The organism is Alphaproteobacteria bacterium (genome assembly GCA_040905865.1).
GTDB lineage: Bacteria > Pseudomonadota > Alphaproteobacteria > UBA8366.
The window spans coordinates 1-114,518 of the sequence record JBBDQU010000085.1 but is presented as its reverse complement, the minus strand read 5'-3'; the positions used below and the strand labels follow the sequence as shown (position 1 = coordinate 114,518).

Annotated in this window: 109 protein-coding genes and 1 pseudogene (1 of these 110 running past the window's edge); 62 read left to right on the top strand and 48 right to left on the bottom strand. The window is 63.0% G+C overall.

Translation table 11 applies throughout. The features are described from left to right. The 3 genes from WD767_20520 to WD767_20510 form a co-directional block, all read right to left on the bottom strand. On the bottom strand, positions 1-343 hold the 5' portion of the coding sequence (locus WD767_20520; GenBank protein ID MEX2618477.1) for a cupin. The gene continues 56 nt to the left of window position 1, outside the view; only the first 343 of its 399 coding nucleotides appear in the window; its start codon is at positions 341-343; its stop codon lies off the left edge, out of view. A 32-nt stretch (positions 344-375) separates the two neighbouring features. Next, positions 376-1,893 carry a YifB family Mg chelatase-like AAA ATPase gene (locus tag WD767_20515; protein MEX2618476.1) on the bottom strand — a complete coding sequence of 506 codons (1,518 nt, stop codon included), beginning with the start codon at positions 1,891-1,893 and terminating at the stop codon, positions 376-378. A 104-nt stretch (positions 1,894-1,997) separates the two neighbouring features. Then, entirely contained in the window at positions 1,998-2,765 is a 768-nt protein-coding gene (locus WD767_20510) for an SDR family oxidoreductase (protein MEX2618475.1), read from the bottom strand. Between the two features lie 421 nt (positions 2,766-3,186). Here WD767_20510 and WD767_20505 point away from each other — a divergent pair, with 421 nt between their 5' ends. From WD767_20505 to WD767_20495, 3 genes and pseudogenes are all read left to right on the top strand, one after another. Then, positions 3,187-4,284, top strand: a complete 1,098-nt coding sequence (locus WD767_20505) for a hypothetical protein (GenBank protein MEX2618474.1) — start codon at positions 3,187-3,189, stop codon at positions 4,282-4,284. A gap of 132 nt (positions 4,285-4,416) precedes the next feature. After that, positions 4,417-4,830: pseudogene (locus tag WD767_20500) on the top strand (transposase). A gap of 513 nt (positions 4,831-5,343) precedes the next feature. Next, entirely contained in the window at positions 5,344-5,976 is a 633-nt protein-coding gene (locus WD767_20495) for a hypothetical protein (protein ID MEX2618473.1), read from the top strand. Positions 5,977-6,370: 394 nt separating this feature from the next. Here WD767_20495 and gshB read toward each other — a convergent pair whose 3' ends face one another. From gshB to rsmI, 5 genes are all read right to left on the bottom strand, one after another. Next, positions 6,371-7,312: a glutathione synthase gene (gshB, locus tag WD767_20490; GenBank protein ID MEX2618472.1), complete on the bottom strand. Its 942-nt coding sequence runs from the start codon at positions 7,310-7,312 to the stop codon at positions 6,371-6,373. Between the two features lie 99 nt (positions 7,313-7,411). Then, entirely contained in the window at positions 7,412-8,239 is an 828-nt protein-coding gene (locus WD767_20485) for a transglutaminase-like domain-containing protein (GenBank protein ID MEX2618471.1), read from the bottom strand. Positions 8,240-8,246: 7 nt separating this feature from the next. Next, on the bottom strand, positions 8,247-8,876 hold the full coding sequence (locus tag WD767_20480) for a BON domain-containing protein (protein MEX2618470.1): 630 nt from the start codon (positions 8,874-8,876) through the stop codon (positions 8,247-8,249). Positions 8,877-8,889: 13 nt separating this feature from the next. Beyond that, entirely contained in the window at positions 8,890-9,261 is a 372-nt protein-coding gene (locus WD767_20475) for a YraN family protein (GenBank protein MEX2618469.1), read from the bottom strand. Then, positions 9,258-10,142 (bottom strand): 16S rRNA (cytidine(1402)-2'-O)-methyltransferase, encoded by an 885-nt coding sequence (rsmI, locus tag WD767_20470; GenBank protein ID MEX2618468.1) that lies wholly within the window; start codon positions 10,140-10,142, stop codon positions 9,258-9,260. The genes WD767_20475 and rsmI overlap by 4 nt, the downstream gene beginning before the upstream one ends. Positions 10,143-10,419: 277 nt before the next feature. On the opposite strand from rsmI, the gene WD767_20465 reads away from it, so the two are divergent. Further along, the gene (locus tag WD767_20465) at positions 10,420-11,580 is read left to right on the top strand and encodes a penicillin-binding protein activator (protein ID MEX2618467.1); all 1,161 of its coding nucleotides are present in this window, start codon (positions 10,420-10,422) and stop codon (positions 11,578-11,580) included. 8 nt (positions 11,581-11,588) lie between these two features. Here the strand turns inward: WD767_20465 and hemW are convergent, their stop codons facing one another. Genes hemW through rph form a run of 3 tightly spaced genes read right to left on the bottom strand, consistent with a single transcriptional unit; the run spans position 11,589 to position 14,078 of the window. Further along, entirely contained in the window at positions 11,589-12,749 is a 1,161-nt protein-coding gene (gene hemW / locus WD767_20460) for a radical SAM family heme chaperone HemW (GenBank protein ID MEX2618466.1), read from the bottom strand. Between the two features lie 7 nt (positions 12,750-12,756). Continuing rightward, positions 12,757-13,359, bottom strand: a complete 603-nt coding sequence (rdgB, locus tag WD767_20455; GenBank protein ID MEX2618465.1) for an RdgB/HAM1 family non-canonical purine NTP pyrophosphatase — start codon at positions 13,357-13,359, stop codon at positions 12,757-12,759. Between the two features lie 5 nt (positions 13,360-13,364). Next, a complete protein-coding gene (gene rph, locus WD767_20450; GenBank protein ID MEX2618464.1) occupies positions 13,365-14,078 on the bottom strand; it encodes a ribonuclease PH in 714 nt (237 codons plus the stop codon). 129 nt (positions 14,079-14,207) lie between these two features. Here rph and hrcA point away from each other — a divergent pair, with 129 nt between their 5' ends. Together hrcA and grpE are read left to right on the top strand one after the other, a co-directional pair. Further along, entirely contained in the window at positions 14,208-15,245 is a 1,038-nt protein-coding gene (gene hrcA / locus WD767_20445) for a heat-inducible transcriptional repressor HrcA (GenBank protein ID MEX2618463.1), read from the top strand. A gap of 19 nt (positions 15,246-15,264) precedes the next feature. After that, positions 15,265-15,891, top strand: coding sequence for a nucleotide exchange factor GrpE (gene grpE / locus WD767_20440; GenBank protein ID MEX2618462.1), 627 nt, complete (start codon positions 15,265-15,267; stop codon positions 15,889-15,891). Between the two features lie 14 nt (positions 15,892-15,905). Here grpE and WD767_20435 read toward each other — a convergent pair whose 3' ends face one another. Next, entirely contained in the window at positions 15,906-16,775 is an 870-nt protein-coding gene (locus WD767_20435) for a DUF1848 domain-containing protein (protein MEX2618461.1), read from the bottom strand. A gap of 375 nt (positions 16,776-17,150) precedes the next feature. Between WD767_20435 and dnaK the strand changes: the two genes are divergently transcribed. From dnaK to WD767_20420, 3 genes are all read left to right on the top strand, one after another. Beyond that, positions 17,151-19,073 (top strand): molecular chaperone DnaK, encoded by a 1,923-nt coding sequence (gene dnaK, locus WD767_20430; GenBank protein MEX2618460.1) that lies wholly within the window; start codon positions 17,151-17,153, stop codon positions 19,071-19,073. Between the two features lie 300 nt (positions 19,074-19,373). Next, the gene (gene dnaJ, locus WD767_20425; GenBank protein MEX2618459.1) at positions 19,374-20,495 is read left to right on the top strand and encodes a molecular chaperone DnaJ; all 1,122 of its coding nucleotides are present in this window, start codon (positions 19,374-19,376) and stop codon (positions 20,493-20,495) included. 1 nt (position 20,496) lies between these two features. Beyond that, complete coding sequence (locus tag WD767_20420) at positions 20,497-20,880, top strand: hypothetical protein (GenBank protein ID MEX2618458.1); 384 nt, start codon at positions 20,497-20,499, stop codon at positions 20,878-20,880. Positions 20,881-20,885: 5 nt separating this feature from the next. Here the strand turns inward: WD767_20420 and WD767_20415 are convergent, their stop codons facing one another. Beyond that, positions 20,886-22,292 carry an amidase family protein gene (locus WD767_20415; protein ID MEX2618457.1) on the bottom strand — a complete coding sequence of 469 codons (1,407 nt, stop codon included), beginning with the start codon at positions 22,290-22,292 and terminating at the stop codon, positions 20,886-20,888. A gap of 200 nt (positions 22,293-22,492) precedes the next feature. On the opposite strand from WD767_20415, the gene WD767_20410 reads away from it, so the two are divergent. The 8 genes from WD767_20410 to WD767_20375 all read left to right on the top strand — a co-directional run bounded on the left by WD767_20410 (position 22,493) and on the right by WD767_20375 (position 30,156). Further along, positions 22,493-23,410, top strand: a complete 918-nt coding sequence (locus tag WD767_20410) for a TauD/TfdA family dioxygenase (GenBank protein MEX2618456.1) — start codon at positions 22,493-22,495, stop codon at positions 23,408-23,410. A gap of 142 nt (positions 23,411-23,552) precedes the next feature. After that, the gene (locus tag WD767_20405) at positions 23,553-23,945 is read left to right on the top strand and encodes a hypothetical protein (protein ID MEX2618455.1); all 393 of its coding nucleotides are present in this window, start codon (positions 23,553-23,555) and stop codon (positions 23,943-23,945) included. A 124-nt stretch (positions 23,946-24,069) separates the two neighbouring features. Continuing rightward, positions 24,070-25,140 (top strand): hypothetical protein, encoded by a 1,071-nt coding sequence (locus WD767_20400; GenBank protein MEX2618454.1) that lies wholly within the window; start codon positions 24,070-24,072, stop codon positions 25,138-25,140. A 472-nt stretch (positions 25,141-25,612) separates the two neighbouring features. Then, the gene (locus tag WD767_20395) at positions 25,613-26,197 is read left to right on the top strand and encodes a permease (GenBank protein ID MEX2618453.1); all 585 of its coding nucleotides are present in this window, start codon (positions 25,613-25,615) and stop codon (positions 26,195-26,197) included. Beyond that, complete coding sequence (locus WD767_20390; GenBank protein ID MEX2618452.1) at positions 26,194-26,697, top strand: hypothetical protein; 504 nt, start codon at positions 26,194-26,196, stop codon at positions 26,695-26,697. The genes WD767_20395 and WD767_20390 overlap by 4 nt, the downstream gene beginning before the upstream one ends. Positions 26,698-27,090: 393 nt before the next feature. Next, the gene (locus tag WD767_20385; GenBank protein MEX2618451.1) at positions 27,091-27,924 is read left to right on the top strand and encodes an MBL fold metallo-hydrolase; all 834 of its coding nucleotides are present in this window, start codon (positions 27,091-27,093) and stop codon (positions 27,922-27,924) included. Then, positions 27,921-28,781 carry a class I SAM-dependent methyltransferase gene (locus WD767_20380; protein ID MEX2618450.1) on the top strand — a complete coding sequence of 287 codons (861 nt, stop codon included), beginning with the start codon at positions 27,921-27,923 and terminating at the stop codon, positions 28,779-28,781. The genes WD767_20385 and WD767_20380 overlap by 4 nt, the downstream gene beginning before the upstream one ends. A gap of 19 nt (positions 28,782-28,800) precedes the next feature. Continuing rightward, on the top strand, positions 28,801-30,156 hold the full coding sequence (locus WD767_20375; protein ID MEX2618449.1) for an adenylate/guanylate cyclase domain-containing protein: 1,356 nt from the start codon (positions 28,801-28,803) through the stop codon (positions 30,154-30,156). Between the two features lie 9 nt (positions 30,157-30,165). Here the strand turns inward: WD767_20375 and WD767_20370 are convergent, their stop codons facing one another. The 11 genes from WD767_20370 to WD767_20320 form a co-directional block, all read right to left on the bottom strand. Further along, positions 30,166-31,338 (bottom strand): ABC transporter permease, encoded by a 1,173-nt coding sequence (locus WD767_20370; protein ID MEX2618448.1) that lies wholly within the window; start codon positions 31,336-31,338, stop codon positions 30,166-30,168. Further along, positions 31,335-32,333 (bottom strand): ABC transporter permease, encoded by a 999-nt coding sequence (locus tag WD767_20365; protein MEX2618447.1) that lies wholly within the window; start codon positions 32,331-32,333, stop codon positions 31,335-31,337. Before WD767_20365 ends, WD767_20370 begins: the two co-directional genes overlap by 4 nt. A 16-nt stretch (positions 32,334-32,349) precedes the next feature. Then, on the bottom strand, positions 32,350-34,269 hold the full coding sequence (locus tag WD767_20360; GenBank protein ID MEX2618446.1) for an ABC transporter substrate-binding protein: 1,920 nt from the start codon (positions 34,267-34,269) through the stop codon (positions 32,350-32,352). Continuing rightward, positions 34,266-36,164: an ABC transporter ATP-binding protein gene (locus WD767_20355; GenBank protein ID MEX2618445.1), complete on the bottom strand. Its 1,899-nt coding sequence runs from the start codon at positions 36,162-36,164 to the stop codon at positions 34,266-34,268. The genes WD767_20360 and WD767_20355 overlap by 4 nt, the downstream gene beginning before the upstream one ends. Beyond that, positions 36,161-36,679: a hypothetical protein gene (locus tag WD767_20350; GenBank protein MEX2618444.1), complete on the bottom strand. Its 519-nt coding sequence runs from the start codon at positions 36,677-36,679 to the stop codon at positions 36,161-36,163. The genes WD767_20355 and WD767_20350 overlap by 4 nt, the downstream gene beginning before the upstream one ends. Further along, positions 36,672-37,448: a polysaccharide deacetylase family protein gene (locus WD767_20345; GenBank protein ID MEX2618443.1), complete on the bottom strand. Its 777-nt coding sequence runs from the start codon at positions 37,446-37,448 to the stop codon at positions 36,672-36,674. Before WD767_20345 ends, WD767_20350 begins: the two co-directional genes overlap by 8 nt. 2 nt (positions 37,449-37,450) lie before the next feature. Further along, positions 37,451-38,611 (bottom strand): glycosyltransferase, encoded by a 1,161-nt coding sequence (locus WD767_20340; GenBank protein MEX2618442.1) that lies wholly within the window; start codon positions 38,609-38,611, stop codon positions 37,451-37,453. Continuing rightward, a complete protein-coding gene (locus tag WD767_20335; GenBank protein MEX2618441.1) occupies positions 38,608-39,204 on the bottom strand; it encodes a histidine phosphatase family protein in 597 nt (198 codons plus the stop codon). The genes WD767_20340 and WD767_20335 overlap by 4 nt, the downstream gene beginning before the upstream one ends. Further along, positions 39,201-40,253 carry a glycosyltransferase family 4 protein gene (locus WD767_20330; protein MEX2618440.1) on the bottom strand — a complete coding sequence of 351 codons (1,053 nt, stop codon included), beginning with the start codon at positions 40,251-40,253 and terminating at the stop codon, positions 39,201-39,203. The genes WD767_20335 and WD767_20330 overlap by 4 nt, the downstream gene beginning before the upstream one ends. Positions 40,254-40,318: 65 nt before the next feature. Next, positions 40,319-41,593, bottom strand: a complete 1,275-nt coding sequence (locus WD767_20325) for a glycosyltransferase family 4 protein (GenBank protein ID MEX2618439.1) — start codon at positions 41,591-41,593, stop codon at positions 40,319-40,321. Beyond that, complete coding sequence (locus WD767_20320) at positions 41,556-42,773, bottom strand: glycosyltransferase (GenBank protein MEX2618438.1); 1,218 nt, start codon at positions 42,771-42,773, stop codon at positions 41,556-41,558. The genes WD767_20325 and WD767_20320 overlap by 38 nt, the downstream gene beginning before the upstream one ends. Before the next feature lie 213 nt (positions 42,774-42,986). Between WD767_20320 and WD767_20315 the strand changes: the two genes are divergently transcribed. Genes WD767_20315 through WD767_20305 form a run of 3 tightly spaced genes read left to right on the top strand, consistent with a single transcriptional unit; the run spans position 42,987 to position 46,654 of the window. Then, entirely contained in the window at positions 42,987-45,653 is a 2,667-nt protein-coding gene (locus WD767_20315) for an ABC transporter transmembrane domain-containing protein (protein MEX2618437.1), read from the top strand. Between the two features lie 17 nt (positions 45,654-45,670). Continuing rightward, positions 45,671-46,126 carry a cyclic nucleotide-binding domain-containing protein gene (locus WD767_20310; GenBank protein ID MEX2618436.1) on the top strand — a complete coding sequence of 152 codons (456 nt, stop codon included), beginning with the start codon at positions 45,671-45,673 and terminating at the stop codon, positions 46,124-46,126. 36 nt (positions 46,127-46,162) lie between these two features. After that, positions 46,163-46,654: a class I SAM-dependent methyltransferase gene (locus WD767_20305; GenBank protein MEX2618435.1), complete on the top strand. Its 492-nt coding sequence runs from the start codon at positions 46,163-46,165 to the stop codon at positions 46,652-46,654. 29 nt (positions 46,655-46,683) lie between these two features. On the opposite strand, the gene WD767_20300 is transcribed toward WD767_20305, so the two are convergent. Beyond that, positions 46,684-48,369 (bottom strand): PAS-domain containing protein, encoded by a 1,686-nt coding sequence (locus WD767_20300; protein ID MEX2618434.1) that lies wholly within the window; start codon positions 48,367-48,369, stop codon positions 46,684-46,686. Positions 48,370-48,560: 191 nt separating this feature from the next. Here WD767_20300 and WD767_20295 point away from each other — a divergent pair, with 191 nt between their 5' ends. From WD767_20295 to WD767_20265, 7 genes are all read left to right on the top strand, one after another. Continuing rightward, positions 48,561-49,313, top strand: coding sequence for a phytanoyl-CoA dioxygenase family protein (locus WD767_20295; protein ID MEX2618433.1), 753 nt, complete (start codon positions 48,561-48,563; stop codon positions 49,311-49,313). A 3-nt stretch (positions 49,314-49,316) separates the two neighbouring features. Next, complete coding sequence (locus tag WD767_20290; protein MEX2618432.1) at positions 49,317-50,495, top strand: glycosyltransferase; 1,179 nt, start codon at positions 49,317-49,319, stop codon at positions 50,493-50,495. A gap of 24 nt (positions 50,496-50,519) precedes the next feature. Beyond that, positions 50,520-51,368 (top strand): squalene synthase HpnC, encoded by an 849-nt coding sequence (gene hpnC / locus WD767_20285; GenBank protein ID MEX2618431.1) that lies wholly within the window; start codon positions 50,520-50,522, stop codon positions 51,366-51,368. 66 nt (positions 51,369-51,434) lie between these two features. Beyond that, positions 51,435-52,340 carry a presqualene diphosphate synthase HpnD gene (gene hpnD, locus WD767_20280; protein ID MEX2618430.1) on the top strand — a complete coding sequence of 302 codons (906 nt, stop codon included), beginning with the start codon at positions 51,435-51,437 and terminating at the stop codon, positions 52,338-52,340. Between the two features lie 7 nt (positions 52,341-52,347). After that, positions 52,348-53,601: a hydroxysqualene dehydroxylase HpnE gene (hpnE, locus tag WD767_20275; protein MEX2618429.1), complete on the top strand. Its 1,254-nt coding sequence runs from the start codon at positions 52,348-52,350 to the stop codon at positions 53,599-53,601. Positions 53,602-53,723: 122 nt separating this feature from the next. Further along, positions 53,724-55,703, top strand: coding sequence for a squalene--hopene cyclase (gene shc / locus WD767_20270; protein ID MEX2618428.1), 1,980 nt, complete (start codon positions 53,724-53,726; stop codon positions 55,701-55,703). Beyond that, positions 55,700-56,398 carry a hypothetical protein gene (locus WD767_20265; GenBank protein ID MEX2618427.1) on the top strand — a complete coding sequence of 233 codons (699 nt, stop codon included), beginning with the start codon at positions 55,700-55,702 and terminating at the stop codon, positions 56,396-56,398. Before shc ends, WD767_20265 begins: the two co-directional genes overlap by 4 nt. A gap of 10 nt (positions 56,399-56,408) precedes the next feature. Here WD767_20265 and hpnH read toward each other — a convergent pair whose 3' ends face one another. The 5 genes from hpnH to WD767_20240 form a co-directional block, all read right to left on the bottom strand. Next, positions 56,409-57,557 (bottom strand): adenosyl-hopene transferase HpnH, encoded by a 1,149-nt coding sequence (hpnH, locus tag WD767_20260; protein ID MEX2618426.1) that lies wholly within the window; start codon positions 57,555-57,557, stop codon positions 56,409-56,411. Positions 57,558-57,586: 29 nt separating this feature from the next. After that, entirely contained in the window at positions 57,587-58,531 is a 945-nt protein-coding gene (gene ispH / locus WD767_20255; protein ID MEX2618425.1) for a 4-hydroxy-3-methylbut-2-enyl diphosphate reductase, read from the bottom strand. 193 nt (positions 58,532-58,724) lie between these two features. Beyond that, on the bottom strand, positions 58,725-59,705 hold the full coding sequence (locus WD767_20250) for a flippase-like domain-containing protein (protein MEX2618424.1): 981 nt from the start codon (positions 59,703-59,705) through the stop codon (positions 58,725-58,727). Positions 59,706-59,817: 112 nt separating this feature from the next. Beyond that, entirely contained in the window at positions 59,818-60,561 is a 744-nt protein-coding gene (locus tag WD767_20245; GenBank protein ID MEX2618423.1) for a phosphocholine cytidylyltransferase family protein, read from the bottom strand. A gap of 133 nt (positions 60,562-60,694) precedes the next feature. Further along, positions 60,695-63,298 (bottom strand): MMPL family transporter, encoded by a 2,604-nt coding sequence (locus WD767_20240; protein MEX2618422.1) that lies wholly within the window; start codon positions 63,296-63,298, stop codon positions 60,695-60,697. A gap of 104 nt (positions 63,299-63,402) precedes the next feature. Between WD767_20240 and WD767_20235 the strand changes: the two genes are divergently transcribed. Further along, positions 63,403-64,002, top strand: coding sequence for an ABC transporter substrate-binding protein (locus WD767_20235; protein ID MEX2618421.1), 600 nt, complete (start codon positions 63,403-63,405; stop codon positions 64,000-64,002). A gap of 27 nt (positions 64,003-64,029) precedes the next feature. Here the strand turns inward: WD767_20235 and WD767_20230 are convergent, their stop codons facing one another. The 8 genes from WD767_20230 to WD767_20195 all read right to left on the bottom strand — a co-directional run bounded on the left by WD767_20230 (position 64,030) and on the right by WD767_20195 (position 73,168). Then, the gene (locus WD767_20230; protein MEX2618420.1) at positions 64,030-64,770 is read right to left on the bottom strand and encodes a VacJ family lipoprotein; all 741 of its coding nucleotides are present in this window, start codon (positions 64,768-64,770) and stop codon (positions 64,030-64,032) included. Between the two features lie 221 nt (positions 64,771-64,991). After that, positions 64,992-65,915 carry an NAD(+) diphosphatase gene (gene nudC / locus WD767_20225; protein ID MEX2618419.1) on the bottom strand — a complete coding sequence of 308 codons (924 nt, stop codon included), beginning with the start codon at positions 65,913-65,915 and terminating at the stop codon, positions 64,992-64,994. A 50-nt stretch (positions 65,916-65,965) separates the two neighbouring features. Then, a complete protein-coding gene (locus WD767_20220) occupies positions 65,966-66,322 on the bottom strand; it encodes an ArsC family reductase (GenBank protein ID MEX2618418.1) in 357 nt (118 codons plus the stop codon). Between the two features lie 38 nt (positions 66,323-66,360). Beyond that, entirely contained in the window at positions 66,361-67,878 is a 1,518-nt protein-coding gene (locus WD767_20215) for a DHA2 family efflux MFS transporter permease subunit (protein MEX2618417.1), read from the bottom strand. 327 nt (positions 67,879-68,205) lie between these two features. Further along, positions 68,206-68,361: a hypothetical protein gene (locus WD767_20210; protein ID MEX2618416.1), complete on the bottom strand. Its 156-nt coding sequence runs from the start codon at positions 68,359-68,361 to the stop codon at positions 68,206-68,208. Positions 68,362-68,744: 383 nt separating this feature from the next. Then, entirely contained in the window at positions 68,745-69,773 is a 1,029-nt protein-coding gene (locus WD767_20205; protein ID MEX2618415.1) for a 2-oxoacid:ferredoxin oxidoreductase subunit beta, read from the bottom strand. Further along, positions 69,770-71,644 carry a 2-oxoacid:acceptor oxidoreductase subunit alpha gene (locus tag WD767_20200; GenBank protein ID MEX2618414.1) on the bottom strand — a complete coding sequence of 625 codons (1,875 nt, stop codon included), beginning with the start codon at positions 71,642-71,644 and terminating at the stop codon, positions 69,770-69,772. The genes WD767_20205 and WD767_20200 overlap by 4 nt, the downstream gene beginning before the upstream one ends. A 219-nt stretch (positions 71,645-71,863) precedes the next feature. Then, complete coding sequence (locus WD767_20195) at positions 71,864-73,168, bottom strand: FAD-dependent oxidoreductase (GenBank protein MEX2618413.1); 1,305 nt, start codon at positions 73,166-73,168, stop codon at positions 71,864-71,866. A 329-nt stretch (positions 73,169-73,497) separates the two neighbouring features. Here WD767_20195 and WD767_20190 point away from each other — a divergent pair, with 329 nt between their 5' ends. Together WD767_20190 and groL are read left to right on the top strand one after the other, a co-directional pair. Further along, a complete protein-coding gene (locus WD767_20190; GenBank protein MEX2618412.1) occupies positions 73,498-73,821 on the top strand; it encodes a co-chaperone GroES in 324 nt (107 codons plus the stop codon). Between the two features lie 15 nt (positions 73,822-73,836). Beyond that, the gene (groL, locus tag WD767_20185; protein MEX2618411.1) at positions 73,837-75,489 is read left to right on the top strand and encodes a chaperonin GroEL; all 1,653 of its coding nucleotides are present in this window, start codon (positions 73,837-73,839) and stop codon (positions 75,487-75,489) included. Between the two features lie 186 nt (positions 75,490-75,675). Here groL and WD767_20180 read toward each other — a convergent pair whose 3' ends face one another. Next, positions 75,676-76,158, bottom strand: a complete 483-nt coding sequence (locus WD767_20180) for a hypothetical protein (GenBank protein ID MEX2618410.1) — start codon at positions 76,156-76,158, stop codon at positions 75,676-75,678. 44 nt (positions 76,159-76,202) lie between these two features. Further along, positions 76,203-76,358: a hypothetical protein gene (locus tag WD767_20175; GenBank protein ID MEX2618409.1), complete on the bottom strand. Its 156-nt coding sequence runs from the start codon at positions 76,356-76,358 to the stop codon at positions 76,203-76,205. Positions 76,359-76,444: 86 nt separating this feature from the next. Here WD767_20175 and WD767_20170 point away from each other — a divergent pair, with 86 nt between their 5' ends. Further along, complete coding sequence (locus WD767_20170; GenBank protein MEX2618408.1) at positions 76,445-76,909, top strand: MarR family transcriptional regulator; 465 nt, start codon at positions 76,445-76,447, stop codon at positions 76,907-76,909. A gap of 39 nt (positions 76,910-76,948) precedes the next feature. On the opposite strand, the gene WD767_20165 is transcribed toward WD767_20170, so the two are convergent. Further along, positions 76,949-77,353, bottom strand: coding sequence for a tellurite resistance TerB family protein (locus WD767_20165; protein MEX2618407.1), 405 nt, complete (start codon positions 77,351-77,353; stop codon positions 76,949-76,951). 179 nt (positions 77,354-77,532) lie between these two features. Continuing rightward, positions 77,533-80,280 (bottom strand): ATP-dependent DNA helicase, encoded by a 2,748-nt coding sequence (locus WD767_20160; GenBank protein MEX2618406.1) that lies wholly within the window; start codon positions 80,278-80,280, stop codon positions 77,533-77,535. 121 nt (positions 80,281-80,401) lie between these two features. On the opposite strand from WD767_20160, the gene WD767_20155 reads away from it, so the two are divergent. Beyond that, positions 80,402-81,985: a lysine--tRNA ligase gene (locus WD767_20155; protein ID MEX2618405.1), complete on the top strand. Its 1,584-nt coding sequence runs from the start codon at positions 80,402-80,404 to the stop codon at positions 81,983-81,985. Between the two features lie 11 nt (positions 81,986-81,996). Here the strand turns inward: WD767_20155 and WD767_20150 are convergent, their stop codons facing one another. The 3 genes from WD767_20150 to WD767_20140 all read right to left on the bottom strand — a co-directional run bounded on the left by WD767_20150 (position 81,997) and on the right by WD767_20140 (position 83,547). After that, on the bottom strand, positions 81,997-82,356 hold the full coding sequence (locus WD767_20150) for a hypothetical protein (protein ID MEX2618404.1): 360 nt from the start codon (positions 82,354-82,356) through the stop codon (positions 81,997-81,999). A 164-nt stretch (positions 82,357-82,520) separates the two neighbouring features. After that, on the bottom strand, positions 82,521-82,835 hold the full coding sequence (locus WD767_20145; protein MEX2618403.1) for a hypothetical protein: 315 nt from the start codon (positions 82,833-82,835) through the stop codon (positions 82,521-82,523). Between the two features lie 79 nt (positions 82,836-82,914). After that, positions 82,915-83,547, bottom strand: a complete 633-nt coding sequence (locus tag WD767_20140; protein MEX2618402.1) for a helix-turn-helix transcriptional regulator — start codon at positions 83,545-83,547, stop codon at positions 82,915-82,917. Between the two features lie 148 nt (positions 83,548-83,695). Between WD767_20140 and WD767_20135 the strand changes: the two genes are divergently transcribed. The 30 genes from WD767_20135 (at position 83,696) to rpmB (ending at position 110,819) form a co-directional block, all read left to right on the top strand. Beyond that, positions 83,696-84,061, top strand: coding sequence for a hypothetical protein (locus WD767_20135; protein MEX2618401.1), 366 nt, complete (start codon positions 83,696-83,698; stop codon positions 84,059-84,061). Continuing rightward, a complete protein-coding gene (locus WD767_20130) occupies positions 84,058-84,495 on the top strand; it encodes a hypothetical protein (protein ID MEX2618400.1) in 438 nt (145 codons plus the stop codon). The genes WD767_20135 and WD767_20130 overlap by 4 nt, the downstream gene beginning before the upstream one ends. Positions 84,496-84,648: 153 nt before the next feature. Next, the gene (locus WD767_20125; GenBank protein ID MEX2618399.1) at positions 84,649-84,855 is read left to right on the top strand and encodes a hypothetical protein; all 207 of its coding nucleotides are present in this window, start codon (positions 84,649-84,651) and stop codon (positions 84,853-84,855) included. 4 nt (positions 84,856-84,859) lie between these two features. Further along, entirely contained in the window at positions 84,860-86,404 is a 1,545-nt protein-coding gene (locus WD767_20120) for a portal protein (protein ID MEX2618398.1), read from the top strand. After that, positions 86,397-86,666 (top strand): hypothetical protein, encoded by a 270-nt coding sequence (locus WD767_20115; protein ID MEX2618397.1) that lies wholly within the window; start codon positions 86,397-86,399, stop codon positions 86,664-86,666. Before WD767_20120 ends, WD767_20115 begins: the two co-directional genes overlap by 8 nt. Beyond that, positions 86,663-87,460: a hypothetical protein gene (locus WD767_20110; GenBank protein ID MEX2618396.1), complete on the top strand. Its 798-nt coding sequence runs from the start codon at positions 86,663-86,665 to the stop codon at positions 87,458-87,460. The genes WD767_20115 and WD767_20110 overlap by 4 nt, the downstream gene beginning before the upstream one ends. 52 nt (positions 87,461-87,512) lie before the next feature. Beyond that, the gene (locus WD767_20105; GenBank protein MEX2618395.1) at positions 87,513-87,848 is read left to right on the top strand and encodes a hypothetical protein; all 336 of its coding nucleotides are present in this window, start codon (positions 87,513-87,515) and stop codon (positions 87,846-87,848) included. Between the two features lie 513 nt (positions 87,849-88,361). Next, on the top strand, positions 88,362-89,204 hold the full coding sequence (locus WD767_20100; protein ID MEX2618394.1) for a phage capsid protein: 843 nt from the start codon (positions 88,362-88,364) through the stop codon (positions 89,202-89,204). A 15-nt stretch (positions 89,205-89,219) separates the two neighbouring features. After that, positions 89,220-89,489: a hypothetical protein gene (locus tag WD767_20095; GenBank protein ID MEX2618393.1), complete on the top strand. Its 270-nt coding sequence runs from the start codon at positions 89,220-89,222 to the stop codon at positions 89,487-89,489. Positions 89,490-89,596: 107 nt separating this feature from the next. Then, positions 89,597-90,169 (top strand): hypothetical protein, encoded by a 573-nt coding sequence (locus tag WD767_20090; protein ID MEX2618392.1) that lies wholly within the window; start codon positions 89,597-89,599, stop codon positions 90,167-90,169. After that, positions 90,166-92,070: a hypothetical protein gene (locus WD767_20085; GenBank protein ID MEX2618391.1), complete on the top strand. Its 1,905-nt coding sequence runs from the start codon at positions 90,166-90,168 to the stop codon at positions 92,068-92,070. Before WD767_20090 ends, WD767_20085 begins: the two co-directional genes overlap by 4 nt. A 40-nt stretch (positions 92,071-92,110) precedes the next feature. Then, a complete protein-coding gene (locus WD767_20080) occupies positions 92,111-92,554 on the top strand; it encodes a hypothetical protein (GenBank protein MEX2618390.1) in 444 nt (147 codons plus the stop codon). Positions 92,555-92,577: 23 nt separating this feature from the next. Then, positions 92,578-94,419 carry a hypothetical protein gene (locus WD767_20075; GenBank protein MEX2618389.1) on the top strand — a complete coding sequence of 614 codons (1,842 nt, stop codon included), beginning with the start codon at positions 92,578-92,580 and terminating at the stop codon, positions 94,417-94,419. Positions 94,420-94,421: 2 nt separating this feature from the next. Beyond that, positions 94,422-94,697: a hypothetical protein gene (locus WD767_20070; GenBank protein ID MEX2618388.1), complete on the top strand. Its 276-nt coding sequence runs from the start codon at positions 94,422-94,424 to the stop codon at positions 94,695-94,697. Further along, a complete protein-coding gene (locus WD767_20065; protein ID MEX2618387.1) occupies positions 94,694-95,581 on the top strand; it encodes a hypothetical protein in 888 nt (295 codons plus the stop codon). The genes WD767_20070 and WD767_20065 overlap by 4 nt, the downstream gene beginning before the upstream one ends. Positions 95,582-95,611: 30 nt before the next feature. Next, positions 95,612-96,445, top strand: a complete 834-nt coding sequence (locus WD767_20060) for a sialate O-acetylesterase (GenBank protein ID MEX2618386.1) — start codon at positions 95,612-95,614, stop codon at positions 96,443-96,445. Positions 96,446-96,576: 131 nt separating this feature from the next. Next, on the top strand, positions 96,577-96,903 hold the full coding sequence (locus WD767_20055; GenBank protein MEX2618385.1) for a hypothetical protein: 327 nt from the start codon (positions 96,577-96,579) through the stop codon (positions 96,901-96,903). Then, positions 96,893-98,413: a phage terminase large subunit gene (gene terL / locus WD767_20050; protein ID MEX2618384.1), complete on the top strand. Its 1,521-nt coding sequence runs from the start codon at positions 96,893-96,895 to the stop codon at positions 98,411-98,413. The genes WD767_20055 and terL overlap by 11 nt, the downstream gene beginning before the upstream one ends. 26 nt (positions 98,414-98,439) lie before the next feature. Further along, positions 98,440-98,736, top strand: coding sequence for a hypothetical protein (locus tag WD767_20045; GenBank protein MEX2618383.1), 297 nt, complete (start codon positions 98,440-98,442; stop codon positions 98,734-98,736). A 111-nt stretch (positions 98,737-98,847) separates the two neighbouring features. Next, positions 98,848-99,159 carry a hypothetical protein gene (locus tag WD767_20040; GenBank protein MEX2618382.1) on the top strand — a complete coding sequence of 104 codons (312 nt, stop codon included), beginning with the start codon at positions 98,848-98,850 and terminating at the stop codon, positions 99,157-99,159. Next, a complete protein-coding gene (locus WD767_20035; GenBank protein MEX2618381.1) occupies positions 99,156-99,632 on the top strand; it encodes a cell wall hydrolase in 477 nt (158 codons plus the stop codon). Before WD767_20040 ends, WD767_20035 begins: the two co-directional genes overlap by 4 nt. Positions 99,633-99,733: 101 nt before the next feature. Further along, positions 99,734-100,786: a quinone-dependent dihydroorotate dehydrogenase gene (locus WD767_20030; GenBank protein MEX2618380.1), complete on the top strand. Its 1,053-nt coding sequence runs from the start codon at positions 99,734-99,736 to the stop codon at positions 100,784-100,786. A gap of 88 nt (positions 100,787-100,874) precedes the next feature. After that, positions 100,875-102,170, top strand: coding sequence for an EAL domain-containing protein (locus tag WD767_20025; protein ID MEX2618379.1), 1,296 nt, complete (start codon positions 100,875-100,877; stop codon positions 102,168-102,170). Next, a complete protein-coding gene (locus WD767_20020) occupies positions 102,167-103,036 on the top strand; it encodes a TIGR01459 family HAD-type hydrolase (GenBank protein MEX2618378.1) in 870 nt (289 codons plus the stop codon). Before WD767_20025 ends, WD767_20020 begins: the two co-directional genes overlap by 4 nt. A gap of 157 nt (positions 103,037-103,193) precedes the next feature. Further along, positions 103,194-105,347, top strand: coding sequence for a methylmalonyl-CoA mutase (gene scpA, locus WD767_20015; protein MEX2618377.1), 2,154 nt, complete (start codon positions 103,194-103,196; stop codon positions 105,345-105,347). A gap of 68 nt (positions 105,348-105,415) precedes the next feature. Continuing rightward, positions 105,416-108,613, top strand: coding sequence for a hypothetical protein (locus tag WD767_20010; GenBank protein ID MEX2618376.1), 3,198 nt, complete (start codon positions 105,416-105,418; stop codon positions 108,611-108,613). Between the two features lie 28 nt (positions 108,614-108,641). Further along, positions 108,642-109,136 carry a GNAT family protein gene (locus tag WD767_20005; GenBank protein ID MEX2618375.1) on the top strand — a complete coding sequence of 165 codons (495 nt, stop codon included), beginning with the start codon at positions 108,642-108,644 and terminating at the stop codon, positions 109,134-109,136. Positions 109,137-109,154: 18 nt separating this feature from the next. Beyond that, positions 109,155-109,442 (top strand): hypothetical protein, encoded by a 288-nt coding sequence (locus WD767_20000; GenBank protein MEX2618374.1) that lies wholly within the window; start codon positions 109,155-109,157, stop codon positions 109,440-109,442. After that, positions 109,432-110,430, top strand: a complete 999-nt coding sequence (meaB, locus tag WD767_19995) for a methylmalonyl Co-A mutase-associated GTPase MeaB (protein MEX2618373.1) — start codon at positions 109,432-109,434, stop codon at positions 110,428-110,430. Before WD767_20000 ends, meaB begins: the two co-directional genes overlap by 11 nt. Before the next feature lie 98 nt (positions 110,431-110,528). Further along, on the top strand, positions 110,529-110,819 hold the full coding sequence (rpmB, locus tag WD767_19990; GenBank protein MEX2618372.1) for a 50S ribosomal protein L28: 291 nt from the start codon (positions 110,529-110,531) through the stop codon (positions 110,817-110,819). Between the two features lie 49 nt (positions 110,820-110,868). Here the strand turns inward: rpmB and cobT are convergent, their stop codons facing one another. The 3 genes from cobT to WD767_19975 are packed head-to-tail and all read right to left on the bottom strand — an operon-like array spanning position 110,869 to position 114,382. Then, positions 110,869-112,752, bottom strand: a complete 1,884-nt coding sequence (gene cobT / locus WD767_19985; GenBank protein ID MEX2618371.1) for a cobaltochelatase subunit CobT — start codon at positions 112,750-112,752, stop codon at positions 110,869-110,871. 10 nt (positions 112,753-112,762) lie between these two features. Next, positions 112,763-113,761, bottom strand: a complete 999-nt coding sequence (cobS, locus tag WD767_19980) for a cobaltochelatase subunit CobS (protein MEX2618370.1) — start codon at positions 113,759-113,761, stop codon at positions 112,763-112,765. Between the two features lie 39 nt (positions 113,762-113,800). Beyond that, positions 113,801-114,382 (bottom strand): J domain-containing protein, encoded by a 582-nt coding sequence (locus WD767_19975; protein ID MEX2618369.1) that lies wholly within the window; start codon positions 114,380-114,382, stop codon positions 113,801-113,803. Between the last annotated feature and the right edge of the window lie 136 nt (positions 114,383-114,518).

Sequence of the window (114,518 nt, the reverse complement as noted above, 5' to 3'; positions counted from 1 at the left end):
CCCCGTCGATATCGGCGGTGTGCCAGATTCCCGGCTCGTTGATTGCGTATTCGCCGGGGCCGAGCGTGACGGTATTTACCTTTCCGTCCGCCATTTCCTGCAGCAGGGCGATCGATCCGGCGATGCACAGGACCACTTCGCTGCCGCGCGGATGCATCTCCCACATGTCCCAGGGCTTCGTGAAGCGGTGCATGGCCATCAGCCGGCCCTCGGCCCCGTCATCGTCGTGACGTTCCCCGTATTCCTCGTACCAGCCCATCTCACCGGTATATCGGGGCTGGGGCTGCGCCGTTGCGCCACGACCCAGGTGAATCGGATATGTCTCGATTGCCGTTCCGGCCATTGCAATTACCCTCTTGTTTGCGCTTCTGCGGCTCACCCCACCGGCGCGATCCGCCGGTACGACAGCGCTTCCGCCACATGGATGCGCCGCACCGCTTCCTCCCCAGCCAGATCGGCCAGTGTCCGCGCGACCCGCAGCACCCGGTGGTAGCCGCGCGCGGACAGTTTCATGCGTTCCGCCGCCTCGGTCAGCAGGGTGCGGCCCGGCGCGTCGGGGGTGGCGACCTTTTCCAGCAGCGCGCCGTCGGCTTCGGCGTTGGTGCGGATGCGCGGGTCGGTTCCGGCGTAGCGGGCGGACTGGATGGCGCGGGCGGCGGCGACCCGTTCCGCCACCTGGGCCGAGCCTTCCGCCGGCGGCGGCAGCGACAGGTCGGCGGCGCTGACGGCGCGGACATCCATGTGCAGGTCGATGCGGTCGAACAGCGGGCCGGAAATCCGCGTCTGGTAGTCGCGGGCGCATTTCGGCGCGCGGCTGCAGGCCAGTTCCGCGTCGTCCAGATGGCCGCAGCGGCAGGGGTTCATCGCCGCGATCATCTGGAACCGCGCCGGGTAGGTGACATGGGCGTTGACCCGCGCGACGGCGGCGCGGCCGGTTTCCATCGGCTGCCTCAGCGCCTCCAGCGTGGGCCTTGCGAATTCCGGCAGTTCGTCGAGAAACAGCACCCCGTTATGGGCGAGGCTGATTTCCCCCGGTTGCGCCCGCGTGCCGCCGCCGACCATGGCGGGCAGCGAGGCGGAATGATGCGGGTCGCGAAACGGCCGCTGGCGGCTGAGTTTTCCGTCCGCCAGCAGCCCCGCGACCGAATGCACCATGGAGATGTCCAGCGCCTCGCGCGGGTCCATCGGCGGCAGGATGCCGGGCAGCCGCGCCGCCAGCATCGACTTGCCCGACCCGGGCGGGCCGATCATCAGCAGGTTGTGCGCGCCCGCCGCCGCCACCTCCAGCGCCCGCTTGGCGGTTTCCTGCCCCTTGATATCGGCGAGGTCGAGCGCCGAGGCCGCATCCGGTTCGGCCAGTTGCGGTTCGGGTGCCGCGAGGATCTGCACGCCCTTGAAATGGTTGATCAGCGCCAGCAGCGTGGGCGGGGCCAGCACCGAAAGCTCCCCGGCGAACGCCGCCTCCCCGCCGCAGGCCGCAGGGCAGATCAGCCCGCGCCCGTTGGCGGCGGCGCCGATGGCGGCGGGCAGGACGCCCGCGACCCGGGTCAGCGCGCCGTCCAGCGCCAGTTCGCCCAGCGCCGTGTACTCCATCAGGTCCTCGCCCGGGAGCACATCCATCGCGACCAGCAGCCCCAGCGCGATGGGCAGGTCGAAATGGCTGCCTTCCTTCAGCACGTCGGCGGGCGACAGGTTGACCGTGATCCGCTTCGGCGGCAGCGCCAGCCCCAGCGCGCCCAGCGCCGAGCGCACCCGCTCCCGGCTTTCCGCCACCGCCTTGTCCGGCAGGCCGACGACGGTGAAGGCCGGCAAGCCCCCGGCGATCTGCACCTGCACATCGATATCCAGCGTATCCACGCCCTGGAAGGCGACCGTATTGATCCTGGCGACCATCGCAAAACCCGAAAATGTTCCTGTTATGATCCTGTTTTACCGGGAATGGTTGCGTTTGGCCAGCGCGTATAACCGGTAATGCGGCTCGATAACGCGAATTCGCGTCAGGCGTTCATGAAGGCCGCGCCGTTGGAATGGATCGTCTGGCCGGAAATGTAATGGCCGCCGGGGCCGACGAGGAAGCGGATCAGGTCGGCCATGTCCTGCGGCGTGCCTTCGCGGCCCATGGGGATTTTGCTGACGCGGGCCCGGATCTGCTCCGCCGTCATCGTCGCATCCGGCTCGCGGGTGTCATAGGCGCCGACGACGACCTGGTTGGCGGTGATGTTGTCGGCTGCGAGGTCGAGCGCGAGGCCGCGGATATACATGTTCAGCCCGGCCTTCGCGACCATCAGGTGCGACCGCCCCTTCTGCCCGGTATACGAATTCAGCCCGCCGACGCCGATGATCGCGCCGCCGCCGCGCTGGCGCATCGAGGGCACGGTGGCCCGCGCCAGGTGGAAACAGCCGAGGATCGACAGGTCGATGACCTGCTGGAAATCCTCGCGCGTCAGGTCGTCGAAGGATTTCGGGTTCCGCGTCGCGGCGTTGTGCACCAGGATATCGATACCGCCGAATTCGCCGATTGCCGCCTGCGCCATGCGTTCGATATCGTCCGGCTTGCGGCAGTCGGCCATGACCGCGATGGCCCGGCCGCCCGATGCGCGGATGCCGGCCGCCACTTCCTCGCACAAATCCTTCGCCTGCACCGCGTTGATGACGACGGCGGCGCCGGCGCGGGCCAGTTCCTCCGCCGTGACGCGGCCGATATTGCGGGCGCTGCCGGTGACGATGGCGACCTTGCCATCCAGTTCGTTTTTCAGATCGACCATGGTGAAATCCTTGCGCTGTGCCGGTGAGATACGGTTTCGTCCGCGTCGCCAGCGCCGCCTTTTTCAGCCACGCGGTGGCCCGCACGGCGCGCCGGCTGTCCGGGTCGCGGTGGACGGGGGCAGGTTACGTCATTCGCGTCCGGTCCGTACAGCGCCCGGCGCGTTCGTTCCGGCGGCAAGACGACACGGCGCGGACGGAATTGCCCGGCAGGATTTGCCCCTTCCGGCAGAATTTGCCGGGTCGATTGCGCCCGTCGACCGCGCGGGCCCGTGGAATCCGCGGCAAAGACCCGGTTTTCCGGCAATCCGCCGGGGCATGATTCTTGCTGCGTACAGGGCGGATAACACGGCGGCGCCGGCGGGCCGCGCCAGGATTTGTTAACGAAATCGCGTTATCCTGACAGGAACCGGACGGAGTCGGATGGACTTTTTCTTCAACAACTCGATCCAGCAGCTGAACGCGTCGCTGTTCACGTCGATCGGCCAGGCCGCGTCCGCGCGGACGGTCCAGGTCGCGCTGGCGGGGCGCAACAGCGGGCCCGCCGGCCCGGTGGAATCCCGCAACCAGTCGGCGCTCGAGGCGCGGGCCCGGGAATCGGTCCGCGTTGTGGAGGGGTTCACCAAGCTGACGATAAAGCAGAAGCGCGCGGTCAAGACGCTGGAGAAGACGACCGAGCGGCTGGGCGAAATGAAGACCCTGCTGCTCGAAGCCCGCGAACTGATCGTGAAGGCGCAGAACCCCGAAACCACGGATGAAACCCGGCGCGAATTCGCCAAGAAATTCGACCAGCTGGTCGGCCAGTACAATCTGAGGGCCAAGGGCGCGGGCCATCTTGGCACGAACCTGATCGGTTCCAGCATCCGCGACATCTTCGACGCCAACGACCTGTCCGTTCCGATCAAGCCGAAATCGTTTGCCACCACGACCTACCAGGGCAATTTCCTGGGCGCCGATTACGTGATCACGGATGGCGGCGGCAATGTCTTCATGCCCAATATTTTCGGCTCCACGCTCATCCAGTTTCCGCCGCCGGACGCGAACGACACCGGCACCCTGCTGCAAAGCACCGATACCGTGGCCTATGACAGCACGACGGGCGCCGTCTCGATTACCCGCGAGGGCGAAGGCGCGCCGATCCTGGAGGGCACGCTGGAGCGCAAGGGAGTCGGCCTCCTGCATTCCTATTTCTACGGCGGCTTCGAGGATGAAACCCTGCGCGCCACCGCGCTGGAGGATATCTCAAGTGCGCTGTCCAGCCTGCGCTTCAATATCACCATGTTCGAATCGCAACAGACCCGGGCCGAGGTCGCGCTGAAATTCAGCGAGGGCCAGATCGAGGAAAACAAGGGCGTCGCCGCCCGCATCGAGGCGGAGAAATTCGCCAATGAGCGGCGCTTCTCCCTGGAGGAACAGAAGCGGCAGATCCTGTTCGAGCGGTCCCTGACCGATTCGCTGAGCTACGGCACGCAGGGGCTGGCGGGAATGCTGCAGAAATCCCTGTTCGACTTCGAAATCTGACACAATTTCCGGCATTCATAGGAAATGCACCAGGCCTTCCTGCGGACTGCCAGAGAGCGGCAGGACGCTGATTTATGCGTGTAAGTCATCGCTATGTTCGTAGCTTTGACACTTTTCAAGGACGTACCCCAGGGCCGCACACTGCCTTTCGTGTTCAAGAGCGAGGCAGCGTCACTGGCCACAATCCAGCAGCGTGTAGAGCCCGGCAGCACGGTCTATGCGGACGAAGCATCAAGCTGGGATGACCTGCACGCCCGGTACGCCATGCACCGCGTCAACCACAGTGTCCCGTTCAAGGACGAAGACGCCTGTACCAACCAGGCCGAAAGCTATTTCTCCCGCCTGCGCCGCGCCGAAGTCGGCACGCATCACCATATTTTTGGCAAGTACCTGCAACAGTACGCCTACGAAATGGCGTGGCGCGAAGATCATCGCCGGGTATCGAATGGCGAGCAGTACGGGCTGGCCGTTGCCGCCGCGCTGGCGCATCCGGTTTCGCGGGACTGGAAGGGGTACTGGCAACATGGCTGGAAACCGAATCACTAGACCAACTACATCTAGATGTATCTCAGCAAACTTAGTACATGATACCGCTATTCCTTAGTCAAACGCTTGGATCGTGACATATTTGCAACAATATGTTGTGTATAATAAAAAATAGATCGCTTTAATCACATTATCCCCGCTAGCGGCATTGACGGCGCTCTTGTCAAGGGCTGTAATGGCTAAGGTTGAATCATATATTACTTGACTCACGCGTTTGCTTGGGTTATGCGGCGCGGCTTTGTTGCCCGCTTGGGGGAAGGCGAAATTATGGTTGCAGCTATGATGTTGACGAATCCTAGAAAAAAGCAAGAGCAGCCCGACGTTGAAGGGTACAGGAAATTTAAGGAGAGTATCTTTAGGTTGGTGTTTTCTCGTTTTTCGCGCGGAAATGTATCAACTCAAAATGGAAAGATGCTCACGAAAGAGGGTCTTGATCGTTTAAATAAGAAAAGTCGGAGGAGTTTGGCTGAATTGACTAAGTGGGCGGCGAAGTAATTTTTGGGGCCGCCCATTATGCCCGACCTGAGCCCATACGCAGACATTCTTGCGTCTATCCGTGCGGAATGGAATCAAGCTGAACGAACCATAAAAGACGCAGAATTGGCGATTAATGAGCCAATCCAGCCAAGTATTTTAGAACTACGGTACGCGGGGCGGCGATTAATAGAGGCCCTTGAGAAGCTCGCCACGGGCGGCGAACAGGAAGATATTTGCAAGCTTTTGAATGATGCGTATTTTAATTGCCTCCGTGCGCGGCATGATGCGATAGACGCTGCTTCCGCAGGGTTCATCATTACAATCAATTCAGTTCCTGAGTATCTCGGATATGATCCTGTTCTAAAGGCATTTCCAGATTTTCCTGAATTGCTCCTAAAGCTTACTAAATTATCTGATCTTATCGCGGACTCCCGGTCTGACCGCGAGAATAGGGATAAAATCTACCACTCGATAGAGCAGGGCGAGTTCCCGAAAATTCTCGAATTATATAAAAAATTTAAGTCGTCAGAACCCCTTATGGAGAAACTTGCAGGCCAACAACGATCCACCACGAGACGAAATGACATCTTTGGATGGGGTGGAATTATAATAGGCGTTGTTGGGCTTGGGGTAGGCATTTACTCGTTAGGCTGGAATTGGATCCATTAACGCACAACCCCCCCCAATTCCAGAACCCGCCCGAATCCTTTGACGCCTGCCGGATCAGCCCTTTCCGGCCCAGCCGCGTAAGGGCATAGCCTACCCGCTTTTTCATATCCGCGACTTCTTTCGGGTTGTTCCGGCTCTGGCCGCGATCCGCCATGAAGGCGAGGGCGATATCCTGAGACGTTGCAGTCCCGGCCTGCTGGCGCATGAAGCTTACGATGTACCGGGACATTTCGTGTTTGTGCGAGTCCAGCTTGTTCTGGAACTTCACCTTGCTGTTGTGCGGTATCGTCATGTCGGAGTCCATGACGCGGAGAGCCGCTTCCAGGGCTTCGGCATCGGCAATCAGTTCGGTTATGTGCTCGATATATAATGCCGCACAATTCCCGGTAGCGGGTCAGGGCAGGCGCGCCTCGATCGCGTTCCAGATATCCGCCTCCAGGCAGACATTGTTGAAGCGATTGACTTCCTGCAGCCCCGTCGGGGAGGTGACGTTGATTTCCGTCAGGTAATCCCCGATCACATCGATCCCGACGAAGATCAGCCCGTTTTCCTTCAAGGTCGGGCCGATGGCCTCGCAGATTTCCTCTTCCCGCCGGGTCAGCGTGGTCGGCGCCGGCCTGCCGCCCACATGCATGTTGGACCGCGCCTCCCCGACCGGCGGAATGCGGTTTGTCGCGCCCATCGCCTTGCCGTCGATCAGGATGATCCGCTTGTCGCCGGCGCGGACTTCCGGCAGGTAGCGCTGCACGATGATCGGTTCGCGGTAGATGCCGGTAAATACTTCCAGCAGCGACGCCAGGTTTTCGTCGCCGGGCGTGATATGGAAAACGCCGGCGCCGCCATTGCCGTAGAGCGGCTTGACGATGATGTCCTTGTGCTCGGCGCGGAACGCCAGGATTTCCTCGCGGCTCGACGTGATCAGCGTCGGCGGCATCAGCTCCGGAAAGCGGGTCACGAAAATCTTTTCCGGCGCGTTGCGCACATGGGTCGGGTCGTTCACGACCAGCGTTTTGGGGTGGATATGCTCCAGCACATGGGTGGCGGTGATGTAGGCCATGTCGAAGGGCGGGTCCTGGCGCATGAGGATGACGTCCATCGTCGACAGGTCCATCAGGACGCGGGGCCCGGTCTCGAAATGGTTGCCGGATTCGCGGCGCAGGGTCAGCCGCTGGCCGCGCGCCGTGACCCTGCCGTCGCGGAAGGTCAGGTCGCTGGGCAGGTAATAGTACAGGTCATGGCCGCGCTTCTGCGCCTCGAGCCCCAGCACGAAGCTGCTGTCCCCGTTGATGTCGATTTTCTCGACCGGGTCCATCTGAATGGCGACGGATAGGCTCATGTTCGGCTCCCCCTTGTAACCCGATCCGGAATCCCGCGTAGTTTGACTTCGTGCGGACGGCGGGCATCATAGCGACGCCGCCCGGCGCCGCCCAGCCCGTCAGTTCAGCCGTTCGCGAATCTGTTGCAGCAGGGAAGCGGCCTCGATCCGGGCGGCCTGCCCGACATCGAAGGTCAGGAATGTCTCGAGGGCGTTCATGGCCGCCTGAAAGCGGCTCGCCTTGGCGTTCAGCAGGCCGGATTCCCGCCACAGGGCCGGTTCGCCCGGCGCCAGAAGCAGCATGCTGTCGACGATGGCGCAGGCCCCCTCGGCGTCGTTGTTCTGGATCTTGCGCAGCTTGATATTGTTCTGCAACCGGATCAGGACGTCGCGGTCGCTCACCGGGGCGTAATGTTCGGGCAGCAGTTCCGCGTCGCTGCCGGTCATGGATTTCAGCATGTCGCGCAGGTTATGCGGTTCCAGCGGCGTGCCGCCGTGAAACGGATCGATCACAAGCCTGGCGTTGCCGCCATCCAGCCGCAGCAGGAAATGGCCGGGAAAGGCAAGGCCCGTGATCGGCCAGGCCTGCGCGCGGGCGACATGGATGTACAGGATACCCAGTGCGACCGGCAGGCCCTTGCGCCGGTCGATGACCCGCATCAGGTTCGCATTCTGCATGTCGTCGTAATTCAGCGCGTCGCCCGAATAGCCGTACTGGGATACCAGCGTCGTATTCATCGCATCCAGCCGTTCCGACAGGCTGTCGGCGCCGCCCGCCGCACGGCCGACATCCGACGCCAGCGCCGCGAGATGCTGGTGATAGCGGTCCAGTCCGACGCGTGGCCGGTCGAACGACGCCAGCGCCAGCGCAGCGCCCGCAATGTCGACGGCGGCGCCGTCGGAAGCGCCGACCTCGCGCAGGATCCGTTCTGCTTGCTTGCGTTCCATTCGCCGTCTAACCCATTGTTTCCGCTGATTTGATCCGGACATGGCTGATGATGCGACGGACATATTTGAGTTCCCGGGCGTGGTCCCGGACCCGCTCCAGTTCCGCCTTGCTTTGCGCGATACCCATCAGATAGACGGTGCCGTTGACCGTATCCACGGCATAGTTGATCGCCCGCACCCTGCCGTCGAAGGTCAGCCGCAGCCGAAGCTGCGCACTGACCCATGTGTCCCGCGCGATATCCAGGATGTCGCTGCTGTCGGCGATCTGGATTTCATTGATGACCGTTTTCACGCCGTCGACCTGCCAGGCGTGCCGTACGGCAGTCACCCGGTCGGCAATCTTCGGGACCGTGCCCGTCAACAGCACCTCGCCCAGATGAACCTCGATGCTGATGTCCCGCAGGCTGACGCCGTGTTCGATGAACGCTGCCGCGATCCTGCCATTGATGACCGTATCGTCGATGGCGCCGCCGAGGCCACGCTCCTGCATCGCGGCGGTGCCGGCGGTCGCTCCCGCGCCGACGGCGAGGCTGACGCATCCGGACAGGGTGAGGGCCAGCATGACGATTCCCGCCATCGCGGCGGTCCGGGCGCCTGCAGTCCGGTTGTGACCATTCCTGTCGTCATGTGTCCGCATGGCATCTATCTACTTAACCGTTGTCCGGACGCCAAGCGCCAATCACATGTTTCGGCGCCCGCCAGGGGGCAACGGCGATCACGTCGAAACGGATATCCAGCGCCGCCAGGTCGGCCCGCCCGGCGATCAGCCATTCCGCGGCGCGTCGCAGCCGGTGGCGCTGGCGTGGAGAGACCGATTCGAGCGCGTCGTCGCGGTTCCGCCGCGCCTTCACCTCGATGATCGCCAGGGTCCGGCCGCGCCGCGCGACAAGGTCGATTTCGCCGACCGGGGTACGCCGCCGCCGGCCGACGATCCGGTAGCCCCGCAGGACCAGCCATGCCATGCACAGTATTTCGGCGACATGTCCGCGACGCCATGCCTCGCGGCGGCGCGCCGGCGTCATTTGTCAAGGTTCAGGGCAAGCGCCCTGGCATAGACCTCGCGCCGGGACGAACCGGTTGCCTCGGCAACGGTCGCCGCCGCGTCGCGCAGGCTCATGTCCTGCAAGGCCCGCCGCAACAGGGCGTCGATATCCGGCGCGTCTTCCGCCGCGTCCGCGCCTGGCGGTCCGACGACGATGACGGCCTCGCCCGGCGGCGGTTCGCTGGATTCGTAGTACCGGATCAGATCGTCCAGCGAACCGCGGCGGATTTCCTCGTACCGCTTGGTCAGTTCGCGCGCGATGGCGGCCTGGCGCGGCCCCAGGACGGTCCGCATGTCGCGCAGCGCCGCCGCGAACCGCCGCGGCGATTCGAAAAAAACCAGCGTCGCGCCAATGCCCGCAAGCGGCCGCAACGCGGTCCGCCGCTGCCCGCTGCGGGGCGGCAGGAAACCGGCAAACAGGAACCGGTCGGTCGGCAGGCCGGCGGACGCCAGCGCCGCAAGCGTCGCGCTGGCGCCGGGAATGGCGGTTACCGCGATGCCGGCCGCGACGGCTTCGGTCACCAGCCGGTAGCCGGGGTCGGAAATCAGCGGCGTACCCGCATCGCTGACCAGGGCGATGCGCCCGCCCTCCTGCAACTGCCGGATCAGTTTCGGCCGTACTTTTGCCGCATTGTGCTCGTGATATGCGGTCATCGCGGTTTGTATGTCGTGCGCGTGCAGCAGTTTCGCGGTGACGCGGGTATCCTCGCAGGCGATCCGGTCCGCCGCCTTCAGGGTGTCGACCGCGCGGTAGGTGATATCGCGCAGATTGCCGATCGGCGTTGCGACGATGTACAGGCCGGGATCCAGCGCAGGCGCTGGTTTACTTCCAATCGGAGGCTCGTTAGTGTCCGCCATCATGAGTTCCCAGCCAGATCAGAAATGCCGCATGTCGCGGCGGGTTCCTCCGGTTCGCGGCACGGCAGGATCATGGCTGTGCGTTGCCGTTCTCATACTGTTCGGCGTTACCGGTTGTGCGGGTACCACCGTAAAAGAAGAAGGACAGTTCCGCAAATTCGAACCGTCCACCGGGCAAGTCGAATCGAATGCGTCAAACCCGGCGGCGTCACCGGAAAATGCGGGCGCTGCGTCGGCGCCGGCCGCCTCAGGGGCGACACCGGCGCACCCGGGCGCACCCGTGATTGACCTCTCGGCGCCGGCGGAAGTACGGGTCGCGATCCTGCTGCCGTTGACCGGGGCGCACGCGGCGCTGGGAAAGGCGATGCTCGATGCGGCGCAGCTGTCGATGTTCGAACTCGCGGGGGATAATTTCGTGCTGATGCCGTTCGATACGGGCGGCACGGACCAGGGCGCGCGCCAGGCCGCCGCCATGGCGATCGGGCACAATGCCCGGCTTATCCTCGGCCCGCTGACCGCGGGGTCGGTGCTGGCCGTCGCACCCGTTGCCCGGGCCGCGGGGGTCCAGGTCATTTCATTCTCCAATTCGCACGAGGTCGCCGGCGACGGCGTCTTTATCCTCGGCTTCGTACCGCGCCAGCAGGTCGAGGCGGTGGTCGGTTATGCCGCGAGCGAAGGCGCGGCCCGCTTTGCGGCGCTTGTCCCGGACGACAGTTACGGTCATTCGGTGGTCGACGCGGTTCGCGAGTCGGCGCAGCGGCGCGGCGCGGCGCTGGTCCGGATCCGTTTATACGATACCGCGGCGAACGATTACACGGACCTGGTAAGGGATTTTTCCGGCTACGCCAACCGTCACAGCGCGCTGCTTGCGCAGCGCCGGGCGCTCGCCGGAAAAAACGATGAAGTTTCCCGGCAGGCCCTGCGCCGGCTGGAGCGGGTGGACACCATCGGCGAACCGCCTTTTGACGCGCTGGTCCTGCCGGAAAGCGGTGAGCGGCTGCGCACGATGTCGGCGCTGCTGTCGTATTTCGACATCGATGTTCCGGCCGTGAAACTTCTGGGCCTGCGCTCCTGGGACCTGATCCCCAATCTCGGCAGCGAGCCGGCACTGATCGGGGCATGGTTCGCCGGGTCGCCGGTTGAGGAGCGCGACCGTTTCAACGACCGGTTCAAACGCGCCTTCGGGCGGACGCCGCCGCGCCTTGCGACCCTGGCCTATGACGCGACGGCGCTGGCCGCCATCCTGGGACAGGCCGAGGACGGACCGGACTATTCCGCCCGGGCCCTGATGGACCCGAACGGGTTTCTGGGAGTCGACGGTATCTTCCGGCTGAACCCGGACGGCATCGCGGAACGCGTATTTGCGATCTACGAGGTGACCCGGGACGGGGTGAACGTGCGCCGTTCGGCGCCGACCAGCTTTACGCCGCTGACCAACTGATACGGGGCTCAGGCCATCAGATGCGCGATGACGGCGTTCAGCCGCGTGCGTCCCGCCGGCGTCGCCCGCAGCCATCCATCGTGCCGGACCAGAAATCCGCCCTCGGTCAGCGCCGCCAGCCTTGCAGGGTTGAGGGAATCATCGAAGCCGCGCCCGGTAATGCCGCGCAACCGGCTCTCCGGAATCCCCTCGGCCAGGCGCAACCCCATCAGCACGGCCTCGTCCAACTGCGTTCCCGGATCCAGCCGTTCCCGCGATTCCATGCCCTCGCCCTTCTCGTCGACCTGCCGCAGCCAGGCGTCGGGGCTGCGCACCCGCTGCGTCCCGGTGCGCTGTCCGTCCAGGGTCAGCCGCCCATGCGCGCCCGGGCCGATCCCGGCGTAATCGCCGTAGCGCCAGTAGGTCAGGTTATGCCGGCTCTCGCCGCCCGGCCGGGCGTGGTTCGACACTTCATAGGCGGGCATGCCGGCGGCTTCGAGGATATCCTGCGTGACCTCGTATAGTGCGGCGGCCGGCTCCTCCTCCAGCGGCGTCAGCCTGCCCTGCCGCCACAGGTCGTGGAACGGCGTGCCGGTTTCCAGCGTCAGCTGATATACGGACAGATGGTCCGCCGACCAGGTCAGCGCCCGGCGCAGTTCTTGTGACCATCCGGCAGTTGTCTGTTCCGGGCGGCCATAGATCAGGTCGAAGGAAAACCGGTCGAACAGCCGCGCCGCGCTTTCGACGGCGGCCAGCGCTTCGGCGGCGCTGTGTCCGCGGCCGAGGAATTTCAGCGCCCGGTCGTCCAGCGCCTGCACGCCCAGCGACACCCGGTTGACGCCGGCGGCGCGGATATCGGCCAGCCGCGCCTGCTCCACCGAGGTCGGGTTGGCCTCAAGCGTGATTTCCGCATCGGGCGCCAGCACCCAGTGTTTCGCGGCGCGATCCAGCAGCGCCGCGACCGTTGCCGGGTTCATCAGCGATGGCGTGCCGCCGCCGAAGAAAATACTGGTGATCGTTCGTCCGGGCAATTCCCGCGCGGTGCTGTCCAGTTCGGTCAGCAGCGCGGTGCGCCAGTGCGCCTCGTCGATGGACTCCCGCACATGGCTGTTGAAGTCGCAATACGGACATTTCGACAGGCAGAACGGCCAGTGGATATAGAGCGCCAGCGGGTGTCCGGATCGGTCCATCACCGTCCTATTTCCCGGCGAAACAGCCCGCGACCAGCTTGCGGAAGGCGTCGGCGCGGTGGCTGATCGCGTGTTTGCGGTCGGGGTCCATTTCGCCGAAGGCTTCGGTTTCGCCGTCAGGCAGGAAAATCGGGTCGTAGCCGAAACCCCTGGTGCCGCGCGGGGGCCATACCAGTGCGCCGGATACCGTGCCTTCGAACGTTTCCACATGCCCGTCCGGCCAGGCCAGCGCCAGCGCGCAGACGAAATGCGCGCTGCGGTCGGCGGCGTCGCCCAGCGCCTTTTCGACCTTCGTCATCGCTAGGCCGAAATCCTTTTCCGGGCCGGCCCAGCGGGCCGAATAGATGCCCGGATCGCCGTTCAGCGCCGTCACCGCGAGGCCGGAATCATCGGCCAGCGCGGGCAGGCCGGATCCTTCCGCCGCCGCTTTCGCCTTGATGACCGCATTGGCGATAAAGCTGTCGCCATCCTCCACCGGCTCCGGCAGGCCGAGATCCCCGGCGGAAACGACGTCGGCATCGAAAGGCGCCAGCAACGCGCCGATCTCCCGGACCTTGCCGGGATTATGGCTGGCGATGACCAGCCTGCCGCCGTCGAAATGCCGCGCCATGGCTGTCAGAGCCCGAGCGCCGCGTTCTGCTTCGCGACCAGCTCATGCACGCCCTTGCGCGCCAGCCCCATCAGCGACAGGAATTCATCCTGCGAGAACGGATCGCCTTCGGCCGTGCCCTGCACCTCGACGATGCCGCCGGCGCCGGTGAAGACGAAGTTGGAATCGGCCTGCGCGGTGGAATCCTCCGCATAATCCAGATCCAGCACCGGCGTACCTTCCCACAACCCGCAGGAAATCGCGGCCACCGCGTCCTTCAGCGGAATGTCCCCGATCGCTTTCAGCGACTGCATGTGCCGGAAGGCGAGATACAGCGCGACATAGCCGCCGGTGATCGCGGCCGTGCGCGTGCCGCCATCGGCCTGGATGACGTCGCAGTCGACCCGGATCTGGCGTTCGCCGAAACCTGCCATATCCGTGACAGCGCGCAGGCTGCGGCCGATCAGCCGCTGGATTTCCTGTGTCCGCCCGGATTCCGCGGCGCGGCGCCGGTCCATGCGGGAATCCGTCGACCGCGGCAGCATGCCGTATTCCGCCGTCACCCAGCCGCGGCCGGTATTGCGCAGGAAGGGGGGAACCCGCTCCTCGATACTCGCCGTGCAAAGGACATGAGTATCGCCGAATTTCGTCATGCAGGAGCCTTCCGCATACTTCGAAAAGCCGGTTTCCAGGGTGATGGCGCGCAATGCGTCGGGCGCGCGGCCCGATGGTCGATCCATGTCATGCTCTTTCATTTGCTGAAACGTGGCCGGACGCTACTGTCTGCGGCTTCCGCTGTCCAGCACGCGAGGGGCGATTACCGGATAACCTTGAATTGCGCCGGGTAACGTCACTACATTCCCCCCAGCATGGAACCGGACCTGAACCAGCGCTCGCGCGAGGTATTGCGCCTCGTCGTCGAAGCCTATGTGGAAACCGGCGAACCGATCGGTTCGCGGTCGCTGTCGCGCCAGCTCAACAATTCGTTGTCGCCGGCCACGATCCGTAATGTCATGGCGGATCTGGAGGAATCCGGGCTGCTGTATGCGCCGCATACCTCCGCCGGGCGGCTGCCGACCGATGCGGGGCTGCAGCTCTTTGTCGACGGCATCCTCGAAATCGGCAATCTGACCGAGGAACAGCGACGCGATATCGAAAGCCAGTGCGTCACCGCCGGCCGCACGCTGAACCAGATGCTGGAGGAAACCTCCTCGCTGCTGTCCGGCCTGTCGCATTACGCGGGGCTCGTGGTCGCGCCGAAGAAGGAAGCGGCGCTGAAGCATATCGAATTCGTCGGCCTGGGCATGGGCCGGGCGCTGGTGGTGATCGTCAGCCAGGACGGGCTGGTGGAAAACCGCGTGATCGACCTGCCGGTCGGCATGCCGGCGTCCAGCCTGGTCGAGGCCAGCAATTTCTACACGGCGCATGTGGCGGGGCACACGCTGAGCGAGGCGCAGGAAATCATCCGGCGGGAAATCGCCAGGGAACGCGCGGAAGTCGATGCCCTGACCCGCGACGTGGTCGAGGCCGGGCTCGCGACCTGGTCATCGGGCGCGCAGGGCGGCGGGGTGCTGATCGTGCGCGGCCAGGCCAACCTGCTGGACGACGTGAAGGGCATGACCGACCTGGAACATATCCGGGCGCTGTTCCAGAAACTGGATACGAAGGAATCGGCGCTCCGCCTGATGGAAGCGGCGGACAAGGCCGAAGGCGTGCAGATTTTCATCGGCGCCGACAACGAGCTGTTTTCGCTGGCGGGCTGTTCGGTGATTATCGCGCCGTTCTCCAACAGCGAAGAACAGATCGTCGGGGCGATCGGGGTTGTGGGCCCGGCCCGCATGAACTATGCCCGCATCATTCCCATGGTGGATTACACGGCAAAAATCGTCAGCCGCATTGTCGGCTGACAGGCGAGGACCAGAATTGATGACAGAAGACGACAAGCAGACCCCGGCCGAACCGGAAACCGGCGCGGAAGACGCTCCCGCAACGGGCGCCGGCAAGGCCGAAACCGATCCGCCCGTGGAAGCCGCCGCGGCGGAAAAGACGCCGGAAGAGCGCATTGCCGAACTGGCGGCGGCGCTGGCCGAGGCCAATGACCGGTCGCTGCGCAACCTGGCGGAAATGGAAAATATCCGCCGCCGCGCGGAACGCGAAAAATCCGATACGCTGCGCTACGGCGCCAGCGGGCTGGCGCGCGACCTGTTGAACGCCGCCGACAATCTGCGCCGCGCGCTGCAATCGGTGCCGCCGGAAATGCGCGAAGGCGACGAAGCGGTTCGGAATTTCGTCCTCGGCGTCGAGATGACGGAAAAGGAACTGCTGAACGCGTTTGAAAAACACGGCATCCGGCAGATCCTGCCGCTGGGCGAGAAATTCAACCATGCGGAACACCAGGCGATGTTCGAGGTGCCGGGCACGGACAAGCCGGCCGGCACCATCGTCGAGCTGATGCAGCCAGGCTACATCATGCATGACCGCCTGTTGCGCCCGGCCATGGTCGGCGTCGCCAAGGGCGACCCTGAAGACTCCCGCGTCGATACGACCGCCTGACGGTTTCGGCGGGCTTATCCGAGCATCGGTCGCGCCGGGTCATGGGCGGCCAGGCGCTGCTTTGTCTTGCCCGGATCGCGGACAGCATAGCAGTAGGCGCAGCCCTGCGCGCAGCTGTCATAGGCGCCGATATCGCGCGATTCATGGCACAGGCAATCCGGGCGGTTGCCGCGGATCCGGGCGGCGACCGGCCGGCCCGCGACATCGCCCAGCCGCGCGGCATCGATGCAGCTTGCGGCGGCGATGCCCTCGCCGCGGTATGAATCCTGGCTGCAGAGCGCCGCTGTCATGCCGTGATCCCGCGCGATGACGGCGAGATCCGCCGCGAGCCGCCGTTTTTCCGCATCCGGCGGGTCGCTCCAGATGAAACGGTTCCGCGCCGCCGCGGCGTCCAGGTTGCGCTTCGTCTTCGTATAGACATGCGCGAACGACATCACGACCTCATCCACCGCACCAGCCAGCGATCCGGCAAGGCGGGCGAAGTTTTCACGATGCCAGTCCGGCGGCGTCAGGTCGCTGGCCACGACCGGGTCATAGCGCCAGACCCCGCGCCGCGGCCCGAAATCACGGGCCAGCCGCCGCAGGTCGGCGATGGCGCGGTTGGCGGCCACGGTTCCCGTTTCCAGCGCACGCGGATAGCCGGTGATCGTGTACTGCACGATGAAGGGGTAGTTCCGGCCGATTGCGGCCAGATGCCGGTAAAAGGGCCGCAGGTTGCGCGTCCAGAACACGAATCCGTCAACGGCTTCCGGCGTCAGGGACACCGTATAGGGCCTGCCGCCATAAGGATTCGCCACGCGGCACGATCCCGCGGCCAGCCGCCGCAGGAACCAGTCGCCGTAAAAGGCCGGAATGTCGGTTCTGTAACTGGCGGATACGATCATGGGCTTGCAGACGAAAATAGAACAATTATGGAACATATAGCTTTGGATTGTGGACCGCGCAACTTGTCATCCGGATGTTGACGGGTGCGGCGCGAACTTCGAAAGGGAGAATATGGCACGCTTTTCCTTTTGTTCCGATCTTGCATCCCTCGGCTTCAAATGGATACAGCGTTTCCGTCCGGCGGGAAAACCTGAAAACGCCGATCGATAATTGCAGGGTGAATTTTCTGCCGTCCGGTGGCTTGCGCCCGATTTGGAACGTCCCTATATGACCGTCAGTCCACAACGTTTCTGTGATCCTTAACATTCAGGGGCCCCGCCAGGCGCCGCAATGCGGGTCGGCACGGGTTGCCGCAAGAAAAGAGGGTATTCGGTATGAGTAAAGTCATCGGCATTGACCTGGGAACGACAAATTCCTGCGTCGCCGTCATGGAAGGTTCTTCCGCCAAGGTTATCGAAAGCGCCGAAGGGTATCGCACGACGCCCTCCATGGTCGCATTCACGGATAGCGGGGAACGGCTGGTCGGCCATTCGGCCAAGCGTCAGGCGGTGACCAATCCCGGAAATACGTTCGCATCCATCAAGCGCCTGATCGGCCGCCGCGCCACCGATGCGGAGGTCGAAAAGGACAAGGGCCACGTCCCGTACAAGATTATCGCCGGCGACAACGGCGATGCATGGGTCGAAGGCAAGGACGGCAAGACCTACGCGCCGAGCCAGATCAGCGGTTTCATCCTGCAGCACATGAAGCAGACGGCGGAATCCTATCTGGGTGAAACCGTGACGCAGGCGGTCGTGACGGTTCCCGCCTATTTCAACGACTCGCAGCGCCAGGCGACGAAGGATGCCGGCAAGATCGCGGGCCTTGAAATCCTGCGTATCATCAACGAACCGACGGCGGCGGCGCTGGCCTATGGCCTCGACAAGAAGTCGACCGGCACGATCGCGGTTTACGACCTTGGCGGCGGCACGTTCGACGTTTCCATTCTGGAAATCGGCGATGGCGTCTTCGAGGTGAAGTCGACCAATGGCGACACCTTCCTCGGCGGCGAGGATTTCGACCAGCGGATCATCCAGTACCTGTGCGACGAATTCAAACGCGAACAGGGCATTGACCTGCGCGGCGATCCGCTTGCCCTGCAGCGGCTGAAGGAAGAATCCGAAAAGGCGAAGATCGAACTGTCCAGCTCGATGACGGCGGAAATCAACCTGCCCTTCATCACCGCCGACCAGTCCGGGCCGAAGCACCTGAACATGAAGCTGACCCGGGCCAAGCTTGAAGCGCTGGTCGACGACCTGGTGACCCGGACCAAGGGTCCGTGCCAGAAGGCGCTGAAGGATGCGGGGCTGAAGGCGAGCGAGATCAACGAGGTGATCCTCGTCGGCGGCATGACCCGCATGCCGAAGATATTCGAAACGGTCAAATCCATCTTCGGGCGCGAACCGCATCGCGGCGTCAACCCGGATGAAGTCGTGGCGATCGGCGCGGCCATCCAGGCCGGCGTGCTGCAGGGCGACGTCAAGGACGTACTGTTGCTGGACGTGACGCCGCTGTCGCTGGGCATCGAAACCCTGGGCGGCGTGTTCACCCGGCTGATCGACCGCAATACGACGATCCCGACCAAGAAAAGCCAGGTCTTCTCCACGGCCGAGGACAACCAGACCGCGGTCACGATCCGGGTGTTCCAGGGCGAACGCGAAATGGCGGCGGACAACAAGGTGCTGGGCCAGTTCGACCTGGTCGGCATTCCCTCGGCCCCGCGCGGCATGCCGCAGATCGACGTGACCTTCGATATCGACGCCAACGGCATCGTCAATGTCTCCGCCAAGGACAAGGGCACCGGCAAGGAACAGCAGATCCGCATCCAGGCCTCCGGCGGGTTGTCCGACGAGGACATCGAAAAGATGGTGAAGGATGCGGAAGTGCATTCCGCCGAGGACAAGAAGCGGCGCGAGTTGGTTGAAGTCCGCAATGTCGCCGACAGCCTCGTCTACCAGACGGAAAAGAGTCTTGCCGAACATGGCGACAAGATTCCGGCCGGCGACAAGACGCAGATCGAAACCGATGTCGCGGCGCTCAAGACCGCGCTGGAAGGCGACGACGCCGCCGATATCAAGGCCAAGACCGAGACGCTGTCGCAGTCGTCGATGAAGCTGGGTGAAGCCATCTACAAGGCCAGCCAGGACGAAGCGGCGGGGCCGGATATGGGCGACGCGACGGACGGCAAGGCAGCCGACGAGAATGTGGTCGACGCCGATTTCGAGGAAGTCGACGACGATAAGAACAAGTCGGCATAGGCTCGGCTGATCCGGTTCTGTCGTGCTTCGGGGAAACGGGGAGAACGGTCGAAACGGCAACAGGACGCCGGCGGACGAACATTCCGCCGGCTTCGGCCTGTCGAGGCCCGTTTATGTCCGGGGGCAGCGTTGACGCGATATAGGGATATGACATCATTCCGTATCAGGAATTCCGGCCCGGTCGCCGGGTCCAGCCGCCACGTGAACCGGATCGGTCCAATGGAAAACAGAGCGCCTGCACCGGGATACCCGCAACCTGCTGCGGTTCCATGTAACCCGGACGTGCTCTAGGGTGGGAATATGGCTGTAGATTATTACGAGACCCTTGGCGTGGAGCGCGGCGCCAGCCAGGCTGAGCTGAAAAAGGCGTTCCGCAAGGCGGCCATGCAGTATCACCCGGACCGTAATCCCGGTGACGAACGGGCGGAACAGAAATTCAAGGAAATCAACCGCGCCTACGAGGTCCTGAAGGATGACCAGAAGCGCGCCGCCTATGACCGGTATGGCGAAGCCGCCTTTGAAAACGGCAATGGCGGCCATCCGGGCGGCGGGTTCGGGTTTTCCGGCGGCTTCGCCGATATCTTCGACGAGATGTTCGGCGCGATGGGCGGCCAGCGCGGCGGCGCGAACCGGCGCGGTTCGGACCTGCGCTACAATCTCGAAATATCGCTGGAAGAGGCGTTTCACGGCAAATCGGCCGATATCCGGGTGCCGACATCGGTCACCTGCGACACCTGCGATGGCAGCGGCGCCGAGGGCGGCGCCCAGCCCGTGACCTGCCCGACCTGCCGGGGCGCCGGCAAGATGCGCTCGCAGCAGGGATTCTTCACGGTGGAACGGACCTGCCCCGGTTGTCACGGTGCGGGACGGGTGATCGACAAACCCTGTCCGGCCTGCAACGGCACGGGCCGCACGCACAAGGAAAGGACCCTGGCGGTCAAGATTCCGCCGGGTGTCGAGGAAGGCACGCGGATCCGCCTGTCCGGCGAAGGCGAGGCCGGCATGAACGGCGCCCCGCCGGGCGACCTGTACATATTCCTGTCGATTCTGCCGCACCGCCTGTTCCAGCGCGAAGACGCCGATATCTTCTGCAAGGTGCCGATGTCGATGACCTCCGCGGCGCTGGGCGGGAATGTCGAGGTCCCGACCATCGACGGCGGCAAGGCCAAGGTGACCGTGCCGCCGGGCACGCAGAGCGGTCAGCAGTTCCGGCTGCGGAGCAAGGGGATGAGCATCCTCAATTCCCGGCAGCGCGGCGACATGTATGTCGAAGCGCGGATCGAAACCCCCGTGAACCTGTCGCGCAAGCAGCGCGAGCTGCTGCAGGAATTCGAAAAGGCCGGCGGCGGCCGTTCGGTGAGTCCGGAATCGGAGGGCTTCTTCACCAAGGTCAAGGAATTCTGGGAGGACCTGAAGGATTGAGATGGCCGAATCCGACAACAGTTACGAGGCCGCGCTGGCCGTCATGGATGCGCATCTCGCGGGGCTGAACGCCCGCGACGAGTCGGCCGTTGCCGCGACGCTGCATTTCCCGCATTACCGGCTGAGCGGCGGGCGGATGCAGGTCTGGGAAACGCCCGACGATTATTTCGCCGACTTTTTGGCCCGCGCCGGCGACGGCTGGGACCACACTGCCTGGGATTCGCTGGACCGTATCGCGGCGGGCCCGGACAAGGTCCATCTCGATGTCCGCTTTACCCGCTACCGGGCCGACGGTACGGCGCTGGGGCAGTTCCGGTCGCTCTGGGTCATTGCCCGGCTCGATGGCCGGTGGGCCGCGCAGCTCCGCTCCAGCTTCGCCGCCTGACTTCCTTATATATCCGGTTTCGCGTCCGCCCAGGGATGCGCCGCCTCATAGGCGGCGGCGGCCTGCAGGACGGTCAGGTCCGCAAAGCGCCGGCCGACGATCTGCAACCCGACCGGCAGCCCCGCCGCGGTGAAGCCGACCGGAATGGTTGCCGCCGGGCTGCCGGAAAAATTGAACGGGTAGGAAAACCCGGCCCAGGGGAACCAGTCCCAGTCATGCTGCGGCCAGCCTTCCGGGTTCAGCCGTCCGACCGGCAGCGCCGCCACGGAAACCGTCGGCGTCAGCAGCAGGTCATAGGTGGTGAAGAAACGGGCGACGGCGCTGCTGAACACCATTTTCTGCTTGCGGTGCCGGATGTATTCGGCGGACGTGCAGGCGAGCCCCTGTTCGATGCAGGCGACCAGCCCCGGGTCCATCCTGTCGCGCCATTGCGGCAGGCGGCTGCCGTAATTGCCGCCTTCATGGGCGCTCCACATGACCCGGATGGTTTCGGCGGTGTCGGGCCAGTCGAGGACCGGTTCCTCCAGCAGGGCGCCCAGCCCGGCGAAGCGCCGCGCCGCCGCGGCGCACAGCGCTGCGATTTCCGGATCGACCCGCAATCCGCCGAGATCCGGGCTCCAGCCGATACGCAGGCCGGCCACGCCGTCCCGCAGCCGTCCGGGATAATCCTCCGGCGCGCCCTCCAGCGAGGTGTTGTCCAGCGGATGCGGCCCGGCCATGACCGAGAGCATCAGCGCCGCATCGGCGACCGTGCGGGTGATCGGACCCGATGACGCGGTGCTGTCGCTGTTCGCCTGGGGCACGGCGGGAACCCGCCCGAAACTCGGCTTCATGCCGAACACGCCGCAGAAGCTGGCGGGCACCCGGACCGACCCGGCGCCGTCGCCGCCCTGATGCAGCGGACCCATCCCGGTCGCCGCCGACGCCGATGCGCCGGCGCTGGACCCGCCGGAAGTATGGTCCCGGTTCCAGGGGTTGCGGGTTTCTCCGGTCAGCGGGCTTTGCCCAATTGCCTTCCAGCCGAATTCCGGCGTCGTCGTCTTGCCCATGACGATGGCGCCGGCCGCTTTCAGGCGCGCGACCATGGGCGCATCCTGGGCGGCGGTGCGGTCGGCGAAGATGTGCGACCCGGCGCGGAATTTCAGCCCTTCCGCCGGGGCCAGGTCCTTGATCGTTACCGGCACGCCGTGCAGCGGCCCAGGGGCGGCATGTCGCATGATGGCGGCTTCCGCCGCCTTCGCCGTATCGCGGGCGCGATCGAAATCCGTATCGCTGAACGCGTTGATTTCCGGATTGACCCGTTCGATCCGCGACACGATCGCGTCGATGACTTCGACAGGGGATACCGTCCTGTCACGGATCAGGGCCGCAATTACCGTTGCGGGGGTGTAGCAGAGATCGTCGTTCGCCATGTTGGGGTCGCAGTGATTTCACGGACAGGTGCGGTTACTTCGTAGAGCACATCGTATTCAAATGGAACCGTGACAGGTTCCATTTGAACCCGTGAACGGGCCCAACGGTCGATAAGGTCGAACGGGCCCGCGTTTACATCGCGATCCGGCCGGGGTTAAGCTGGGTGAAGGCGAGACGTTTCCCAGGGAGAAAACAGCCAATGACCACCGTGATGGCGCGCGACGTAATCCCCTCCGGCAAGGCGCTCGGCGCCGAAGTGACCGGTATCGATCTTTCCGGGCCGCTGGACGGCGACACGGTGGCGTTCCTCAAGGCGGCCTGGCGCGACAACCTGGTGCTGCTGTTCCGCCACCAGAAGCTGGAGGATACGGATCTGCTGCGCATCGCCGAGGCGCTGGGCGGCGCGCAGGCCACCGGGTCGCGGCAGTATTTCGTCGACGCCGGATACAAGGAAGGCTCCGCCCGCGTCTCGAAACTGCCGGGCATTTCCTATATCTCCAACCTGGACGAGGACGGCAAACCCTTCCTGAAGGCCGAACACGCATCGGGCAGCCAGCGGCTGTTCTGGCATACCGACAATTCCTATGTCGAAAACCCGCCCAGCGGCAGCCTGCTGTATTCGCTGCAGGTGCCGGTGGATGGCGGTGGCGAAACCCTGTTCGCCAATCAGTACATGGCCTATGATTCGCTGTCCGATGCGCTGAAGGCCCGGATCGCGGGCCTGCATGTCCGCCACGACAACAGCCGCAACACCGCCGGCGGCGCCCGGCCGACCCGCAGGCTGCCCGCGACGCGCGACGAGGTCGAGGGACCGGTGCATCCGCTGGTCCGGGTTCACCCGCTGTCCGGCCGCAAGGCGCTGTATCTGGGTCGCCGCTACGCCGCCCCGTCCAGCTATATCGTCGAACTGCCGGAAGCGGAAAGCGACGCATTGCTCGATACGTTATGGGCTCATGCGACCCGTCCGGAACTGACCTGGGGACATTCCTGGGCGCCGGGCGAGGCGCTGCTGTGGGATAACCGCTGCACCCTGCACAGCCGGACCCCCGCCGACCACACCCAGCCGCGCGTCCTGCACCGCACGCTGGTCAGGGGCGAGGCGATCGTCGGCGCCTGACGCGCCGCCGCATGCTGTTAACCGAACGGTAATATTGTAGCGATTACTATAGAGGGTGCCTGGTTTAATACATGATTCGCGGTTGTCCATGACGGGCCGGTCGGGTGCGCGCGGCAATGCCGCGTTTCGGAGGTGAGACAGGATGGACTGGCCGGCTCTTCCCGATGGGACCGTTGACTGGATGACTGTCTTCCAGGCGCCCGGAACCGGGCTGATCGCGCAGATCGAACAATCGACGACGTCGGCGCAGCTCAAGGCCTGTTTCGGCGTGATTATCGAGGCGCTGTTTTCGCGCAGGAACGATTCCGAAATCCGCGCCGCCTACCACAAGGTCGCCGATGAGCTGTTCGGGAACGCGGCCGATGATTCCGCGCTGGATGCACAGAAAACCAAGCTTCGGATGGTGATGATGCGGCTGATGAACGACCGCATGCAGCGCTCGCGCGCCCATGTTGCGGTCCAGGCGGGCAAGGGCACGGCGGCGGACGAGGCCCGGCTTGCGGATGTCGATCCGCTGGCGCCGTTGCAGGAATAGCGCGCGGTCCGGGCGCGCACTTGACCCCACATCGCGGAGGCGGCACATTTCCGGTAATGTTTAGGGCGTGAACCGCGGGAAAGCCAAAAAAGCCACCGAACGTTGAACAGGGTTGGGAGATCCGATGAGCAAGAAATACAATACGTTGATTCTGGGTGCATCCTACGGTTCGCTGCTGGCGATCAAGATGCTGTTGGCCGGACATTCGGCGAAGATGGTCTGCCTGCCGGACGAGGCGACGCTGATCAACAATGACGGGCAGCGCGTGCGCATGCCGGTGCGCGGCCGCGACGGGCTGGTCGAAATCGACTCGCGCAACCTGCCGGGGATGCTGTCCGCCGCCGGACCGGAAGACGTGGACCCGAAGGATTACGACCTGATCGCGCTGGCCATGCAGGAACCGCAATACCGCTCGCCCGGCGTGCGCGAATTGCTGGACCGGGTGGCGAAATCCGGCGTGCCCTGCATGTCGATCATGAACATGCCGCCGCTGCCCTACATGGCGCGCATTCCGGGGCTGGACGCGGACAGCCTGAAGCCGTGCTACACCGACCCGACCGTCTGGGACAGTTTCGATCCCAGAACGATCACCCTGTGCAGCCCCGACCCGCAGGCCTTCCGCCCGCCGGACGAACCGACCAACGTGCTGCAGGTCAGCCTGCCGACCAACTTCAAGGCCGCGCGTTTCGAATCCGACGCCCATACCGCGATTCTGCGCCAGTTGCAGGCGGATATCGAAGCCATCCGCTACGATCCCGGCGACGGCGAAATCGAACTGCCGGTGAAGCTGAAGGTGTATGATTCGGTGTTCGTTCCGCTTGCGAAATGGAGCATGCTGCTGACCGGCAATTACCGCTGCGTCCAGGAAAACGACATGCGCGCGATCCGCGAGGCCGTGCACAGCGACCTGGACAAGTCCCGCGAGGTCTACAACTGGGTGACGTCGGTCGTCGCGGCGATGGGCGCCGATGTGGCCGACCAGGTGCCGTTCGAAAAATACGCCAACGCGGCCAACGGGCTGGCGAAGCCGTCCTCCGCCGCGCGGGCGCTGGCGGCCGGCGCGCCGAATATCGAGCGCGCCGACTGTCTGGTGCGCACGATCGCGCTGCAGAAGGGCATGAGCCTGGATACGGTCGATGAAACCGTCGGCCTGGTGGAAAGCTGGCTGGCGCGTAACCGCACGAAGGCCGCGTGACCGTTACGAATACGGAATAATAAGCCACCGCCGCGCCGGTCATGACGGCGCGGCGGCGTTTTCCGTTCGTGTTTTGTCCAGGAAAATCCGAAAACCTGCCTGAGCCCGCAGGGCAATCGGGTGAAGGAAAATATTTCCCGATCCGGCCGGCTTGGAGGGCAGTTTCCATTTTTGCGAAGCGAAAATGGCAAGGCCAAGCGGCCGTCGGTGCTCGTGCACCGTAAGCCAAGGGTGCGGAGCACCCGCCCGGCGCTTGAGGGAAGGAAAATGAAAGGGCAATCGGGTTCACCCGATTGCCCTGCCTGAGCCCACGGGACGGATTGTCCCGGGCCGGCAAAGCGGCGTATAACTCGCCGATCATTCACGACGATGAAATGTTCTGTCGCCGGTTGCCGGGCGGCGGGTGCGCCATGCAGGGGCCGCAACCCGCAAGGCGGCGCATCCGGTTCACATGTCTTTCGGAGAATAGCGGTTGAGCGAATCCGACTCTGCCAAGGTGCGGCGGCCCGGCGGCTGGAAGGGTATTGTCATCTGGCTTGCGGTGTCGCTGGCGATGGGCGTGCTGTGCTGGTGGCTCGACGGTCCGGCGGCGGTGGAAGCCTCGCTCGACAATTACGTCGACCAGATCCTCAACCTGATCCCCCGCATGTCCGCCGCGCTGCTGATCGGCGGTTTCATCCAGGTGCTGGTGCCGCGCAGTCTGGTCGCCCGCTGGCTCGGCGACGGCGCCGGGTTCCGCGGCATCCTGATCGCCACCGGCGTCGGCGCTCTGACCCCCGGCGGCCCGATGCTGGCCTTCCCGCTGGTTCTCGTGCTGCGCAATTCGGGCGCGTCGCTGACCTCGCTCATCACCTTCATCACCGCCTGGGCGGTGCTCGGCATCCACCGCATCGTCATGTGGGAACTGCCCTTCATGGGCGCCGAATTCGCCGCCGTGCGCTACATCGCGTCGATTCCCCTGCCGATCATCGCCGGGCTGACCATCATGCTGATCACCCATTTCATCGGCGACCGCAAGCCCGATGCGCCGCCCGCGAAGCCGGGGGGCGCCGCATGAACCTGGACGCCAGCATCCTCGTGCTCTGGGGCGCGGTCGGGTTCCTTGCCCTGCTGACCTGGTACAAGCAGGGCCCGCGGGGCGTGCGCGAGGGTTTGATTGGCGCGCTCAACCTCGGCAAGGTGGTGATCCGCGTCATACCCTTCGCCCTGCTGGCGGCGATGCTGCTGGCGCAGATCGTGCCGCAACAGGTCATCGCCGGGGTGATCGGCCCGGAATCCGGGCTGACCGGCATCGTCATCGCCTCGCTGGCCGGCGGGCTGGTGCCCAGCGGGCCGTTCCTTTCCTTCCCGCTGGCGCTGTCGCTCTATCACACCGGGGCCGGCCTGCCGCAGCTGATAGCCTTCATCACCGGCTGGTCGGTCTATGCCAGCTTCCGCGTCATCGTCTGGGAGCTGCCGATGATGGGCACAAGATTCACCGCCATCCGCCTCGCCGCCTCGGCGATCCTGCCGGTGGTGGCGGGAATCCTGGCGGGGCTGCTGTACGAGGTGATCTAGGGGGCGACCGGTATTCCTCCTGCGTCGCGCGGCGGCCCGGAAATTTCCCGCAGGCCTTGAACTGGCGCGACATCGGACTATATTCCTGTATTGATGTTTTAACGCCGGACAGGGTGAAATGTTAAGCGATGTTAATCGATGTATATCGCCCGGCAATTTTTTTGCCGGCCGGCACCGGCGCGATCGGCCGGATCGACGCTGGAAAACCGGTCGCGCACCGCAGGATTGCGTGAAAATGCCGATAAAAGCCAATAGATGCCAATCGAATCCCGGTTTATGCCGGCCATACCGCGCATGGGGGCCTTGATCCGTTTTTTGAGGCGGTAATGGATCGTAACGGTTACACTTCAGGCATCGGGGAGGGGCGCTGCCAGGGAACTGGAAACGCGGAGTATGACGGAGCAGCAGGAATTCAGCGTCACCTTCTGGGGCGTGCGCGGCAGTATCGCCTGTCCCGGTCCGGAAACGATCCGGTATGGCGGCGACACCTCCTGTCTGGAAGTCATGTGCGGTGACCGCCGGATCATCTTCGACGGCGGCACCGGGCTGCGCAAGCTGGGCAACAGGCTGGTGCCGCTGGGGCCGGGCGAAATCGACCTGTTCTTCACCCATACCCATTTCGACCATGTCTGCGGGCTGCCCTTCTTCATCCCGATGTTCATTCCGGGCAATATCGTGCGGCTGTGGGCCGGCCATCTGCTGCCGGAACATACCCTGCGCCAGGTGCTGGTCGAAATGATGATGGCGCCGCTGTTTCCCGTGCCGCCGGATATCTTCCAGGCCGGGGTGACCTATAACGACTTCGAATGCGGCGCGGTGCTGACCCCCGGCGACGGGGTGACGATCCGCACCGGACCGCTGAACCATCCCAACCGGGCGACCGGCTACCGGATCGAATTCGACGGGCGGGCGATCTGCTACATCACCGATACGGAACATTTCGAGGGCCGGATCGACGACAACATCGCGGCGCTGGTGCGGGACGCCGATATCATGATTTACGACGCGACCTATACGGACGAGGAATACCCGCGATTCAAGGGGTTCGGCCACTCGACCTGGCAGGAAGGCGCGAAGCTGGCCGATGCGGCGCGGGTGAAGACGCTGGTGATCTTCCATCATGACCCGAATCACAATGACGATTTCATGGATGAGGTCGCGCGCCAGGCGGACGCGCTGCGGCCGGGCACCGTCGTCGCCCGTGAAGGGCTGACGCTGCGGCCATGACGCCGTTTCAGGCATGGCGGCGGCGGCTCCGGGCCGGATTGCCGACCGTCCTGGGGCTGAACGCGCAGGGGTTCTTCATCCCCTACCGCTATGCCGGCGACATGCCGCCCTCGGTCGCGCGGCGCGGCTACCCCGCCAGCGAGGCGCTGCTGGACGCCGGCACGCCGGGTTTCGAAGGGTGGCTGAAAACAATGGACGGTTACGCCGACGGCCTGCTGGCCATTGGCGACGACGCGCCGGCGCCGGCGCCCCGCTGGTACCAGGACTGGTTTCCCCGGCTCGACGGTGCGATGGCCTATACCATGGCGCGCCGCTACGCGCCCCGGCGGATCGTCGAAATCGGCTCCGGCCATTCGACCCGCTTCTTCGCCCGCGCCGTGAAGGACGGCGCGCTGGCGACCGAAATCCTGGCCATCGATCCGGCCCCCCGGGCCGTGCTGGACGGATTGTCCAGCGTGACGCTGGACCGCCGCACGGTGCAGGAAGCCGGGCTGTCCCCTTTCGAGGGGCTGACGGCGGGCGATATTCTCGCAATCGATTCCAGCCATATCCTGATGCCCGGCAGCGACGTGGACCTGCTGCTCAACACCGTGCTGCCGATCCTGCCGGCCGGCGTGGTGGTGCATTTCCACGACATTTTCCTGCCGGACGCCTACCCCGCCGAATGGGACTGGCGCGGCTATAACGAACAGCTCGGCGTGGCGGCGCTGCTGGCGGGCGGCGCCTGGCAGGTCCTGTTCGGGAGTCACCATGTTGTGACCCGCATGTCGGATGCAGTCCGTGCTAGCGTCGCCGGGCGGCTGCCCCTGCTCGCGGGCGCGATGGAATCGAGCCTGTGGCTCGAAAAGCGCGCCTGAACAGACGAAAGCGCCAAGGATGAAACGACCGGTTCTGCCCGCTATCTTCAACCGCGGCGACAGCGGCCTCAATGTGCCGGAACGGGTGCGGGAAACGATCGCGAATCAGGAGGATGCCAGCGAACGGCTGATCGCCTGGGTCCAGTTCGGCGTCGTGCTGATCTTCGGCGCCCTGTATGCGATATCGCCGAAGACATCGACGGTGGTTCCCTGGCAGACCCCGGTCGGCATCGCGCTGGCCGTGTATTTCGTGTTCTCCGTCTTCCGGATCTGGCTGTCCTACCGCATCCGGCTGCCCGGCTGGTTCCTGGCGCTGTCGGTGGTGGCCGACCTTTCCCTGCTGCTGACCGTGATCTGGAGCTTCCATATCCAGTACGACCAGCCGGCATCCTTCTATCTGAAGGCGCCCACCCTGCTCTATGTCTTCATCTTCATCGTGCTGCGGGCGCTGCGGTTCGAGGCGCGCTATGTCATCCTTGCCGGGCTGGTCGCCGCGGGGGGCTGGCTGCTGATGGTCGGCTATGTGATTACCGTCGACCCGCACGACAACATGATCACGCGCGACTACGTCGCCTATATGACCTCGAACGCCATCCTGCTCGGCGCGGAATTCGACAAGATCATTTCCATCCTGATCGTCACCGCGATCCTGTCGGTCGCGCTGTACCGCGCGCGGCGGCTGCTCGAACGGTCGGTGATCGAGGCGGCTGCGGCGAAGGACCTGGCGCGATTCTTCTCGCCGGAGATCGCCGACAAGATCACCCATTCGGCCACCCGGATCCGGCCCGGGCAGGGCGAGGCCCGCGAAGCCGCCATCCTGATGACCGATATCCGCGGTTTCACCGCGCTGTCGAACGAGTTGGCGCCTTCGGATCTCATCGCCCTGCTGACCGAGTATGAATCGCGGATGGTGCCGGTGATCCAGGCGCATGGCGGCAATATCGACAAGTTCCTGGGCGACGGAATCCTGGCGACCTTCGGCGCGGTGCTGCCCAGCGATACCTATGCCGCCGACGCCATGCGCGCAGTCGACGACCTGCATAAGGCCTTCATCGTCTGGCGGGCGGACCGCGTCGCGGCGGGCCGCAAGCCGGTGGAAATCGGCATGGCGGTCGTCACCGGCCGGATCGTGTTCGGCGCGGTCGGCGATGAAACGCGGCTGGAATACACGGTGATCGGCGACCCGGTGAACCTCTGCGCCAAGCTGGAAAAACATAACCGGTCGGCGCGGACCACGGCCCTGACGACGGGCGAATCCTATGCGCTCGCGCAGAGCCAGGGCTATACGCCGCCAGCCCCCTGCCTCGCGCGGCGGGCCGAGGGCATCGCCGGCGTCGAAAACCCTGTCGATACCGTCGTGCTCGTCGGGCGTTAACCCGGCCCCTTACTTGTAGGGGTCGGCGGCGTCGCGCAACCCGTCGCCGAAGAACTGGAAGGCCAGCACGATCAGGATGACCGGCACGACCGGGTACATCAGCCAGGGATACAGCGCGACCACGTTGATGTTCTGCGCCTCGTTCAGCAGCACGCCCCAGCTGGTGATCGGCGGCCGCAGCCCGAGGCCAAGGAAGCTCAGCGCCGTCTCGCCCAGGATCATGCTCGGAATCGACAGGGTCGCGGAGGCGATCAGATGGCTCATGAAGCTGGGCAGCAGGTGCCGCCCGATGATCCGGCCCGGCCTGGCGCCCATCAGTTCGGCGGCGGTGCAGAAATCCTCCTCGCGCAGCGCCAGCAACTTGGACCGCACCGCGCGCGCCAGCCCCGGCCAGTCGAGCATGCCGAGGATGACGGTAATGCCGGCGAAGACGAGGATCGGACTCCAGGTCACCGGCAGGATCGCGGACAGCGCCATCCATAACGGCAGGGACGGGAAGGAGCGGATGATTTCGATGATGCGCTGCACGACGGTATCGACCATGCCGCCGTAATACCCGGCAAGCCCGCCGATGGTCAGCCCCATGACGAAGCTGATCGTTATGCCGATCAGCCCGACGGTGAGCGATATCCGCGCGCCGTAGAGGATGCGGCTCAGCACGTCGCGGCCCAGCCGGTCGGTGCCCAGCAGGAAGAGCTGCTGGCCCGCCGCCGGACAGAACAGGTGGAAACTGGCGGGGAACAGGCCCCAGAATTCGTACGTCGCGCCATTGTAATCATTGGCGGTGCAGAAAAACCGGATCGGCTGCACGCGCGAGGTATCCTCCGCATAGGTCCATTGCAGCTGTTCCATGTTGAGGCTGGGCGTCATGCCATAGACAAAGGGGCCGACGAAGCTGCCTTCATGAAACAGGTGCACCGATTGCGGCGGCGCATACAGGTATTCGGTATTGCGGGCATGCAGGTTGTAGGGCGCCAGGATCTCGCTGATCACGATCGACAGATAGACCAGCAGCAGGAAGATGCCGCTGACGACGGCCAGCTTGTGGCGCTTCAGCTTCCACCACATCAGCCGCCACTGCGACGCCATGTAGAAGCGTTCCTGCTCCGGCGACAGGGTGACGACCGTATTCGGGTCGAATTCGGCCTTGTTGACGTAATGGGGAATTGGCGAATCGGTCATCGCGTGCCTCCTCCGCCAAGCCGGATTCGCGGATCCAGCATCGCAAGCGCCAGGTCGGATAACAGCGTCCCGATCACGGTCAGCGTCGCCAGGAACATCAGGAAGGACCCGGCGAGGTACATGTCCTGGCTCTGCAGCGCGTTCAGCAGCATCGGGCCGGTGGTCGGCAGCGACAGCACGATGGACACGATCGCCGCCCCTGAAATGACTTCCGGCAGCAGGTTGCCGATATCGGCGATGAAGGGATTCAGCGCCATGCGCAGCGGGTATTTTACCAGCGCCCTGCCGGGCGGCAGGCCCTTGGCGCGCGCCGTGGTGACGTACTGCTTGTGCAGTTCGTCCAGCAGGTTGGCGCGCAGCCGGCGGATCATGCCGGCCGTGCCCGATGTGCCGATGACGAGGACCGGCACCCAGAGATGCTCCATCACGGACAGGAACTTGCCCATGGTCCAGGGCTGGTCGATGTATTCCGGGTCCATCAGGCCGCCGATCGACGTGCCGAAATAACTGTAGGCCAGCCATTGCAGCACCAGCGCCAGCAGGAAGTTCGGCGTCGCCAGGCCGAGAAAGCCGAGGAAGGTCAGGCTGTAATCGCCGATACTGTACTGCCGGACGGCGGAATAGACGCCGATGGGAAAGGCCACGATCCAGGTGAAGAGGATCGTTGTGAACGAGACAATGAAACTGAGAGCGAGCCGGTCGCCGACGACTTCCGAAACCGGACGGCTGAACTCGAAGGAATAGCCAAGATCGCCTTGCAGCAGGCCGAAGACCCAGACGAAATACTGTTCCCACATCGGTTTGCCGAAGCCGTACTGCTCCTTGATGAATTCAAGTTTTTCCGCATCGACGGCTTCGCCGCGGCTTTGCAGCTCGTTCATATAGGTGGTGAAATAATCCCCGGGCGGCAGCTGGATTATAATGAAGACCAGCGCGCTGATAACGATCAGCGTCGGGATCATGACGAGTAGTCGATGGATGATGTACCCAAACATTCCGCTGTGCCCTGCCCTATCTGCCTGCGGTTTCTTCGAGGAACCAGAAACTGTCGGGCTCGTAGATTCCGAAATGCGCACCGGGATCCCAGTTGTAGATGCCTTTCTGGGGAACGTTCCGCAGCGTGTCCCGCACGACGACCGGCTGCAGCACGCCCGAAATCAGGCCGATGGTGAAGACCTGTTCGGCATTGATCGCGAGCATCTCGTGCCAGATTTTCCGGCGGTCGGCGGTATTGGTGGACCGGTACCATTGCTTGCGCAGCTCGACCAGCCGGGCGGCCGCCGGCAGGTCAACGGGTTCGCCCATCCGGCCCATGGTTTCGGCGTGCTGGCCCCATTTCGGCCACTGGTAATGGATCTGGTGGATCGGCGCGAGATTTTCCGGGTCCATATCCGCATTCGGGACACCGTTTTCGAGGCCCGAAGAGATCGCCATGATGGTGTCGCCCGCATAGATGCGGTTGCGCATGACCTCGCGCTGCGACGGTTTGGTCAGCAGCTTGACGCCGGCCAGCGCCAGACTGTCCGTCATCAGTTCCAGGACATCCGCTTCCTCGGTGCTTTCGCCGGTCGATTCGACGATGATTTCCAGCGGCCGTCCGTCGGGCAGCAGGCGGATGCCGCGGTGGTCACGGCCGGTCAGGCCGATTTCGTCCAGCAGCCGGTTCGCGGCCGCGATGTCATACTGCGCCCAGGCCTTCTGATACTCCTCCTTGAACAGGGGGCTTTCCGGCAGCACGGTATTCTGCGCCGGCAGCGCAAGCCCGTAGTAAATCACCTGATTCAGTTCGTGGCGATTGATCCCCATCGAAATCGCCCGGCGGAACCGCACATCTCGCAACAGTTTGCGCCAGACCGGGTCGTTGGCGTTCAGATTGGGAAACAGGGTCAGGTGGGACCCCTTGGCGATACGCCACAGATAGGTCGAATAGCCGCTTTTCTTCTCGTTTCGTTTCAGGAAGGTGAAGTTGTCGAAGCGCAGGTAGCGCGCCTGCAGGTCGGACTGACCGGTACCGACCTTGGCCGGAATGATCTTGCCGCTGGCGATATTCATCACGACGCTGTCGATATAGGGCAGTTGCCGGCCGCCCGGATCGACCTTGTGGTAATACGGGTTACGCGTGAAGACGAATCGTTCCGCCGGGCCTTCCGTCGTATTGATCCAGGGCTGCAGGGACGGCAGTTTTATGTTCTGGTTACGGTACTGGTGGTCTTCCTTGTTATGCAGGGCTGCCCAGTTCCGCTGGCCCTGTTCCAGGGCCATTTCGTTCAGTTTCGTTTCATCGACGTAGCGCCGGTGGAACTGCTTCAGGTAATGTGACGGACGGTAGATATACAGCGGCGTGGCGCTGGCGAGCGCCGGCAGAAAGGCCGGGTTGGGCTTCGACCATTCGTAGCGAACGGTCGTGGCGTCGATAATGGTGACTTTCGGCAATTCGGTTCCGACACGCAGGACCGTGGTCGGCCCTGTCGGCGACAGAAACTCGTTATTGGCGACATCTTCCCAGTAATACCGGAAATCCTCGGTCGTGAACGGTTCACCGTCCGACCATTTATGGCCCGGCCGCAGATGCATCGTGAAGGACCGGCCCTCTTCGATATCGATCCGTTCCAGCAGGTCGGGCGCCAGTTCCAGGTCCCGGCCGTATTTTACCAGCCGGGCATAGCCGTAAACCACCATCAGCCGGACATCCTTGGCGCTGGCCATGATGGTATTTATAGCGCCGCCATGCCGTCCGATCGTCTGGCCTGGCTTGTTCATCGGCGCGACCAGCGGAACCTGCGGCAGCCGCTCTGCCACAGGCGGCAGGTCGCCGCTTTCCACCATTGGCGCCAGGCCCGGCGTTTCCGTATAGGTCATGGCGGCGGCGCCAACCACAGGCATGATAATCGCGGCAATCGCAATTGCGCTGCGTTTCAACCAGTATCTCATGACATCCACGTTCCAAGATCGGCGTCGGGCAGGACGCGCACCGCGTGACCGGCGCCGATACTGCGCAGGATCGGCCGATCGACACCGTTTTCCGTAAACGGGGCCGGCCAGGCGGATGGCGCCGAGGCGCGGTCTTCCAGGATGGCTGAAAAGTCCAGCAAATTATCCGGGTTCGGATCCGGCACCGCGAGCAGCAATGCCTTCGTATAGGGATGCACCGGGTTGCGGAACAGTTCCGCGCAGGGCGCCGTTTCGACAAGCCGGCCCTGGCACATCACGGCGATCCGATCCGCGATATAGTCGACCACCGCCAGATTGTGCGAAATGAACAGATAGGTCAGGCCAAGCTCGCTTTGCAGGTCCTTCAGCAAATTCAACACCTGCGCCTGCACCGACACATCGAGCGCCGATACAGGCTCGTCGCAGATCAGCAGGTCCGGCTGCAGGGCCAGCGCGCGGGCGATGCCGATGCGCTGCCGCTGCCCGCCTGAAAAGCTGTGCGGGTAGCGGTTCAGGTGCCGGACATCCAGCCCGACCAGATTCATCAGTTCCCGGGCGCTGTTGCGCCGGCTGGCCTCGTCGCCGATGTCATGGATGACCAGCGGTTCGGTAATGATGTCGAATACGGTCATCCGGGGGTTCAGCGAAGAATAGGGGTCCTGGAAGATAAACTGCATCTTCCGGCGGAAAGGGCTCAACGCTTCCTTGCTCAGGCCCAGCACGTCGATCAGGTGGCCGTGGTCGTTGAACGAAACGGCGCCGCTATCGGCGGTCACGGCCCGCATCAGCATCTTCGACAGGGTGGTTTTCCCGCAGCCGCTCTCGCCGACGAGTCCAAGGCATTCGCCGCGGGTGATCTCGAAACTCACATCGTCGACGGCGACGATCCGGCTCGCGTCGTCCGAACCGAACCAGCCGCTCTTGCGGATGACGTATTCCTTGCGCAGGTTTTCCACCTTGAGCAACGGCCCAGCCGCGTCCGCGCCGTCCGGCCAGGGTTTCTTCGCCTCGTGCAGGAATCCGCGCGCCGGTTCAATCCCCCGGATCGGGGTCAGCCTTTCGCCCGGTTTCATGTCGAAGCGGGGCACCGCGTGCTGCAGCGCCTTCAGGTAGGGATGCTGCGCATGGCGGAAAATATCGTCGAGCGTCCCCGATTCCATGACCTCGCCATGATACATGACGACGATCTCGTCGGCCATGTTGGCGACGACGCCCAGATCATGGGTGATCATCAGCACCGCCATGCCCAGTTCCGCCTGCAGGTCGACGATCAGCTTCAGGATCTGCGCCTGAATGGTGACATCGAGCGCCGTTGTCGGTTCATCCGCGATCAGCAGGACGGGGCGGCAGATCAGCGCCATCGCAATCATGGCCCGCTGGCGCAATCCCCCGGACAGTTCGAACGGGTAGGTCCGCAACGCACGGGCGGGGTCGGGAAAGCCGACCAGGCGCAGCATTTCCCGGGTCAGCTCCTGGCCCTCCGGCTTCGAACAGGACCGGTGCAGGTGCAGGGCCTCGCTGATCTGGTCGCCGACCGTGTGCAGCGGCGACAGCGATGTCATGGGCTCCTGGAAGATAATCGAAATGCGGTCGCCGCGGATCGCCCGCATTTCCGCGCGCGCCGGATCCATCGCCGCGATATCGACGGGTTCGCCCGGCCTGGCCGGATCGTTGAACATGATCCGGCCGCCGGCAATTTCCGCGGCCTTGGGCAGGATGCCCATGATGGCCTGCGAGATGACCGATTTTCCCGAGCCCGATTCACCGACAAGCGCGACCGTGGAGCCGGGCATGATCCGGAAAGACACATCCCTGACCGCCGCAACCTCGCCATTCGGGATCCTGAAATTGATCTTCAGGTTCTCGACGGAAAGGAGATTGTTCGCCGTTGTCATTCTGTAGCCTCTTCCGGGAACGTCACGGTAACGCCAAGCGTCGTGAAGTTCTCCACCGTTGTATCCGTCATCTCCGCCCCGTTCCGGAATGCCGCCGCGGCAACTCTAGCGGCAAGATCGTTAAATTGTGGCAAAGACGAATCAAGCTGCATACACCCCGTGGGACCGCAGATCTTCATCTGCATCCAACCGTCGCCGCGTCTTGCGGATTTTTCCCGTCGCGTGGAGAAATATTTCAGGTCGACACGGCTGATATCGTCCCATGCAATGCGTTTGCCGAAGGGGCCGATTGTGGCGATGGCGTCCGGAGAAACGCTGATCGTGGTGATCTGACGAAGATAGGTCCGCACGCCGAAGCCGACAAATAGCAGCAGCAGCGAACCGAGAATCGTCGCGACAACCGGGCTGCTCCCGGCATAGAAAAACGGCGTGCCGAGGATCACGACGCCGACCAGGGCGCGCAGGTAATCGCCATAGAGGCTGCGCGCCGGATACCGCAGGGACAGGCTATCCATCGGCGATCCCCGTGGCCGCGGGCATCCAGCGCGCGCCGGGATGGTCCGTCGAAACCGAGAACAGGTCTTCCAGAAAGCGCCAGCCGGCGTCGTCATGGTCGCGGTGATGCGTCAGCAGCCCGACAGGTTCCGCATCTTCCGGGGCACCGGTTCGAATTTCCGCCAGTAGCCTGACCAGCGTGTCCAGTACCGGCCCGGCGCCCAGAAAACCCCGATTGCCGCGCCAGTTCACAATGTCGACGTGGCAATTGAGCCGCCGGGGGACGGATCCGGGCTTGCGCCGCCCGAAGGCGGATATGGCCCGCACGCCGCATGCGCCCAGCTCCGCCGCGACGGGATCGGCTATCCGGTTCCAGGGCGGTACGAAGACGGACAGAAACCGGTTGCCGAACAGGCCGGCCAGCCGCTTCCGGCCTTCCACGATCTCCGGCAGCATCGTCCGCAGGGGCCGATGGTCGCCGAATTCCGATTTCTTCTCGCCGTCCGGTGCGTGGTTCGCATGGGCATAGCCGTGCTGCAGGACGGCAACATGGGGATTGTCGTCGACGAATCGAACAAGCTCCCTTGTGGCGCCGGACGGAATTACGGCAAGCGACAGGGGCCGCGAATCCGCAGTCTTCAGCAGCCGGTCCAGCGCGGGTCCGGGAACGGTGGCGTCATCGTCGCGCCACCATAAGTCTGCCTGTCTGCCCGCGGCCGCCCAGGCATCGAATTCCGCGGTAAGGTCCGACCAGTTCGCCGGATTATGGGCATACAATTGTGCGGGCATGGTCAGTTCGGCAGCGGGGGCGGGGCGGGCCGGTCGGCAATGAGGGAGGCAACAATATCGGCGGTATTGGCGGCGCCGTTGAAATCGACGCCGGACGGATCCGGCGGGGGCGCGACAAGGGCCCGGTCGATGGCCCGGGCCAGGGTTTCCGCCGTCAGCTGCGGTTCCGGGACAAGCTGGAAATGCCCGCGTTCCGCAAGGATGGACGCGCGCCGAAACTGCTCCGTTTCGCCGTGGCTGCTGAACGGCACCAGTACCGCCGGCGTTGCTGTCGCGTATAAATCCATGACGGTATTGTATCCTGCCTGACTTACGGAAACCGCAACTTTATCTAAAGTACCGCGAAAATCCGCAATGAAAGTGTCAGCCGTCACGCCGTCCGGCAAAGTTATCGAATTTCTATCCGATTCAGGCAAATTCGGTCCCGTGACCAGCCGCCACGGCGCGTCCGCCAGTCGCGTGAGCGGCCGCGCTGCAATGGCCGTGCGCAGCAGCGTCCCGCCGACCGCGCCGCCGCCCGCCGAAACAAGGACGGTATTTGTTCGCCGCCGCCGATTTCGGGCCGCCGCCGCGGTCACGTAACCGGAATACCGGATCAGATGTTCGATGGCGTCCGCGCCTGCGAAGGTGTCGCGGAATTCAACGATGCCGGGATCGCCGTGGACAATAACCGCATCGAACAAGGATTCCGCTATGCCGACAATCCAGCGGGTCCGTTCCGGGTCGTCCCGCTCGACCAGGATATCGCGAACCGACGCCGCGATAACGGCCTTTCCCCGGGCGGCTTCCAGCAAGGGCAACAATTCGAACCGGAAGCGGCGACGGCCGAAGGGGAAGCTTTCAATCAGGAGCAGATCCGGGGAAACCGATTCAAAAACCTCCAGCAGGGCGCGGCGGCGCTTGTCTTCCCAGGCGGCGTCGACCGGCTGTCCGGCGGCGTCCAGCAATGTGCTGAAACCCGCATCCGCCGTGCGCGCCGGCGGAAGCTGCAGGCGCCGCGCGCCGCCAAGGTCCTGTCCGGCTTCGTCGAAGCCGCCCGACACATAATGCACGTCCATACCGCGTGCCTGCATCGCCCGCGTTATTGCCGCCGCGCGAACCTGGTGACCGACGCCCAGCAGATGCTGGACATAGAACATCACGCGGCCGCCTCGCCCGTTCATACTTCCGGCGTTGTCATGGGGATGTTCAACTGGTGCGGGACAGGCGCCCCGTGGGGGTCGAGCCGGAACGTATGGGTGCAATTGTCGAGCAGCTTTTCCGGCGGCTTGTCGGTCATGTCCCAGGCAACCGCCATGGCGTAAAGCGCCCGGATCACGCCCTTGTGGCAGACCATGACTGTGGGCGTACCGGCGCGGGCCCGTTCCGCCAGAAACGGTCGCAGCCGGTCCTGCACGTCGCGCGGACTTTCGCCGCCGGGCGCACGGAAATCGAGTCCCTTGGCTTCCCAGGCTTTCATGAGGTTGCCCATCTGCGCCCGCAGGTCCGGCAGGGACATGCCTTCCCATTCGGACCAGTCCATTTCGACCAGGCGATGGTCGGTGGGCGGCGGTGAACCGCGCAGGATCGTTGCGGTTTCGACGGCGCGCAGCAGCGGGCTGGAGACCCATTCGTATTCGGTAAACGCCACCGGGGGACGCCACGTGCGAACCAGGGCCCGGCCGGTTTCGCTCAGCGGGATGTCGCTGCGGCCCTGTACGATGCCGGTTTCGTTCCAGTGGGTCGGGCCGTGCCGCACGACGGCAAGGATCGTCAAGACACCGCTTCCCGCAACAGCCGGCCGATGCCGATTGCCGCCGCCGCGATATCATGCTCACGTTCCGCCTTGAACATTGCCGCCCGTCCCATGCTGCGTTGTCGTTCCGGATCCTTCGCCAGCGCCCGGATCGCCGCCGCCATAGTCATGTCGTCACCGGGTGGCGTCAATATGCCGGTTTCGCCATCGGCGATTATCTGCGCCACGCCGGGAGAGCGGCCGGCGATGACCGGCGCACCCGCCGCCTGTGCCTCCAGCATGGCCATGCCGAAGGCTTCCCGCATCGCAGGCCAGACGGCAAAATCCGCCGCCGCGTGCAGCATATCCATGTCGTGCGGGCCCAGTGCGCCCAGATAGGTCACGTCGGCGCCCAGCAGCGCTTCGACATCCGCCCGCGCCGGACCGTCGCCCGCGACCAGCCAGCGCAGCGGCAGGTCGCGCAGCCCCTGCATGACCCGCCCGAGCACGCGGTACGATTCCAGCTTGTCGCCAAAGCGCATCATGGCGGAAACCGCGATCCAAACATAAGTGGGCGCGACGCCATGACGGGCGGCCAGCGTCGTCCGATGCCGCTGGCGGTCCGCCGCTGCCCGCCGTGGCGGCCCGGTATCGATAAAGGGCGGCAGCGCGACAATCCGGCTGCCCGGTCCTGTGAAGGGCTCGATGCATTCGCGGTCGACCGGGTTCAGGACGATGACACGGCTTGCCCCACGGACCGCCGCGGTCACGGCAGCCAGCCCATCGGTCCAGGGGCCGCCGGCCTGTTTCGGGGCGATACTGGCTTCCGCAATGATATAGGGGATGGCGAAGGCGTCGCAGACCAGGGGGCCGATCCAGTCCGGCGCCTTGTGATAGAGATGATAGGTAAACCAGATATCCGGCGGGTTCTCCCTGTTCCGTTCGATGAATTGCCGCGCCAGCGCCTCGCCCCGCCGCCGAATGCGGTTCTGCCTGTCTGTGTCGCCGGCGCCGTCGTATGCCCGCAGCGTGGAGGCGACGGATACGTCGTTGCCGCTGCGCCGTATGGCTTCCAGTAACAGGCGCGCCATGCGCCGGTCGCCGGACGGAACCGGGTGATTCGGCGGCTTCAGGGGCGCATAGAATGCGACGCGCATTACGCCGCGGCGGAATGCTTGTCGTGCCGAAACCGCGCGGCCAAAAAATCGGCGCCGTCATCCATTGAAAAACAGGCATGGACGCGGTGGCGGCCCGCGTCCCCGAGGCGCCGTCGCAGGGCCGGGTCCCGGATCAGCGCCTCGAGCGCCCCGGCGGTGGCGTCGGGATCACCGGGCGGGACGAGCAATCCCGTCACGCCGTGATGCACCAGTTCGGGAATACCGGAAACCGTGGTGGAGACGACCGCGAGACCCTGGCTTTGCGCCTCCATCAGGACGTTCGGCAATCCGTCGCGGTCGCCATCCGCGGTCGTCTTGCTCGCCAGCACGAAAAGGTCGGCATCCCGCAGCGCGGCCAGAACGGCGTCCTGCGACCGGGCGCCCAGCCATTCGATGCGGTTGGCGAGGGACAGCTGCCGCGCCTGTTCCTGCAATGCCGGCAATAGCGGTCCGCCGCCGATGTGGCGGAATGTCCAGTTGATTTCCGCCGGCAGCCCGGCGAGCGCCGTCAGGAGTTCGTCATAGCCCTTCTTTGCAACGGCCCGGCCCACAGAGAGGATGGATACGGGCGCGCCGGATCCGTCAAGCGCCGGCCGCGCCGCGCCGGGCGGTGGAAATCGCGAAAAATCGAGGCCATGATAGACCAGAGAGACCGCGCCGGGGTCCGGCGCCAGCCCGCGAAGGTATTCGGTCCCCGCCGCGGTACAGGTGACCAGCCAGTCCAGGTCCGACAGTTTTTCCCGAATTTCCCATTCCGGCGTCGTCCAGATATCCTTGGCATGGGCGGAACAGCTCCAGGGCAGTCCCGTCATCATGGCTGCATACCGCGCAACCGAAGCCGGCGTATGCAGAAAATGCGCGTGCAGCCGGGTTATGCCGGCGGGCAGTTCATGCGCCAGCATGCAGGCCTGTCCGAAACGCCGTATCCTGTTGCGGGTCGGGTCGCGCCGCAAATCCGCGCGAAAGCGGGCATAGGCAGCCGCGTAGCCGGGCATTTGCCGCACAGCCGACCGTGCCGCCTGTACGCGTTCAGGCGCGTCATGGAGATATTCCGGCAGGTACAGGACGCCGGCGGCGATCTCGTCATGAATGGGGTGGGTCTGCGTATCGGTGGGATGTCGCAGGGACGCGATTTCGATTTCGATTCCGCGCTGTTCGAGGGCGCGGATTTCCTGGGCGATGAAGGTTTCCGAAAGGCGGGGATACCCTTTCAGAATGAAAAGAACAGACACGATGTCACGCGCGCTGCCGGGCCAGGGACGGGCGGGATTGATGCTCAAGGGCGCGCCGGGTCAGGATGTTCACATTTTCCAGCCCGTCGAGCAGCCCCGGTACGACCGAGTGCGAAGGCAGGTTCTGTTGCGGCAGATGGCGCAATGCCGTTGCCATGACATCCGCCTTGCGTTCCGCGTCGCCGCGCAGCATGGTCAGCAAGCCAAGCTCGGCGGCCCGGCTGGCGCGGATCAGCTGTTCCTGGCGCGGCTCCGTGCGCGGGACGATCAGCGCCCGCTTGTCGAAGGACAGGATTTCGCAGAATGTATTGTACCCGCCCATCGCGACGACCGCCAAAGCCTTGACCATCAGGCTTTCCAGATGGGCATCGAAGGTGATGGCCTCAACCTTCGGCAACCGGTCGACACGGGCGATGAATTCCGCGCGGCGATCCGATTGCATGAAGGGGCCCAGCACAATGACCGACCGGTGCGGCAGGGAGGCGGCGCTTTCATAGGCGCGAATGACCCAGTCGACCAGTTCCTCGCCATCGCCGCCGCCGCCGGGCGTAACAAGTATGAACGGGTCGCCATGCTTCACGAAGGGCAGTTCCGACGCGGTGTCGGTGTCGGCGAACCGTTGCAGGTAACCGGTATAGGTCGTCTTGCGCCGCGTTGACGCCGGCAGGTCCACGCCGATCAGCGGTTCGCATATCTGCGGCAGACCATAGATCCAGATTTCGTCGTAATATTCCTTCAGCGCGGCGGCGGCATTCTTTCGCTTCCACTCCGCTCTCAGCTGTCTGGGATCGTCCAGCACGTCACGCAACCCCAGTACGACATGGGTGCCGCGCGATTTCATGACGTCGAGCGTTTCCGCCAGTTCGCCGCGCAGGCCGAATGGCTCCTTGTCCACCAGCATGATATCGGGGTCGAAGACCTCCGCCGTGTGTCGAATGATCGAGGCCCGCATTTCAATCGCGTCCTCGATCGCCATCGGCAGCGTCAGAGAGGTGTATTCGCCGTTCCGCAGTTTGATGACCCCGGGGACCCGCACGAAATCCACCCGCGAGCGGAAATCGAAACTGCCGATAATGGGAGAACCCGAAAGGATCAGAACAGACAGGTCTTCATTCTCTTCGCACATCGCATGCGCGATGGCGCGGCATCGGCGCAGATGGCCGAGCCCGAACGAATCATGACTGTATATCAGCACGCGTGGCGGACGACGGTCTCCGCTCATGCCCTATCCCCTTTTTCCCCGCTACAGCGCGCCTACTATGGCACGTATCATGTAATAACCGGAAGTTCCGAATCTTATGATTGGTCATAAATATTGCAGCGATACCGGGCAATAATGAGCAATTTCTAAACGTTTACCATAGCAAACTGCTGCGGTAAGGTATTCTCGAGAGGGGCATACCGTTTCTGCGGCAGAAGGTCGTTACGCCGGTTCATGGAAAAATCCATTTTCAAATATATCCTGCGGTACAGTCTGCCGCAGCAGATCACGCTGCTGATCGTAATTCTGGCGTTTTATCCGTTTCTGTTTGTGTCGCTCGACCTACCGAAAATCATCATCAACAGGGCGATCAAGAGCGAAGGGGCGGCGCCCCCGTTTGAAATACCGATATTCGGTTTTGAAATACCGATAGATGTCAGCCAGCTGACCTATCTTATGGTATTGAGTTTTGCCTATCTCGGCCTGGTTTTCATTACCGGCGGGTTCAAATACTACATCAGCGTCTACAAGGGGCGGCTCGGGGAACGGCTGCTGCGGCGGATGCGCTACCAGCTGTATTCGCGGATCCTGCGGTTCCCGACGCCGCATTTCAAAAAGGTAAGCCAAGGCGAAATCATCCCGATGATCACGGCCGAAGTCGAGCCGCTGGGCGGTTTCATCGGCATTGCATTCGCCGACCCGCTGTTTTTTGGCGGTCAGCTGATCCTGATCGTCGGCTATATCATGTTGCAGGACTGGACGCTCGGCCTGGCGGCGGCGGGCATGATTCCGATACAGGGCTACATAATTCCCAAACTGCAGAAAAAGGTGAACGCGCTTGGCAAGCTGCGTGTGCAGCATGTCCGCCGCCTGTCCGACCATCTGGGCGAATCTGTTTCGAGCATCAACGAAATCCATGCGCACGATACATCGTTCTTCGAATTATCGCGGTTTACGAACCGCCTGGGCGCGATTTACGACATCCGGTACGAAATTTATCGCCGCAAGTTTTTTATCAAGTTTCTCAATAATTTCATCGACAAGCTGACGCCTTTCTTCTTCTTTTCCATCGGCGGTTATCTGGTCATTCAGGGCAGCCTCACGGTCGGCGCCCTGGTCGCCGTCCTGAATGCCTACAAGGACCTGGCGAGCCCGTGGAAGGAGCTGCTGACCTGGTATCAGCAGAAGGAAGATGCCCGCATCAAGTACGAGCAGGTGGTCGAACAGTTCGAGCCGCAGGGCATGCTGGAAGAAGAACTGCAGACGGCGGATCCCGAAGACGGGCCATCGCCGATCAGGGGGAATTTGATCGTCAACAACGTAGGCCTTGCCGACGAAGACGGCGTCCGGGCGCTGGACGCGATTTCGTTCACAGTGCCGGTTGCATCGCATACCGCCATCGTCGGCGACGGGGGCAGCGGAAAGACCGAACTCGGCACCGTTCTGGCGCGACTGGTCAGCCCGACCTCCGGCACGATTGTGTATGGCGGCAGCGACCTTGCAACACTGCCGGAGGCCGTGACCGGCCGCCGCATCGCCTATGTCGGCTCCAGCCCTTACCTGCAGGCCGCTTCTGTGGGCGACAACATTCTCTATGGGCTGAAACACCGCATGATCGGGCCGGCGGACCCCGACGCCCCGTCAATCGGCGACGCCATCGATCCCGCCGAGTCAATCGAGACCGGCAATTCCCCCTTCGATTACAACGCGGACTGGGTCGATCTGAACGAAGCCGGCGTGGCAGACCGGGAAGGCCTGAAACGGCGACTGGTCGAGATCCTGCGGCTGGTCGACATGGACGAGGAAGTATACCGTTTCGGCCTGCGCGGCGTGATCGATCCGACGCGCCAGCCGGACATTGCCGAGCGGATACTGGCCGCGCGTTCGGCGCTTCGCGACCGACTGGCCGACCCCGCCGTGGCGTTGCTGATCGAGCCCTTCGATCCAGAGAAATACAATTCCAATGCGACCGTCGCGGAAAACATTCTGTTCGGCCTGCCGATCGGCGGGTCTTTCGATCCGGAGAATCTGGCCGGAAACGACTATATCAAGAGTGTTCTGGACAAGGTGAAACTGAGCGACGATTTCCTGGAAATGGGTAAACAGGTTGCGCAGACAATGCTGGAACTGTTTGCCGATCTGCCGCCTGGCCATGAATTTTTCGAGCAGTTCAGTTTTATCGGTTCCGACGACCTGCCGGAATTTCAGGCTATTCTGGGCCGCGCGGCGCGCGGCGCCGGCGGGGTGACGCCGGCAGACCGCCAGCGCCTCATTTCGCTGCCTTTCAAGCTGATCCAGGCGCGTCATCGCCTGGATCTGATCGACGATCAGATGATCTCCCGGATCCTGGAGGCGCGCCGGGTTTTTGCCGAGGGACTGCCCGAGGACCTGCGCGACAGGATTGCCTTTTTCGACGCCGATACCTATAACGCCGCCGCATCGCTGCAGGACAATATTCTGTTCGGCAAGGTGTCCTTTGGACAGGCTCAGGCTGAAGCGAAGGCCGGCCGTCTGATAGGCGATATCGTCGACGAGCTGGATTTGCGGGAAATCGTGGTTTCCGCGGGCCTCGCATTTCCGGCGGGCAACGGCGGCGGCAGGCTGTCGCAGGGCCAGCGCCAGAAACTGGCAATCGCGCGCGGTCTGGTCCGGCACCCGGATATACTGCTACTGAACGAGGCGTCGGCGAATCTCGACGCCGTCAGTCAGAACAGGATCATGGAAAATATACTTCAGGAGCGCGAAGGGCAGGGTGTTATCTGGATTCTCAATCGTGTTTCGGATGCAAAACATTTCGACCATATTATGGTATTGAAATCCGGACGTATCGCTGAAACCGGCACGTTTGAGGAACTGCGCAATGCGAATGGTGATTTTCAGGCATTGCTGGCGGCGGGTTGAGGCCCAGGAGGTAAGTCATGAGCTTGCAGCAGGAAGTCGAACTGCTTCGGAACATTCCGCTTTTTGCGAAAATTGATCCGTCGAAGCTGAAACTGCTGGCGTTTACCAGCCAGCGATTGACGTTCGCGGCCGGGGACACCGTCTTCGAGCAGGGCGACGCCGGCGATGCGGCCTATATCATTATCGGCGGTGAAGCCGACGTCATCGTCGACACGCCGGGCGGCCCGCTGGTTGTCGCCACGCTGAAACAGAATGAAGTCGTCGGCGAAATCGCGATCCTGTGCGATGTGCCGCGAACGGCGACGGTGCGCGCAAAGGTACAGATGACGACCTTGCGCATTTCAAAGGAACTGTTTTTCAGTCTGGTCGTCGAATTTCCGGAAATCGCGGTGGAAATCATGCGGGAACTGGCGCACCGTCTGGAACAGACGACCGAGCGATTGCGGGAAGCGGTCGCCAGGTCGCAATCCTGATCCGATGATAGAAGGGACAGAAAAAAAGGTCGTTCAATGACGCGGCTCGACACGGTGATCGAACGGCTGAAGGCGCAGCGCAGCTGTCTGAATGCGGCGGCGTCAATGCTGCGCGGCCGCGAGGGGCATATTCTGGAACTCGGCCTCGGCAACGGCCGGACCTACGATCATCTGCGCCATCTTTTTCCGGTTCAGGACATTTATGTCTTTGACAAGGAAGTCGCATCGCATCCCGATTGCCGGCCGGATGAAGCCCACCTGTTTCTGGGCCGGATGCCCGAAACGCTGTTCGACGCGGCAAGGCGGCTGGGGCCGAACGCGATACTGGTGCATGCCGATATCGGGTATGGCGATGCGGCGTCGACGGCCCGGAACGTGGCGCTGCTGGGTCCGGTAATCCCAACCCTGATGTTGCCCGGCGGATTCGCGATTTGCGACCAGTCTCTTGACGGCGTGGCCGGCCTGACGCCAGCGCCCCTGCCCGCGGACGTCGCGCCGGGGCGGTACCATTTCTATCGTCGCGACTAACCGCGACCAACCTGCCGTCCGCGGAACGCTCACGCCGAGTCTGTTTCGGAATCCGTTGAACCGGTTGATCCGTTTGTTGACGGCGGGGCGTATTCCAGCGGCAGGCTGAACGCGACCGTCGTGCCTTCGCCTTCGTGGCTGTCGATGTGGATCGTGCCGCCATGCAGTTCAACCAGCGACTTGCAAAGCGACAGTCCAAGGCCGGTGCCTTCATGGGTACGGTTCAGGTTATTTTCCCCCTGTTCGAACGGTTTGAACACCCGCGACAGATCGCACTCTTGAATCCCGACGCCGTTGTCGATGACGGCAACAGTCAAAAGCGTGCCTTCGACGGCGGTATCGATACGGATGCTTCCGGCCTTCCCCGTGAATTTCAGCGCATTGGACAGCAGGTTCAGAAGCACTTGCCGTATCGCCCGTTCGTCGATGTACACGGGATTCTGCGTGTTCGAAAAACTCAGATCTATCGTGACGTTGCCACTGGCAGCCTGTTCGGACATGAGCCTGGCACAGGAACGCACCAGCGCCTCCACATACACTTCGCTGCGATTGAGCCGCCATTTGCCGGCTTCGACTTTCGACATGTCGAGGAGATCGTTAATAAGCGATAGAAGATGCTGCCCACTGGCGCATATGTCGCCAGCGTATTCGACATATTTTTTCGGGCCGATCGGGCCCAGCATCTCATTTTTCAGGATTTCTGAAAAGCCGATGATGGCGTTCATTGGCGTACGCAATTCATGGCTGATAATGCTGAGGAAGCGGGAACGGCTGGCATTGGCGGCTTCAAGCTCCGCCTTTGCGCTCGCCAGTTTCTCCAGCGCATGGACATGTTCCATGCTCTGCTTTTCAAACATGTACTTCGACATTTCGAGTTGATGCACCGTGCCGGACAGCGTGGTGCCCCGCTCGATCATCGCTAGCTCGTTTTCCTTTACTTCTGTGACGTCGGACAGGCGCGTCACGATCCCGCCATCGCGCGACCTGTGTTCGTTGACCAGAAACCATCTGCCGTCCCGATGCCGCCAGATTTCCCGGTGATCGGGAAGCAGGTGTTGACGCAGCCTTTCCCGAACCCAGTCTTCCGCTCCGGTATCGATTTGAAAATGATAGTCCGCCGCGATACGCAGGACTGCGGTGAAGGAGACGCCCGGCAGCAGATTCCCGCCCGGCGTGACGAACAGCGTTTCGAACGCGTCGTTGCGCATGATGAGTTTGTCGCGCTGGTCCCAGAAGGCAAGGGCGTCCTGGCTGTCCTCGACAGCGCTCAGGAATCGGTATTCGCCGACCTTTGACGCGGTAATATCCGTATACATCCGGATCGTGCCGCCGCTTTCGAGCATGCGTTCGCTGATGCGTATCCAGCGACCGTCGGTCAGGCGTTCGTCGTAGGGCTCAGCCATCGCGCGCCGCCTGAGAATCAGCCGCCTGGCGATCCAGCCTTCGGGATCGTCAACAATATCGGTACCGGCGATTTCGTTATTGTCGATCTTGCGCCGAAGCAGATCGGCATACGTCATGCCAACGATCCGGCCCAGTGTCTTGAACGACTGAAAGATATACCGGAAATGCGTGTTACAGTATGTCAGGCGATCATGGTCATCGAAAATGGCAATTGCGACCCGCAATTTGTCGAAGGCGGCGACAATGCGTTCATGGTCGGCATCGGGCTCGTGCTGCGGGAAGCTTTCTGCCAGCAAGTCGATGGCCCTCATGATCGGGTTCCTGATGAATTCAGATGGATTTTTGCAGTATCGTTCACGCGCGTTAACAGATCCTGAAGCAGCATGGTTAACGAATGGGTTTGCGGATCGCATGTATTGATGCCGGTACCGTCGCATGCGAAATATACGGCATGCTCCGGCCCGGTTCCCGGTTGGAAACAGTTTGAAGAGATCTATTGGTAATGCTGTCACATGAAGACGTACAGGCGTTTCGGCGGGACGGGTTTGTCGTCGTGCCGGGTATGTGCGATGCGGCCGTCATCCGCGATATAACGGCATGGACGGAGGAGGTGCTGCGCTGGCCCGAATCCCCCGGCCAACACATGATCTACTATGAAACCAGCCTGATCGACCCTGCGGCCCGCGTTGTTTCCCGGATCGAGAATTTCTGCCCGTATCACGCCGGATTCGATGCGTTGATGCGACAGGGGCCACTGGTTGACGCCATGTCGCAATTGCTGGGCGAGCCCGCCGTCCTGTTCAAGGAAAAGATCAACATGAAGATGCCCGGCGGCGATGGTTTCAGGGCGCATCAGGATGCGCAGGCCGGCTGGAACGTGTATGCGGACTTCCATGTGACCGCCCTGGTCAGCATCGACGCCGCGACACCGGAAAACGGTTGCCTGGAAATGGCCGCCGGTTGGCATAACAGGGGGCTGATCGGCGATGAATGGCGTCCCCTGGACGATGGGGCCGACAGCGAAGTGGTCTACCGGTCGTGCCCGACCCGGCCCGGCGATGTCGTTTTCTTCGATTCATATGCGCCGCATCGATCCGCGCCGAACCTGACCGAATCGCCGCGGCGCGTCCTTTATATTACCTATAACCGTCTTTCCGACGGCGACCATCGCGCGCAGTATTATGCCGACAAACGCAACAGCTATCCGCCCGACATAGAACGCGATGCCGGCAAAGAGTATGTGTTTCGCGTGTAACCGGTGGGGCAAACCGTCGTCAGTCTGGCCGTCCTGTCATGCATTGTCTGGCTGTATCTGGTGCTTTTCCGCGGCGGGTTCTGGCGCGGCGAATGCCGGGTCGGATCGGAACCTATCGAGACCTTTGACGGCCGGGACGAGTGGCCGGCGGTTGTCGTGGTGATCCCGGCCCGGAACGAAGCCGATGTCATCGGACAAACGGTTGAATCGCTGCTGACGCAGGATTATCCGCGCCCCGTTTCCGTGATCCTTGTAAACGACAACAGCGAAGACGGCACCGTCGCGGCCGCACGCGCCGCCGCCGAAGGCATTCGCGAGCAGGCGCGGCTCCGCGTCGTCGATGGCGCGCCGCTGGCGCCCGGCTGGGCCGGCAAGGTCTGGGCGATGGACCAGGGTGTATCGCATGCACGGGACCATTTTCCCGACGCGCGCTACATCCTGTTCAGCGACGCCGATATCGCGCATGAGCGGTCCAACCTGCGCCGCCTGGTCGCCAGGGCGGAGTCAGGGCAAAAGGATCTCGTTTCCATCATGGTAACGCTGGCGGTGGCGGATGTTTGGGAACGTCTGCTGGTTCCGCCTTTCGTCTTCTTTTTCCAGATGCTCTATCCCTTCGCCTGGGTGAACGACGATGCGCGTAAATCAACCGCCGCTGCGGCTGGCGGCTGCATGCTGGTGCGCCGGTCCGCGCTGGAGCGCGCCGGCGGCATGTCCGCCATGCGTGACGCGCTGATCGACGATTGCCGGCTGGCGCGCCTTATCGCGGATACCGGCGGTCGCCTCTGGCTCGGGCTGAGCGCCGAAACTCGTTCCGTCCGGCCCTATGGCGGGCTCCGCGGCGTCTGGCGCATGGTCGCGCGCAGCGCCTATACGCAGCTGGGTTATTCGCCATGGCTGCTTGCCGGATGCGTCCTGGCCATGCTGCTGGTCTTTGCGGCGCCGCCCGCGGCCGTGTTCGTCTCGCCATGGCTCGGGCCCGCCGCCGCGGTTCCGGGCCTGGCGGCTTACGGTCTGATGTGCGTAGCCTATCTCCCCACGTTAAAATTCTATCGCCGTCCTGGTGTCGCTGCGGTGTTGCTGCCGGTGGCCGCCATGCTTTACACCGCAATGACGATCGCATCCGCCATCCGGCATTGGGAAGGCAAGGGCGGCGGCTGGAAAGGCCGCGTCTATCCGCACTGATTTGCCCGTTCATATGAGGAAATCTTGTCCGATACCGTTGAAACGCCTTCCGGAAAACAAGCCAGGGATGAAAACTTCCCGGTTGGATCGTGGCTGCTGCCGGCTTCCCTGCGGCCGCATGTCGCCATCTTCTACGCCTACGCCCGGGCTATCGACGATATCGCCGATGACCCCGACCTCGCGCCGGCAGAGAAGATATCCCGGCTGGACGGGTTTGCGGATGCATTGCGCGACCCCGGCGGCGCCAATCCCGCCTTCGCCAGGGCGAACGCCATTCGCGACAGCATGGCCGCGACTCATGTGGATCCGCAGCATTGCCTCGACCTCATCGCCGCGTTCAAACAGGATGCGGTGAAATCGCGCTACGCCGACTGGGACGACCTGATGGCGTATTGCATGCTGTCCGCCGCCCCCGTCGGCCGGTACCTGATCGACCTGCATGGCGAAACGAAGGACGCCTATGCCGCATCCGACGCGCTGTGTTGCGCCCTGCAGGTGATCAATCACCTGCAGGACTGCCAGGATGACTATCGGGCGCTGGACCGGGTCTACCTGCCCGGCGACTGGATGTCCGAAGCGGGCATTACCGTGGCGTCGCTGGACGGTGCTGCCGCCAGCGCGGGCCTGCGCAGGGTGATCGATCAAAGCCTCGATTCGACAGAAACCCTTATGGCCGTCGCGGAGTCGCTGATCGGCCGGTTGCGCAATACCCGATTTGCGCTGGAAGCGGCGGTGATCGTGCGGATCGCCAACCGTCTGACGCAGGCGTTACGACGCCGGGACCCCCTGGCGGAACGGGTCGTCCTGCGCCGGCCGCAATATATCCTGTGCGGTATGGGCGGGCTTTGGGATGTGGTTCGCCGCTCCGGCTGAATCTGGTATAGAGGGGCGGGCGCCGTAGCGTTACGGTAACGGCCGTATTCCGAATCTAATCCGACGATGGCGAACTTGCAGTCTTCCGCTTCAGACGACCTGACACGCAGCGACGATGCGCCGATCGTGTTCGATGCGGCGGCGGCGCGGGAGCATGCGCGCCGGATCGTGGAACGTTCCGGCTCGTCTTTCCGCCTTGGCATGCGTGTGCTGCCGTCGGACCGGCGGGCGGCGATGTATGCGATCTACGCCTTTTGCCGGGAGGTGGACGACATTGCCGACGGGCCCGGAGACGCCGCCGGCAAGCTGGCGCGTCTGGCGGCATGGCGTGACGAAGTCGAAAGCCTGTATGACGGCCGGCCCCATTTCCCCACCGCGCAGGCGCTGCTTGATCCGGTTCAGGCATTCGGACTGCCCAGGGCGGAGTTCCTTGCCGTAATCGACGGTATGGAAATGGATGCGCGCGAAGCAATCTGGGGGCCCAGCTACGCCGATCTGTTTCTGTATTGCCGGCGCGTCGCCGGTGCGGTCGGCATGCTGTCGATTCACGCCTTTGGCGAAACCCGTCCGCCGGCGCCGGACCTGGCGGTCAGCCTGGGCAATGCCCTGCAGTTGACCAATATCCTCCGCGACGTTCATGAAGATGCCCTTGCAGGGCGGCTTTACCTGCCGCGGGAACTGCTGGACAAACATGGCGTGACGGCGACGACCGCTTCCGAATTATTGGCGGACCCGGCGGTGGCGCGCGTCTGCGCGGACCTCGCTGAAGTGGCCCGGGAAGCTTTCACCGTCAGCGCGTACCTGATGCAGCGTCTCGACCGGCGCAGGATTCGGCCGGCCATTCTGATGATGGCGGTTTATCGGCAGACGCTCGAGATGCTCCGTCGGCGCGGATGGAACCGGCTCGACGAACCGGTTGGCCTGTCGCGATGGGCGAAAATCCGCCTCGTGCTGCGGCACAGTTTCTTCTAGGGCGGGGATGACACGGGTTCATGTTGTGGGTGCGGGACTGGCGGGGCTGGCTGCGGCCGTCCGGCTCGCGGCGGCGGGCCGTCTCGTCACGGTCTACGAATCCAGCGGTCACGCCGGCGGCCGCTGCCGTTCATTTCATGACAGCGTCCTGGGCGCCGTGATCGACAATGGCAACCACATGCTGTTGAGCGGCAATCGTTCCGTCATGGCCTATCTGGACGAAACCGGCGCCGCTGACCCGCTGTCCGGACCGGGGGACGCCGCCTTTCCCTTCGTTGACCTGGCGAGCGGCGCGCGCTGGACGGTCCGGCCGAACGCCGGTCCGGTTCCGTGGTGGATCCTGTGTCCCGGCAGACGCCCGCCCGGAACCCGCCCTGTCGATTTTCTTGCCGCCCTGCGCCTTCGCCAGGCGGGCCCGGCCGCAACTGTCGAAGAGGTGCTGGGGGACACAGGGGCATTGTATGCACGTTTCTGGGAACCGTTGGCCGTGGCCGCGCTCAACACGCCGGCGGATCGTGCGGCGGCCGCGCCACTGTGGCAGGTCCTGACGGAGACCTTTGCCGGCGGCGCGGCGCTTTGCCGGCCGCTGGCCGCCCGGACCAGCCTGTCGGACAGCTTTGTGACGCCGGCTCTGTCGACGCTGGCGGCCGCGGGGGCGGATATCCGGTATGCGCATCGCCTGAAGGGCGTGGAACGGCGTAACGGCGCGATTAGCTACCTCGATTTTTCGGATACCGGTGTCGTGGTGCAGTCTGCCGATTCCGTCATCCTGGCGCTGCCTCCTGCCGGATTGAAGGCGGTTTTTCCGGACATGGCGCTGCCGGACGGCAGTCATGCCATCGTGAACGCGCATTTCCGGCTCGCGGCGCCGCTGTCCGCCGGTGACGACGTTTCCATGCTCGGACTGGTCGGCGGCCTGGCGCACTGGCTGTTCATCCGCGGTGATATTGTTTCCGTCACCGTCAGCGCCGCCGATGAACTGGCGCTTGAACCGGCCGATTCAATCGCGTGCCGGTTATGGCGGGACGTCTGCCACGCGCTGGACTGGCGCGGCGCCGCGATCCCGCCGTACCGAATCGTGAAGGAACGGCGCGCAACTTTCTCGCAAACGCCCGCCGCAATGCGGCTGCGGGCGAAAACGCGGACGGCGACCGCCAATCTTTACCTTGCCGGCGACTGGACCGATACCGGGCTGCCCGCGACCATCGAAAGCGCCATCCGCTCCGGTCACGCCGCGGCGCAGGCCGTATTAGGGGGCTGATACCGATCAGAAAGTATTCCTGCGCGAACCGGCCGCCGGTATTGACAACATTCGGATTATTGAAGCATGAAGCACCGAATCGGTATATTTGTTCGGTTGATGGGAAGATTAGCGTAATCATCATGAATGCAGCCAGGGAAGTTGGAGGGGCCGACGCATATGTCGGCGGCGTTCCACAGCAGCATGACGATGGACTTCTGAATAAAGTAGATGCGACCGTCGAAGATGCCGGCAACGCTCTGGCCGCGCTCCAGAACGGCGATGGCCACTGGGTGTTCGAACTCGAAGCCGATGTGACGATCCCGGCCGAGTATATTCTGCTGGAGCATTTTCTCGACGAAATCGACCCGGAAATAGAGAACAAGCTCGCGGTCTATCTGCGGGACAAGCAGGAATTGCATGGCGGCTGGTCGCTGTTTTACCAGGGCGATTTCGATATCAGCGCCAGCGTAAAGGCCTATTACGCGCTGAAGCTGTTTGGCGACCGTCCCGAAGAACCGCATATGACGCGCGCGCGCGACGCAATTCTCGCCCATGGCGGGGCCGAAACCTGTAATGTGTTTACGCGCATAGCGCTGGCGCTTTTCGATCAGCTTCCCTGGCGGGCGGTTCCGGTCATGCCGATTGAAATCATGTTGCTGCCGCGCTGGTTTCCCTTCCATATCTCCAAGATATCGTACTGGTCGCGCACGGTGCTGGTGCCGTTGCTGATCCTGATGGCGCTGAAGCCGCGCGCCCGCAATCCGCGCGGCGTGCATATCGAGGAGCTGTTCGTCACCCCGTCCGACGACGTCAAGCATTACATGCGCAATGCGACCGGGTCCCCCTGGGGTGCTATCATGATCGGCCTGGACAAGGTGCTGCGGATTATCGAACGGCAATATCCGAAGAACCGGCGGCAACGCGCCTTCCGAAAGGCGGAGGCATTCGTTCGCGAACGCCTGAACGGGGAAGACGGTTTGGGCGGCATTTTTCCTGCGATGGCCAATACGGTCATGGCGTTCGACCGGCTGGGGTTTCCCAAGGATCATCCGGATGTCGTTCTGGCGAAAACCGCTATCCGGCGGTTGCTCGTCCTGGAGGAAGACCGGGGGTATTGCCAGCCCTGCATGTCGCCGGTCTGGGATACCGGCCTCGCCTCGCTGGCGATGATGGAAGCGGGCGTATCGCGGGATAGCGATGCGCTGCAAAAGGCGGCGCACTGGCTGGCGGATCGCCAGGTGCTGGACGTCAGGGGCGACTGGGCGGACGGGCGTCCGGGCGTCCGGCCGGGTGGCTGGTCCTTCCAGTATAACAACGACTACTATCCGGATGTGGACGATTCCGCCGTGGTGGCCATGGCGCTGGACCGGATGGACGACCCGGCATTCGAGTCGACGCTGGACCGCGCCGAAGAATGGATTGTCGGCATGCAGTGCAGGAACGGCGGCTGGGGGTCGTTCGATGCGGAAAACACCTATACCTATCTCAATTATATCCCCTTTGCCGACCATGGCGCGCTGCTCGACCCGCCGACCGAGGATGTAACCGCACGGTGCGTCAGCATGCTGGCGCAGATGGGGCGTGAATCCGGCAAGGCGTCTGTGGCACGGGGGCTCGCCTATCTGCGGGATATGCAGCAGCCGGACGGTTCGTGGTTCGGACGCTGGGGCACGAATTATATCTACGGCACCTGGTCGGTTCTCGGCGCCTTCAATGCGGCGAATGAAGACATGTCGGCGCCTCATATCCGAAAGGCGGTGGCGTGGCTTGAAAGCCGCCAGCGGGACGATGGCGGCTGGGGTGAGGATGGCGCGACATACTGGGCCGAGACACGGACGAAGGTGAAGGCGAGCACACCGTCGCAAACGGCCTGGGCCCTGCTGGCGCTGATGGCCGCGGGGGAAATCGACTCGGACGCCGTGCGGCGCGGTATCGAATATCTCCTGTCGGCGGAACGCGACGGGGTCCGCTGGGTGGAGCCCTGGTACACGGCGGTCGGCTTCCCGCGGGTCTTTTATCTGCGCTACCACGGCTACAGCGCCTATTTCCCGCTTTGGGCGCTGGCCCGTTACCGCAACCTGAAAGCCGGTAACGCCAAGTCGGCGCCATACGGAATGTGAGCCGCCTCGGGATCGTGACGGGGCTGTCGATGGAGGCTGCCCGCATCAGGACCGCCAGTCGCGGCTTGCAGGATGCCGACATGCCGATTATCGGCGTGGCCGGCGGCAGCGCCGAACGCGCGGCCGGTCTCGCGCGGCAACAGGTGGCGGCGGGCGCAAGAGCGCTGGTCAGTTTCGGGCTTGCGGGCGGTCTCGATCCGTCGCTGCTGCCGGGCGATATCGTGATCGGCGCGACGGTCTGGCGCAATTCAGGACCGCCATTGGACATGACGGGGCCCTGGGCGCAATCCATCGCGGCCGGGCTGCAGCGGGAATGCCGCGTCCGGATCGGCGGCGTCGCGGGCGTCGATGCGCCTGCTGTTTCGGTCGCGGCGAAGGCGGCGCTTAGATTACGGTCCGGCGCTCTCGCCGTCGATATGGAAAGCCACGGTACGGCTTCGGCGGCGGCCGAACTGGGTATTCCGATACTGGTAATCCGCGCGGTCGCCGATCCGTCGATGCGGGCCGTCCCTGCCGCCGCTCTGGCGGGCATGGGATCCGACGGGCGCCGCCGTCCGTTTGCCGTATTGGGGCGCCTGCTGTTTCGCCCAAGTGACCTTCCGGGGCTCATCCGGCTGGCGGGCGACAGTGCGGCGGCAATGCGCAGCCTTGCCGTTGCGGCGCGCGTCCTGTTCAGAGAGACAGGCAGCGACTGACCAGATCCGGTCAGGCCGCGTCGCTGCGCCCCCGCGCCCGTTCTTCCGCTTCAGCGTGCAACTGGGTCAGCGTCTTCTGCACATTCGATTCGAAGATATATTCGGCCGGCCGCTGGTTTTCGAGCGAGATTTCCGGCGCCATCGGGCCGTCCAGTTCCGGGCCCTTTATGAATGTTTTCAGCGCTTTCATCGGGTGGGCAATCGTGTCCATCACGGCCGTGGCTTCATATCCGCAATGCACCATGCACTCGGCGCATTTTTCGTATTTGCCGGTCCCGTAGGACTCCCAGTCGGTTTCCGCCATCAGGGCCTTGTAGCTGGGGGCGTATCCCTCGCCCAACAGATAACACGGGCGTTGCCACCCGAAGACGTTACGGGTCGGATTGCCCCAGGGGGTGCACTGGTATTCCTGATTTCCGGCAAGAAAGTCGAGGAAAAGGGTCGACTGGCTGAAACGCCAGTTCCGTCCCTTCCCAAGCCTGAACACATTACGGAACAACTGTTTGGTTTTCTGCCGCGACAGGAAATGCGTCTGGTCGGGCGCGCGTTCATAGGCATAGCCCGGCGAAACCGTTATCCCCTCGACGCCGAGCGACATGCCGTAGTCGAAAAAGGCGGCGACATCTTCCGCCTGGGCCCCGTCGAACAGGGTGCAGTTCACATTGACCCGGAACCCGGCATCCCGCGCCTTTACGATAGCCCGGGTCGCGATCTGGAAGACGCCCTTCCGGTCGACGGCCCGGTCGTGATCCGCTTCCAGCCCGTCCAGATGGATGGAGAACGTCAGATAGGGGCTCGGCTTGAAGAGGTGCAGCTTCTTTTCAAGCAGCAGCGCATTCGTGCACAGATAGATGAATTTCTTGCGCGCAATCAGCGCATCGACGATTTCCTTGATTTCCTTGTGGATCAGCGGTTCGCCGCCGGGTATCGACACGATCGGGGCGCCGCATTCCTCAACGGCTTCTATACATTCATCCACGCTCAGCCGGCGGTTCAGGATATCGTCGGGATAGTCGATCTTGCCACAGCCGGGACAGGCGAGATTGCATCGGAACAGGGGCTCCAGCATCAGGACCAGTGGATATTTTTTGACGCCCTTGATCCGCTGTTTCACAACATAGGCGCCGACGCGCAATTGCTGAATGAGAGGTACTGCCACAGTTTTTCCTGTTGGGGTTTGTACGGAGATTAAGCGGTTGCCATCAGTTCGCGCGGCAATTTGAAGTGGATGTTTTCCTTGACGGTTTCGAGGTTCTGGACATCGACCTCGAAGCTGTCGCCGAGTCGCTGGATGAGTCCCTGCACCAGTTCCTCGGGCGCCGATGCGCCGGCCGTGATGCCGACCGTCCCGACGTTCTCGAGCCAAGCGGGGTCGAGCGCCGATGCGTCGGGTAACAGGTAGCTCGGGACGCCGGATTCCTGGCCGATTTCGCGCAGCCGGTTGGAATTTGAACTGTAATCCGCTCCGATGACCAGGATGACATCGGCGTGCCGGACCATTTCGCGGACGACGCTCTGGCGGTTCTGCGTCGCGTAACAGATATCCTTCACATCCGGCCCGACGATCTTCGGAAAGCGCGTCCGCAGGGCGGTGATGATATCCCTTGTGTCATCCACGCTCAGCGTTGTCTGGGTGACGTAGGCGAGTTTGCCCGAATCGGTTGTCTTGAGGCCCGCCACATCCTCTTTCCGGCTGACCAGATGCACCGTTCCCGGTACCTGGCCCATCGTGCCTTCGACTTCGGGGTGGCCGCGATGGCCGATAAGCACGATTTCGTATCCGCTGCGCGAATAACGCTGGGCTTCCTTGTGAACCTTGCTGACCAGGGGGCATGTCGCGTCGATGACCTCCAGGAACCGCCCGACGGCGTCGCCCTCGACCTTCTGCGATACGCCGTGGGCGCTGAAGATCGTGACGGCGCCTTCCGGAATTTCGTCGACTTCCTCGACGAAGATGGCGCCCTTGCTTTTCAGGGTCTCGACGACATGTTTGTTGTGAACGATTTCATGCCGGACATAGACGGGCTTGCCGAACTTTTCGAGCGCGCGCTCGACAATATCGACGGCGCGCACGACCCCGGCGCAAAAGCCCCTCGGCTGGGCCAGCAGGACCTTTAAGGGCTTTTTACTCATCGCCTACCTTTCCGATGCGCTGGCATGAAATTCTCACCATGGCGCTAACTAACATGAAGTGAGATATGCCTCAAGGAGGCACGGTTACAAGCTGTTTTGCCGAAATCCTGTCGCGCAGGTACCGCGACAGGGTCCAGCCGCCAAACGGCAGGCCGCGGGCTCCTCCGTGCCTTGCGAATGACGCCATAATGGTTCACGAATGCCGTCGCCGCCACAGGTTGCGCCCCTCGTCTATCTGCCAGGCGACCAGGCCGGGTATCCCGATAATCAATTCGCGCCCGCGCTTGATCAGTGAAAGCGTGAGCGCCAGTTCCGGCGTCAGGCCAATGAAGCCTCCGATCAGGATAAGTCCGCCTTCCTGAATCCCCAGGCCGCCGGGGATCATGAACCCGGCGCTGCGGGCCGCCTGGCTGAGGCTTTCCAGCACGAAGGCTTCCGTCAGGGTAACCGGGTGGCCCAGAAACATCAGGATCAGCCAGACCTCGCCGGTTCCCGCGACCCAGCCGATAATGCGCCAGAAGCAGCACAGGGTGGTGGCGCGCCGCTGCCGGTACATCGCGATGACCGCGGCATCCAGTGCGGCGGCTCCGCCGGTGATCGATGTCCAGGCATTAACGCTGGCAAAACGTTCCATCAGCCTGGCGAGCCGCAAAAACGGGCCGGTTTGCTGCACAACGTAAAACCCGACCAGCCCGGCGCCGAACAGGGAGAGTCCGATTGCAAGATTTACAATCGTGTCCTGGCCGCCCCCGACGATGGCCGCGAAGGCCATGACGCCGACAACGGAGAAAATGAACTGGGCCAGAATTCCGGCGGTAAGGTCTACCATGACGCTTGCGCCGGCAATCGGCCCCTCGATGCCCCGGCGGTGCAACAGGAACGCGCGCAGGAATTCTCCCCCGATCCGCGCGACAGGCAGCAGGGTATTCACGGAATCGGCAATCCAGCGGATCCAGAAAAGACGGCCGACGGAAATCCGCTTCTCCCGGGGAATCAGGACATGCCAGGAAAGCATGTCGATGACGAGCAACGCGATGCGGAACAGGACAACCAGCAGAATGCCCCAGCCGATGGCGATGGCGCCGGCCAGGATATCCGCCGCGCCATACCAGGCGATCAAGGCGGTAAACAGCCCGCCGCCGAGGATCAGGCCGATGAGGATGGACCACTTCATCGGCGCACCGGAAAATCATTCGCCGTGAACCAGCCAATGGCGTTGCGCCATAAATCCGCTGCCGGGCGGGCAAGGCGCTGATCGCACGGGGGCGATATCCTGCGCCGGACCGTCATGCGGGCAGCGGCTCCAGCCGGGGGAAAATGGTCTTTTCGGCATAAACCAGGTCATGCGGGAAATCGATTTCAGTCCAGGGAAGGCCGGTAATGTCTTCTGTGGCAAAGGTTCCGTCGGGCGATGCGTACAGGATGTCGCGGAAGGCTTGCTCGTAAATGAAATCGGTCCGCCCCGCTTCGATATAGGGGCGCAGGGCCGGTTCGACCCGGCGCGCGATATCCGCGGACAGGCGCAGAAAGCCGATCCATTCGTGAAACGTATCGAAAGGGGCGGTCGGCATCTTGTGAAAATCCACTATCCGGCCGTCCTTGAAGCATATCTTCACAGGATCGTCGCCCGGCCGGACGTTCCGGTCCATGGCGAAACAGGTCTGATGGCGCGAATTCACCAGCCTGGCCATCAGCCGGTGGTCGTACAGGACATCGCCGTCCATGAAGACTGTCGGTCCGGTGAATTCCGCCCGCAGACCCCATAGGGTATACGGTGCGCCCTTCGCGTGATCCGGGCAATCCACGGTGCGCACGAAATCGCCGGCGCCGATGGCCGCGATTTCCGCGCGGATACGCTCGGCCTGATAGCCGACGCCCATGACCAGTTCGTCGAATCCCAGGTATTTCAGGATTTCGGCGTGACGCTGCAGCAGGGTCTTTCCGCCGAAGCGGAGCAGCGTCTTCGGGGGAAAACCGGTTTCCTTTTCGAGCCGTGAGCCGACTCCGGCGGCAAGCATGACAGCTTTCATGGCGGAAATCTTCGCGAGCAGGGGGTTCCGTTTCAGGCCTGTAACGGCCCGATTTCGGCTTTTTGACACGCAATCCGAAGGGCGGGGCCTGTTTTACGCGGGATATTCCTGTGCGTCCATGTAAAACAGATGCTTATGGGCTGCGCCGGTCGCGCCAGGCCATCATGGCGGGCAGGACGAGCAGCATGCAGACCAGCGTATAGCCGATGGCGATGGTCAGGAGCTGGCCCATGCTGGTCATGCCAAGATGTCCCGACAGCGCGAGGCTGCCGAAGGATGCGATTGTCGTCAATGCGCTGAACAGCACGGCACGCGGCGTGCTGGTTTGCATGATGTCGATTGCCCTGTTCGCCGCCTGCTCCCGCATGACCATGTGAACGCCGCTGGCGACGCCAAGACCGAACAACAGCGGCAGGACGATAATATTGGCAAAATTGAAGGGCAGGTTCAGCGCGACGGAGGTGCCGCCGGTCAGCACGGCCGCGAGCGAGAGCGGCAGCAGAACCAGAAAGGACCGTGCGATACCGCGCAGCAGGACGATCAGAATCGCGGAAACCAGCACAAAGGCGATAATCGACGCCTCCCGGAACGCGGATACGACGGCGTCGCCCGCCTCGGAAATCGTAACCGGCGTTCCAACGGCATTCGGCGCCGCTGCCAGAACGGTCGCCGCGAATTGCCGCAATTCGTCGTTCGATCGAACAGGCTTTGCGGGTTGCAGCTGTATCCGCGCAACGCCGTCATTGGTGAGCCAGTTCCGACGGATGTGCGGCGGAATGTCATCCACCGAGACAGGGCCTGCTTCCAGCGCGAGACGCAGGTCGTCCAGCAGCCCGGGAAGATATCCTGTCAGCCTGCGGTCGAGATCCTGGAGGCGCGCGGCGTTGGCCGGGTCGACGGACGACAGGGCGCGGTCGAGCTGCGCCACGGCGTCGGCAAGCGGCCCGCCGGGATCGCCGGCCAGGAACGTGGCGGCCGTGCGCCTGAAATCTTCCAGGGATTCGGCAAACGAACCGGCGGCGGGCTGGTCCGCGGCCGGCGCCGTCAGCACCGGACCCAGAAAGTAAGCCATGTCGTCGATGACGGTCAGTTTTTCCGCCTGATCCTCCGGAACAAGGCTGTTGAGGGTCACGGCGGTCCCGACGCCGGGCAACGCGCTCAGCCGCTCCGCCTCCCGGGCCGCGTGGTCCAGGCCGGCAACCAGGACATCAATCGCGTACACGCCGTTTCGGGGATCATTCGCGAGATCCAGAAAGGTGGATACCGATTCGCTGGTCGGGTCCTTCAGGTTCATAGGATTGAAGTCGAATTTTGCGAAAGGCATGGCGCTGGCGGCCAGTATCGCGCAGGCGGCCGCAATCCACAGTATCGGACGGTGATATTTCCCGGTGAACGGTTCCGTTGGGACGCCGGGCGCTGCGGTTTCAATCGGTTTGCCGGGAAACAGCGACAGGATCGCCGGCAGCAGGGTCATGTTCAGAAAAAACGCAATTGCCATGCCGCCCCCCGATATGAGGCCCAGTTCGGCGAGGCCCTTGTAGTCCGTCGGCAGGAAGGACAGAAACCCGGCCGCGGCGCAAAGCGCGCCGATCGCCAGCGATCCGCCGACGCCGCACCCCGTGGCGACCAGCGCGCCGGTAGCGTCGCGGGCGGCGCGTTCGCGGTAGTACAGGCAGTAATGGATGCTGAAATCGACGCCGAGCCCGATAAACAGGACCGCGAAGGCAATTGAAATGAGGTTCAGGTGGCCGACCGCCAGCGCGGCAAAGGCCGCTGTCCAGATGAGCCCGACAACGAGGGTCGCGATGGCGGGCACGATCAAACGGATGGTCCGCAAGCCGATCACCACCAGCAGGACCACGAGGCCGAGCGTCAGCAGTCCCGCCTTCTCGCCGCCCAGCGCAACGCTGCGCAGTTCATCGTCCGCAATCGCGACAGATCCGGTCAGTCTGACTGTGACGTCCCGCAGCCCGTCGTCCCGGAGGTCCGCGGCCGCTTGCCGGATTGCGGCAAGTGCGTCCGCACCGGGGGAAAGCCCGCCATGCTCCAGCCTGGGCCGCGCCAGGACGATCTGGCGCGCGCCGTCCTTGCGTTCGCCGTCGATCAGGTCGCGCCATGCCAGCATTGCCGGGCGGTCCGCGACATGCGCGTCCACGATGCCGTCAACGCGGCGAAACAGGTCGGCCAGTTCCGCTCCCCCGGCGGCGCCATCGTTGCGCAGGGCGAGTCCGAGAAAATCGAATAACCCGTTCAGGTTTGGCTGATGCGCGAGCGTTGCCAGAAACGGTTCGGCTGCCGCCAGCCGGTCGGCAAGCGCCGATAACGATTCCAGGTCCAGATAGAGCAGGCCCGCGCGCCTGAAAAACGGATCGCCTTCCGGATATTCGATTCCCTTGAACAGGTCGCCTTTCCCGCGCAGCGCGCCGGTCAATGCCTTTGCCATCGCGGTTGCCGCATCAGACGAGGGAGCATCGACAACAATGACGATCAGGTCGCTGAACTGCGGGAACGCCCGGTCATAGGCGATGGCGTTCTGCCGAAACGGGGTTTCCGCGGAAATCATGTTCGTCGTACTGGTATCGATGGCGAGGTTGCCGGCCGCAAACCATGCCGCCGCGACGGTCAAAATCCCGCAAATGACGATAACGCTGCGGGCATGACGCGCCACGGTCAGCGTCCAGGCCGCAAAGGCCTGCTGTACCGCGGTTACCTTTTCTGAAGAGAAGCTGGTTTTCATCGGTATGGCGGGGGCGCTTTTTTGGTAAAGTACCAATAACCTGTCAGCAGAAACCTTCATATAAGTGCCGGCGTCGATGACGGCCAGAAAGGAATGCAACGAGGATGCTTCGGATATTCGGTATAGCGGCGCTGCTGTTATCGCTGGCGGGCCCGGTTTCGGCCGCTGAATCACCGCGTGACAGGATCGCGCAGTTGAACGCGACACTGCTCGACGTCATGCAGAATGCCGATGCGCTTGGCTTTCAGGGCCGCTACGCAAAGCTGCAGCCGGTGATGACGGGGCTGTATGACTTTTCGCTGATGTCCCGGGTTGCCGTGGGCAGCTACTGGAATGAACTGGACGAAAGCAACCGGAAGCGATTGATCGATGCCTTCAAGCGTATGAGCATCGCGACCTATGCAGCGCGATTCGACGGCTATTCCGGTGAAAAGTTTGAAATCGTATCCGACGAAGAATCGGTTCGGAATACCGTCCTTGTGAAGACAAACCTGATCCGGTCCGATGGAACGCCCGTCGCGCTGAACTATCTGCTGCGCCCCGCCGACGGCGACTGGCGGATCATCGATGTGTTCCTGGATGCGCGGTTCAGTGAGCTGGCGCGGCTACGGGCCGACTATACGGCAATGATTCAGCGCGAGGGCTTCGACCGCCTGGTGGAAACGATAGAGGCGCGGATTGGCGAGCTGACACCCCCGGGGTAAGGCGGCGCTTTCGTCATTGCCCGCGGTTCAGTTCCCGGAGCCGGGGGCGTCGCCATAGATATCGACAATCGGTTCGGGAACGCCATTGCGGATTTCATAGGCGCGGTTCTGCAGGAACACGCTGCGGATCGATGCGTAGTAATCGATCGATGTCTTTTCCAGGGCTTCGCTGGCATCGAGGTAATTTGCGCGCTTGTCCAGGCCTTCAATGCCGGCGCGGGCGAACGATTCCTCGGTGCTCAGCACATAACCGAGCGGGTCAAAAAACGTATCGACAAACTGGCCGACCGCATCACGGATCGTCGACGGGCCGAAGAACGGCAACATGACATAGGGTCCCTGGCCGACGCCGTAGACCGCAAGGGTCTGTCCGAAATCCTCGCTATGACGCGGCGCGCCAAGATCGGCGGCGACGTCGCCCATGCCGCCAAATCCTATAATTGTGTTCGTTGTGAACCGCGCGATCGTGTTGTGGGCCCGGTCCAGGTCGCCCTGCAGCAGATCATTTGCCAGGATGACGGGCGATTTAAGGTTATTGATGACATTTGACACGATGACACGGCCGCCGTCCGGTACAACCATGATGTACAGGCGCGCCGCGGGTTTGAGCAGCAGTTCGTCCAGAATCTGGTTGAACCGGAAAAATACCCGGTTAACGGGCTCGAACGGGTCAATATTCCGTTCATCGGCATAGGATGCCGGCATTGCGTCACCCGCCAGGGCCGGCTGTGCGGCGCCGAATGCCGAGAAAACCAGTCCCGCGAACATGACGCCGATGCGCAGCCGCGCCTTAGCCGCCAAACAACAGGAAAAATAGTGTTTCATTATCAATGCATTAGTTCTTATGGCAGTCGAATAATGGGGTAAATAAACCTATCTGTCCAATGGAAATCCTGCGCCGTCCGATATTAACCCCGTACCGGGTCCAGCCTCACCGATAAATCTTTAAAATCCGTTATCTTTGCCGCATCTGTTATTCATATGGCGGATTATACGCGGTCATGCATCCAGTCATCGATCAATCGGCGGGATATTGACTCCGGCCTTGAAAGCCGCAGCCCGTACTTGGCGGCGTTGAGTATCTTTTCTTTCTCGAACCAGCGTGCTTCGACAAGTTCGGATTCCTGGACGACAATGTCGGTCGACACCGCCTCGGCGTGGAAACCGAGCATGATATTTCCCGGGAACGGCCAGGGCTGGGAGGAGTGGTAGCGGACGCTGCCGACCCTGATGCCGACTTCCTCCTCCACTTCGCGGGCGACTGCTTCCTCCAGGCTTTCGCCGGGTTCGACGAATCCTGCCAGCGTGGAAAACATTTTCTGGGGATTGCGCCTGTTATGCGCGAGAACGCAGCGGTCGCCCATGTGCACCAGCATGATGACGGCGGGATCGGTGCGGGGAAAATGCGATGTCCCGCAGTCCGGATTGGCGCAGACGCGGACATGGCCGGCGTCCTTGATGTCCGACCGGCTGCCGCAGCGCGAACAGAAGGGATGCCGTTCATGCCAGTGAATCAGTCCCTTCGCATAAGCCAGGAGCGCGCCGTCGGCCCGGTCCAGCATGCCGCCGACGTCGCGCAGGCCGACAAACCGGCCATGCGACAGCGCGGGCAACGCCGCCGGGTTTTCCAGATGCGACAGATCTATGGCGAAAAACGATGTTCCGTCCCGCTCGCCCAGCAGGATCAGGTTCGGGTTGTCCCCGGCCAGTGCCGCCGCGTCGGCGGCGGTAATCCACGCCATGAGCGGTCCACCTTGTGAGCCATCCGCAAAAGCGATGAAGTTCTTCTCCCGCCAGACCGGCAGAATCCTTGCGTCGGACGATGTCATCCGACCCCGGACCCAGTCGGTGTCGGGACGCAACGGCCCGGCGCGATTAACGCCTGCCCCGCTATAGAAATTGAGTTCTGTCATCCGGTGATTTTCGCATGCTGGCAGGGCAATGGAAACATCCATTGTTCCCGTTACGCGGATCGTGCTTCGCGGATCCGCGCTTTCTCCGCTTCCTTGAACCCGACAACGAATGCGCCACCAAGGTCGAACACCGGCCGCTTTATCAATGTCGGATTAGCCAGCATCAGTATGGCGGCGGATTCGGCTCCGATATTCTCCCGGTCCGCGTTCGGGAGTTTTCGCCAGGTGGCGCCGCGCCGGTTCAGCAGCATTTCCCAGCCAAGGGCGGCGGTCCATCCGGCAAGCGTGTCCGGATCGATCCCGTCGGCCCGGAAGTCGTGGAACCGGTGGTCCATACCTTCTTCATCCAGCCATTTGCGCGCCGCGCGGCAGGTATCGCAGTTTTTGATGCCGAAAACTGTAATCATCAGGCGGAAATCCCGGGTTGTTCCAAAGCAGATCGCCGTCACTCGGATTTAGGGGGCCTCCGTACCAGAAGGACAAGCGGTACGGCAATAATACTGGCGAGTGTAAACGCTCCGAAGGCATTCAGGAAACCGATCATGTCGGCCTGCCTGTCCAGTTCCACGCTGATCGCGGCCAGTCCGGAAATGCTGCCGATGTCGAATTTAACGATATTCTGCGGGTAGTCCAGCAGCGGGTTGAAGTGCGAAATGAACTCCGTAAAGCGCGCATAGTTCATGCTGGAGGTCCGGATCAGGATCGTGACGCTGAGCGAAATGAAAATACTGCTGCCAATATTGCGCAACAGGTGGAACACCGACATGGTTTCCGCCAGGTATCGCGGATCGATCGTCGCGAAGGTGGCGACGGTCAGGGGCACCCATAAGATCCCGACGGCGAGGCCCTGAACCGTGCTCGCCAGGGCGACATCGAATGCCGTGACATTCATGTCGAAACCCATCATGTACCAGCCAGCCCAGGCGAGCATGGAAAATCCGACGGACAGTCCGATCCGGGGATCCAGTTTGCCGATCCACATCGCCAGGAAAAATCCGATAACGGCGCCGGCGCCGCGGCCGGCAAGCAGGGTGCCGATGACCGATTCGGGATAACCGGCGACCTCTTTCAGCATCGGTGGCAGCATGACCATCGGCGTGAAATTGAGCATCCCGTAAAGGAACACGATCACCAGCCCCAGGGAGTAGTTCCGGTCCAGAAGGTGCCGCGGATTGAGCAGCGGATTCCGGGCGATGAGACTGTAGAAAACAAACACGTAAAATGCGAAGGCGCCAACCGCCGTCTCGATTATGATTTCCTTCGATTCGTACCAGTCGAGCCGTTCGGCGCGATCCAGGATCAGCTGCAGGCATATGATGGCGGTCGCCAGGGCGAGGAAACCGGTCCAGTCGAATCGGGTGCGCTCGTTTCTGCCGCCGTCATTGATAAATATCCACAGGCCGACATAGGCCAGGATGCCCACCGGGGCCAGCATGTAGAACGCATAGCGCCAGTTATACAATTCACTCAGATAGCCGCCCAGAAACGGTCCGATGATGGGTCCGACGACGACGCCCATCCCGTATATCGACGTGACCAGCCCGTGCTGGCGCCGCGAAAACGTGTCCAGCAGCACGGCCTGCGCCAGCGGGACGAGCGGTGCGCCAAACCCGCCCTGCAATATCCGGTAGGCGACCAGGCTTTCGAGCGAATCCGCCTGACCGCACAGAATCGAGGCGACGACGAATCCGAGCACACTGTTCAGCATGACGTTCCGCCAGCCGAACCGGGCCGTCAGCCAGCCTGTGAGGGGGGTTACCGTTGCCGTCGCCAGGATGTTGAATGTCATGACCCAGCTGATCTGGTCCGGCGTGGCCGACAGCGTGCCCTGCATTTGCGGCAGGACAACACTGACGATCAGCACGGTCATGGAATAGAGCGTCGTCGCCAGCACGACGGAGACGAGAAGCATCCAGCGCCGGAATGCGCTCGGTATCTTTGCAGTATCCTCGACGGTCGTCATCCGGCTTTCAGCGACAGGGTGATTCGGGCTGTCGGCCCGCCTCCTATGAGAATGCGGAACAGGTGTTACGCGCCGGTTCCGCGCGAGTCGGGGCAGCCCGATATTGCGATGTTTCTATCGCCTGCCGGCAAACACGGCCCGGAGGCGAAACGACATTGTAACCGGTATGCCGGATAACAGCGGGAAAATCCATACAGCAATGGCGCCAAAACCCGGTCACCGGGATAAAACACGGACAGGGCGCGCAGGTTATGGCGCACATCGCTGAAAGGTATGAAGGTTTTAAGGACGAAGAAGGCGCCGACAGGTCTTGCCAGGCGATTTGCGTTAAAACGGCAGATCGGACTCCAGGAGCAGGATCAACCCGATTATTGCCGCCCAGCCGACGCCGGAAGCGATAATACAGAACAGGAAGGCCAGCCGCTTGGTAATGCTGGGCCGCTTGGAACGCGCAAGACTGTCGTCTGACTTCAAGAACTGCATCTCTGCCCCTTCCCTTACTCCGACCCTGGTGTCCGCGGATCAATCCCTAAAAGATCAAACGCATCGCTTTTTTCCCACGCGACTAAACGTTGCGGTCCCGACACTATGGGCTGTGCTGCCGCTGTTTTTCATCTGCGCGGCATACACCGGATTAACAGCAAAATTTATGCCATGAAAAAAGTAACAGTCGTTACAGTCAATTAACCCGATCGCTGCGATATAAACAAACGCGAACTGTAAAGAATTTCGACACTACCCCTTTGGCGGCGGGCCGTCAGAACAGAAAAAATGTCGAATTTTCAAGACAGTGTCAAATGCGGACGGAGGAAGGTCCGATCTTGTAAGAAATTCCGACAGTCAGAGAGAAAGAACCCGGGTCCTTCCTAACCGACAGTCCAGGTATGTCCCTTCCGCAACAGCGCGTTGATATCGCCTTTGCCCTGCGAGGAATCCCGCGCCGCCGGCACGGTTCTCATATGGTCGATATAAGAGGATTCCGCCGGGTTGCAGTAAATGACGCCGATCGCGACCGGGAATTCGGGCGGATCCATCGCGACGAGCATTGTCGCAAGTATCCGGTCGGTTTCGTCGTGGACGAGTATATCGTCCATGCCGATGCCGTTCTCGCCGAGCGTGACAACCTCGAGCGCGAGGGAACCGGGTCGGACCCGGAGGCCCTTGTTCCTGTCCGCGCCGAAGATCAGGGGTTCGCCATGCACGACGTCAATCTGATTGTCCGCGGCGATATCGCGCTCGGTAAACCGGTTGAATGTGCCGTCATTGTAGACAATGCAGTTCTGGAAAATTTCGACGAAAGAGGCGCCCCTGTGCTGGTGCGCGCGTTTCAGCACCGTCGGCATGTGTTTCTGCAGCGTATCGATCGAGCGCGCGACGAAGCGGCTGCCGCAACCGAGCGCGAATGACGCCGCAGAAACCGGATTGTCGATGGACCCGGCCGGGGTCGACGGCGACCGCGTTCCCCGCTTTGACGTTGGCGAATACTGGCCCTTTGTCAGGCCATAAATTTCGTTGTTGAAAAGCAGGAACTGTAGGTCGACATCGCGGCGCAGCACATGCAGCAGGTGATTGCCGCCGATTGACAACGAGTCGCCGTCGCCGGAGACAACCCAGATGTCCAGTTCGGGATTGGCGATCTTCAGGCCGGTCGCAATGGCGGGCGCGCGCCCGTGAATGGTATGGAAGCCGTATGTTTCCATGTAGTACGGGAACCGCGCGGCACAGCCGATACCGGAGACGAAGACGGTATTGCGCGGCTCAACGCCCAGTTCCGCCAGTGTCGCGCGGACGGATTTCAAAATCGCGTAATCGCCGCATCCCGGGCACCAGCGAACTTCCTGGTCGGATGTGAAATCCTTCGGCGTCAGGGCTGCCGGTGGTGTTACGACATTCATGATCGGTTCTCCAGTCGGGCGCGAATGGCTTCTTCTATTTCAGCAATCTTGAAGGGCTGACCGGTGACCTTGTTCAGACCTTCCGCCGGAACCAGAAACTCACTGCGCAGAATCGTTACCAGTTGTCCGTTGTTCATTTCCGGCACGAGGATCATGTCGAAACCCTTCAACAGATCGCCGAGATTCCGGGCGAACGGGCAGATATGGCGAAGATGGATATGGGAAACGCTTTCGCCTTCGGCGCGCAGGTTGCTGACGGCGCGGCTGATGGGGCCGAATGTGGACCCCCATCCGACAACCGCGATCCTGCCGGTTTCGTCACCCTGTTCCGGGGCCTGAAGCGGAATGTCGTTGGCAATGCCGGCAATCTTCGCGGCGCGGACATCGGTCATCTTCTGATGATTGGGCGCATCGTACGAAATATGGCCGCTGTCATAGCTTTTCTCGATGCCGCCGACCCGGTGTTCCAGCCCCGGCGTTCCCGGCTTGACCCATACACGGCCCAGCGTTTCGGGATCCCGCAGATATGGATGGAATCCTTCCGGATCTTCGCGGAACTTCGCCGGGAAGGGCGTGTAGCTGTCGAAATCCGGAATCCGCCACGGCTCCGACGCATTGGCGAGATACCCGTCCGTCAGCAGGATGACCGGCGTCATGTATTTGGTCGCCAGCCTTACCGCTTCGATGGCCGTATCGAAACAGTCGCCCGGCGAACGGCATGCCAGCACGGCGACAGGGCTGTCCGCATTGCGACCGTAAACGGCCTGGTAAAGGTCGGATTGTTCGGTTTTCGTCGGCAATCCGGTTGACGGACCGGCGCGTTGCGAGTTGACGACGACAAGCGGCAGCTCGACGCTGATGGCGAGGCCGATGGCTTCCGTCTTCAGGGCGACGCCGGGGCCCGAACTCGACGTGACGCCAAGCGAGCCGCCATAGGAGGCGCCGATGGCCGAACAGGCGGCGGCGATTTCGTCCTCCGCCTGGAACGTCACGACACCGTACTGTTTCATGTTCGCGAGATTATGCAGGACCGACGAGGCCGGCGTGATCGGATAGGAGCAGAACACCATTTCCAGATTCGCCAGATGCGCACCGGCGGTCAGGCCCCAGGCGATGGATTCCGCGCCCGTTACCGTACGGTACAGTCCCGGCGCAATATTCGCCGGCGGGATTGTATAGGCGGTTACTTCCGCCGGCATTTCGGCCGTTTCGCCAAAGGCGTGGCCGGCGTTGAGCGCCGCGATGTTCGCTTCCGCAATTGTCGGCAGCTTCCGGAATTTCGTCGTCAGCCAGTCAACGGTCGGCTTGCGCTTGCGTCCGTACATCCAGTAGATCAGGCCGAGCGCCCACATATTCTTGCAGCGCAACGCTTCCTTGGCGGAAATTCCCAGGTCCTTGACCGACTCGCGGGTCAGGCGGGACATATCGACTTCAAGAATCTTGTATTTCGCCAGGCTGCCGTCGGTCAGCGGATTTGCGCTGTATCCTGCCTTGTCGAGGTTCCGTTGCGAAAAGGACCCGGTGTCGACAATTATCAGGCCGCCAGCATGGACATCCGCGACATTCACTTTCAGCGCGGCCGGATTCATGGCGACCAGCACATCCAGCGTATCGCCCGATGTGCTGATGCCGCCGGCGCCGAAATTGATCTGGAACGCGGAAACGCCGAATGTCGTCCCGACAGGCGCGCGAATTTCTGCGGGAAAATCCGGGAACGTCGCCAGATCATTGCCCGCAAGCGCGGTCGCCAGAGTGAACTGGTTGCCCGTCAGTTGCATGCCGTCGCCAGAATCGCCGGCGAACCGGATAACAACGGACTCCAGGACAGATCGCGAGGCTTCTTCCGCGAATTCTTCTGCCGTTACTGCCATTCGTTTTAGTCCTTTGTCTTCTGTGAGCTCGTGCCGGTCCTTGCCGGCCATTGCCCCTGAAACTAGCGATCCGAATTATCGCAATATACGTGTGAACTGTTTACTGCCCGGACAAGGCCGCAATACGTATCGCAGGCTTGCGCGGGACGCAATAATCCTTCTGAAATACCCCGCTCGAAACCGGCGCGCCCGCAATAAATTGCGGGGGAATTTCCAGGATTAGTTGGCAAGCAAGTTCAGCATATCCTCCGTCGTTACGAATTTCTCGCGCGGCGCCCCTGGCGCAGCATTGGCAACCTCGGCCTCATTTATCAGTTGCCAGTCCTCAAAGGAAACCCAACGGATATTGCGGCTCTTCAGCAGGGCCTCGAATACGGTACGCCCCGGTTTAACACCTTCTCGGAAATCGTGCAAAATCGCTTCGGCGGCGGCAACGCCGTCGGGCTTGTTCGTGCCGATCACGCCGGTCGGTCCCCGTTTGGCCCAGCCGGCCGTGTACAGGCCTTCGGCAATGCGGCCGTCCTTGTTGCGGATCGTGCCGCTTTCCTCATCCACGGGTACTCCCGCGAGGGGCTGAAGCGAATATCCAATCGCCGGGATGACCAGCCCGCACGCAATGTCGAAGAATTCACCGGTCCCTTCGGCGCGGCCGTTCGCGACCCTGGTTTTTTCCAGCCGGATCCCTTCGACGCTTTCGCCGCCCAGGATTTCAACGGGCCTGGCGAAAAACGTAAAATGAACGGCTTTCGGCTTTTCGGGTTGCGGCGCCGCGACAAACTCCTTCAGCGTTTCCAGGTTGCGTTCGCGCAGGCGCCGGTCGCGGTCCGACCAGTCACCCGTTACCGTATCCGGAAGGTCCGACGGGTCGATCACGGCGCGGGCATTTTTGAGATGGCCCATTTCGCGCAATTCGACATTGGTGAACTTGGCTTCTACCGGGCCGCGGCGCCCCACCATATAGACGTCGGTCACCGGCGCGTTCTGTATGGTGTCCGCAACTCCTTTCGGCAAATCGGCTTCCACCATCTCTTCGCGCGTTTTCACCAGCACGCGCGCGATGTCGATGGCGACATTTCCGTTGCCGATCACGACGACGTTTCTGGTTTCGAGGCAGGGATCGAGATCCTTGAAATCGGGATGCCCGTTATACCAGCCGACAAAGGTCGCCGACCCGATAACGCCCTTCTTGTCGTCGCCCGGTATGCCCAGCGTCGCGTCGCCCGGCATGCCCGTCGCCAGGACAATTGCGTCATGGGTATTTCTCAGCTCGTCGATGGAGATATCCCGGTTGAGTTCGACATTGCCATAGTAACGCACGCAGTCCGTCAGGGCCGAGCGCTCATAGGCGCGCGTTACCCGTTTGGTGCTCTGGTGATCCGGCGCGACGCCGCCCCGGATCAGCCCGAACGGCGTCGGCAGCCGTTCGATGATGTCGATCTCCACATCGGCTCCGGATTTTATCAGCGCCTCGGCGACATAAAAGCCGCTCGGCCCCGATCCGACGATGGCAACGCTGATCGGCATTGACTCTGTCTCCCCTGTGCATCACGCCGCCAGCGAATACGCCTGAAAAACACCCGTTCCGTCAAGCTGAGCTGCGTAAAAAAGTCGCAGGCAATGCCCGCCGCCGCGTGTGCCGTCTTGATTGTCCCAAGCAGTCGTTGCGGCGTGACGGGATGCCGCCCTGGCGGAAACCGGGCCTTTTTTCGCCGGCAGCGCCCCGTTTTCCTTGACACCCGGCGGCAGAAACCTTAAGTGCCGTAGCACTCATTGCCATAGAGTGCCAAACCGGACCAGTATTTCACGATATTCGGTCGAATATGTCTGTTGAACGGTAAACTGGAGGAATTTGTATGAAGTTCAGGCCATTGCACGACCGCGTTGTTGTCAAACGGTTGGACAGCGATGCCCGAAGCGCCGGCGGCATCATCATCCCGGACACAGCCCAGGAAAAACCCAGCGAAGGTAAAATTGTCGCTGTCGGCGCCGGGTTTCGGGGCGAAGACGGCAAGGTGATTCCAATGGACGTTAAACCCGGTGACCGGGTTCTTTTCGGCAAGTGGTCCGGCTCGGAAGTGAAGCTGGACGGCGAGGATCTTCTGATCATGAAGGAATCGGACATCATGTGCGTCTTCGAAGGAGACGCCGGGAAAAGCTCGAAAAAGAAAGCCGCTTAAAGGGAGAGTTTAGATATGGCTGTCAAAGATGTGAAATTTTCAACGGACGCCCGCGACAGGATGCTGCGCGGCGTCAATATCCTTGCCGATACGGTCAAGGTAACGCTCGGCCCCAAGGGCCGCAATGTCGTGATCGACAAATCGTTCGGCGCGCCGCGCATTACCAAGGACGGCGTGACTGTCGCGAAGGAAATCGAACTTTCGGACAAGTTCGAAAACATGGGCGCCCAGATGGTGCGCGAAGTCGCGAGCAAGACCAATGACGTCGCCGGCGACGGCACGACAACGGCAACCGTGCTGGCGCAGGCAATCGTTCGCGAAGGCGCGAAGGCCGTTGCGGCCGGCATGAACCCGATGGACCTGAAGCGCGGCGTCGACATGGCCGTGGACGCCGTGACTGCTGAAATCCGGAAACGGGCGAAGAAGGTCAAGACCAGCGAGGAAATTGCGCAGGTCGGTACGATCTCGGCGAATGGCGAGAAGGAAATCGGCGACATGATCGCCCGCGCCATGCAGACCGTCGGCAATGAAGGCGTGATTACCGTCGAGGAAGCCAAGGGCCTGGAAACCGAACTGGACGTTGTCGAAGGCATGCAGTTCGACCGGGGCTACCTGTCGCCTTATTTCATCACCAATCCCGAAAAGATGCTGGCCGAACTGGATAACCCCTACATCCTGGTTCATGAATCCAAGCTGTCCGGTCTGCAGGCGATGCTGCCGGTGCTGGAAGCTGTCGTCCAGTCGGGTCGTCCGCTGCTGATTATCGCCGAAGACGTCGAAGGCGAAGCCCTGGCGACGCTCGTGGTGAACCGCCTGCGCGGCGGCCTCAAGGTCGCGGCTGTCAAGGCGCCGGGCTTCGGCGACCGCCGGAAGGCGATGCTCGAGGATATCGCCGTCCTGACCCAGGCACAGGTCGTTTCCGAGGATCTTGGGATCAAGCTCGAAAACGTGACGCTCGATATGCTGGGCAGCGCGAAGCGGGTCGTCATCACGAAGGACGAGACGACGGTGATCGACGGATCCGGCAAGAAGAAAGATATCGAAGCCCGCTGTGGCCAGATCCGCGGACAGATCGAGGAAACGACGTCGGATTATGACCGCGAAAAGCTGCAGGAACGCCTGGCCAAACTTGCCGGGGGTGTCGCCATCATCAGGGTCGGCGGCGCCTCGGAAGTCGCGGTCAAGGAACGCAAGGATCGCGTCGAAGACGCCATGAATGCGACCCGTGCGGCGGTAGAGGAAGGCGTCGTTGCCGGCGGCGGCGTCGCCCTGCTGCATGCGTCGCGCGCCTTGAAGAATGTTTCGCCGGCGAATGACGACCAGCGCGTCGGCGTGGAAATTGTCCTCCGGGCGCTTTCCACACCGGCCCGGCAGATCGCGGAAAATGCCGGTGAAGAAGGCGCGGTTGTCGTCGGCAAGATCCTCGAATCCAAAAGCGCGACCTTCGGTTACGACGCCCAGAAAGGCAACTATACCGACCTTGTGAAGGCGGGTGTTATCGACCCGGCCAAGGTGGTGCTGACGGCATTGCAGGACGCGGCGTCTGTCGCCGGCCTGCTGATCACCACTGAAGCGATGGTTGCGGAGAAGCCGGAAGACAAGGCTCCCGCGATGCCGGCCGCGCCCGATATGGGCGGCATGGGCGGCATGGGGGGCATGGGCTTCTAACCACTCTCCGCTATATCTGGTTACCGGAAAGCCGCGTCCCGACAGAGCCGCGGCTTTTCTCCTGCCGGCGCCGCCCGCCATCGGGCCCACCGGAAGCCGCGGCTCTAACACTTTAAATTAAAAGCAAATTCACGTGTTAATTGGAATCACCTGCGTGATTCCGATTAATCACGATTTGCTTTAGGTTCAGAGCAGTTCGTCGCGAATGCCGGACAGGCGTCCCAGGATGGCCAGCGCCCGCGTATCGGCTTCGACCGCCGCGACATTCGACTGCGCCAGGTCCTGCGACAGCCTGCCCTGGAACTCGGCGATGAGGTTGAGCGGCTCGCGGAAATCGGCCCGGAAAGTTGTGGTCGGATTACGGGGATCGGGCCGGGAGGTCAGGATGGCGTGATCCCGGTTCGAGATGGCGCCGCCGTCCCGCAGGGTATCGGCGAGTTCCGTTATACCGTCCCTCGTAATACTGCGCGGATCAAACTGCGACGCGGCGAACAGAAAGACGGCCTGCGGGCTGACGGTGACGATATCGTCTGTCGCCGCCGCGCTGCTTTCCGCTGCGGCGGCCGGCGCCGTGATTCCGGCTTGTGCGGGGGGCGGTTCAGTCGCCGCCGCGCGCTCCTGCGAGCCGAAAGACTTTTGGAACGTCGTGAACAATTCTGAAATATTCATGGTGCCGGACTCGAATCGATGTACGCCACAGTGACGTGATGCCGTTACCAAGCAGCAATCATGCCACCAGAAAACTGTTTAAAATCAATCGCGAAAAGACGCGCTGACGCTACAAACTGCAATTCTTTCCGGTCCGGGGCGGCAATAACGGCCATGCGAGCCTTGATATCGCGAATATTGTCCCGGCGTGTCGGATTCATTAATCTCCGCCGTTGGCGGAACAAATCAATATGTGCGCATAATATTTTGTGGCGGCGCAAACTGCGACGAAATCGGGAGATGCGGGATGGCGGATAGCGTCGGCAGCCTGAATGGCTATTTGCTGTGGCAGGCTGCAAATTACTGGCAGCGCCGTATGCGGGAGGTCCTGGCGCCGCACGGCGTGACCCCGGCGCAGTTTCTGCTTCTTTGCGGGCTTCATGAACTGGACGATGCGGCGGGAACGGCAGTCAATCAGGTGGCGCTCGCGCGGCACTGCGGCACGGACCCGATGATGACATCGCAGGTGTTGCGCATTCTGGAAACGGCGGGGCTGCTTCGCCGCTCGATCGACGCCCAAGACAGGCGGGCCGTCGCCGTTGCAATCACCGCGTCTGGCGCGTCGCTGGTCCGCCGCGCCATGGCCGGGGTACGTGACGCGGACGCCCGGTTTCATGCGCCGCTCGCCGCACATGGCGATGCATTCGGCGACGCATTGCAAATGTTGTGCGGCGTAAAACCCAAACGCCGCGTCAGAGCCCAATCCGGCTGAACGTCGCAGCGGCGCGCAAATGGCCGGCCGTTCCCCGCTTCAGAGGCGGGCGTAGCGGGCGCGGGCGCCTCTTTCGATGCCGGCGGCGATTAGCCGGTCGATATTCAGCTGGTGGCGCAGCATCTCGAGCAGCCGCAATTCCTCCTGGCTCGCCGAGCCATCGGCGGCGGCGATTTCGATTGCCAGCGCATAGGCGGTTTCCCGCAGTTCCGTCGGGACGGATCGCAGGATGATGTCGAGGACCGCTTCCATGCCGCTCTCGGCATTCAACATTTCGGCGCAGGACCGCGCCGTCTCGGGCAGCAGGCTGACGTCGTATTCCCGAAACGCCGGCAAATGCCGGACGATTTCGCCGATTGCCGACATTTCCCTGTCTGTCATATTCCTGTCGGCTGCCGACACGATGACCATTGTATAAATTAGCGCGGCTTCACAGCTGATCATGGGGCAGATTCCACTTTCCCTTGAGCACATCAGGATTGAATAGAACCAAAACAGGTTCTATTCAATCACGTGAATCTGATCTATGGTCAGGAAACTGCCCGGCAGGCTCATGATCGCTTAAATCCGATTCTCTGCCTGCCGCGTCAAGGTGCAAATTGCCGCGGCGCCACGCGCCCGTTCTATACTTCAGCCGCACTGCCGGTCAGGAATCGCCGGGTTTCCGTCACGGCTTCGGCCAGACCGACGCGTGAAATTTCAACCCCGGCCGGGAAGGCGCCGCTCAGCCGCGACGGCATCATCGAATCCAGCAGCACAAAAACACCGCTATCGTTGTTGCGGCGAATCAGCCGGCCATAAGCCTGCTTCAGGCGTAACCGGGTGATGCTGTCGTCGTAGGAGCGGGCGCCGAAAAGTTTCCGCCGGGCGCGATGCACAATCGACGGGCGCGGCCAGGGGACCCGGTCGAAAACGATGAGGCGCAGCGCCTGTCCGGGGACATCGACGCCGTCGCGCACGGCATCGGTCCCCAGCAGGCAGGAGTTCTCCTCCGCCCGGAAGATATCGATCAGCGTCGGCAGGTTCAGCGCGTCGATATGCTGCGCGTAGAGCGATATGCCGGTCGCGTCGAGCGGCCCGGCAATGTGCCGGTGAACGGCGCGAAGCCGACCGATTGCGGTAAACAGGCCCAGCGCGCCGCCGCCCGCCGCCATGAACAGCACCCGGTATGCCGCCGCGACCTGCGCCATGTCATCCTTTCTGACATCGGTAACGACAAAAACACGCGTCCGGGTCGGGTAATCGAACGGCGATGGAACAGTCGCGCGAATGGCGGGACTGGCGAGGTGAACCGCACCGGTGCGCGATTCCGCCGAATGCCAGTCCGCATCGATATCGCCCGAACCGTCCGTCAGGGTCGCCGACGTGATCAACGCGCCATGCGCCGGCCGCAGCACGGCTTCCGCGAAGGGTATGGAAGGGTCGGCCCAGTGCCGGTGCATGCCAACATCGATATCCCGTCCGTCGATCCGCTGGACGGAAAACCAGTCGACGAAATCCGGCTGCGCGCCTGTCACCAGCGACGCCAGCATGAAACGCCACGCTTCCACCACGTCCTCGCAGCGGTGTTTCAGGGACCGCGCAACCGCTTCGATCCGGTTCCGGGTTGCGCTATCCAGTTTATCCGCGTCGTCATCGAGCCGCAGCATGAGCTGCTCGCGCAACCGCCGCAGCGGCCGCGCCAGCCGCGCCAGCGCCTCGTTCAGCGCCTCGGCGGCCGCCAGCAACGCGTCGGGCGGTTCTTCGACGCTCGCCTCCAGATCGAACGGGCTGTCCGGGTGCTGTACCCGGGCATAGACGGCCGCTCTCGTGGCGCACAGAAAGTCTTCCGCCGGACCCGATGGCTGCCCGTCCGCACACCGGTTCCGCCAGCCTTCCGACGGTAATGCGGCGGCGGCGTGGATAATCTCCGCCAGCAGCCGTTCGCCGGTATCGTCATTTCCCAGCAACCCCTCGACCCTGCTCTTGAGGCCGCGGGAACGGCTGTTGCGGCGTGTCTCCGCCCCGCGCAGCCAGCGCCGCAGTTCGGCGCCCTCAAGGCCGGTAAGATGGGCTGAAAACGCGCTGTCGGCGGCATCGAACACATGGTGCCCTTCGTCGAAAATAAACCGCGTCGGGCGGTTTCCCTGTTCCGGCATGCCGCGCGCCGCCTGGATCATGACCAGGGCATGGTTGGCGATGACCAGATCCGCGAACCGCGCCTTGCGGATATTGCGTTCGATAAAACACTTTGTGTAATGCGTGCAGGCCGAATAGATGCACTCCCCGCGGCGATCGGTCAGCCCGACAGTTGCGCGCCGTCCGGCGATATCCGGCAGCCAGGCCGGAAAATCGCCGCCGCTGGTGTCGCCGTCGCGGGTCCGCGACGCCCAGCGGGCCATGAGTCCGAGCGCGACTGCGTCGCCGCCGCGGACGCCGACGCCCCTGACTGCTTCCTCGAAATTCAACAGACAGAGATAGTTCTCCCGACCCTTCCGGATAACCACCCGGTTCCGCTTGACGGCGGGATCCGGAAACAGCCGGTCGGTTTCCTGGTCGATCTGCTGCTGCAGGTTACGGGTATAGGTCGAAATCCAGACAGGCGCCTCGTTGCGCGCCGCCCAGAGGCTGGCGGGCGCGATATAGCCCATTGTCTTGCCGACGCCCGTACCCGCCTCCGCAAGCACCACATTCGGTGCATCCGCGTCGTTGCGGGGTATGAAGGCGGGGGCGACGGATGACGCGTAGTCGGACTGGCTCGGGCGCGCCTCCGATCCGTCGCCCAACAATTCCGCCAGCCGGGCCCGGCTCTCCGCCGGTGAAACGGGTAATTCCCCGGGCGGCGGCGGGGGCGCCCGATCCTGCCATTCGGGCAATCGGCGCCAGGCATCGAGGCCGGCGCCGGGAGCACCCGAACTATCGTCCTCGTCCTGACCGAGCGCCGCCAGGATGGCGGGGCCCCAACTCCAGCCGCCACGGGTCATTGCGCGGGCGGTCGCGATGTCATGCCGTTCGGTCAGGCTTTCCGACGCCTGCCGCAACAGGAGGGTCGCGGCATTGCGAACCGTCATTGCCTGCGTCAGGGCGTCGTCCGGCACGGCCATGTCCAGCGCCCCGGCAATACCCGTTGGCGTCGGGACGCAGAACGTGGCGGGACGGACAAATGCGAACAGCTCCAGAATGTCAAAACAGGGGAACACGTCGATATTGAGGCGGCGCGCCGTCGCCGGCGCATGGCACAGGATCGGCCGCTGGCTTTTCCCCAGACGTTTCGACGCCGCCGCCAGCGAAATTTCCTCCAGCTCCCCGTCGGCGGTCAGCCAGACAGCTCTGGAAAGCCCGGCAACAAGGATTGGAGATTCGGGCAGCAGGATTCGCGAAGGACGGGTCATTACCGGCTATCATACCCCTGCCCGACCGCCTTGGCGACGATGCGATACATTGCCGGACGTGAAGGCCGGTTGACGCCCGAACAGCCCGAGACTAGTTTCCGGCACCTTCAAAACGGTGGATATTACGATGCGGGAACTGGCGGAAAAGGCCAAGGCGTGGCCATTTGTCGAGGCGCGACGTGTCCTCAAGCGCGTCGGCGGCGCCGTGCCCGAGAAAGGATACGTCCTTTTCGAAACCGGGTACGGTCCTTCCGGGCTGCCGCATATCGGCACCTTCGGTGAGGTGCTGCGGACCACGATGGTGCGGCGGGCGTTCGAATGCCTGTCGGATATTCCGACACGGCTGTTCGCGTTTTCCGACGATATGGACGGATTGCGCAGCGTGCCGACGAATATTCCCAATGGCGAAAAACTCGCGGAATTCATAGGCCAGCCCCTGACCTCGGTGCCCGACCCCTTCGGAACGCATGACAGTTTCGGCGCCCACAACAACGCCCGTCTTCGCGCGTTTCTCGACGAATACGGCTTTGAGTACGAATTCCTGAGCGCCACCGAATGTTACAGGGCGGGACGTTTCGATGCGTCGCTGCTGAAGGTTCTGGAGTGTTATGAGGCGGTGCAGGCGATCATGCTGCCCTCGCTGCGCGAGGAGCGACGTAAGTCTTACAGCCCCTTCATGCCGGTCTGCGAGGATACCGGCCGGGTATTGCCCGTGCCCGTGGTGAAGACCGATGCCACGGCCGGCACGATCGTCTATCAGCGGGAAGATGGCGCGTTGATCGAAACGCCGGTGACGGGCGGTCGCTGCAAGCTGCAGTGGAAGCCGGACTGGGCGATGCGCTGGCATGCGCTGTCGGTCGATTACGAGATGTCCGGCAAGGACCTGATCGATTCGGTGCGCCTGTCGGGCCGGATCGTGCGTGCGCTGGGCGGCGTCCCGCCGGAAAGCTTCACCTATGAACTGTTCCTGGACGAAAACGGCGAAAAGATTTCCAAGTCCCGCGGCAACGGGCTGACGATCGACGAATGGCTGCAATACGCGCCCCGCGATTCGCTGGCCTATTTCATGTATGGCAAGCCGAATACGGCGAAGCGGTTGTATTTCGACGTCATACCCAGGAACGTCGATGAATACCTGTCGCAAGTGGCGAAATTCGCGACGGAACCGGATGAGGCGAGGCTGCAGAATGCCGTCTGGCATATCCATAACGGGGCGCCGCCGGCGGAAACCGTGCCGCTTTCCTTCGCAATTCTTCTGAACCTGGCGAATGTCTGCAATACCGAGGACAAGGCGGTCCTGTGGGGATTCATTGCCCGTTATGCGCCCGATGCGTCGCCGGAAAAGAACCGTATCCTCGACGACCTCGTGGGGTATGCGATTCGCTATTACCAGGACTTCGTGAAGCCGCAGAAGAAGTACAGGGCGCCCGATGCGCGTGAAAACGCGGCGCTGCATGACCTGATGGAAACGCTGCAGGCCCTGCCGGCAGGTGCGACCGCGGAGGAAATCCAGCACCAGGTTTATGAAGTCGGCAAGCGCCATGAATATGAACCGCTGCGTGCCTGGTTCGGTGCGTTGTACGAAATCCTGTTCGGTCAGGAACAGGGGCCGCGGCTGGGGTCGTTCATCGCGCTGTACGGCGTGCCGGAGACAATCTCGCTGATCCGCAAGGCGCTCGCGGGCGAAGACCTCAGCGTGGCGTAACGGAAAAAACGCTATGCGGTAGGCGGCACCGGTTTCACATTGTTACGCAGTTTTGCCGTTCCGCCAAACGCTTCAAACGCGCGGCATTCGGCCTGATATGCGGCGTCCACCGAATCGGCGTAAGAGAATTTGAACCTGTCCAGGGTCTCGCCGCCAAATATCCTGGACAGGAACCCGCCGCGATATTTTTTACGTGCGGCCTTCAATTCGCGTCTTAGGTCGGAATCCGCGCGGCCGACCACCTTGACGACAAACTTGCCGTTGCTGTTCATGTATCCGAGCGCGTAGTTCCCGATCAGGTTGGCGCTGACTTTGGTATCGATCACCCTGTTGCTCAGCTCGAATGGCCCGTCCATATCCAGTTTGGCCATGTGTGCGCTCCATTTTTTTCCGAACAGAGCGTCCAAAACTGCAGCAGGCGGCTTAATCAACGGTTAACGCGCGAGGCCTCCCTGTTCCCCGGCGAATTGCCAGTATAGATCCCTGGCGCGCGGTGACCGGTCCGGCCTGCATCTCGCGATCCTCGTAGCGGATGTCAGGCGGAACGCGATGCCTGGGTTTTCCGGTCGTGCCACCAAAGGCCCTGGCGCCGTGCGCTGCGCAGGTCGGTGGAAAGCGCGCTCAACCGCGCGCCGAACCGGTGGCTGGTCCGATACCGGCATTGCGCCTGAATCGCCCGCTGCGCATTGCGGGCCATCTGGTCGAAATAGCGGGATTGCGCTGCCGCACGCTGTGCGCGGAAATGCGCCGTGTCGCCCGTGGCGGCGAGATATTCGGCATTGCGGGGTGGCGCGGCGTCGTAGCGCGCGTCAATTGCACAAAGCCGCGCAAGATAATCCGGACAGGTCATGGCGAAGTCCTGGGAAAACGGGAAGATCGTGTTTCCGGCGTGGCGGAGGCCAGTGACGCCGGCCGGCAGGGCCGTGCGCCTACTGGCTGGCCCAGACGATTCTGGCCATCCAGTCGATATCCTCGGCCGCGACGGTAATGTCGTCATGCGCCTTGTTGATCGAATGCAGCTCAATGCGGTTCGCGGTTTGCCGAACCAGTTGTTTGGCGAGAATTTCGCCGGCCTTCGTCCGTACCACGACACGGTCGCCGCGCCGCACGTTCGCCTGCGGCGAGACGACGATCGTGTCGCCGTCGCGGTAGACGGGCTGCATGCTGTCGCCGCTGATTTCCAGTGCATAAGCGTGACTGTCGCCGATATTCGGAAAATCGACTTCATCCCAGCCATTGCCGATCGGATATCCCGCGTCGTCGAAATAGCCCTGCCGCCCGGTCTGCGCATAACCGATGACCGGGATACGATGCACGACACCGCCCTCGACCCCGTCGGACAGCAATGTGACGAATTGTCCCATCGTGCTGTTCGTCGCGGCCAGAATCTTCGAGATGCTTTCCGTGGTCGGCCAGCGGGGCTTGCCGTCGCGGGCGATCCGTTTGCTTTTATTGAACGTCGTTGGGTCAAGACCGGCGCGACGCGCCAGACCGGAAGCCGAGTATCCGTATTCGGCGGCAAGCCTGTCTATGGCTCGCCATACATCTTGATGTCTTAGCATGGGAACACCTTCTTACATGGAAAATTGAAGGAGCGCACTAGGATAATAAATCTAATATATGTTGACATAGGATAAAAGTACCATATATTCAAGCGATAATCCTCCTAAAAGGGAAAATGCTATTCTTAAACACGGAAAGGAATGTGTAATGCGGCATGAAAGATACTGTCCCAGGCCCGTGTCGACGCTGGATGGTACGCCATTTGACTCAGTTGAAGATGCGTGGTTGTGGTCGGTTCAGGCAACGGTCGCGCGATATGACGGCGCCAAAATCGTCGCCGGTCAGGGTGAAACACCGCGTCCCTGCGAACCGGTCGATGTCATGAGCGTGGTATCCCGCATGAACCGGGAACGGCGCCTCAGCAATCGACATGTATCCGTTCTGGTTCGCTATGGCCGGCGCTGCGCAGCGCCGGATTCAAGGCGGCAGCGCGAATTTCAGGACGCCAGACTATGGGACGAGGCGCTCGATTCCATGACGGCGCCCTTGCGGGAACGGGGAATCGTGATATGAAACAGACGATTGATGCCGGACCTGCCGAACCGGAGCGCGCCTATGTCATTTTCAGCGGTCGCGCCGACCTGCCTTGGCTGAGGGTCCTGAAGCCGGGCTTCCGTCACTGCTTTCTCGCAATGCGGCGCAACGGTTGCTGGATCCTTTACGAGCCGCTTTCGGACAGGACGGAGATATCCATTACCCCGGCAAATGACGGCCAGGACATTGCCGGATGGATGCGGCAGATGGGATTTACCGTGTTGCCGGCGGTTGTATCGCGGGAACAACGCAGGCCTGCCCCGTGGGGGCCGTTTACCTGTGTGGAGGCGGTAAAGCGCGTTCTGGGCATCCATCGGCGCTCGATCCTCACGCCATGGCATCTGTGTCGTTTTTTACGAGAACAAAACATGAAAATAATTGACATGGGCGGTGAAATAGGATATACATCCTAGTTATCAACGCCACAGAACCGCTTGTCGCCGCCCCGCGCGTATCACGTGCGGGGCGTTTTCATTCGATCAGATCGTGTTTGGTGAGAATCGCCTCCGGCGATCCAACCAACACCGATGTGAATCAGGCAATCCGTAACGAAGGGAGAATCCGTCATGGGCGGACTATTCAGCGCACCGTCACCACCGCCACCCCCACCACCCCCGCCGCCTCCAGACCTGGAGGGTGAGGCGGCGAAGGACCGAAAGGAACAGCTGGAACGCCAGCGCCGGGGTCGCCTGGGCACGATCGCGACCTCGTTCCGCGGCGTTCTGCAGCCGCATGCGAATGCGGGCCGTCAGAAATCCTTGCTGGGAGAATAACCGGATGGACCAGAATTCGCCGGACGCCATCGCCACCCGGTACCGGCGCGCCAGAACCCGGCGCGATACCTGGGAAAACCTGTGGCGGCAATGTTACGAATACGCGCTGCCGCAACGCGAAGGCGTTCTTGCCGGCGCGGAAACGTCCTCCAGAACCGCTGATCGTCTGTTCGATGCGACAGCCGCGGACGCGGTCGATCAACTGGCCGCCAGTCTTGTCGCCCAGTTGACGCCGCCCTGGTCACGCTGGTTCGGCCTCGCGGGCGGCGGCGACCTCGCCGAAGAGGATCGCAGCGTTCTCGGTGAGCCGCTGGAGCATGTTGCCGCCGTATTGCAGACGCATTTCGACCGTTCGAACTTCAACGTTGAAGTTCACCAGGCATTTCTCGACCTCATTACGGTGGGGACGGCGTCCCTTCTGTTCGAGGAAGCGGCGCCCGGCGAACCGAGCGCATTCCGCTTCATGGCCGTGCCACTGGGCGAACTGGCCTTCGAGGAACGGCTGGACGGCAGACTCGATTCAACATTCCGGCGGACCGAAATGACAGTCGCTGACCTTCGGACCCGGTTCCCGAAGACGATCCTGCCGGTCGATATCGGTAAAGATGATCGCACCGGGAACGAAGCCCGGCACGCCATCGTCGAATCCGTTACCCCGCAGGAAAACGGCGGCTACCTTTACCAGGCAATGCTCGAAGGCGCCGGGGGCTCGTCTGTTCTTCCCGTGCTGCTCTCATCGGGGCGGTTTGCCCGGTCGCCCTTCATCAATTTCCGGTGGCTCAAGGCGCCCGGCGAAATATACGGGCGTTCCCCGGTGATGAAGGCCCTGCCGGATATCAAGACCGCCAACAAGGTTGTCGAGCTGATTCTCAAGAATGCGACCATCGCCGTTTCCGGCATTTGGCAGGCGGATGACGACGGCGTGTTGAACCCGGCTACGGTCAAACTGGTTCCCGGTACGATCATTCCCAAAGCTGTCGGTTCCAAGGGTCTTACGCCGCTGGAGGCGCCCGGCCGGTTCGACGTATCGCAGCTCGTTCTGGAAGACCTGCGCGGCCGGATACGCCACGCCCTCCTGGCCGACCGGCTGGCGCCGCCGGACAGTCCCCGGATGACGGCAACCGAAGTGCTGGAACGATCCGCCGAGATATCCCGGATTCTTGGCGCGACCTATGGCCGGCTGCAATCGGAACTGCTGACGCCGGTCGTGGAACGCGGTCTCGCGATCCTGCGCCGCCGCGGCGAAATCGACGACGTCACGGTGGATGGCCGGAGCGTCGAAATTCAGTATCTGTCACCGCTGGCGCAGAACCAGAAACGGCAGGATGCGCAGGGCGTGCTGCTCTGGCTGGAAGCAATCCAGGCCTTCGGTCCAGAGGCCCTGGGCGTTCTCGATGTCCCGAAAACCGCGCGCTGGATCGCCCGATCGTTCAACCTGCCGGAAACGCTGATCCGGAAGGAGGTCGCTGAAAACCCGCCGGACCGGATAGCCGAATCCCCGCCAGCGGGCGCCTTGCAACAGATAGCGGGAGGCCCGTTCGATGGCTGACCCGGGTTCGGGCTGGCGGTGGTTCGAAAATCCGGAGGGACCATCGGACAACGCCCCGTCATCGGAAATCGAAAAAAGCTTCGCGCGGTGTTTTTCCGGCCCGGATGGCGACAGCGTTCTGGCGCAGCTTCGCGCGATGACAACCGACAGGGTCCTGGGCCCCGACGCAAGCGATTCGGCACTGCGTCACCTGGAAGGGCAACGGCACCTCGTGATCCAGATCGGCGCGATGATCGCGCGGGGCCGGAACCGATTGACATGAAGGAGGACACAATGATGTCAGACGACATATCCCCGGACCAAGGCGATGAGCCCGGCGCGGGCGGCGCCGTGAGCGAGGCCGTGACCCCTGAACCGCCAATCGGGTCCGGATACGCGCGGCCCGATTTCGTACCCGGAAAATTCTGGGATGCCGACACGGGGACCGTCCGGGTCGAAATGCTCGCAAAGTCCTATGCTGAACTCGAACGCCGGTTCTCCGCCCGGATGGACGAAGCGGAAACCGGAGCGGACCATGCCCTGGCTGCCGGGCCGATCGACACGGAATTGCCCGGCCACGGTCTTTACGAAATCGACACGAGCCACGGGCTGTTCGAACCTGCACCGGAACTGGACGATCTGTTGCAGGATGCCGGATTCACCACGGAACAGGCGCAACTCGTCTACGACCTGGCGGCCCATGTCCTGACGCCGGTCATGTCGGCGGCCGCAACCGACCATGACGCTGAATTTGAGGAAACCCGCTTGGCCCGGCATTTCGGCGGCAATGAACGCTGGGCAGAAATGCGCCGGCAGTTGCGCGTCTGGGGCAAGCGCCACCTTCCGACCGATGTGTACGATTCGCTGTCGTCGACCTATGACGGCGTGTTGTCGCTGCATCGCCTGATGCACGCCGAAGAACCCGGTGTGCTGCGCGGCGCCGGCGCGGCGGAACATATCGATGAGGCGTCGTTGCGGCGGATGATCCGTGACCCGCGCTACTGGCGCGACCGCGACGAATCGGTGATTCGCCGGGTCAGCGAAGGATTCAACCGGCTGTATCCCGGCGGTTCCTGAAACCGCCCGTGAACGGCATCCGCGAAACCCGAAATGCGAAGGAGACAGAAATATGTATGATGAAAATGTCGTGCCGCAAATTGCAGCGGCGCTAACGGAAAACCTGACCGCGGACGAACTCCAGGAACTGGATGACGTCATTACGCCCCGCGTCGCGGCGCTGTTCGCAAAGGCGTTCGGCGAGCAGATGTGGGACATCCTCGCGCCGCTGACCGAAGGCGATGAGGCGGCCGCCGGCACTCCCGGCCCCTCGCCGGATTCCGCCGGCGCGGAAACCGAACTGCGCGGCATGATGCGGGATCCCCGCTACTGGCGCGACCGCGACCCCGCGCATGTCGCAAGGGTGGCGGGCGGTTTCCGACAGCTTTATCCCGGAGAGGGCGGCTGATCGCGCCGGATAACGGAAAATGACCGCGCCGGTGTTTTTGACTTGACATAAAGGATTTTATTCCTTATATTACTTTTTATCAACGCCCGAATTGCGCCTCGCGGTTGGTGTGCAGGCCGCCGGCGCGACCCATGGAACCGCTGATTTCCCCCATGGCGGCGCCCGGCTGGATCATTCGGGCGTTGGCGGACCGGCCGGTGCATATTCCACCGGCCGGTCCGCGTGTTTGCGCCCTGTACAACACGCGATCCCGGCAAAACAGTACGAACGATTGAAATTTCGAACCGGATGGATAACCGGATCTGCCGCCGTCCGGCGATCCTGGCCACGCGACCCTGCGGCTTTAATCGCCAGAACGGTCCGTCAGGCCAGGCGCGGGGCATGGCGGAAATCCGGCCCATGCCGATCCCGCGCCTGTGTCCGGCCGCGAAGGGCGTCACGCCCTGACCCGCGATAACCGGACCGGGCGCCCCGCAATCCGTCCAACATATTTATCCAAGGAGAAGGGACACAATGTCGACTTCCGTTGAACTGGCGTTCAGCAAGATGTTCCAGTCCGAGGTCCACGAAGCCTATCAGCGTGTCGGTTCGAAGCTGCGCAACACAATTCGCGGCAAGAACAACGTGAAAGGCTCCTCGACCACCTTCCAGAAGGTGGGAAAGGGCGCGGCCTCGACCAAGGCGCGGCACGGCAAGGTGCCGGTCATGAATGTCGACCACACGCCGATAGAATGCCAGCTCGCCGATTACTATGCCGGCGACTGGGTGGACAAACTCGACGAACTCAAGATGGATATCGACGAGCGCATGGTCGTCGCCAATGCTGGCGCCTATGCGCTGGGCCGCAAGACCGACGAACTGGTCATTACCCAGCTCGATTCGCTGGGCACCGGCCAGGAAGCAAAAGGCGTCGGCACCGGCCTCACCGATTCCGATGGGCTGACCAAGCAGAAGGCGCTGCTCGCCTTCGAAATGCTCGGCGATGCCGATGTGACCGACGATGGCGACCGCTACGCCATCATCGGCTGGAAGCAGTGGAGCGATCTGCTCGATATCGAAGAATTCTCCAATGCCGACTATATCGGCGAGGAGGACCTGCCGTGGAAAGGGACCCAGGCAAAGCGCTGGCTGGGGACGCTCTGGATGCCCCATTCCGGTCTGACCAAGAGTGGCGACCTGCGGTACTGCTACTGGTACCACAAGACCGCAATCGGCCATGCCAGCGGCGCCGACGTCGAATCGGACATCACCTGGCATGGCGATCGCGCGGCGCATTTCGTCAGCAACATGATGAGCCAGGGGGCCTGCCTGATCGATACGACGGGCATCGTCCGCATGCGCTGCAGCGAAGCGTAGAGGGAGAACCCGAAAATGGCCTTCAACTCGAAAAATCTGAGTGTCCTCGCCTATGCCAACGGTTTTACGCTGTGGCATTACACCACCGTCGATACCGCCGCCGTCGTTGACAGCGCCGGTTATTTTAACCCGGCGGAAGGCATGCTGCGCGTCGGCGACATGGTATTGGCGAATGCCGATACCGACGGTACGCCGGCGCACGGCCTGTTCGTCGTCAACGCGAATGACGCCGGCGTGGTCGATGTCGCCGACCTTAGCGCCTTTGGCGCGGTCGACACGGATTAGTGCGAACCACCATCTGATCCAAACAACAAACGGCTTCGACCGTCGCGCCCCGCGGGCAAACTCCGCGGGGCGTTCCTTTTGTCAATCCTTCACGGGAGACTTAACCAATGGCGCTCAGCAGTATCGCCCTGTGCAGCCGTGCATTATTGAAGCTCGGCGCAAGCCCGATTTCCGGCTTCGAGGAAGGGACGGCCGAAAGCCTGATCGCGGGCACGTTATATGCATCCACACGCGATGCAGTGCTATCGGCCTATCCGTGGAGCTTCGCCACGGCGCAGCGTCGCCTGGCGCGCCTGAACGCCACTCCGACGGCGGATTACGATTATGCCTATCAGCTGCCTGGCGATTTCCTGCGGGCGCTGTCGGCGGGGCAATCCGGTCGCGGCCGCGGCGCTATATACCGCATTGCGGAACGCCGCCTTCATACCAACGCCGAAGATGTCGTGCTCACCTATGTCTTCCGGCCCCAGGAATCGGAAACCCCGCCCTATTTCGACCAGGTGCTGATCGCGCGGCTGGCGGCGGAATTCGTTCTGCCCCTGACCGAAAGCACCAGTCGCGCCGACGTTCTGAGCCGCCTGGCCGAAGAGGAGATCCGCCGGGCGCGGCTGGTCGATGCGCAACAGGACGTGCCGCCGCGATTTGAAGACTTCAGCCTGATAGAGGTGCGCAGCGAATGACCCGGCTCCGGACGATCAAGACGAGTTTCACGGCTGGTGAAATATCGACGCGCCTGCTCGGTCGCGGCGATCTGGCGGCCTATGCGAACGGGGCGCGCCGCCTGCGCAATGTGTTCATCCACCCGACCGGCGGCGTAACGCGGCGATCCGGCCTGCTGTTTATCGATCAGGCGGCGGGTCCGGGGCGGCTGGTGGCTTTCGAATTCAATTCCGAACAGGTTTACCTGCTCGTCTTTACCGATATGCGGATGGATGCCTATCGCGACGGCGTCGCCGTCGCCGATGCTGAAACGCCGTGGACCGAAGCGCAGCTCGCGGAAATCGTCTGGACGCAGAGCGCCGACACCCTGCTGGTCTGTCACCCGGACGTGCCGCCGCAAAAAGTCACGCGGACATCGGAAACCGACTGGACGGTGACGCCCTGGGTCTTCTTTCAGGAAGACGACGCCATCCACCAGCCCTACCACAAGTTTTCGGATAACGCGGTGACGCTGGCGGCAAGCGCGACAACCGGCACCGTGACGCTGACGGCGTCCGCCGATCTGTTCGACCCCGGCCATGTCGGCCAACGATTTCGTCTGGCGTTGAAGGAAGTTGAAATTGCGTCGGTCGTCGGCGCCACCGAGGCGACGGCGGTGGTCAAACAGACCCTGACGGGAACCGCCGCGACAAAGGACTGGGATGAACAGGCGTTCTCTCCGGTGCGCGGATGGCCGGTCTCCGTGGCGTTCCACCAGGACCGGATGGTGATCGGCGGCAGCCGTGATCTGCCCAACCGGCTGTGGCTGTCAAAATCGGCCGACCTGTTCAATTTCGACCTGGGCGACGGCGACGACGACGAGGCAATCGAATTCGCTATCCTGTCGGACCAGGTAAACGCCATTCGCGCCGTGTTCTCCGGCCGTCACCTGCAGGTATTCACCTCTGGCGCGGAATGGATGGTGACCGGCGACCCGTTGACGCCGACGAACATCCAGCTGCGCCGACAGACGCGGGTCGGCTCGCCGGTCGACCGATCCATACCGCCCCGCGATGTCGACGGGGCGACGCTTTTCCTGTCCCGCAACGGGCGGGAACTGCGCGAATTCCTGTTTACCGACGTGGAGCAGGCTTACCAGTCGAACGATCTCGCCATTCTGGCGAACCACCTTCTGGTCAGCCCGGTCGATCAGGATTACGACCAGCGCGAACGGCTGATGCATGTCGTCATGGGCGATGGATCGCTTGGCACGGTGACGGTTTTCCGGGCCGAACAGGTAACCGCGTGGACGCTGCAGACAACGGCGGGCGCCTTCCGGTCCGTCGCGGTGGTCGGGGACGACGTCTATGTGCTGGTGGCGCGCGGCAACGGTCATTTCATTGAACGCTTCGATGCGGAACTGCAAACGGATTCGGCCCTGCGCGGCGCCGCCGAAGTACCCACCGCCGAATGGAGCGGTATGGACCATCTCAACGGAGAGGTGGTCACTATCGTCGCCGATGGCATTGTCCGCGCCGACAGGCCGGTCGCCGACGGGGCCATAACGCTCGATCAGCCAGCCGCGACGGTACAGGTCGGACTCGGTTTCATGCATGAGATCGAGCCCCTTCCGGTCGTTGCCGCGTCGCCGCTCGGTCCGGCGCAGGGGACGCCTGTCCGGCTTATCCGGGTGACTTACCGGCTGGAAGGCACAAGCGCCCTTCGGGTCGATACGGGTTCCGGATTTCGGGATGTGCCCTTCAAGCAACTGGGCGCGACGGGTGTGCTCGACTCGCCTATCCAGCCCTATACCGGCGACAAGATTGTGCGCGCCCTGGGCTGGAACCGGTCCGGGACGACGCCCTTGTGGCGAATCGCTCAGGACACGCCACTGCCCTGCACCGTCTTGTCCGTCCACACCGAAATCAAGGTCAATGACTGATGCGGGCGGAAAAACTCTATTCATCGAAGGAGACTAATTCATGGGCGGAACGGAAGCGTTGATCGCCGGTCTGACCTTCCTGCGCACGGCGCAGGAAGCACGAGCCAAGAACAGGGAACTGGCGGCGCAGCAGACGCTGCAGGAACGGAATATGGCGGCGGAGCGAGAAATCGCCGACCGGCGGCACGCGGAAAAACTGCACAAAGACAAGGCAACCCGTCGCGCCCTGTTCGGCGCTGCCGGGACGTCATCGGGCGCCGGTTCGGCCGCAGCCGTTCTCCGTGGTCTTTCGAAACGCTCAGCGCACGATCGATTTGACCGAAATCGCCTGGACACCCTGCAACTGCAGGGGTTGCGGCAGGCAGCGGCCAGTCAACGCCGGAAGAACCTGCTGGCGCCGGCCGACTATCTGTTCGGCCAGGCCATGTACGGTCTTGGGCAGCATGGGCCGGAATGGTTCGGCGAAAAGAAACCAAAGAAATAACCCAAACATGAAGGACAACGATAATGGCTGAACTCATCATCAGCGATGTCCGTCCCCGGGTGCAGTATGTGGCGGACGGGGTGCAGACGGTGTTTCCCTATCCGTTCCCGATCATCGACCAGGCCGATCTGGTCGTCGTTTTCGACGACAACGAAGCAGCCGGCGCGAACAGCGTCACCGGGGTCGGCGCCAGCAGCGGCGGCGACGTCATTTTCGAACTGCCCCCGCCGGCGGATACCAGGGTGACGATCTATCGCGACATGGCCTTCGCCCGCGAAACGGATTTCCAGGAAGCCGGGGATTTCCGGGCCGCCGTCATCAACGAGGAACTGGACCGGATGGCGATGCTGCTGCAGCAGGCGGAGATGCTCGTCGCGGACAGCCTGCACAAGCCGCTGTACGACCTGGAGGCCACGCTTACCCTGCCGAGCGCTTCGGACCGGGCGGGCAGGGTCCTGGCCTTCGACGAAACGGGGTTGCCGACCGTCGGCAGCGCGTCATCGGAGGCCGCGAGTCTCGCCGCCGGCAGCGCGTCCGAGGCTGCGGCCAGCGCCGATTCGGCATTGGCCAGCCTGGCCGCGATCCAGCAGCAGGTAAACTATGCGATCAACACGGCTGTTCCGGTGCAGTCGCTTTCCGGCGACGGCGCGACAACCGTATTCCTGCTGGACCGGTCGGTGCTGGACAGCACATCGGTCGCGGTCACGATTGACGGCATCAAGCAGCATACGAACAGCTATGCGGCATCCGGCATGACGCTGACATTTTCCGGGGCGCCGCCGCCGGGAAGCGGCAATATCGAAGTGACATTCATCGGGTTTGTCGGCCTGATCTCGGACATTGCCGAAATTCCCGATGACGGGTTGTCCGGCGCCATGATCAGCGGCGGCACGATGGATGGCGTCTCGGTCGACGGTCTGAACGGCGGCCCCCTTGCCGGTTTTCGCAACCGGATCATGAATGGCGATTTCCGGATCGCCCAGCGCGGGACAAGCTTTCCGACGCCGCCGACAGACCCGAGCGAGACCCTGGACCGCTGGGGAACAGGATACCTGTCGCCGTCCGGCATCGCCCTGACGATCAGCCGGGAAGCCTTCGCACCCGGCCAGACGGATGTCCCGGGTGAGCCGGAATTCCATTACCGCTGGAACCAGACCACGGCCGGAACGGCAACAGAACTCTTCCTGTTTCAACGTATCGAGGACGTCCGGACCCTCGCGGCGCAGACATGCACCCTGAGTTTCTGGGCGAGGGCGGATGCGCCGCGGACAGTCACGCCACGCTGGCGGCAGGATTTCGGATCCGGCGGTTCGGGCGATGTAACGGCAACCCTGCCGGCCTGCAACCTGACGTCGGGCTGGCAGAAATTCACCCGCAGCTTCGCGCCCGCCGGCATTGCCGGAAAGACGCTTGGCGCCGGGCATTTCCTGGCAATTGAACTGATGCTGCCCACCGGAACGACAATGACGGTCGACCTGGCGCAGGTCCAGCTCGAACCCGGCAGCGTCGCGACGCCCTTCGAATGGCGCCCGGCGCCGGTGGAACTGGCAATGTGCCAACGGTATTACGCCCGGTTGTCCAACGCCGCCAGCGCCTGGGCTATCTCCGCGACGGATGTCGCGACGATGGTCCTGTTTCCGGTGCCGATGCGCGCCGTACCGACCGTCTTCCTGCTGGATACCACGCCGAACTTCAACGACTTCAATGTCGGCGGCACCAGCGGCGGCAGTTCGGTTACGGCGATATACGGGTTCACGGAAAAGGGCGGCATCATGCGGCTGGACGGGTTTTCCACCCTGGTGACGTCCCGGCCGGGCATGTGGAACCAGACGTCGCCGATCTGGTCCTTTGACGCGGAGTTATGAACATGAAAATTGAATCGGTACGGAACCGCGCCGAAGGCGGCTTCATCGTCAACGGGACAATGGTGATCCCGGCGGACCCTGCGAACCGCCACTTCAGAACGGTCCGGGCCTGGATCGCGGCCGGTAACATCCCGGCGGTTGCCGCGCCGCCCTTGCCGCCCGAACCGGGCGACAGGGAGGTCGTGATTCAGGCGCTTGAAAACCGGGCGAATATTTCCGCCGCCGAGCGCGCCGCCGCCCGCGCGGCCATCATCAACAGGCGAGGTAGCCGATCATGACGTTGACAAAACCGGACAGGGATATTCTTGCGATGGCGCCAGGGCAGCAGGCCGGCCCGGTGCTGACCATTGCATCGGGCGCGATCGCGCTGAGCGAAAACACCCACGCGGTCGATACGGAAGGGGCGGCGGCCGGCGACGACCTGGATACAATCCACGCCGGATCCGTTCCGGATGGCGGGCTGGTGCTGATCCACACGGCGCATGATACGCGGACCGTTGTCGTAAGGCATGGCACGGGTAATATCACGACCCTCCATGGCGACGACATTACCCTCGACTCATCGAACCACACGGTTCTGCTGCGCCGGGCGGGCGCCGGCTGGCACGTCATATCGCCGCGCACCACCAGGCGGCCGGCCGGCACAACCGAGCTGATCGAGGAAAAAACCGCGTCAGATGACGCCACGCTGGACTTCGTCACCGGTATCGATGCGACCTATGACGAATATATCCTGACGGGATTCCTGCAGCCGGCGACGGATGATGTGCAACTCGGCCTGCAATTCTCGGATGACGGTGGCGCGACGTTCGAAACGGGGTATCAATTTTTTGGACATTATGGATTCCAGAGTGGTAGTCAATCGACAACATTCGGTAGTGGCGTAAATCAAATTTTGATTGGCAACAATACTGCAGCAGGTAAGGTAGGGAATGATGAAAACGAGGGGCTATGGTTTACTGTACGTATAATCAATACCCAGAACTCATCCCTGAATAAAGTAGTGCGTGGAGAATGCACTTATATCCGCGCCGACGGCGGAATGGCGACGGGAGAAATCGGCGCTCAGTTCAATACTGGATCAATAATAAATGGTTTTCGGTTATCTTTCGTCAGTGGAAATGTTGCTAGCGGTACGGTACGGTTATTGGGTGTAGTTTAGGTGGTGCGACTAATTTATTGAGCTTGAGTCATGACTTGGTTAAGAATTTTAACAATATACCTATTATTACCCTTTATTGCCGTGGCGGTTGCCGCGCCGTTTATCTATCAGGAAATTGAACTTGAGAGAATATCACAACGTGTCTTCCATGATACTCGAGCCAAGTCAAAAGTAGATTGTGGAAAAGATATAAATACCGCCGTAATTTTGGTTTTTGGCCAATCTAATTCAACGAACGAAGGAGAAGGTCGATACAAAGCTAATAGTAATGTATTAAACTTTAATTATATCGACGGGAATTGCTATTTAGCGCACGACCCTCTATTGGGCACGTCTGGTATTGGGGGCAGTTTTCTGTCACGACTTGGTGATAGTTTAGTTGCACGTGGAAAATTCAAACGCGTTATTCTAGTTCCATTGAGTGTTGGAGCATCTTACATTAGGGATTGGGCTCCGAAAGGGAATCTACATGAAAGGTTATATGTTGTAGCAGAGAATCTACGACAGAAAGCGTTATCAGTTAGTCATGTTCTCTTTCACCTTGGCGAGGCAGATGCGGGCGCAGGAACTGCACCAGAAGAATATAGGCGTCAGTTTCATGCAATCGTTACGAATCTGCGACAATTAAAATTCCGCGCGCCAATTTACGTTGCAATTGCAACCCGTTGTGGAGGTCCTTCCAATGAAGACATTCGTGCTATCCAGATGTCGGTTTCCGACCCTTTTCTAGGAATTTACCCTGGCCCAGATACGGATAAAATCGGCATGGATATGCGATTCGATGGCTGCCATATGAATGCGGCCGGTCTGGATCGTCATGCCGAGATGTGGTTCGAGGCAATTACCGTTAGACAAGCGGAATGATTGCCAATTTTGAGGAATGGTACCAGGAACTAATACGATCGGTCGGCATCTGACCCCATAATTGTAAACCTGCCACCGTGATCTGTTAGCCGCCTCAGGGCGGTTTTTTTTATGTCTATCGTGAGGGAAAGATGAAATTTGGCAGTGACTGCGCCCTGAAGGAATCGTTGTCCGAAGCGCTTCGTCTGGCGGTTTCGGATTATGCCGCTTTTGCCGCCACGCCCGTTCCGGCGAAGGCCGACGATAACGGCGCCGGCATCGCCATCGACGCCCGGGACCTCGCCGCCCGGCATGCGGCGGGGAAGACGATGGTCGGACATATCGCGGCGCTGGCGAAACTCGTGCACTGGTGGTCGGCGGCGGGTGCGGATACGCCGGCGGATGGCGGCGGCGCGGGGCCGGACATGATGGCGGCTGCCCGCGACGCCGTTTCCCGCTATGCCGCCGATGAAGAGTGACAACGCGCCGACGGTGAATTCCGCCGCCGCGCGCGAAACGCCGTTTCCCGAATTCGTCTGGCTGTGGAACCGGACCCAGGGAGAGGATACGCCCGCCCTGCATATCCGCATGGCCCGCTGGCTGGAGGCGCGCTGGCGCGGCGGTGACCGGCGCCTGCTGATGCTGGCGTTCCGGTCCAGCGGCAAGTCCACGATGCTGGGCCTGTTCTGCGTCTGGCTGCTGCTGGTAAGGCCCGACCTGCGCATTCTCGTGCTGGGGGCGGAACTCGACCTGGCGAAAAAGCTGGTCCGCAATGTGAAGCGGATCATCGAACGCCATGAACTGGCGTGGCACCTGCGCCCGGCCCGGGCGGATCAGTGGGGCGCCGGGCAGTTTACGGTCAACCGCCCGTCGGAACTGCGCGATCCGTCCATGCTGGCGCGCGGCATCGGCGCGAACGTCACCGGCAGCCGCGCCGATTTCGTGATCTGCGACGATGTCGAGGTGCCGAATACCAGCGACACGGCGCCCAAGCGGGCCGACCTGCGGGCGCGGCTGTCGGAAATCGACTATATCCTGATGCCGGGCGGATTCCAGCTCTATGCCGGCACGCCGCACAGTTACTACACGATTTATGCCGATGCGGCGCGGGCCGAAGCGGGCGAAACCGCGCCGTTCCTGGACGGGTTCACGCGGCTGGCGCTGCCGGTCCGCGATTCCGATGGCCGCAGCCTCTGGCCCGAACGGTTCGATGCGGACCATATCGCGGCGCTGCAGCGCCGGCACGGGCCGAACAAGTTCGCCAGCCAGATGATGCTGCAGCCGGTGAATATCGCGGCGGGGCGGCTCGACCCCGACCGCATCCGCCCCTATGACGCGGATCTGGAATACGCGGAACGCAACCGGATCGCGACCCTGACGCTGGACGGGCGACGCCTGGTATCCGCCAGCTGCTGGTGGGATCCTGCCTATGGCGCGCCGGGAAAGGGCGACGGCAGCGTGATTGCCGTGGTGTTCACCGATGCCGAAGGCGGATACTGGCTGCACCGGGTTCAGTACCTGACCGTCGATCCCGACGTGGAGGACAATGAGGCGATCCAGCAATGCCGGCAGGTCGCGGCGTTCGCGGGCCGCTACCATGTGCCGTCGGTCCAGGTTGAATCCAATGGCGTCGGCAAATTCCTGCCCGGCCTGCTGCGCCAGGAAATGACGGCGACCGGAATCGGATGCGCGGTGCTGCCCGTGACGAACCACATCCCCAAGGAACGGCGAATCCTGGAAGGATTCGATGCCGTCCTGGCGGCGGGCGGCCTGCACGCCCACCGGTCGGTGTGGGATACGTCCTTCATCACTGAAATGCGCGAATGGCGGCCGGGCGGCGAATACCGGGGACCGGATGACGGGCTGGACGCGGTGAGCGGCTGCCTGTCGTCGGAGCCGGTTCGGCTGCCCCGTTTGCCCGCGGTGAACCGCCCGTCCTGGCGCGGCCATCCGGGCGTTATCGCAGCCGAGACGGCTTTCGACGTCTGAATATCGACACAGCAAGGAGACAGAGAATGCGAAACGCGATCATGGCGGCAATCGCCGTCGCGGCGGCCGGCATGGCCCTGCCGGGACCGGCGGCCGGTCGGGCATTGTGCGGCGACCGGGACGGATTCGTTGCCGGGCTGGAACGGCAGTTTGGCGAACACCGCAGCATCGAGGCGGTGACGTCGGCCGGCGCGCTGATGGAAATCTTCGTATCCGGTTCCGGAAGCTGGACGATCCTGGTGACGCTTCCGGGCGGCCCGGCCTGCCTCGTCGCTTCCGGCACGGGGTGGCAGCCGGTTCGCATCCCCGGAAGGGACGCCTGACGGATAGCCGATACCGGAAACCCGAATTCGCAAGGCACCACGCCGCCTCCGGGCGGCTTTTTCATGTTCACAACGCGCCGGTCCGGCGCGCCTGACAGGGAGTACCCATCCATGGCGAACGCCTGGAATATCGATCTCATCAACTGGATAAGCGCCGTCGAACTGCCCGTCCTGGGCGGCATGTTCTGGTTCCTCTGGCGGACGCGCCGCGAAAGCGACGCAGCCCTGACGGCGCACCAGCACCATACCGACCAGACCGTGTCGCAGCTGCGGGATAATGTCGCCGCCTACAAGCTGGACGTCGCCCGGAGCTACGCTTCGATCGACTGCCTGAAGGATGTCGAGCGCCGCCTGACCCTCCATCTGCAGCGCATCGAAGCCAAGCTCGACCGGCAAACCGCCCCGCCGGGAGAACGGGTATGACGGCGGCGGCAGCGGCCGTGCCGGACGTCCATGCCCCGGCCCAAGCCCATTCCCATGCCCATACCCATGCCGTGGATCTTCTGGCCCGGACCATATGGGGCGAGGCCAGGGGCGAATCCGTGCGCGGACAGGAAGCGGTCGCGGCCGTGGTCATGAACCGCCTTGCGCGGTCCCGTGCGAAGGGCGGGTACTGGTGGGGCGACAGCGTCGCGGAAATATGCCTGAAACCGCGGCAGTTCAGCTGCTGGAACAGCACCGACGCCAACTGGCCGAAGCTGCTCCTCGTCGTGCCGCCGGATCCCGGTTTCGAATGCTGCCTGCGGATCGCGCGCCGCGCGGTCGCTGGATCGCTGGGCGACTGCACCGGGCAGGCGACGCATTACCACGCCAACCACGTTTCGCCGCGCTGGGCGGCGGGCCATGCGCCGTCGGCCTGGGTCGGCCGCCACCTGTTCTATAACGACATCCTGTGACATCGGGACGGATTTTTCCCTGTTGCGCCATATCGGCGCTTGCGTTCGCGGGTGCCATCGCCGAATCTCCGCCGCGAACGATCGGGCGGGGCAACTGACGGATGAGTATTGCCGGACTGGCTTTTTCGCTGCTCCGCGGCCTTGACCCGGAGCGGGCGCATCGCCTCGCGGTCTGGGCGCTGCGGCAGGGCCTCGGACCCCGGCAGGTTGGTGCGGATGACCCGATCCTGGCGACGCGGCTCTGGGGCCTGGAATTCCCAAACCCGATAGGTCTCGCGGCCGGGTTCGACAAGGACGCGGAAGCCTGTCGCGGCGCGCTGCGCATGGGGTTCGGGTTCGTCGAAATCGGGACGGTGACCCCGAAGCCGCAGCCCGGCAATGACCGGCCGCGCGTTTTCCGTCTGCCGAAAGACGGTGCGGTCATCAACCGCTACGGATTCAACAGCAAGGGTATCGCCGCCGCGGCGGAACGGCTGGCGGCGCGCGGGGCGGGGATCGTCGGCGCCAATATCGGCCGCAACAGGGAAAGCGCGGATGCGCTGGCGGATTACGCGGCGGCGGCCTGCCGGCTGGCGCCGGTTTCCGATTACCTGGTGATCAATGTTTCGTCGCCCAATACGCCCGGGCTGCGCGCCCTGCAGGACCGCGCCCAGCTGCTGCAGCTTGTTTCGATGGTGCGTGTCGCCGCGACCGAAGGCTCTGGCGGCGAAACGCGGCCGTTACTGGTGAAGATCGCCCCCGACCTCACGGCTGACGACAAGCGGGATATCGCCGCTGTCGCGATGGAATCGCATGTCGACGGCCTGATCATTTCCAACACGACCATCGAACGCCCGGCTTCCCTGAAAAGCCGGCGCCGGGCCGAAGCGGGCGGCCTCAGCGGCGCGCCGCTGTTTGCCCCCTCTACCGCGCTGCTGGCGGAAATGTACCGGCTGACGGGCGGCGCGATTCCCCTGATCGGCGCGGGCGGCGTGGCGGATGGCGCCGGCGCCTACGCCAAGATTCGCGCCGGGGCGTCGCTCGTGCAGGTCTATACCGCGCTGGCGCTTCGCGGGCCGGACATCCTGCCCGGGATCAAGCGGGAACTCGCCGGATTGCTGCGCGATGGCGGCTTTGATTCCGTGACGCAGGCCGTTGGCGCAGACCACCGGTAGTAGGCCTGAGGCTTGCTCATATCACCATCTGGGCGTAGGTTTGCCGTGCCGCCGTTCTTCAGGACGCGCGTGACGGAAAGGCAGATATGTGTCTATCGCGGTGCATCTTGTTTTAGCAGTGCTATATGCGGTGGCGGCCGCGCTGGTTGCCTTCGGGTTGCCGCGTTTCGTGCCGGGGCTGGCGCCGTGGACGGCGGCGGCCTTCGGCCTCGCCGTGTTCGTGTGCTGCGGCCTGCTGCACGAAATCATGTCCCGCCGGCACAGTTACCGGCGGCTGGTGCGGCGCCTGAACCTGCTGCGCAAGGCGTATAACCAGAACAAGGACGACCTGTCGCGGGCGCGCGACGAGGTGCGCCGGATCTACGAGGCGCTGGAGCGCGCCGGGCATATGGGGCCGGATGCCGACGGCGTCGGGATTCGCGAGGTCGCGGCGGAGGTGAAGGTGCTGCATTCGCTGGTCGAACAGCTCTACTCCGACCAGGGGTCGGATGCCGCGGTGCGCGAACGTATCCTTTCCGTCGATGCGCCGCCGGAAGAACGCTCCGCGGCGGCGGTGCACCTCGCCAGCGTCACGGCGCAGAAATTCCGGGCCGTCAACGCCCTCGACGAAGGCGCCGTGATCGACATCGTCCGCGACGGGCTGCGCCAGGACCGCATCGACCTTTACCTGCAGCCGATTGTCAGCCTGCCGCAACGCAAGCGGCGCTATTATGAATGCTTCAGCCGCATCCGGGCGGCGGACGGCACGATGATCCTGCCGGAACAGTATATCGCTATCGCCAGGCAGAACGACCTGATAACGGCAATCGACAACATGCTCCTGTTCCGCTGCGTTCAGCTGTTGCGCAAGACGCAGCGGCAGAATTATTCGACGGCGTTCTTCTGCAATGTGTCGCCCCACACGATCGCCGACCGGTCCTTCTTTCCCGAATTCATCGAATACCTGGAGAATTGCCCGGACCTGGCGCCCTGTCTCGTGCTGGAGCTTTCCCAGCGGGATATTGGCGAATTGACGGACGAGGCCGCCGGCGACCTGCGGCGGCTGGCGAACGCCGGCTACCGCCTGTCCATGGATCAGGTCACGGAACTCGACTTCAACCTGGGCAGCCTTGCCCGGCAGGGCGTCCAGTTCATCAAGATAGAAGGGAAGAAGCTGCTGAACATCGCGCAGGAGCGGATGGCGCTGGGCGGCGTCCGGGTACTGAAGCAGACCATGGACGAAGCCGGCATCGACCTGATTGCCGAGAAAGTCGAAAGCGAACCGGAATTGGTGGAATTGCTCGAATTCAGTATTGATTTCGGGCAGGGCTACCTGTTTGGTGAGCCGCGGCTCAGCAAGGATCCGCCACCCGCTTTCGTCGAGGACGCACAGATCAGCGCATGAGTATCGGACATCTTGAAGGTCTGGCGGCGGTCGCGAACCGCTACGCCCTGTTTCTGATCGACCAGTGGGGCGTGCTCCACAATGGCGAATCGCTGCATGACGGCGCGGTGGAAACGCTGCGCGAATTGCGCGCCAGGGGCAAGAAGATCGTCATCCTGTCCAATTCGGCCAAGCGCCTGTCCGTCAGTACGCGCCGCATGGCGGAAATGGGGATCGCCCCGGACTGCTACGATCACTGCGTGACCTCCGGCGAGGAGGTCTGGCAGGCGCTGAACGCGCGCAACGAACCCTTTTACCGGGACCTCGGCCGGAAATGCGTTGTCTTCACATGGGATGACGACCGCGACATCATGCAGGGTCTGGGCCTGACCGAGGTGGACAGCATCGCGGAGGCGGATTTCATCCTGAATGCGGGTACGCGGACAGGGACCGCGGATATGAGCGATTACGACCCCTATCTGATCGAAGCGGCGGCGCACGACCTGCCGATGGTCTGCGCCAACCCCGATTTCGTCAGCGTCGCTCCCGATGGCAGCTTTTCGATCTGTCCGGGGACAACCGCGCGCCGCTACCTTGAACTGGGCGGCCGGGTCGATTACCGGGGCAAGCCCTATGCGCCGGTCTATCAGCGGTGTTTCGCCCTTGAACCGGATGCGCGGCCGGCCCTCGCCATCGGCGATTCGCTCTATCACGATATCGGCGGCGCCAACCGCGCCGGCATCGATTCGCTGCTGATTGCCGGCGGCATTCACGGCAAGGTCCTCGGACTCGTCGACGGCGGTTCGGTCGATCCGGAAAAACTCCGCGCGGTCTGCGAACTCGAAGGCCAGACCCCCAGCTACGTCATGCCGCGCTTCTGCTGGTAGCGTTTTTCGCCGCCCGTGCGGTACCTGACTGCCCGGGCTACGGTCTTTTTAATGCAAGGGGCGGCGGCGGAACGCTCTCCGCCCGGAACCGTTATTGGACACTTAACCCGTATCGCCGATATAAGTCGGGAAACCGGAATGGATTGGTGGCGGAACCATGGCTGATTTTCCGAAGAAGACGCTGGATGAATGGCGGGCAGCGGCGGAACGCGAGTTGCGCGGCGGCAACCCCGACGACCTGACCTGGCGGACGCTCGAGGGAATCGAGGTCAAGCCGCTCTACACGGCCGCCGACCTTGAATTGCTGGGAGACCTTGATTCCCTGCCCGGGCTGGCGCCCTTCCTGCGCGGTCCGCGCGCCACGATGTATGCGGCGCGGCCCTGGACGGTCCGCCAGTATTCCGGGTTTTCGACGGCGGAGGAATCCAACGCCTATTACCGGCGAAATCTGGAGGCCGGGCAGAAAGGCCTGTCCATCGCCTTCGACCTCGCCACCCATCGCGGCTATGACAGCGACCACCCCCGCGTGATCGGCGATGTCGGCAAGGCCGGGGTCGCCATCGATTCGGTCGAGGATATGAAAATCCTGTTCGACGGTATCCCGCTCGACCGGATGTCGGTTTCCATGACCATGAACGGCGCGGTGCTGCCGGTGCTGGCCAGCTTTATCGTCGCCGGCGAGGAACAGGGCGTCCCCCTGGAAAAACTCAGCGGCACCATCCAGAACGACGTGCTGAAGGAATTCATGGTCCGCAACACCTATATCTACCCGCCCGAACCCTCGATGCGGATCGTCGCCGACATTATCGAATACACGGCGCAGAACATGCCGCGCTTCAATTCGATCTCGATTTCCGGCTATCACATGCAGGAAGCAGGCGCGACCTGCGTGCAGGAACTCGCCTACACCATTGCCGACGGCATCGAATATGTCCGCGTCGCGCTGTCGAAGGGGCTGGACGTGGACGCCTTTGCGCCGCGGCTGTCCTTCTTTTTCTGCATCGGCATGAATTTCTTCATGGAAATCGCCAAGCTACGGGCCGCGCGCGTGCTCTGGGCGACCCTGATGCAGGACCTGTTCCAGCCGAAGGACGAGAAATCCCTGATGCTGCGCACCCATTGCCAGACATCGGGCGTGTCGCTGACGGCGCAGGATCCCTACAACAACATCATCCGCACCACCGTCGAGGCGATGGCGGCCGGCCTGGGCGGCACCCAGTCGCTGCACACCAACGCGTTCGACGAGGCGCTGGCCCTGCCGAGCGAGTTTTCCTCGCGGATCGCCCGGAATACCCAGCTCGTGCTGCAGGAGGAAACCGGCATCACGAAGGTGATCGATCCGCTGGCCGGCAGTTACTATGTGGAAAGCCTCACCGCGAGCCTGATCGAAGAGGCCCGCCGGATCATCGACGAGGTCGAGGAACTGGGCGGCATGACCAAGGCTGTGGTCGCGGGCGTCCCGAAACTGCGGATCGAGGAATCGGCGGCGCGCCGTCAGGCCCGAATCGACCGTGGCGAGGAAGTCATCGTCGGCGTCAACAGGTACCGGGCGGCGGCGCAGGACGAGGTCGAAATCCTGAACATCGACAATACGGCGGTGCGCGAGGCGCAGATTCGCCGCCTGAAGACGGTGCGCGAAACCCGCGACGAGGCCCGCTGCCAGGAAACGCTCCAGGCGCTCGGCGATGCGGCGGCCGCCGGGACGGGCAACCTGCTGGCGCTATCGGTCGATGCGGCGCGCGCCCGCGCCACGGTCGGCGAGATATCGGATGCGCTGGAAAAAACGTTCACCCGCCATCGCGCCGAAATCAGGGCTATTTCCGGCGTGTATGGCGCCGCATACGACCACGATGCCGCCTTCGCCGAAATCCGGACGGCAGTCGAAGGCTTCGCCGCCGAGGAAGGCCGCCGGCCGCGCATGCTGGTGGTCAAGCTGGGCCAGGACGGCCATGACCGTGGCGCGAAGATCATCGCCACCGCCTTTGCCGATATCGGGTTCGACGTGGATATCGGCCCCCTGTTCCAGACGCCCGACGAAGCGGCGCGGCAGGCGGTCGAAAACGACGTGCATATCATCGGCGTGTCGTCGCAGGCGGCGGGGCACCGGACGCTGGTGCCGGCCCTGATTGACGGGCTGAAGGAACTGGGCGCGGAGGATATCCTCGTGGTCTGCGGCGGGGTGATCCCGCCGAAGGACTACGACGAGTTGAAGGCACTGGGCGTCGCCGCGATCTACGGTCCCGGCACGAACATCCCCGTCGCCGCGCGCGAGATCATCCAGCTCATCCGCCGGCGCCGCGAAGCGGCCTGAATTCGCGAGACGCAGGGGCGGTATCGAGATGCGTTTATCTTTTTTCTGAATAAGCGTAGGTTTACGGCATGCCGGCCAACGTCACCGAACTGCCCCGTTCCGGGCGCCATGTGCAGACCGCTCCGGGCGAGGATTTCGCCGTTGTCGCGGCGCGCGCCGCGCGGTATTCGCGGCGGTTGTTCGGCGCGGGCGCGGCGGTCTCCGGGCTCTGGCTCGGCCTGTCCGCCTGGTATGTGCAGTCGTATCTCGGCTGGGCCTTCCTGGGCGCGATGCTGCCGCATGAGCTGGCGGCGCTGATCGCCGGGGTTTCCGTCCCGCTGGCCTTTCTGTGGCTCGTGCTGGTCTTCGTGCGGCCGAACCTGGAGCTGCGGCACCACACCGAAACACTGCGCCGGCAGCTCGCCCTGCTGACCTACCCGGCGGAAGACGCGGATTCCCGCATCAGGACCGTGGCGGACCTGCTGCGGGAGCAGACGGAGGCGCTGAACCGCGCCAGCGACCGCGCGGCGATCCAGTTGAGCGAGGTCGCCGATGTAATGGCGCGGAACACCGGCGCGCTGAACGACGCGACGGATCATGCCGCCAGCGAGGTCACGGAGCTTCGCAGCATCCTGTCGGAACAGGCCAGCGCCCTGTCGATGCTGGCCGACCGGTTCGAATCGCAGCAGACGGCGGTGCGCGAAATTACCGACCGGCAGACGGTGGAGCTTTCGACCGTCCATCGCCGTTCGGTGGAAAAGTCCGAAGAGATCGCCAGGACGCTGCGCGACATGGCGGGACAGCTGGATAACGCATCCGACCGCGCCGCCGACAAGGTCAAGGATATGGGCGCGCTGTTCCGCGAATATACCGAGACGATGTCCCATGCCGCGGAAACGGCGGCGTCGCGCTCCACCGCCATCGGCGAAACGCTGGGCAAGGGCGCTTCGGACCTCAATGCGGCGGGCGAACTGGCTGCGGCCAGGGCGCACGACATTTCCGTCGAACTGCGACAGCAGACGGCGCGGGTGACGGAACGCCTGAAGGAGTCCTTCGATATCCAGGCCCATGCGCTCACCAATGTGGCGGCCCGCACCGGGGAGGAAATCGACCGGCTGGGCAATGCGCTCAGCCGCCACGGCAGCGCCCTGCAGGCGACCCTGCAAACGGCGCTGGGCAAGCATGAATCGGCGGTGGACGAAATGATTAACGTGTCGACCGCGCGTGTCGACAAGCTTGGCATCAGCCTGCGCGAGGCGACGAACACGATCCTGTCGCGCATCGACGAGGGGTTGTCGCGCCGGTCCGACGACCTGTCGACCATGATCGAGCGCATGATGACGGATGCCAATGAACTGATGGCGGCCATGCACCAGCAGGTGAACGATATCACCCAGACGGCGGACCGCGCGTCCACGCATACCGAGAGCATTCGCGAATCGCTGGCCGCGCAGGGCGCGGAACTGGCGGAGGTCGCGACGAGCCTGGCCAGTCAGGCCAACGCGGTCGATAACGCATCGGTGCGCCAGGGCCAGCAATTGACCCGCGCGGGCGAACTGGCGGCGCAGAAGGTCGGCGCCATGGGCGAGGCGCTGCGCGCCCAGGCCAGCGAGGTTTCCAAGGCTTCCGACCTCGCGGCCATCCGGGCGGATGCGGTTCGCGAAGCGCTGGAGCGCCAGGTCGGCGCCCTGACGTCGATGTCGGAGCGGGCGTCGGAACAGGCCCAGCAGATCGAAACCATGCTCGGCGCGCGGACCGAGGAAATGCGCGCCGTATTGCGCGACGGCAGCCGGAAGGTCGGCGAAGCCTTCGAACCGGCCGCGACCCATGCGCAGAATATCCGCGATCAGTTGCGCACCCAGGCCCAGGCCCTGCGCGAATCGGCGGACTGGGCGGCCGGGCAGGCGCGCTCGGTCGGCGATTTGCTGCAGAAACAGAGCCATGACCTGCGCTCGGCGTCGGATCACGCGTCGCATCAGGTGCGGGAAATCCGCGACGCCATTCGCCATCAGACCAAGGAACTGGCGGATTCCTCCGATCAGGCCGTCAAGACAGCCCAGCGTATTCGCGAAAGCCTGCGCGAGGACAACCAGGCGCTGCACGAACTGGTGGCTAATCTCAACGACCAGGTCAAGGCAATCGGACTGTCCGTCGACGAACAGGCGCTGCTGTTGAACAGGGCCTCGGAAAATGCCGGCGCCCGGACGGAGGAAATCGGCCAGACGCTGGCGCAGCAGGTCGACCAGCTGGTTGCCGTCGCGGATCAGGTCATCAAGCGGATCATGGAGGCCGGACGCGCCTTTCACAGCGAATCCGGGGGCCTCAACGAAGCGGTCCAGACGGCGCTGCGGCTGCTACGGGATGTCGGCGAGCGATTCAATGAACAGAGCGAGCGCCTGACGACGGCATCCATGCAGGCGGGGCTGCAGGTGGACGACAATCGGGAAGGCCTGCGTATCCAGGCCGAGGAACTGTCCCGGTCGGCCGCCGAGGCGGCGCGGAACATGCAACTGATCGGCGATGCCTTCGCGCAGCAGACGGGCAATCTGACCGGCGCGTCGGATCAGGTCGCGGCGCGCCTTTCAGAATTGTCGGCGACGTACCGCCAGCAGACGGAAACGCTGGGCAGGACCAGCGAAGCGGCCGAAAAGCAGTTGCGCGACGCCATGGAATCGCTGGCGAAGCAGGGACCGGTCATGGTGGATGCGGCGGCCAGGGCGCGGACGACCTTCGAAGGCGTCGCGGAAAAGGTCCAGGGCGGCAGCCGCGATATTGTCACGGCGCTTGACGAGGCGGTCCGCAAGGCGGATCGCGCCGGCCAGGTATTCGACCAGCAGGCGGTGCGTCTGACGCAGGCTTCGGCCGATGCGGCGGAACAGGCGCGCAGCCTTGCCGACGCGGAACAGACCCTGCGGCGCGACCTGTTTCTGAAGACCGCGCGGTTTATTGTCGAGGATCTGGATTCCACGGCCATCGACCTGACGCGCGTGCTGCACAGCGAGGTGCCGGAAGCGGACTGGAAGCGCTATGTGCGGGGCGACCGCGGCGTCTTTACCCGCGCGCTGCTGCGGGGTAAACCCACAACCGTGACCGCCGGCATCACGGAGAAGATCCGGACCAATCCCGACATGCGCTACTACGTCATGCGCTATGTCGACCAGTTCGACCGGTTGCTGGGAGAGGCGCAGGGGTCGGATCCGGAAAACCTGCTGCACTCCACGTTCATGACCGCCGATGTGGGGAAGCTGTACATCCTGTTGTGCCGTGCCCTGGGCCGCGACGAATAGCGCCCGGGCGGTCGCGGAAGGCTATGCCATGCGGCGCGCAGTGGCGGACGATGCGCCGGCGCTGTACCGGTTTGGCGAGCAACTCCTCGCGGAAAGCAGCTTTTTCCTTCGGTCCCCCGGCGAACGGGCGCGCTCGGTGGACGAAATGCGCGCGATCATCGAAAATTTCAGCGCGCGGCCGCATTACCTGCTGTTAGGCGTCTGGCAGGGTGAGACGGCCGTGGGCGAGGCGGTCGTCACCGCTGGCGATTTTCAGCGCAACAGGCTTTCCGCGACGCTTGGCGTCGGCGTCCTGCAGGCGCATTCCGGCCGCGGCCTTGGTGCATCACTGATGCGGGAAATGGAAGCGTTTGCGCGCCGCCGCCGGCTGCGGCGGCTGGAGCTGACGGTTATGGCGTCTAACACGCGCGCCCGGGCGCTCTACGGGCGCATGGGATATGTCGAGGAGGGCGTGAAGCGCGATTCCATGTTCGTCGACGGGGGATTTGTCGACGAGGTGATGATGGCGAAAATACTTGTATGAACGGGAGCATTCGCCGCAATGATTGGCTGGTTGCTGGAACGTCTCTTTATCGACAGGAAAGGCCGCGCCGGACGCAGGAGGGCAAGGCGTCTGCAGCAGCGGGCAACGGACGTGCGGGCGGCGGCTGGCGGCGTGGAGGCGGAGTCAGAAAGAACACCCGCGACCGATCCGGAGCGCGAAGCGTTGATCAATAACGCCATGACCATTTTTCGGCGGCGCCGCGCTGAATATGAAAAGCTCGACGACGATGTCCGCGCCAGAATCGACAGGGCGGCAAACAAGGCATTCGGTGACAATGACACGTAACGCGGCGGCGGACGGGCCCGGCGATCTGGCGCGGCGTGTTCGCGATGGTGACCGCCGTGCCCTGGGCCGGGCGATCACGCTGATAGAATCGCAGCGCGCCGATGACCGGCCGCTGGCGGAACGACTGCTTGAAGCATTGCTGCCGCACCGGGTGGAATCGATCCGGATCGGCATTTCCGGCGTCCCCGGCGTCGGCAAGTCTACCTTCATCGAAGCCTTCGGGATCCACGCCATCGGGCAGGGGCGCCGGGTCGCCGTTCTGGCGGTGGATCCGTCGTCGACCCTGAGCGGCGGCTCGATACTCGGCGACAAGACCCGCATGGAAACGCTGGGGCGTCATGCCGACGCCTTTATCCGGCCATCGCCCGCGGGCGCCACGCTGGGCGGCGTCACGCGCTATACCCGCGAGACGATCTCCGTGTGCGAGGCGGCAGGCTATGATGTCGTGATCGTCGAAACGGTCGGGGTCGGCCAGTCCGAAACCGCCGTGAAAGAGATGACGGACCTGTTCCTGCTGCTGTTGTCGCCGTCGGGCGGCGACGAATTGCAGGGTATGAAAAAGGGGATTGTCGAACTTGCCGATATTGTCCTGGTCAACAAGGCGGACGGCGCGTTCGAAACGGCGGCCCGCCATACGGTATCCGATTACCGCAACGCCATCCATCTCCTGCGGCCGGCTTCGGCAAACTGGCAGGTGCCGGTGGAAAGCTGTTCCGCGCTGACCGGCGCGGGTATCGACCGGGCCTGGGACCTGGTGGCGGTCTACCGCGCCGCCCTGGGCGCCAGCGGCGAAATCGCGGCGCGCCGGGCAAGCCAGGCGAAGGCCTGGCTGTGGTCGGAGGTCAGCGGCCGGCTGCTGGACGCGCTGCGCGCCCATCCGGGCGTCGATTCGTTGCGGCGCCAGATGGAAGACCGGGTCGCCCGGGGTGAAATCACGCCGGCCCATGCGGCGCGCCGCCTGCTGGAAGCGTTTCTGGGAACAGGATAAATTGACGCGCTGCCTTGACGGGGCTCAATTAGTACCGTAAAAAGCGCCGCTCTCGCGGGAAACCCGCGTGGAGCCTGAATTTTATTGAGGGTTTTATTATGTCACGACGCTGCACGATCACGGGTAAGGGCGTTCAGGCCGGCAATAATGTCAGCCATGCCCATAACAAGACGCGCCGGCGGTTTCTGCCCAACCTGCAGCTGACGTCCCTGTTGAGCGATGCGCTGGGCCAGTCCGTCAAGATGCGCCTCAGCACGGGCGCGATCCGGACCATTGAAAAGAATGGCGGCATTGACGCCTTCCTGCTCGGCACATCGAACCGCAAGCTGCCGCCCGAAGCGCAGCGCATCAAGAAGCGTATCGAGCGGGCGACGGCTAACGCCGGCTGATCCTTCGCTTTCCGTCCGATTTCGTTGAAGCCCGCAATCACGATCTGATCTAACGGCGCGTCGACCGGGTGCGGGTGCGGGCGCGGGGCTCCTGGGCGCGGGCCGATTCCTCGTCGAACAGTTCGGCCAGTTTTTCCATCATGGTGCCGCCCAGTTGCTCGACATCGACGATAGTGACCGCGCGCCGGTAATACCGCGTAACGTCATGCCCGATACCGATGGCGATCAGTTCGACGGGCGACCGGGTCTCGATATATTCGATCACGTCGCGCAGGTGCCGTTCCAGGTAATTCCCCGGATTGACCGACAGTGTCGAATCGTCCACCGGCGCGCCATCGGAGATGACCATCAGGATGCGGCGCTGTTCGGGACGCGCCAGCAACCGGTCATGCGCCCAGAGCAGCGCCTCGCCGTCGATATTCTCCTTCAGCAGCCCTTCGCGCAGCATCAGGCCAAGATTCTTGCGCGCCCGCCGCCAGGGCGAATCCGCGGCCTTGTAGATGATATGGCGCAGGTCGTTCAGCCGGCCGGGATTGGGCCGCTTGCCGTCGGCGATCCATTGCTCACGCGACTGGCCGCCCTTCCAGGCGCGCGTGGTAAAGCCCAGGACCTCGACCTTCACGCCGCAGCGCTCCAGCGTCCGCGACAGGACGTCGGCGCTCATCGCCGCGATGGTGATCGGCCGGCCGCGCATCGATCCCGAATTGTCGATCAGCAGGGTGACCACGGTATCCCGGAAATCGGTTTCCTGCTCCAGCTTGAAGGAAAGCGGATGCATCGGATTGGTGATGACCCGCACCAGTCGCGCCGTGTCCAGCAGCCCTTCTTCCAGATTGAAGTCCCATGACCGGGTCTGCTTCGCCAGAAGACGGCGCTGCAGCCGGTTGGCCAGCCGCCCGATCAACCCCTGCAACTGGGCCAGCTGCTGGTCGAGAAGCTGCCGCAGACGCGACAGTTCTTCCGGGTCGCAAAGCGTTTCGGCCAAGACGACTTCGTCATAGGTTTCGGTATAGGCGCCGTAGAACGGTTCGCGGGGCACATTCGACAGGTCGTGTTCGGGCCGCCAGCGCTTGCCGGGATCGCCTGGTTCCTCGCTGCCGTCGGCCGGCATCATTTCGCCGTCGGAATCTTCCGGGTTGGTATCGCCGTCTTCCTCGTCGCCGCCTTCGGCCTCGCTGGAATCGCCGCCGGCTTCGCCCGCCGCATCCGAGGGATCGCCGCCTTCATCCTCGGATTCGGACTGTACCGAGTCCTCGTCCGATTCGTCGTCTCCCGATTCACTGTCCTCTGAATCCTGCTCGACGCCGATCTCGATGTCGAGATCCTGGATCAGCTGGCGCGCGGCCCGGCTGTACTCCGCCTGATTGTCGATGACGTGACTCAGTTCTTCCAGGTCCGCCCCGATTTTTTCCCGGAGTTCCGATTCCCATTGCTCGAAGACCGCCTGGGCGGCAGGGGGTGGTTCGGAACCTGTAAAAAGCTGCCGCGCCATCAGCCGGACGGCTTCCGGCATGGTGGCGTCATTGCGTTCGGTAACCCGGTGCAGGCCGGCGCGGCGATAGCGGTCTTCCAGCGACGCGGCGATATTGGCGTTCAGGCCGGACATGCGCTTGGCGCCGATTGCCTCGATCCGGGCCTGTTCCAGCATTTCGAAAATGGCGGGTGCCGTATCGCCGCCGGGCATGGCCCTGGCATGAATTGCGGGGTCATGGTGACGCAGCTTGAGCGCCAGCGCATCGGCTTCGCCCCGAACCTGTGCGACTTCCTCCGGCGGCAGGTTCCGGCTCGGAAACGGCAGGCGCGCGCGCTTGCCGATGACGCCCGGCGGTTCGGCCGTGAAGGAAACGTCGACTTCGGAATCATCCGCGACGGCACGAAAACAGGCCGCGACCGCGCGTTTGAAACTTTCAATTGGGGGTTCGGCCTCGCTCATGGGCGTATCGTCAACTCGCTGCTTTCATGACGCCGGCTTCCGGCAGGTCCGTTCCGAAACACCGCTGATAATACTCGGCGACGACCGAGCGTTCCGTTTCGTCGCATTTGTTGAGGAACGTGACGCGGAAGGCAAAGCCTATATCGGCGAAGATATCCGCGTTCTCGGCCCAGGTGAGGACGGTCCGGGGCGACATGACGGTTGAAATATCGCCGCCGATGAAGCCGGACCGGGTCAGGTCGGCCAGAGCGACCATTTTCTCGATCATCTGACGGCCTTCCGGTGTGTTATATGTCGGCAGCTTCGCGAGGACGATTTGCTCCTCGACCTCGTGATCGAGGTAGTTCAGCGTCGTCACGATGTTCCAGCGGTCCATCTGGCCCTGGTTGATCTGCTGCGTGCCGTGATACAGCCCGGTCGTATCGCCGAGACCGACTGTGTTCGCGGTGGAGAACAGGCGAAAATACTTGTGCGGCCGGATGATCCGGCTTTGATCCAGCAGCGTCAGCTTGCCGTCGATTTCCAGAATACGCTGGATCACGAACATGACATCCGGACGGCCTGCGTCATATTCATCGAAACACAGGGCGCAGGGACCCTGCAGCGCCCAGGGCAGGATCCCTTCGCGGAATTCGGTTACCTGCATGCCGTCGCGCAGGACGATTGCGTCCTTGCCCAGCAGGTCGATACGGCTGATATGGCTGTCCAGATTGACCCGCACGCACGGCCAGTTCAGCCGGGCGGCAACCTGTTCGATATGCGTGGACTTGCCCGTGCCGTGATAGCCCTGGATCATCACACGGCGATTGTGGCTGAACCCCGCCAGGATTGCCATCGTCGTTTCATAATCAAATACGTAGGTATCGTCCAGGTCAGGGACATAATCGGAGCCGGACGAGAATGCCGGGACAATCATGTCGGTATCCAGACCAAATACTTCGCGGACGGACACCTTGGTATCGGGCGCGTCAAGTTCGTGGGCCCGGGCCGGGCTGTCAGTCGTGCTCATTTACATGAATCCAGTCGTTTAAGTAGCGATAATGAAATGCTAGGCTGCAAGGAATTTCTTAATTGTGGCATAGGCCTGATTGATATCCTTCAATTTGTCCTCCGCCACCCTATCGCCGCCGTTTGCATCAGGATGTAACCGTTTGACCAATTCCTTATAACGCGACTTCAATTCGGTCAAGGTTACTGGCGGCTCAATCGCCATGATTCTAAGCGCATGGCGGATATGCGCCGCCGGTTCGGGGGCGGCATCGCCGGATTGCTTCTGCTGCCGCCGCGCGCCGGCCGCGGCCTCGAAGACGTTGAAATCGTCTCGGAAGTTCATGCGCGCATGACAACCGCCATTCGCGGCCCTGCCGCCAAGCGGCCATGTCGGGCGTCGCCACACCGTATCGTTACGGATTTCCTGTTCGACCTGCCCGTCCGTCATGCCGGCATAATAGTTCCATTTGCTGTTGTATTCGCGGACATGGTCCAGGCAGAACCAGTAGTGGTCGTCCGGGACACCAGGGTATTTCGGCGCCCGATGCGTCGCCGCGCCGGCGCAGCCCGGATGGTCGCACCCCAGCGTTCCCTTGCTGCCCCTGGCATTGCCGCCGGCGAATTTACCTAATTGATCCATACAAAACAGTATGATCACCGGGACTGAAACTGACAAGTGGTGGTTGGATCGCCAGGGGCGATTCCCATCGCGATCTCCGGTCTAGCAGGCTGCGGAAAAACCCTTCCCAGCGTCGCGCGGTCGTGATTCAATTCTC

Bases quoted from the DNA above. Each gene is read 5' to 3' on its own strand.
- WD767_20515 (MEX2618476.1), bottom strand. From the start codon at position 1,893: ATGGTCGCCAGGATCAATACGGTCGCCTTCCAGGGCGTGGATACGCTG.
- WD767_20510 (MEX2618475.1), bottom strand. From the start codon at position 2,765: ATGGTCGATCTGAAAAACGAACTGGATGGCAAGGTCGCCATCGTCACC.
- WD767_20505 (MEX2618474.1), top strand. From the start codon at position 3,187: ATGGACTTTTTCTTCAACAACTCGATCCAGCAGCTGAACGCGTCGCTG.
- WD767_20495 (MEX2618473.1), top strand. From the start codon at position 5,344: ATGCCCGACCTGAGCCCATACGCAGACATTCTTGCGTCTATCCGTGCG.
- gshB (MEX2618472.1), bottom strand. From the start codon at position 7,312: ATGAGCCTATCCGTCGCCATTCAGATGGACCCGGTCGAGAAAATCGAC.
- WD767_20485 (MEX2618471.1), bottom strand. From the start codon at position 8,239: ATGGAACGCAAGCAAGCAGAACGGATCCTGCGCGAGGTCGGCGCTTCC.
- WD767_20480 (MEX2618470.1), bottom strand. From the start codon at position 8,876: ATGCGGACACATGACGACAGGAATGGTCACAACCGGACTGCAGGCGCC.
- WD767_20475 (MEX2618469.1), bottom strand. From the start codon at position 9,261: ATGACGCCGGCGCGCCGCCGCGAGGCATGGCGTCGCGGACATGTCGCC.
- rsmI (MEX2618468.1), bottom strand. From the start codon at position 10,142: ATGATGGCGGACACTAACGAGCCTCCGATTGGAAGTAAACCAGCGCCT.
- hemW (MEX2618466.1), bottom strand. From the start codon at position 12,749: ATGGACCGATCCGGACACCCGCTGGCGCTCTATATCCACTGGCCGTTC.
- rdgB (MEX2618465.1), bottom strand. From the start codon at position 13,359: ATGGCGCGGCATTTCGACGGCGGCAGGCTGGTCATCGCCAGCCATAAT.
- rph (MEX2618464.1), bottom strand. From the start codon at position 14,078: ATGGATCGACCATCGGGCCGCGCGCCCGACGCATTGCGCGCCATCACC.
- hrcA (MEX2618463.1), top strand. From the start codon at position 14,208: ATGGAACCGGACCTGAACCAGCGCTCGCGCGAGGTATTGCGCCTCGTC.
- grpE (MEX2618462.1), top strand. From the start codon at position 15,265: ATGACAGAAGACGACAAGCAGACCCCGGCCGAACCGGAAACCGGCGCG.
- WD767_20435 (MEX2618461.1), bottom strand. From the start codon at position 16,775: ATGATCGTATCCGCCAGTTACAGAACCGACATTCCGGCCTTTTACGGC.
- dnaK (MEX2618460.1), top strand. From the start codon at position 17,151: ATGAGTAAAGTCATCGGCATTGACCTGGGAACGACAAATTCCTGCGTC.
- dnaJ (MEX2618459.1), top strand. From the start codon at position 19,374: ATGGCTGTAGATTATTACGAGACCCTTGGCGTGGAGCGCGGCGCCAGC.
- WD767_20420 (MEX2618458.1), top strand. From the start codon at position 20,497: ATGGCCGAATCCGACAACAGTTACGAGGCCGCGCTGGCCGTCATGGAT.
- WD767_20415 (MEX2618457.1), bottom strand. From the start codon at position 22,292: ATGGCGAACGACGATCTCTGCTACACCCCCGCAACGGTAATTGCGGCC.
- WD767_20410 (MEX2618456.1), top strand. From the start codon at position 22,493: ATGACCACCGTGATGGCGCGCGACGTAATCCCCTCCGGCAAGGCGCTC.
- WD767_20405 (MEX2618455.1), top strand. From the start codon at position 23,553: ATGGACTGGCCGGCTCTTCCCGATGGGACCGTTGACTGGATGACTGTC.
- WD767_20400 (MEX2618454.1), top strand. From the start codon at position 24,070: ATGAGCAAGAAATACAATACGTTGATTCTGGGTGCATCCTACGGTTCG.
- WD767_20390 (MEX2618452.1), top strand. From the start codon at position 26,194: ATGAACCTGGACGCCAGCATCCTCGTGCTCTGGGGCGCGGTCGGGTTC.
- WD767_20385 (MEX2618451.1), top strand. From the start codon at position 27,091: ATGACGGAGCAGCAGGAATTCAGCGTCACCTTCTGGGGCGTGCGCGGC.
- WD767_20380 (MEX2618450.1), top strand. From the start codon at position 27,921: ATGACGCCGTTTCAGGCATGGCGGCGGCGGCTCCGGGCCGGATTGCCG.
- WD767_20375 (MEX2618449.1), top strand. From the start codon at position 28,801: ATGAAACGACCGGTTCTGCCCGCTATCTTCAACCGCGGCGACAGCGGC.
- WD767_20370 (MEX2618448.1), bottom strand. From the start codon at position 31,338: ATGACCGATTCGCCAATTCCCCATTACGTCAACAAGGCCGAATTCGAC.
- WD767_20365 (MEX2618447.1), bottom strand. From the start codon at position 32,333: ATGTTTGGGTACATCATCCATCGACTACTCGTCATGATCCCGACGCTG.
- WD767_20360 (MEX2618446.1), bottom strand. From the start codon at position 34,269: ATGAGATACTGGTTGAAACGCAGCGCAATTGCGATTGCCGCGATTATC.
- WD767_20355 (MEX2618445.1), bottom strand. From the start codon at position 36,164: ATGACAACGGCGAACAATCTCCTTTCCGTCGAGAACCTGAAGATCAAT.
- WD767_20350 (MEX2618444.1), bottom strand. From the start codon at position 36,679: ATGGATAGCCTGTCCCTGCGGTATCCGGCGCGCAGCCTCTATGGCGAT.
- WD767_20345 (MEX2618443.1), bottom strand. From the start codon at position 37,448: ATGCCCGCACAATTGTATGCCCATAATCCGGCGAACTGGTCGGACCTT.
- WD767_20340 (MEX2618442.1), bottom strand. From the start codon at position 38,611: ATGAACGGGCGAGGCGGCCGCGTGATGTTCTATGTCCAGCATCTGCTG.
- WD767_20330 (MEX2618440.1), bottom strand. From the start codon at position 40,253: ATGGCGCGCCTGTTACTGGAAGCCATACGGCGCAGCGGCAACGACGTA.
- WD767_20320 (MEX2618438.1), bottom strand. From the start codon at position 42,773: ATGAGCGGAGACCGTCGTCCGCCACGCGTGCTGATATACAGTCATGAT.
- WD767_20315 (MEX2618437.1), top strand. From the start codon at position 42,987: ATGGAAAAATCCATTTTCAAATATATCCTGCGGTACAGTCTGCCGCAG.
- WD767_20310 (MEX2618436.1), top strand. From the start codon at position 45,671: ATGAGCTTGCAGCAGGAAGTCGAACTGCTTCGGAACATTCCGCTTTTT.
- WD767_20305 (MEX2618435.1), top strand. From the start codon at position 46,163: ATGACGCGGCTCGACACGGTGATCGAACGGCTGAAGGCGCAGCGCAGC.
- WD767_20300 (MEX2618434.1), bottom strand. From the start codon at position 48,369: ATGAGGGCCATCGACTTGCTGGCAGAAAGCTTCCCGCAGCACGAGCCC.
- WD767_20295 (MEX2618433.1), top strand. From the start codon at position 48,561: ATGCTGTCACATGAAGACGTACAGGCGTTTCGGCGGGACGGGTTTGTC.
- hpnD (MEX2618430.1), top strand. From the start codon at position 51,435: ATGGCGAACTTGCAGTCTTCCGCTTCAGACGACCTGACACGCAGCGAC.
- hpnE (MEX2618429.1), top strand. From the start codon at position 52,348: ATGACACGGGTTCATGTTGTGGGTGCGGGACTGGCGGGGCTGGCTGCG.
- shc (MEX2618428.1), top strand. From the start codon at position 53,724: ATGAATGCAGCCAGGGAAGTTGGAGGGGCCGACGCATATGTCGGCGGC.
- ispH (MEX2618425.1), bottom strand. From the start codon at position 58,531: ATGAGTAAAAAGCCCTTAAAGGTCCTGCTGGCCCAGCCGAGGGGCTTT.
- WD767_20250 (MEX2618424.1), bottom strand. From the start codon at position 59,705: ATGAAGTGGTCCATCCTCATCGGCCTGATCCTCGGCGGCGGGCTGTTT.
- WD767_20245 (MEX2618423.1), bottom strand. From the start codon at position 60,561: ATGAAAGCTGTCATGCTTGCCGCCGGAGTCGGCTCACGGCTCGAAAAG.
- WD767_20240 (MEX2618422.1), bottom strand. From the start codon at position 63,298: ATGAAAACCAGCTTCTCTTCAGAAAAGGTAACCGCGGTACAGCAGGCC.
- WD767_20235 (MEX2618421.1), top strand. From the start codon at position 63,403: ATGCTTCGGATATTCGGTATAGCGGCGCTGCTGTTATCGCTGGCGGGC.
- WD767_20230 (MEX2618420.1), bottom strand. From the start codon at position 64,770: ATGTTCGCGGGACTGGTTTTCTCGGCATTCGGCGCCGCACAGCCGGCC.
- nudC (MEX2618419.1), bottom strand. From the start codon at position 65,915: ATGACAGAACTCAATTTCTATAGCGGGGCAGGCGTTAATCGCGCCGGG.
- WD767_20220 (MEX2618418.1), bottom strand. From the start codon at position 66,322: ATGATTACAGTTTTCGGCATCAAAAACTGCGATACCTGCCGCGCGGCG.
- WD767_20215 (MEX2618417.1), bottom strand. From the start codon at position 67,878: ATGACGACCGTCGAGGATACTGCAAAGATACCGAGCGCATTCCGGCGC.
- WD767_20210 (MEX2618416.1), bottom strand. From the start codon at position 68,361: ATGCAGTTCTTGAAGTCAGACGACAGTCTTGCGCGTTCCAAGCGGCCC.
- WD767_20205 (MEX2618415.1), bottom strand. From the start codon at position 69,773: ATGAATGTCGTAACACCACCGGCAGCCCTGACGCCGAAGGATTTCACA.
- WD767_20200 (MEX2618414.1), bottom strand. From the start codon at position 71,644: ATGGCAGTAACGGCAGAAGAATTCGCGGAAGAAGCCTCGCGATCTGTC.
- WD767_20195 (MEX2618413.1), bottom strand. From the start codon at position 73,168: ATGCCGATCAGCGTTGCCATCGTCGGATCGGGGCCGAGCGGCTTTTAT.
- WD767_20190 (MEX2618412.1), top strand. From the start codon at position 73,498: ATGAAGTTCAGGCCATTGCACGACCGCGTTGTTGTCAAACGGTTGGAC.
- groL (MEX2618411.1), top strand. From the start codon at position 73,837: ATGGCTGTCAAAGATGTGAAATTTTCAACGGACGCCCGCGACAGGATG.
- WD767_20180 (MEX2618410.1), bottom strand. From the start codon at position 76,158: ATGAATATTTCAGAATTGTTCACGACGTTCCAAAAGTCTTTCGGCTCG.
- WD767_20175 (MEX2618409.1), bottom strand. From the start codon at position 76,358: ATGAATCCGACACGCCGGGACAATATTCGCGATATCAAGGCTCGCATG.
- WD767_20170 (MEX2618408.1), top strand. From the start codon at position 76,445: ATGGCGGATAGCGTCGGCAGCCTGAATGGCTATTTGCTGTGGCAGGCT.
- WD767_20165 (MEX2618407.1), bottom strand. From the start codon at position 77,353: ATGATCAGCTGTGAAGCCGCGCTAATTTATACAATGGTCATCGTGTCG.
- WD767_20160 (MEX2618406.1), bottom strand. From the start codon at position 80,280: ATGACCCGTCCTTCGCGAATCCTGCTGCCCGAATCTCCAATCCTTGTT.
- WD767_20150 (MEX2618404.1), bottom strand. From the start codon at position 82,356: ATGGCCAAACTGGATATGGACGGGCCATTCGAGCTGAGCAACAGGGTG.
- WD767_20145 (MEX2618403.1), bottom strand. From the start codon at position 82,835: ATGACCTGTCCGGATTATCTTGCGCGGCTTTGTGCAATTGACGCGCGC.
- WD767_20140 (MEX2618402.1), bottom strand. From the start codon at position 83,547: ATGCTAAGACATCAAGATGTATGGCGAGCCATAGACAGGCTTGCCGCC.
- WD767_20135 (MEX2618401.1), top strand. From the start codon at position 83,696: ATGCGGCATGAAAGATACTGTCCCAGGCCCGTGTCGACGCTGGATGGT.
- WD767_20130 (MEX2618400.1), top strand. From the start codon at position 84,058: ATGAAACAGACGATTGATGCCGGACCTGCCGAACCGGAGCGCGCCTAT.
- WD767_20125 (MEX2618399.1), top strand. From the start codon at position 84,649: ATGGGCGGACTATTCAGCGCACCGTCACCACCGCCACCCCCACCACCC.
- WD767_20120 (MEX2618398.1), top strand. From the start codon at position 84,860: ATGGACCAGAATTCGCCGGACGCCATCGCCACCCGGTACCGGCGCGCC.
- WD767_20115 (MEX2618397.1), top strand. From the start codon at position 86,397: ATGGCTGACCCGGGTTCGGGCTGGCGGTGGTTCGAAAATCCGGAGGGA.
- WD767_20110 (MEX2618396.1), top strand. From the start codon at position 86,663: ATGAAGGAGGACACAATGATGTCAGACGACATATCCCCGGACCAAGGC.
- WD767_20105 (MEX2618395.1), top strand. From the start codon at position 87,513: ATGTATGATGAAAATGTCGTGCCGCAAATTGCAGCGGCGCTAACGGAA.
- WD767_20100 (MEX2618394.1), top strand. From the start codon at position 88,362: ATGTCGACTTCCGTTGAACTGGCGTTCAGCAAGATGTTCCAGTCCGAG.
- WD767_20095 (MEX2618393.1), top strand. From the start codon at position 89,220: ATGGCCTTCAACTCGAAAAATCTGAGTGTCCTCGCCTATGCCAACGGT.
- WD767_20090 (MEX2618392.1), top strand. From the start codon at position 89,597: ATGGCGCTCAGCAGTATCGCCCTGTGCAGCCGTGCATTATTGAAGCTC.
- WD767_20085 (MEX2618391.1), top strand. From the start codon at position 90,166: ATGACCCGGCTCCGGACGATCAAGACGAGTTTCACGGCTGGTGAAATA.
- WD767_20080 (MEX2618390.1), top strand. From the start codon at position 92,111: ATGGGCGGAACGGAAGCGTTGATCGCCGGTCTGACCTTCCTGCGCACG.
- WD767_20075 (MEX2618389.1), top strand. From the start codon at position 92,578: ATGGCTGAACTCATCATCAGCGATGTCCGTCCCCGGGTGCAGTATGTG.
- WD767_20070 (MEX2618388.1), top strand. From the start codon at position 94,422: ATGAAAATTGAATCGGTACGGAACCGCGCCGAAGGCGGCTTCATCGTC.
- WD767_20065 (MEX2618387.1), top strand. From the start codon at position 94,694: ATGACGTTGACAAAACCGGACAGGGATATTCTTGCGATGGCGCCAGGG.
- WD767_20060 (MEX2618386.1), top strand. From the start codon at position 95,612: ATGACTTGGTTAAGAATTTTAACAATATACCTATTATTACCCTTTATT.
- WD767_20055 (MEX2618385.1), top strand. From the start codon at position 96,577: ATGAAATTTGGCAGTGACTGCGCCCTGAAGGAATCGTTGTCCGAAGCG.
- terL (MEX2618384.1), top strand. From the start codon at position 96,893: ATGAAGAGTGACAACGCGCCGACGGTGAATTCCGCCGCCGCGCGCGAA.
- WD767_20045 (MEX2618383.1), top strand. From the start codon at position 98,440: ATGCGAAACGCGATCATGGCGGCAATCGCCGTCGCGGCGGCCGGCATG.
- WD767_20040 (MEX2618382.1), top strand. From the start codon at position 98,848: ATGGCGAACGCCTGGAATATCGATCTCATCAACTGGATAAGCGCCGTC.
- WD767_20035 (MEX2618381.1), top strand. From the start codon at position 99,156: ATGACGGCGGCGGCAGCGGCCGTGCCGGACGTCCATGCCCCGGCCCAA.
- WD767_20030 (MEX2618380.1), top strand. From the start codon at position 99,734: ATGAGTATTGCCGGACTGGCTTTTTCGCTGCTCCGCGGCCTTGACCCG.
- WD767_20020 (MEX2618378.1), top strand. From the start codon at position 102,167: ATGAGTATCGGACATCTTGAAGGTCTGGCGGCGGTCGCGAACCGCTAC.
- scpA (MEX2618377.1), top strand. From the start codon at position 103,194: ATGGCTGATTTTCCGAAGAAGACGCTGGATGAATGGCGGGCAGCGGCG.
- WD767_20010 (MEX2618376.1), top strand. From the start codon at position 105,416: ATGCCGGCCAACGTCACCGAACTGCCCCGTTCCGGGCGCCATGTGCAG.
- WD767_20005 (MEX2618375.1), top strand. From the start codon at position 108,642: ATGCGGCGCGCAGTGGCGGACGATGCGCCGGCGCTGTACCGGTTTGGC.
- WD767_20000 (MEX2618374.1), top strand. From the start codon at position 109,155: ATGATTGGCTGGTTGCTGGAACGTCTCTTTATCGACAGGAAAGGCCGC.
- meaB (MEX2618373.1), top strand. From the start codon at position 109,432: ATGACACGTAACGCGGCGGCGGACGGGCCCGGCGATCTGGCGCGGCGT.
- rpmB (MEX2618372.1), top strand. From the start codon at position 110,529: ATGTCACGACGCTGCACGATCACGGGTAAGGGCGTTCAGGCCGGCAAT.
- cobT (MEX2618371.1), bottom strand. From the start codon at position 112,752: ATGAGCGAGGCCGAACCCCCAATTGAAAGTTTCAAACGCGCGGTCGCG.
- cobS (MEX2618370.1), bottom strand. From the start codon at position 113,761: ATGAGCACGACTGACAGCCCGGCCCGGGCCCACGAACTTGACGCGCCC.
- WD767_19975 (MEX2618369.1), bottom strand. From the start codon at position 114,382: ATGGATCAATTAGGTAAATTCGCCGGCGGCAATGCCAGGGGCAGCAAG.